Below are 84,704 nucleotides of genomic sequence, written 5' to 3' on the forward strand. Positions count from 1 at the left end.
AGAGGTGGAAGCGTGGCGACATGTGGAGCTGACTGATACTAATAGATCGAGGACTTAACCAACGCTTTTTAAAAAATGAAATACCTTCTTATTATTATCTAGTTTTGAAGGAATGAAAATTTCTTCTTGCATTTTGATTTCATACATGGTATGATAATAAACGTGCTAAAAGATTAAATGTTTGGTGGCGATAGCGAAGAGGTCACACCCGTTCCCATTCCGAACACGGCAGTTAAGCTCTTCAGCGCCAATGGTAGTTGGGGGTTTCCCCCTGTGAGAGTAGGACGCCGCCAAGCTATAATCATTGTATTATTTTTAAATAAATGGGAATACTATATTTATAAAAGTAACATTCATACCGTCGCGGGGTGGAGCAGTCCGGTAGCTCGTCGGGCTCATAACCCGAAGGTCGCAGGTTCAAATCCTGTCCCCGCAATCATGAAAAAAACGAAACTTAGGTTTCGTTTTTTTGTTTTATCTGAAATTCGAATAATTATGTCCTTAACTTATTTGTTTCTTCTTTTGAAACAAGGTAAACTACATATAGAATGGTTTTTGTTCCATAATATTGCGTTTATGGTTATAGACATGAACTATAGGACGTTTCCTAATAATGATAAAGGTGATTGATATATGCAACATGTTGAATGGATTTCTCAGAGTGAGGAAGAAACTGCGCAATTTGCGCATAGATTGGCACAAAAGCTTTCCAGTGGAGATGTTCTGGCATTAGAAGGTGACTTGGGTGCAGGGAAGACGGCATTCACAAAAGGGCTGGCTAAAGGACTAGGTGTTACCAGAATGGTGAATAGCCCTACCTTTACGATAATAAAGGAATACATGGGTCGCTTGCCTTTGTATCATATGGATGTATATCGGGTAAGTGAATCGGAAGAAGATCTAGGCTTTGATGAATATTTTGATGGTGATGGTGTGACTGTCGTTGAATGGGCCCATTTAATAAAGGATCACCTTCCAGAGGAAATCTTGACCATTTATATCTATCGTCTGGGCGATACCAGCCGGCGTATTGTTTTGGAAGCCAAAGGCGAACGATATGTAAAGTTATGTAAGGAGATTATTTGATGAAGGTTTTAGCTATAGATACATCGAATTTTACATTAGGGATTGCACTGGTAAACGAGAATCAAGTAATTGGTGAGTATACGACGAACCTAAAGAAAAATCATTCGGTGCGGGTAATGCCGGCAATTGAGACACTGCTGAGGGATTGTGATACTAAACCGAAGGAATTGACTAAGATTGTGGTCGCTCAAGGTCCAGGCTCATATACAGGGGTCAGGATTGGAGTGACGATAGCGAAAAGCTTGGCCTGGACGCTTCAGATTCCCTTATCAGGTGTTTCCAGCTTAGAGGTTTTAGCAGCTAATGGACGATATTTTAACGGGGTGATCTCTCCCTTGTTCGATGCAAGAAGAGGGCAGATTTATACTGGATTATATGAAATGGAAAAGGACTCTTTAAAGACAGTCATAGAAGATTGTAATATTCTATCCTCTGAGTGGGCGAGTCAATTGAAGGAATTAAATCGTCCTGTTTTATTTGTTGGTCAAGATGTGGACATCCATCGGGATGCAATTACGGATGCATTAGGGGAATTGGCGGTATTTGCTCCGGTACAGTCATATAATTCAAGGCCAAGCGAACTGGCCTTCATTGGTCTTGATAAGACTGAAGTGGATGTTCACCAGTTTGTACCGAATTATATCCGCATGGCTGAAGCAGAAGCAAAGTGGCTTGAACAGCAGGGGAAATAAACAAGGAAAGCGACCGATTATTATGAGTAAAACATTGACGTTCCGAAAGATGAATACGGAAGATATCGACCAAGTGCTAAACGTGGAAAAGCAGTCCTTTACTTTGCCTTGGAGCCGGGAAGCTTTTTTTAATGAATTGAATCATAATCAATATGCTGTATACATGGTGATAGAGGATGAAGGTAAAATCGCCGGTTATTGCGGTGCCTGGATTGTCATTGATGAATCGCACATTACCAATATAGCGATATTGCCAGAATACCGAGGGCAAAAGCTAGGAGAAGCTTTGCTCAGGAAGATGATTGAAATCTCCATTTCGATGGGTGTGGTGAGGATGACGCTAGAGGTCCGTGTCAGTAATGCAGTAGCCATTTCGCTCTATGAAAAACTAGGTTTCCAAAAGGGCGGAATCCGAAAAAATTATTATACAGACAATCAAGAAGATGCTTATGTTATGTGGGTGAATTTTTCATGAAACAAGATCAATTTATATTAGGTATTGAAACGAGCTGCGATGAAACTGCGGCAGCTGTCATAAAAAATGGTACGGAGATACTGAGTAATGTCGTGGCTTCACAAATTGAAAGCCATAAACGTTTTGGCGGTGTCGTCCCTGAAATAGCTTCCCGTCATCATGTAGAACAAATTACGATTGTTCTTGAAGAAGCACTGCTGCAAGCCGGTGTGACATATGAAGACTTGGATGCCATTGCCGTTACAGAAGGCCCCGGCCTTGTTGGGGCACTATTAATAGGCGTGAATGCGGCGAAGGCTGTAGCTTTCGCACATGGAATACCAATTGTCGGTACGCATCATATCGCTGGTCATATCTATGCAAATCGGCTTATTCAGGAGATCGAATATCCTGCGCTTTCTTTAGTCGTTTCGGGAGGTCATACAGAATTGGTGCTTTTAGAAGAGCCAGGTTCTTTCAAGGTGATAGGGGAGACTCGGGATGATGCAGCAGGAGAGGCGTATGATAAAGTGGCTCGAACATTGGGGCTCCCTTATCCTGGCGGTCCACATATCGATAGGCTTGCGCAAGAAGGCTCACCAACTTTAAAACTGCCTAGGGCATGGTTGGATGGCAGCTATGATTTTTCCTTCAGCGGGTTGAAATCGGCGGTGATCAACACTTTGCATAATGCAGAACAGCGCGGGGAAAAAATCGAACCTAAAGATTTAGCGGCAAGTTTCCAAGCAAGTGTGATAGAAGTGCTTGTAATGAAAGCTGTAAAAGCTGCAAAGGAATATAATGTGAAGCAGGTATTGCTTGCTGGAGGAGTTGCGGCAAATAAAGGCCTTAGGGAAGCATTAACGGAAGCTTTTAAGGATTTACCTATGGATATATCCATTCCGCCCCTCTATCTTTGTACAGACAATGCCGCCATGATCGGTGCTGCTGGCAGTGTCATGTTTGAAAAAGGAAAACGATCTGGTTTGGATTTGAACGGAAATCCTGGATTGGATATAGAAGCATTTTAATTGACGAGAAGACAGGATTCCACACTTCGGCATCCTGTCTTTTTATCGTGTTAATAAAATAATAGAATATTCTGTGGATAAAGTTTTTTTGATCAACCTACTGCATGTGTATAAAGTGGTGTTTTTGTGGATAAGTGGATATGTTTCTGTGGATAATGTGTATAACCCAAATTATTGGCTAATAAACGGTAAGTGAATTGTTAACAAGTTTGTGGATAACTTTTTAATTTGAAGTGAAAAAGACCGAGTCGATTGACCCGGTCTTTTGTCATTCTTCCAGTTCGGCCCATTCTTCGAGCAGCTGGTCCAATTTTTCCTGTGCATTATCAAGCTTTGTTTGGACTTCCATCACTTTTTCGTGGTCCTGAAAAACATTTGGATCGCAAAGGAGGTCATTATATTCGCTTATTTCGGTTTCAAGACGCTCCATGGCTGCCTCGATTTCCTCAATGCGCCGTTTTCGCTGGCGTTCTGCTTTTTTTGCTTCTTTATCAATTTTGTAATTTGTTTTTTCTACAGCTGCATCTAAAGTTTTAGCCTGATCCTGCTGTTCAAGTGCTTTGATTTCCGCTTGCTCCTGTTTCTTCTCTAAATAGTAATCATAATCACCGAGGAATTCTTCGTTGCCGTCTTTGGAGAGCTCTATCACTTTCGTTGCTATCCGATTTATGAAATAACGGTCATGTGAGACGAAAAGAATAGTTCCTGGATAATCGATCAAAGCGTTTTCAAGCACCAATTTACTATCGAGGTCCAAATGGTTCGTTGGTTCATCAAGAATTAAAAAATTACCTTTTTGCATCATCATTTTCGCAAGAGCAAGCCGAGCCTTTTCGCCCCCGCTTAGTGTGGAAACGGTTTTCAAAACATCGTCCCCGCTAAATAGGAAATTACCGAGTACGGTTCGGATGTCCTTTTCCGGTTTAAGGGGATAGTCGTCCCATAATTCATTGAGTACGCGTTTATTGGAAACAAGGTTAGCCTGTTCTTGATCGTAGTAGCTGACTTCTACGTTCGTTCCAAAACGGAATTCCCCAGAAAGTGCAGGCAGCTTAGAAATCATCGTTTTCAATAAAGTTGATTTTCCAACTCCATTTGGGCCAACAAGAGCTATGCTCTCTCCCTTTGTCATCCGGGAATTAATATTCCTTGATACCGTTTCCCCTTCGTATCCGATAGCCAAGTCCTGGAGGTGGAGTACTTCATTTCCGCTTTGCCTTTCAATCTGGAAAGAAAAATTCGCGGATTTTTCATCCCCTTGCGGCTTGTCCAAAACATCCATCTTTTCGAGCTGCTTGCGTCTGCTTTGTGCTCTTTTCGTGGTCGAAGCCCTTGTGATATTACGTTGGACAAAGTCGCGAAGCTTTTCGATTTCCCCTTGCTGCTTCTCGAACAGTTTCATGTCCCGCTCATAATCTTCCGCTTTTCCCTCTAGGTAAGAACTATAATTACCATAGTATTTTTTCATGTTATTCCGGGAAATCTCATATACCAGGTTCACTACTTTATCTAAAAAATAGCGGTCATGGGAAACAATGAGCACAGCTCCCTGGTACCCTTGTAAATATTGTTCAAGCCAAGATAGGGTTTCAATATCCAAATGGTTCGTCGGCTCATCCAGAATCAATATATCCGGTTTCCTTAAAAGCAGCTTTCCTAATGCAAGCCTTGTTTTTTGCCCGCCGCTTAATGTGGAAATTGGGGTAGAATAGTCAAAGTCAGCAAACTGAAGCCCATGCAATACGGAACGGATATCCGCTTCATATTGATAACCGCCCTTCTCTTTGAATGCGACCATCAAAGTGTCGTATTCATTCAGCACTTTTTGGTAAATCGTTTCGTTTTCAAAGATTTCGGGTCTGGCCATATCCGCCTCAAGGCGACGCAGTTCCTTTTCCTGCTCTATAAGGTCCGTGAATACCGTCAGCATCTCATCCCAAATGGTCAGTTCGGATTCCAATCCCGTATCCTGGGCCATATAGCCGATTGTGACGCCTTTTGGTTTGATAATTTCACCGCCATCATGGGAAATCTTCCCGGCTATGATTTTTAGCAGAGTCGATTTTCCGGCGCCATTACGGCCGACAAGTGCAATTCGATCTTTATTTTGAACTTCGAGCTTCATATTTGATAAAATAAGTTCAGCTCCATAATATTTCGATAGTTGATTGATTTGTAATAAAATCATAGATTTCACCTCAATTGATTATAGATAGTGTAACGTATTTTAGTTATTATCGGCAACAGCTTGGTTCCATGGTAAAACAAAAGCTGTTACATAAAGTGGAATAATAGTGTATGATTTAGGAGGGGTTACTTAAATGGGAGACTTAACGCATTTTAATGAACAGGGCAGGGCCAAAATGGTCGATGTGAGTGCTAAGCCTGAAACAACCCGGACGGCAGTAGCTCAATCGAGCATTTTATTGAATGATGAAATATATGAATTGGTCACGAACCAGAAAATGAAAAAAGGTGATGTACTGGCTGTTGCACAGGTTGCAGGAATAATGGCCAGCAAAAATACATCCAATATCATTCCGATGTGCCATCCCATTGCACTGCAAGGGGTCAATATAGCCTTTGAGTGGGAAAAAGAGGAACAAGGATACAGACTTAGGATTGAAACGGAAGCTAAGACAAAAGGGAGTACAGGTGTGGAAATGGAAGCGTTAACAGCTGCATCCGTGACTGCCTTGACCGTTTATGACATGTGTAAGGCCATTGACAAGGGAATGGTGATCGGGCCTACATTCTTAGTGGAGAAAACAGGCGGAGTTTCCAGTAACGATTATAAAAGACAAGTAAAACAAACAGATAGAGAATTAAGTTGAAAAGCATGTGTGAAGGCGGGGAAGAACAATGAACCATGACCCAAAGATACCGCAGGCAACAGCCAAAAGGTTACCATTGTATTATCGATTTTTAAAGAACTTACATTCCTCAGGCAAACAAAGAGTTTCCTCGGCAGAGCTAAGCGAAGCTGTAAAAGTGGATTCTGCCACCATACGCCGTGATTTTTCCTACTTTGGCGCGCTTGGGAAAAAAGGCTACGGCTACAATGTCAATTATTTATTATCCTTCTTTAGAAAAACACTAGATCAAGATGAATTGACCAAAGTCGCTTTAATAGGGGTAGGAAATTTAGGAACCGCTTTTTTAAATTACAATTTCATGAAAAATAATAATACAAAAATTGAAATGGCTTTCGAAGTTTCTGAAGAAAAAGTCGGCAAGCGGATAGCTGATGTGCCCATCTATCATATGGATCAAATCGATACGTTATTGCAGGAAAATAATATCACTGCAGCTATATTGACCGTGCCTGCACAGGTAGCCCAGACGATAACCGATCGTCTAGTCAAAGCTGATATAAAAGGAATATTGAATTTTACACCTGCAAGGCTGACCGTGCCTCCATCCATAAGGGTTCACCATATTGACCTGGCCGTGGAGCTTCAGTCGCTCATCTACTTCCTGAAACATTATCCGGTAGTGGAAGAAGCCGCCTTGGAGGAATGAAAAAACGCTGCATCTTTGCAGCGTTTTTTTATTTTTTCTTATTTTTTTGTGCGGCTTTAATCTTAAAGTGCAGCATGATCATGCGTAAGCCCGATCCAAAGTCAAGAGTCGCAATGAGGACAAGTATGTAGGCGAAGAGTCCCCATCCAGAAGAATTGACGGTTTGAATCGCGATAGCGGTAAAAAGAGCTCCTAAGCCTGCATAGATGATGCCCATGAATAAGGGTGATTGACGTTTCATAATAAACCTCCGATGAAGGCCTGTGCAGTATCCATCATCTTCTCTATATCCTCCCGATATACCACTTGAAGGATGATAACAAGCGTATTCATCGCAATATGAGCGCTCATTGATACGAGAATGCGGCCTGTTTTTGCATAAAGGAAAGCAAAAGTGAAGCCCATTGCCGTATATAAAAGAAGATGTTCAAATTCACCATGCGCCAAGCCGAAAATAACTGAGCTGATTAAAGCTGAAATAAAGAAGTTAAAGCGTTTATGAAGTGATCCGAAAATGATTTTCCGGAAAATTAATTCTTCCAATATAGGTCCAATTACTGAAGTGACGAAAATGACCATGGGGACTTTGTAAATGAGTGAAATGAGTTGCTGCGTATTTTCAGATTCAGACTCCACCCCAAGCATTTGTTCAATGCTGCCGGCAATGCTTTGCGCAAAAAGAGCCATGAACACTCCTGCAATTGCCCATAATATGGACATGGAAACGGAAGTTTGATTTCTCGTGTCCAACTTTTCCCTCATATCTTTTCTCATTAAAAAAAGAATCAAGAATAAAGCAGCGAGAAAACTGAAAACTATCCAGTATGCTGCAGATTTCACTTGGAGTTCATCAGCCGGCATTCCGGTATAAGACCCGATCAGCATGAAAATGGGTACCCCAACAATACTGGATAATTGCATGGCAATATAAGTGATGATGACGAACCAATATTCCTTTTTCAAAAATGAAAACTCCTTTTATAGTCACCTATTCCGCTCGGAACGTTCCTGATATGGGGACAAGCTATAAACGCATACTCCAAAATGGTATCAAAAATTGAGGCAGAACACCACTTAAAGGTACCCCTAACGAAACATTTAAATAACTTTGTTAAGGAAATCATTATGCTAAAGTAGTTTACCCGTAATTTATCAGAAATTAATAAAAAATTTTCAATAAGATACTTGCAAAAAAGGCTCGGTTTATTTAATATTATAAATGTGTTAGCACTCGATGATGAAGAGTGCTAATAATCATGTAACAAATTATCAAGAGAATATGAGGAGGTTGTTTCACTTGTTAAAACCATTAGGTGATCGCGTTATTATTGAACTAGTTCAAACTGAAGAAAAAACTGCAAGCGGTATTGTTCTTCCTGATACTGCTAAAGAAAAGCCACAAGAAGGTAAGGTAGTAGCAGTTGGTACTGGCCGTGTCCTTGAAAATGGCGAACGTGTTGCTTTAGAGGTTGCCCAAGGCGATCTAATTATCTTCTCAAAATATGCAGGTACTGAAGTTAAATACGAAAACACTGAATACTTAATTTTACGTGAAAGCGACATTCTAGCTGTTATCGGCTAATTATACATCATACTTAACTGAACGAAAATTTTCTTAAAATTTTAGGGAGGTACTTATAAATGGCTAAAGAAATTAAATTTAGTGAAGAAGCTCGCCGCTCCATGCTTCGTGGTGTGGACGCACTTGCAGATGCAGTTAAAGTAACGCTTGGACCAAAAGGTCGTAACGTGGTTCTTGAGAAAAAATTCGGTTCACCGCTTATCACTAATGACGGTGTGACGATCGCTAAAGAAATCGAATTGGAAGATGCATTCGAAAACATGGGTGCGAAATTGGTTGCTGAAGTAGCAAGCAAAACAAACGACGTAGCTGGTGACGGTACAACGACTGCAACGGTTCTTGCACAAGCGATGATCCGCGAAGGTCTTAAAAACGTAACAGCTGGTGCTAACCCAATGGGTATCCGTAAAGGAATCGAGAAAGCGGTCAATACTGCAATCGCAGAATTGAAAGCCATTTCCCAACCTGTTGAAAACAAAGAATCTATCGCACAAGTTGCTGCCATCTCTTCAGCTGATGAAGAAGTCGGCCAACTGATTGCGGAAGCAATGGAGCGCGTTGGTAACGACGGCGTCATCACAATCGAAGAGTCTAAAGGTTTCACAACTGAATTGGACGTAGTAGAAGGTATGCAGTTCGATCGCGGATATGCATCTCCATACATGGTTACTGATTCAGATAAAATGGAAGCTGTACTAGAAAATCCATATATCTTGATCACAGATAAAAAAATCACGAATATCCAAGAAATCCTTCCTGTACTTGAGCAAGTTGTACAACAAGGTAAACCGCTATTATTGATTGCTGAAGATGTAGAAGGCGAAGCGCTTGCAACTCTTGTTGTGAACAAACTTCGTGGAACATTCAACGCTGTTGCGGTTAAAGCTCCTGGATTCGGTGACCGTCGTAAAGCAATGCTTGAAGACATCGCAGCTCTTACAGGCGGCGAAGTAATCACTGAAGAAATCGGTCTTGACCTTAAATCTGCAACAATCGATTCATTAGGCCGTGCGTCTAAAGTGGTTGTTACAAAAGAAAATACAACGATCGTTGAAGGAGCTGGAGATACAGCTCAAATTCAAGCTCGTGTAAACCAAATCCGTGTTCAATTAGAAGAAACAACTTCTGAATTCGACCGTGAAAAATTACAAGAACGCCTTGCTAAATTAGCTGGTGGCGTAGCGGTAATTAAAGTCGGTGCAGCTACTGAAACAGAATTAAAAGAACGTAAACTTCGTATTGAAGATGCATTGAACTCCACTCGTGCCGCTGTTGAAGAAGGTATCGTAGCCGGTGGTGGTACAGCACTTCTTAACGTATACAATAAAATCGCTGAAATTCAAGCTGAAGGCGACGTAGCAACAGGCGTGAAAATCGTTCTTCGTGCCATCGAAGAGCCTGTTCGTCAAATCGCTCACAATGCTGGACTTGAAGGCTCTGTAATCGTAGAGCGCCTTAAAGGCGAAGCAGTAGGCACTGGCTTCAACGCAGCTACTGGACAATGGGTGAACATGATCGAATCCGGTATCGTCGATCCTACTAAAGTAACTCGTTCAGCTCTACAAAACGCTGGTTCTGTAGCAGCTATGTTCTTAACAACAGAAGCTGTTGTTGCTGACAAACCAGAACCTGCTGGCGCTGGCGGCATGGGCATGCCTGACATGGGCGGAATGGGCGGAATGGGCGGCATGATGTAATCATCGCCTAGAACCCTTGGTATATAGGGGTTTGTAAGGTGGAGATTAGTGAAATGCTAACTTTTTGCTAACTTTCAGTTTTTAAACAACTTTACTTCAACCAATTAGAGGAGACCTTTCGTAAGTTCACTGAACTTATGGGAGGTCTTTTCTTCGATATTTTTTGTCATATGAGCGTAAATGTTCATCGTCGTATTTATATCTGAATGCCCTAATCTTTCTTGAATCTCTTTTACGCCTGCCCCAGCTTCAATGAGAAGGGATGTATGAGTATGTCTAAAGCTGTGGGGGGTAATATGCTTGTCTACATCAAATGCTTCATTAAACGCTGTAAACGCAATACCATTTGTTTCATAACCCTTGGATGACCGGTGTTTTCTGCAAAAATGAAATCTTGATCCTCATATACTAACCGTTTTTTCATTTTTAATTCCATCTGCTCACGCTTGTGTGCTTTGAATAATGCGACAAGTCCATCGTCAATCATGATTGTGCGGATTGACTTTTTTGTTTTTGGGGTTAGGAGTTGATAACCTGTACTTTTGTTATTTGGATTATAGTATGTTTTGGTGATTCTTATAGTTTTCTTAGTAAGGTCCAGGTCTGTCCATTTTAATGCTAACATTTCGCCTAAGCGCATACCGGTATATGCCAAAGTAGCAAAACATAGATAGTCTAGATATAATCCTTGTTCTTTTGTGATACGTAGAAGGGTTTTCAGTTCATTTAACTCAAGAAACTTTCCCTTAACCTCGTCTTCCTCGATATCCTAAAACAGTCACATGCTTTTTGGGCATGACAAAACCATAGGTTGGATTTGTCTTTATCAAGTCTTGCCTGATAGCATGCTTGAAGATCATGTTTCCCGTCGTATGGATACTGTCAATATAGTTATGGCTAAATTCCTTATTTAGTTCGTTGATTCGAGATTGATACATATGTTTTGTAATCTTACGAAGCGGAAGGTGCCACCATGTTGATACAAGATGCTTCATAGCTATCCTACGGGCTCTAACGCTACTCACTTTTACTTGAGTTCCATAGTATTCTAGCCACTCATTTGCAAAAGTTTCGAAAGTGTTGGTTGACTCCCGAATTACTCCACCGTTTAAAATTGATTCTTCAAGTTTGTTCGCTGCTAGTTGTGCTTCCTTTTTTGTCCTAAATTTGAATTGATTGAAAAAGGGGAGTCCCCCGTGTCTTCCTCAATTGCACAGGTTGCAGATTCTGTCGCTCTTGAAAAATGAGGAAATGACAACGGGAGAGTACGATGAATTTGAATGGACAGTACTTCAGCAGTCCAAAGATCAAGGCTTCAACAGCTTCGAAATTTCGATAGGGTTGCGTGAGGACTGTTTTAAAAGCGGCAAGGGTGTTTATGGTATTTGAGGTGCTTGAAAAGTCAGGTGAAGTAATCAAGACGCAACCACCCGTAGAACTTTTGGAAGAAGAGCAGTTCGATCAGCAATTTACAGTCACCATGGTAACAACAGAATCGAGTGAAGAGATAAAGAAAAAAACATGAAGGTTTCCGAAGTGGATCAGGTTGTTGTAAATGCCCTTGATTTTGAAGGCTTGAGGCATGCTTATTTTTTATCAGTCACTAAGTTTTTCCATTCCTTATATAAGGATGGGCGAAGCTTTTTCACATGTTCCAAAAACTCTTCCAAAAATCCAATCTTTTTTAAATCAGTCAACAATTTAGTAGGGACAGATCTGACCGTATTAAATGCCCTCTTAAGGTCAATTATTTTTATTTCCCCTAGTTCATTGAAAAAAATGTGGCGAACTTCAATATCTAGTCTCGTAAAACCCACAGTTTTCATTTCATCCAGCATCGATAATATTTTCCCCACAATTGCCTCTGAGAGTTTTTTCTCTTTTTTTAAATAATGCTTAAGATTATAACCTTTCACAAACTCCATCACTATATAGTTAGAACCATATTCATATAATTTAGGAATAATTGGAGACGATTGTCCTTTTTGCAGTGCATTTAATTCCTTTTTTTGTGTGTCTTCATTAACAAAAATTTTGACGCACTTCTGAGGGGGCAATTGAAAGACGGATCCATCTGCCCCCTTTCCAAGCATTGTGTAACCACTCAGGTCTTGAACGGTTACAACGCCTTTTTTCATGGCTGCTATTTTTTCAAAATCATTCATTTCTGATCTCCTTTTTTTCGATATTTCTTCAAATGCGCCTAAAATTTTAAAAACCTTTATAATACTTTAAAGTTTCATTTAATCCAGCTTTCAAATCATAAGCCGGATTCCAGTCCAAAAGATAAGAAGCTTTGGTATTATCTAATCGGCTATAGCGAATATCTCCCTTACGTTCGGGCATGGAGAGGGAGTGAATATTTATAGAGGTAAGTGATGTAATCATCTGATAAAGTTCATTAATACTTATCTTCGAATCACAACCAATATTGAAGATTTCATTTGTTCCTTTTTCAATGGCCAGCACGTTGGCCAAAGCAACATCTTTCACATACACAAAATCCCTTGTCTGCTCTCCATCTCCAAAAAAAATGGGAGATTCCCCATTAAGGATTTTCTTAAAAAATAGAAATCACTCCCCCTTCTCCTTTTGAAGTTTGGCGGGGACCATAAACATTGGCATATCTTAGAATGGTAAAAGGTACGTTATGAAGTATGTTAAATATTTGAATATACATTTCTAATACCATAATAGGATTGAAGTTGAATGGAAAATGTTCCCATTATACTGCAATCGTCTTTTTCTCCGTATACTGCACAAGATGAGGAAAGTATGAATTTTTTCACATCGTACTTTTTGCAGCATTCAAGCAAACGAATCGTTCCAAGAATATTTTGATTAGCATCCTCAACTGGATTTTGTATCGAGTAGGCAACATCCACTTGTGCCGCTAAATGGATCACTACATCCGGTTTTTCTCGAGCAAAAGCATCTTCTATTTGTGGTGAAGAAATGTCCAGGTCAATGAAACAAACGTGAGAAGGCACATTTTCTCGTTTACCTGAACGTAAATTATCCACTACTAGCGGTTCATAGCCTGATTGAATTAATAATTCGACAACATGTGAACCAATAAATCCAGTCTCGCCTGTAACGAGTACCCTTCATCCGGACTCACAACTATCATTTCTATATATATGAGAAGACCGTATAATATTTTGCATGCATAAAACTCCTTTATAGTATTATGAATTCGTGCGATGCACTAATATAACCCAAGTTCTTTTCCCCAAACCTCAATTTTTTCAAGGTATCTCTTGAGAAGAGTGCTTTTTCCTCCATCCAACACCTTTTGCAAATGGCTAGAAAGCTTTTTTTCTAGGGTTCTTTGTAAATACGCCTTTTTAAGAAGATTCAGTGGATCCTCACTGAAGGTTATCCCATATTTTAGCATTTCTTGGCAATAAACTTGCACACATTGACTTCGAATCTCCTCTTCGCTTTGTTGCCAATCCCAGCGAAAATCTATTAATAATTCGACTAGAACGACCAAATCATACCAGCAAGGATAATGCTTCGCTGACTCCCAATCAATCAAAGAGACTTTCCAGTTCTCCTCATCATCATTCGCATTTTCACAGCAAATATTGTGGACATGGAGGTCGCCATGGATCAGACACTGGCCAGATTTAGTAATTTCGGGGAAAAAAACCGGACCTTTTTTTAATATTCTTTTGATAATTTTATACCTTGGTTCCACCAATTCTTTTAAGTTAGGATCTTTCATTGCCAAATCTAGGTTTTCCATTGCTTTTTTGACCCCTTTAGTCCTTTCCTTTACCTTCTCCTCAGAATCAAAATGGGGAAGAGAGGCGTCGAAAAGATCTGCATGCCTCACAAATTGATTATCAAAGGTTTTGGCATGAAACTTTGCCACCGTGGGGATAATTCGTTCCAAATGATTTGGAGCTAATTTTATTTGTCCTCGTAACGGCTTCAAACATTCGGTAAACATCCATGTTTCATTCCCATTTACATTCGGTTCAAGCCAATACAAACGCGGCATAATCTCGTGATAAATGTAATAAGCTTTTTGATACATATTAATTTCCAACCTATGATTTTCTTTCAGTGGAAGTTTGTATATTTTAAGCACGATGGGAATGAACTCCGTGCCATCAGTTAGAACCAACTTCCAAATACTTGTCCTTTCACGTGAATTTTTGAGGCATTCTATTCTTTCTTCCACTAATTTCACTTTTTTACCAAGGACATTTTTAAGCTTTTTTTCCCAATCAAATTGTTTCCAACGGCTAAGAATTTCTTCTATACTATTCAAATAGAAAGTTCCCTCCCTCTTTTATCATTTTTACTGTCTCCCCCATAAATTTCGCAAATGGGAAACAAAACTCCGAACAAATGGAAGAGGGTCATTCCAAGCAAAGAGAGCCTCAACCTTTTTTCCATATAAGCTCTTTATCCACTCAACGAACCTCATTTCCCCATTTTTTTGTTTTTGGCGAAAGGAAAGAAAATCACGGACGAAGTAAACCCATTTGACCCCTTCTTTCTGCTCTGTCACTGGTGATGGATTTTGCCCGGTAAGGGATAAATAATACAAGTAAGCCAAATTAACCCCACAAGCAATCGATAATGCTTGAGTTAAACCTATTCTTGAATTGATTTCGATAAATTTCAGTTTCCCATCTCTTGGATCCCGTTTAAATTCGGCAATAGCCAAGCCTTTGAATTGAATATCTTTTAGAAAGGTAGTAGCAAGTTGAATGACTTCTTCATCCCTAACACTTAGGGCAAGAGCAGTGGATCCAAAATGTGGGGGAAATTGATGTAATTTTTGGTTCATCCACAAGCCAATTAAATTCATTTGTTCGTCAAAAAAAGTCTTGACGGAATAAATACAATCCTCCGCACCAGGAATGACTTCCTGGATCATTAGTTCACCGTATGGGCGATAAAAAAGGTATTCTTCTCTCAATTGGGAAGGACGTTCTACTACAATGGCTTTCTTATAAAGACGATGATCGATATTTGAGCGGAAATGAGAAGAATAAACTGGTTTTAATATACAAGGGAAGGTAATTTGATTGATAATTTGCTCAAATTGTTCTTCATTATTTATAGCGTAAGTTTTGGGGCATGGCACATTTGATTTCATGGCCAATTCATACGTTAATCTTTTATCTAATACAGCTTCGACCAGTGTGAGATTAGGTAATAGAAACCGATAGTAGTGTGAAAGGACAAATCTGTTTTTTGAAATAAACTGAACAAAGTCATCAGAACCCGCATACAGGACTGGCTTTTGTCCAAACTTTTGCGACAGTCTAGTAAGAAATAGTATTAATGCTGGTCCCTCACTAACTGGATTCGGACAAATTCCGCAAGTGGCAAACCAAGTTTTACCGATTTCATATTTTCCGCTCGTATCAAACGCATATACCTTTATTCCTTCTTTCGCTAAACTCCTCACAATCCCTATACCGGTTGCACTTAGATCAAGAACAACGGCTGGAACATCATGTAGCATGCTCTTTCCTCCTTCAAAATAATGATTGATAGATTTTTTCAATCTTTTTGACCATGTTACTAGTGGTTAAATGTTTTAGTGCAAATGCCTGTGCATTGCGTGCTAATTCTTTTCTAATTGATTTTTTTCGTAATAAGAGCGATAACTTTTTTGCAAGCTTCTTTGGGTTAGCTGGTTCAACAATAAATCCTGAATAATTATTTTTAATAATTTCCGGGATTCCGCCACAATTGGTAGTAAGAATTGCTTGTTTGGTAAACATTGCCTCAATAATTGAGATTGGCAGCGTATCGCTTGTGGTTGGCAGAATAAATATGTCTGATTCACTTAGCAATTTAGGTATGTCTTCTCTGCTGCCTAAAAAGGAAACGTTTTTCAACTCCAACTCATTAACCTGCTTCTCGAGCTGCTTTCTCATCTCACCATCGCCTACTATCCGGACTTCTACATCTCTCAGCTTGTCTTTAATAAGCGCAAGGGCTTCAAATAGGTACATATGACCTTTACGTGGTCGAAGGCGTGCGACACAAGTTATCACCATTTTAGATTGGCTTTTTTTCCTTTTCTTCTGAATATTCCATCCACCAAAATCAATTCCAGTATAAACAGTGGTCATTTTAGATTCCTCCGCACCTAAATTTATTAGAATTGGGCGAAAGACATCACAAACGATGATTAATTGATTAGCATTTTTAATGGCTTGTCTGTCAATGGCCGAAAAATAGGTTTCCTCAACCGACCCTTTTTCCATCAAGTTAAACTTTAATCTGTTGTGGGTCATAAATCCATGAGGTGTAAAAAGAAGAGGTTTTTGAAGGGATCGGTTTAGTATCCCTATTACATTAGCTGTATATCGATCTTGTGCGTGGATAATATCATATTGCTCCAGGTCAATATCCTTTAACATCGTATAGTAACTATATAGTTTGCTAATGTTGTGTAGAATTTTTCCATTACAGCTGCCATACCGATTGATAAAAAAATGTGTAAATTCCTCAGAATATCTAGTTCGTAATACCTCCATTTCTTTAGATGGAAAATGATTTGGTGCTATTACATGGACACTATGACCTAATTTTTCCAAGCCGTTTTTAAGTGTTGTGATATAGTTTTGCAGTCCACCGATACTTGGATACTCCCAAAACGTTGTGATTAATATTTTCATTTTTTTGTTTTGAATTTCTGCTGAATGGATTCGCTGCCTTTCTACCACTTGTTCTTCTTCAAATATTTCATTAATCTCATAATATTGATCCATAGCTGAGATTAGGTAAGGAAAAAGAGTCGGCACAAAATGCTGGTCCTTTTGATGTTTTCCTGTCACTTCCACACCCTCCTTATGATTTCAAAAGCTTCTGCGAATTCGACCCCAACCGTCATTCCCCTGACCCGCGCTAAATATTTCACTCCGTCATATGAACGTGGATGAGGGAATGGTCTCATTTCTATATCATAATGGTGAAGAGATTGTAGCTTGTCATCGATGGTATCTGTAATATCCACAAAATAATTGGGTTTGAATTCCTTATCATTCGTATGCTGGCTCCATTCACTGGAAGAAACCGTTTCAAAACAAAGGATCTCAATCGGTTGTTTTCCAGGCAACGGCCGGGCTGCTGTGATGACTGCTTGAAACAAAATTTGATGGTCTTTGTTTGTATCTCCATAATGATGAGTGAAAATTATAGAAGGTTTATACTTATCCAATAGAGCTTCAATCGCTTTGGCGATTTTGTGAAGAGGAATTGTTTCCAACAATAGATTGGGGAATTCCAAAAATAGGACCTCGTCTACCCCTAAGTGTTTGTTAGCTTGCTGCATTAATGGCTGAATGTGCTGCTCCTCTTCCTTACGTCCCTTGGCGGCAATCACTGTGATTACCTTATAGCCATGATTAATTAATTTCTTTATCGTTCCGCCGCTTCCAAGAATTTCATCATCGGGATGAGCGGCAATCACTAGAACATTCATACTCATTCAGATCCCTCAACTCCATTTAATATTAGTACTCTAATAATTATATGAAATTGATCCGAAGTGGATATGGACAATGGTAAAAAAACTTCGACACACCCATGTCGAAGCAGAAAGGTTACTTGATCGTTTGTTTCAACGCCCTCAGCGATGACTTGAAGTTTTAATAACTGTGCCATTAGAATAATAGTCTTGATGATGGTTTGATCATTTAAGTCATGAGTACCTTCAGACATAAAGGATTGATCAATTTTCAGGCTTATCAACTGGGAATCGTTTAAGCTAATTAAGCGAACTATATCCCGTTCGAAAATCATCGATACTAATCATAACACCAATTTTTTTAAGCTCAATCAGTGTTGAAATAGCGGATTCAACATCCAAACTCATACTTTCAGTAATCTCAATCTCTAAATATTTGGGTTCAAGTCCCGTTTCATTTAATACTTTTCGAACCACTTCAGGCAGCCTCGATTGAAAAAATTGTTTTGCTGATATGTTGACCGCTACCGTTATTGGCGGAAAGCCATCGTCCTGCCACTTCTTATTTTGCATACAGGCCGTACGTAATGCCCACTCACCTATAGGGATAATCAAACTGGTTTCATCTGCTTTGGGGATAAAATCAGCTGGGGCAATCATTCCTCTCTCAGGATGATTCCATCGAATTAATGCTTCAGCCCCAATTATTTCATTTGTTTCAAGGTTCATTTGCGGCTGATAAAATGGTATGAATTCGTTTCTTTCTAAGGCTTTACGCAGGTTGATTTACATTTCAAATTCATGTTGAGATTTTTCTTGTAAATCATCCGTATAAATTTGATAATTATTACTCCCGAGACTCTTGGCTAAGTACATGGCTAAATCAGCGTTTTTTATGAGCGCATCAAAACTGTCACCGTGCTCAGGGAAAATACTAATTCCGATACTCGGTATCACTAATATCTCATTATGACATTTATAAAACGGATCAGATAAATTTGTTTATATTCGTTGAGCCACCTCGTGAGCTCTGTTTACGTTTGAGTTGGATAGCAGAATAGTAAATTCGTCACCGCCATACCTTGATTTGTAGATTGATAATATTGTTAACGCTTACATTTTTGCAGATTGAAGTTGCAAAAAGATGTACTAAACTATTTGAATATGTCCATTTATAATCAAATTATGAAAGGGGTTACTATCATGAAAGAACGGTCTCAACGAGTACTTACCAGATTTTTGAAAGTAAATACCTTTTTGACTTGTGAGGATTTAAGTAAAGAGTTCAATATTAGTGAGCGTACTTTTCGAAACGAATTGGTCCTGATTAATAAATATCTGTCTGAAAATAACTATCCATCCATTACGACGATAAGGGGAAAGGGGTTGAAGTTAGATCTGTCTGATGTGGACCGCGGAAAGCTCCAATTGAAAATTGGTGATGATAGGGAAACGGATTATTATAGGCCCAATGAACGTTTTCTTGCCTTACTTTTAGATATTGCCGATACCACAAAAAGGACAATGCTTTTTGAAATGGAAGAAAAACTGCAGGTATCGAAAAGTACATTGGATGAGGATATGAGAAGGCTTCGTCAGTTTTTAAAGGAATATGGCATTTCTGTAGTGAGTTTAACGAAGCAAGGGATTGTATTAAAAGGAGATGAACGATCAATACGCACTATGTTGTACGACGTAATTAATAGTGTTACGGATATTTCCAAACTATTAGGGTACCGAGATAGAGATACAGTGAATACCTTTGCAGATCAATTTGTCCTTGATTATTTGGATACAAGTGCATTGAGGGTCATTGGAGAACATTATGACGAAGTCTTTGAAAAGTCTAGAGTGGAGATTAATCATGTATATCGAAATCAAAGCATTCTATTTTTAGGTATATGGGTAAGGCGGTTGCAAGAGGGAAATAACCTTAGGGAATTAGCCAAAGTTAGAGCCGAGATAAAAGAAGATCCTGTCAGAAATTTTGTGGATTTCATCTGTATGGAGTTTGGTTTATATCCATCATTAAATGAAATAAAATATACTACCTTTACAATCGAATCTTTTAATCCAAAAGATATGAATAATTCATTCGATTGGGTTACCGCACAATTATTAGCTATTCAATTAATTGAGCATGTAGAAAAAGTAACCAGAATCCCCTTTTCTCAGAGAGAAGAAGATTTGTATGAAGGTTTGTATAAGCATATCACAGGGTTATTAAGCAGGGCGAAGAACGATTTACAGGTATTTAATCCGTTGAAAGAAACTATTAAGGAGTCCTTTGCCGAGATTTATCAGGCAGTCACATGCTTTGGTAAGCAAATAGAGGACTATATAAAAAAACCATTATCAGAAGATGAAATCGGGTTTTTGACCGTTTATTTCTCAACTTCTGCCAGCCAAATAAAACAGAAAGAACAATATGTTTATCAGGCTGTTGTGCTTTGTAATCATGGGATTTCAACTGGAAAGCTATTGGCTGCGAATTTGAAAGAGCAATTCAATATCGAGATAGTAGCAGTATTGAGTTCGTTTGAATTAGCCTTTATAGACAAGCTTGATGTTGATTTAGTTTTTACGACCATTTCAATTGATTATCCAAGAAAACCCGTATTATTGCTTAATCCAATATTAAGAGAAAGTGATAAGAAGGAAATTAAAGATTTTTTACTCAAAAATAAGAATAAGAGAAGGATCGTTTCCAATAAGTTAGATGCCACATTGCTAATGCAGGATATTCTTATGTTAATTGTAGAAAGCGGCGGTACGGTAACACAGGAAAGCTATCAGAAAGTAGAAGAGACTTTTAAAGAGCATCATTTAAAAATTAATACAAGGGAGATACAGCCGATGTTGCAGGATATTTTGAGGGATTCCAACATTCTACTAAAGCAAGAATGTAAAGACTGGAAAGAAGCGATTACGAAATCTGCCCAGATATTGTTAACAGAAGAGGTCATTGAAGAGCGATATATAAACGCCATGATTAAATCTGTTGAAGAGTATGGGCCTTATATAGTAGTAGGGAAGCATTTAGCGTTAGCACACGCAAGGCCAGAAGATGGAGTAAATAAATTAGGTATTAGTGTCATGACGTTAAAGGAACCGGTGAATTTCGGTAATCCGGATAATGATCCGGTGAAAATTGTTTTTTGTCTAGCCGCAGTGGATTCTTATTCGCATCTAAATGTGATGAAAAATCTGATTGAGTTAATTAATGATGAAGAGAAATTAGACCAGTTAATTACAGCACAAGATGTAACCATGTTTAATCAGGTGTTATATGGAAGTGAAGTAATGGAATGAGGAAAGCTGTGGTCATTACAATTGGTGTAGATGCAAGTAGGAGAAGATGAATTAAATAAAACAAAAAATGAAAGAGGAGAGTGTGACATGAAAAAAGTAAATATCTTATTTGTATGTGGAGCAGGTTTAGGAAGCAGTTTTGCTTGTCAAATGGCGGCAGAGGATGTATTAAGCAAGTTGGGTATTAATGCCAAGCTAGATCATAGTGATATCTCGTCTGCTGTTTCAGTAAAACCCGATATTATTATTACGGCACAGAATTTCAAATCCCAATTTGAGAAATTTTCAGTTGATCCAAAACAAACGACAATTGTTTATTTGAGAAATATTGTATCTAAACTAGAGATTGAAGAAAAAATCACCCCGGTATTAAGGGAAAAAGGCGTTTTAGCTTAAAAATAAATAGAGATAGCTAGAGATGGGGGGAGAAAATGGGTGTAGTCAACTTTATTATAGAGAATATTTTGACACAGGCATCAGTCACAATCGCGTTGATTGCTATGTTGGGGTTAATTTTGCAAAAGAAATCAACGGGGCAAGTTATTTCTGGTTCGTTAAAGACGATGTTAGGATTTATGGTATTGTCAGCCGGATCTAGCATTATAGTTGGTAGTTTAATATATTTCGGTAAAATTTTTGCAGAAGGTTTCCATATGCAAGGGATTATTCCTTCGATTGAAGCCATTAATGGCCAAGCAATGAATGAGTTAGGCTTGGGTCGTGATATCGCACTAACTTTCTTAGCTATCTTTGTTTTTAATATTTTAATTGCCCGGTTTACTAAATGGAAATACATCTTTTTAACTGGTCAGGCAATTCTTTGGATGGCTACTATGACAACAGTATTTGGTTACTTTGCAGGTCTACGTGGTGTTGCATTGATTTTAATAGGCGGTTTCATTGGGGGCGTCTTTGCGGTAGCGATGCCTGCGATTGCACAACCATTTGTTCGTAAGATTACTGGTATGGATGATATTGCATTAGGACACTTTTGTACGGTTGGGTATGTGTTTGAAGCAGGTGTAGCGAAACTAGTTGGGGGAAAAGGCGAAAAGAAAAAATCTGTTGAAGATTTGAAATTACCAGCTCAATTTGAATTCTTACAAGATACCTATCTATCTTTGATGGTGGTAATGACTCCTCTCTATATTATTACAGCAGCGTTCGCAGGTAATGAGTTCGCTTCTGAATTATCAGAAAATACAAACTACTTAATGTTTGCTTTCTTACAATCTATCCAATTCGTAGTTGGAGTGTATGTATTACTAGCAGGGGTTCGCTTATTACTAGGTGAAATTGTTCCGGCATTTAGAGGGATTGCCATGCGGTTGGTTCCAAATGCAAAGCCTGCATTAGATTGTCCAGTCCTATTTCCATTTAGCCCTAATGCAGTCATTGTAGGGTTTATAACAACTACTATAGGTTCAATTATTGCGATGTTTGTATTACCAGTCTTTGGGTTGGCAATGATCTTACCAGGTATTTTGACAGCCTTCTTCGCGGGTGGGACTGCCGGTATCTTCGGTAACTTAACAGGTGGTATTCGCGGTGCAATTATTGGTGGTATTGTACATGGTTTCTTCATTACATTATTACCAGCACTGTTAGTAACGACTTTCAATTCTATGGGATTTGTCAATGCAACAGCTACAGATGTTGATACAGTAACAGCTGCTTTACTATATGCATGGCTCATTGGTCCACTTTTAAAAGCTTTCTAGGATGTTGAAAGAGAAAAGGAGGTTCAAGTAATGTTTGGATTTGGTAAGAAAAAAACTAAAGAACCGAAAAAAGAAACAACCGAAAAGGTAGTGTTAACAGTAGAACGAAAAGAAGAGTTAGTACGTATTATCTCCACTAAAAAAGAAGAAGTAAATCAAACAGTTGGAGAAGAACAAGCAAAAATTCATGAGGAGATTGGCCTAGCATTTAATGAACTTGGTGAAGAAAATAATGCTATAGATTCGTTAGAAAAAAGTATTCAGACTAAAAAGTCATTAGGCGAAGGTTACAAAACTTTATTAAAACTTTATAACAAGAAGCGTGCAGAAGCAGCAAAAGTGAATGATGAAGAATTATTACAGATATATCTAAAGAAAATGGATCAAATGATGCAAGTTTCTAAAGAGGTTACGCGTGGTGTTCGATAAGGAAGAAAATAAAAGAAGTATAAAGGGAGAGTAATTGATTATGTATATAACACTAAAAGAAGTAACACTTAGGGCTGAAGAATTGAATTATACAGTTGGTTCATTTAATGCACATAATTTAGAGATGTTACCTGATATGATACGTGCAGCAAAAGAGCAAGGAGCACCAATTATTATTCAAACAAGTATAGATACTGCGAAATACATCGGTTATGAAAATTTTGTTGCTGTATGTAAAACTATGGCCACAAATGAAATGGTAGATGTGGTATTGCATTTAGACCATGCAAGGGATTTTGATGAAATTAAAGAGGCAATCAATAAAGGTTATACATCAGTGATGTTTGATGGTTCTCATTTACCATTCAAAGAGAACATTATGAAAACAAGAGCAGTAGTAGAATATGCACACAAATATGGTGTTTCAGTAGAGGGCGAACTAGGGACAATTGGTGGTACTGAAGAAGGGATTCATGTAGATGAAGATGATAAGGTTTATACTGACCCAAAAGATGCAGAAGAGTTTGTTAAAGCAACAGGGGTTGATGCTTTGGCCATTGCAATCGGTACTAATCATGGCCAATATAAATCTAAAACAGAAGTAAATCTACCGCTTTTAAAAGAAATCAATGCTGTAGTAGATATACCTTTAGTTATTCATGGAGGTACAGGTGTTAATGAAATGGATATTCATGAATTAATAAATAATGGGATTCGTAAATTTAATGTTGGTACTGAGTTGTTAGTAGCATGGACGAAAACAGCGAAAGAAACATTCGGAGAAACAAAAGTAACTAAATCATTACGACATAATATCATTCCATGTAATAAGGCAGTAAAAGAAATTGTCAAACATAAAATTGGAATCTTCATGAATAAAGAAGATCGTAAGCTTCAGGTAAAATAGTAAAAAAAGTTCATTGGGCATTTCGTAGGAGTTGGAGAAGATGGATAATAAAGAGAGTACGGGGTATTCCTAGTACTCTTTCTTTATTCGTTAGATTATGAGGTGGTTAGATGGATAAAGCCTTAATCTTATTAGCAGGTTTACCAGGAACAGGGAAAACCTACTTGAGTAATATCATCAATAGTAAATTAGGGTCATTTTATAATCTTTCTCAGGATGACTTGAAAGAATATTATTGTGATATATATGGTTATCGTAATTTAGAAGAAAAGCAGAAAATAGAAAAGATAGCATGGGCGAAGTACTATGAAATAATGGAACAGCAAATGCAAGTAGGCGACAATATTATGTCTGATTATCCTTTTAGTCAGAAACAAAAGCCTCATATTCAGCAATTAGTAGATAGATATGGTTATGAGGTCGTTACTATTCGGTTAATTGCAGATTTAGATATTTTGTTTGAACGGCAAAAAAAACGAGATTTGGATCCGACAAGGCATTTGAGTCATATCGTGACTTCCTATAAAAAAGGGGATCATATAGCTAATAGAAGTAATGCAGATAATTTATTGATCTATGAGGAATTTATAAATAGATGTACAACAAGAGGATATGACACGTTTGAATTAGGGAAATTATATGAAGTGGATGTATCAGATTATACAAAAGTGAATTATTCTAGGTTGTTGGAAGATATAGAACGGGGATACATTAAAAGGTACATTTCTGAAACTAGCAAAGAATTGTGAAATCCAAAACTTAGAGGCTTTTTTAATTACATTATATTATTCATCTCTAAGGGCTTGAAGGAATACGATTTTACTGTAGAGAATGTCGTGACAAAGTAAGAGAATTATTGAAGTTCTTCACTTATAAAATAAAAGAGTTTTTTTAAGACGGAGGAATAAAATGGTTGGGAAAATATATACAATTATTAGTGATTCTGGAATTCATGAAAACCTACGAACTTTTTAGTTAATATGGTTACGCCATTTTCTTCAGATGTGATACTTGAATATAAAGGAAGACAGGTAGATTTAAAATCAATTTTGGGTTTAATGTCAATCGTTTTACGCATGGAACGAATACCGAAGATATATTGAGTGAATGTCAGTTTAACTAAAATAACTGGATCAATACTGCGGCATCCTACCTCTGAATACATATCTTTCACTAAGTCGTAAATGAAAGTGAAGTCAATGGAAGCCTCAATTTCGAACCAATTGGTTCGCCGGCACCAGTTGATCTAAAGTAATTATTTCAAGTTGATCTTGCTGAATAGAATTAAGTTTCGAAAGTATCCTCATCACCTCGGGTTTTAATAGATCTATTTTAAAACAAAAAAGACTATAGGCAAAAGGAGTTCTATCTAAATTTTTACATAGTTGATTGGAACGGGTGTGCGAGACTCCTGCGGGAATAGCGAGTCCAAGGGAGGCCCCACAGGTGCAAGTGCGCCGAGGAAGCTCCCGGACCGCCCGCGGAAAGCGAGTGCCTGAAGTGGAAATCAACGTCCAAATTTGTACAAGCAACAAAACTGTAGATAAACTCGATGAAAATCGAGTTTGTCTACAGTCTGAGGCCTCCCACAATTTACTGTGGGAGGCCTTTTCTTTATATTTGAATTCTATATGACCTAATCGTTGTTGGATTTTATTAATTCCTACTACAGCTTCAATCAATAGTGAAGTGTAGGTATGCCTAAATAAGTGTGGAGTGATGTTCTTTTCCATTTTTCGGAAGCCGTTTAAGCTGGGTATCAACTATTCGGTGTTTCTATAACAGTTAACAGCATTTCATCAATCTTAATCGTACGTACAGAACCCTTTGTTTTTGGTATTAAAATTTAATGTTTCCCAATATGGTTATATAGTGTTTTTGTCACACGAATAGTGCCTGTTCTCGGTAAAACTGACCATTTTAAGGAAAATGATTCACCGATTCTTGAACCGGTATAAGGAATACATGATTTCTACCAGGGAAGCATCGCTGAAAAATAAGGGAATTATTAAATGTAAATTATATCGTTTCATTTTTGGAACGAGAGGATTTACTAAATATATTAGAATAAAGTAAGAAGTGAGGAAACACTTACCCTAATCCCATTGTTAAAAGGAGTTTGACCACAATGAAAATTATTAGAGTTAGAGATATTGGTGTTAAGAGAATTATAGTTCCAGCTGTTACAAGTATTTTTCTACTTTCAGCTTTTGCTCCATTTTCAAAAGCTTCTGCTTCTGAAATAAATGAATCAACAATTCGAACAAATACTGAAGTTGGTTCTATAATAGTAACCGAGCAAACCCCAATCAGCCTAGAAGAAATAGAAAGTGTCATTGCTTACCAATCAACTCCAACAAGTGTGTTAATGCAACAGGCCAACCCCGTCAATCCTTATGATGGTACTCAAATGTCATCTGAAATTATTCAACAATTAGAAATTGAGTCCAGAAAAAGGGGATTTAAAAAGACAGTTGTAGTGTATGCACTAAAGTATGGTGGTACAGCAATGAGCAAAATTGTTGGTAGCTTATCACCTGCCAATGGTAAGCTTTTGAAAAAACATGCTTTTGAAATTGGTGATGCATTAGACAGAATGTCTAATAAAATTGAAGCAAGATTAGTTGATTTCATGATACATGAATTAGGCTTTGCACCAAGTGCTGCTAGATCTATTGCTTGGGCAATTGCACTTTGGGTATTATAATAGTAGGAGTTGAATTTAATGGATGAGTTAATAGATGAATTTAAAAAGATGAAATATCATCAAAAGTTATTACTTACAATTGCTTTGGATAAAAATCCTGAACAATATACTTTTTTTCATTTCATTTTGAATAATGATTTGAGTGAAAAGGATTCAAAGGTAATTTTTGATATACTTCATGCTTTAGAAGATAAAAAGGAAGGTACTTACCAAAAGGGTAAATATGAAGCAGTCATTGCATCATTATTAGGAGATAATCCTTCAGTGTCCATGGATACCTTTGAAAAGGCATTGTTACATGTAAATATTGATGTGAACCCTATTTATCTAATTAAATCCTTGAGAAATCAATATTTTCAAGTTGATTTATGTAATTACCTCTTGGAACAATAAAGTATGATAATCTCAACAAGCATCAGTATGTAATATTAATTCGGCAAACTAACTAAATATCCAAAAGCTAAAGAAAGAAAACCCCTTTTTCTATAGTTACACTGACCTGAAAAATGAGAAAAGTAAAAACACCTTTCGTTGAAAAGTAGATATTAAATATCAACCAATCAATGTGGCGGTGTTTTTTCTATGGAAAAAACAATGTAGTGTAGGTAAATAATTCCAGAATGATTTGACGTTATAATAATTAATTTTTTGTCTATAGGGTAGCTTTTCTCCATAGAGGGTGGCTCATCCACGGACCCACTTTTTTATAATTTTCACAATTACTATGAATTGCGTATAATGAGATTATGCAAGGGTGTACATAAATTTAAAATAAATACGAAATGAAAGAATGGTTATCATTCTATTCTATAGGCAATTAGTCTATTAAAGGTGAAATGATTATGATATCTAGTCTTATGAAGTCTTGGACAATATGGATGAAAATCGGAGTGATTTTATTCGGGGTATTCTTACTATCGTGGTTGGGTCCTGACGAAATTGGTCTTACTGATTTGCTTATTTCATTAAGAGAAGGTGAAGAAACAGGAAATAAGTTAATGCTTGCCGTTTTTTTGTTAATTTCTTTAAATACAGTTTTAGCTTTGTTTCATTATATCGGTGCATTGCTGTTGGGAGACGAAATCGGTGATCGTTTAAACCGTCCATGGTTAAAAATTATCATTCCTCTTATTGTTATTCCTCTCGACTATATCGTGATAAATGCTTATTATTCTTTAACATACTCATTTAGCGCATATGCATTGTTATTGTTGTTAGCCATCTTATTATTGCAAGCCTTTGAAAAGGATAGGCTAAAGCCAATTATTAAAACGATTATTTGTTCCCAATTAATCTTTGGGATTGAATGGCTGAATGAGATTCCTTCTTTATCTAAATATGGATTTGGCCAAGGGTCGATTTCAAAGGAATTAAAAGATATAGCGGTTCAAATCGGATTTGAGCAATCATTAACATTGTACAGTTTAACTTTGTGTTTAATTTTTGTTATTAATGCTGTTATTTTAGCTGTGTATTTTTCATTAGCTGAACAAAAGTGGCGGATAAAGCAAGAGCTTCATTATGCGCAGTTGGAAGCAATGCAGTCAAGATCAGGACGAGAAGCACTATATCTGGTCCATGATTTAAAAACACCTCTCACAGCAATTGAGGGGCTAAATTCTTTAATTAGTTTGAAAGTGGACGATTCTAAAATTAAAGAATATTGTCAAAAGGTTTCATCATCGATTCATTCCGTTAGCGACATGATTTCCGAGATTTTATATGATGATAAAAAACATTGGTGCCGTATAAAAGATTTAGTTGAATACGTCGAAGCAAGCAGACTGAGCGGGACAAATCTTAATCTGAAGGTAGAGTTTCAAACAGATCCTGAAATTAAAATTTTAATTAATAAAATCCGAATGACGAGGGCATTAGTGAATTTAATTGACAATGCTTACGATGCAGTGAATGGAATAGAGGATGGCAAGATTTTGCTTAAGGTGAAAACCTATAGAAATGAACTTTGGTTGGGCGTATCAGATAATGGGAAAGGGATTTCACCTAAAGAGCAGCTGAAAATATGGAAAGCTGGGTTTAGTACGAAATCGCATCCAGGGATGGGGTTAGCTTTCGTACGACAAGTTGCTGAAGGACATGGTGCATCTTTAGAAATTGACAGCAAGCTTGGGCACGGGACAATAATTTGGATTAAACTAGCTGAGAGGAGTGTGTCAAGATGAACATTTTAGTCATTGATGATGATGCATCAATTCAATATATGCTAAGAGAAATTTGTGAATTTGCCGGCTGGAATGTAGATACGGCTAACAACGGAAAAGAAGGGTTAAATGTGTTTGCAGAAAAAGGAGCAGATGTTGTTTTAGTTGATTATCATATGCCGGAAATGGACGGAATAAAAACAGTGGGTGAGCTTCGTAAACTTAATGCTGATGTTCCGATTCTTGTATTAACAGTCGATGAACGACAGGAAATTGCTGATCGCTTTCTTGAAGCAGGCGCAACGGATTTTGCGTTAAAGCCTGTAAAAGCGCCTGATTTGATTTCAAGAATTCAACTGCATGCTCGCCTTGCAAAATTAACTCAATCAGCTCCGCAGCAAAAGCCCAGTGAAGAAAAGGATGTATTTGTAACAAAGGGAATTAGTAAGAAAACACTTTGTCACGTTAGTGGTTTTCTGAATTCTAATCGTGAACCTTTTTCTGTTGATACAATTTCTAAAGAAGTTGGTTTGGCTTATCCGACCGTCTATCGCTATATTATGCATTTACTTGATGAAGGAAAAGTGGAAACTATTGTGAGTTATCAAAAAATAGGAAGACCGAAAAATTTATATCAATGGATTGTTGAGTAAAAAACTGCCTTAATACAAGGCAGTTTGAGTTTGTAAACAAAAGGGGTTCATCTGAATTTTTAAACAAAGTTGATTGGAACGGAAGGTACGAGACTCCTGCGGGAAAAGCGGGACCCCACAGGCGCCAAGAGCGCCGAGGAGGCTCTCGGACCGCCCGCGGAAAGCGAGTGCCTGGAGAGAAATCAACGTTCATATTTTAAACTTCCTCAAAAATAATGTAGGCAATCTTAATTAAAATCGAGTTTGTCAACAGTCTGAAACTGCCTTAAAACAAGGCAGTTTTTTTTATTATAATGGGGGTCTCCGTTGCTGCACAGGCCGCTAATGCAGTAGGACTTTTTTTCTTTTTTTTCTGTATTTTTATATTTTCTGATAATATAAAATTATTTTACAACACTAAATATTCTTTGAAATTTAAATGTCTTCATTGAATGTCTTCGAGTAAAATGAATGAATTTTATTAGTTAATGTTCATGTAGATTTTGCTATCTGATTTCTTTTGCACCAGAGTCAAGTTTAGAAATGTAAACGCTTACTGATGGTGGGGTGGATGGCATGCGTCGGCATCATCGTATTAGGCGTAGGTGGAACGTGGAACGAAATCAATAATTTATATATTAAAATAAAAACCATGCAATTATTTTGTGAAAGTAACGATTGGTGGATGGTTTAATATTTAACCATATTTAGGGGGACTTTATTATGCAAGCACTTTTAAAAGATGATGTTCAGCAGCCAAACCAGTCCAGGAAAAAGCATCCTCCAGGACTGTATATGCTGTTCGCGACTGAGGCATGGGAGCGCTTCAGCTATTACGGAATGAGAGCAATTCTTGTTCTTTACTTAACAGCAACTGTTGTAAATGGCGGGCTTGGGGTCGACAAATCTACGGCTATGGGCATATACGGATTCTTTACTGGTGCCGTTTATATTACGCCAATGATTGGCGGATACTTGACTGACCGTTTCATAGGCAGAAGATTGGCAATCACGATTGGCGGTATTTTAATGGCGCTTGGTAACTTTTCACTATTCTCAAGTCAGAGTTTGACAGCGCTTTACATTGGTCTTGGTTTATTGATTATCGGTAATGGTTTCTTCAAGCCAAACATCTCGACAATTGTTGGTGATCTTTATGAAGACAACGATCCGCGTCGTGATGGAGCTTTCACCATCTTCTATATGGGTATTAATGTTGGGGCTTTCTTCGCACCATTAGTAGTTGGCCTGATGAGCTATAAATATGGGTTCTTGACAGCAGCAATTGGCATGATTGTAGGGCAGTTAGTTTTCAACTTATTAGGAAATCGCTATTTAGGCGATATCGGTAAAGAACCTACTGGCAAACCGGAAGTTACAGCTGGTCAAAAGTCAGCTGCACCGTTAACGAAAAGAGAACAAAAACGTACAGCGGCTATCGTTATTTTGGCAGTATTCGTTATTGCGTTCTGGGCCGCTTTCGAGCAGGCAGGAAGTTCATTGACATTGTATGCTAATGACCAAATTGATCGGAATGTATTTGGTTTTGAGGTTCCAACTGCCTGGTTCCAATCATTGAACCCATTATTCATCGTGATTTTAGCGCCAATTATGTCTGCATTATGGTACAAGCTTGGCAGCTCAAAACGAGGTGACTTAAAAACCCCAACGAAGATGGCTCTTGGTTTAGTCACTGTTGGTTTAGGTTTCTTAGTACTGCTTCCTGCTGTTATGTATACAGGAAATGATACAGCGCTGAAAGTAAACATCCTGTTCATGATTGTAACGTATTTCCTTCATACATTAGCCGAATTAATGATTTCACCAGTTGGTTTATCAATGGTAAGTAAAATTGCTCCAATCAAGCTTGCCTCTCTTCTAATGGGAGTATGGCTGGCAAGCTCCGCGGTAGCTAATATGGTAGCCGGACAATTAGCTGCATATACGCAGTCTTTAGGTTACCTGGAAATCTTCAGTGTAATTGGTTTTGTAACAATTGGCTTAGGTATTGTTTTATTGCTTCTTTCGAAGCCAGTAGCAAAGCTGATGAAATAATGAAAAAATGAGCTGACCCAAAAGGCATATAATGTGCCATTTGGGTCGAGCTTTTTTTAGTGTGAAAAAATAATAGAATCGGTCCAAACTGGTGTAAAGGAACGATTCTCTGAAGTTTTATTTCTTTTTGCTTAATCTTATTGTGTTTCAGCATTTTCACGAGTCTTTCATCAATTTGAATGGTATGGAATGCTAATGTAAGTAAACAAATCAGAAGAAAGGAAAAGGAAATCTTATCGCTATCCCTAACGACTTCTGGATAGGCTATACTTATCTAGACAGAAAATTTAAGGTCAGGTAGACTACAGATACAACTAGTTATAGAAAAGAGGTCCGATATGCGACGCGATATACAACTGAATGAACGAGCTTTCTCTTCCAAGGAAGTGGCAGAAGAAGTGGGGATTGCAACTCCCACTGTTCGAAAATATGGTCAAATCTTAGAGCGGAATGGATATGAGTTTTTGAAAGATGGAGATCGACGTATCTTTGTTAAATCTGACATCGGAGCGCTTATAGCGCTACGCGATACGGACAAGCCCCTAGACGATACAGCTAAAGACCTTGTATATCAACAAAAAGAAAGATTAGAAGGATCCAATGAAACACAGATAGCGATACCCGATACATATGAAAATTCACCCCACGACCCCAATCAATTAAACGAGGTCTTAATGTTTTTAGTCAATGAACTGGCAGCCACACGTGAAATGAATGTCCAACTGACAAACGATATGTCACAGCTTAAAACAAAGGTTTCCCGGCTCCAGCAAGATCATCATGTTATAAGTTCTAGTATTGGAAATTCAGCGCAAAGAACTAATTCTAAAATTGAACAATTAACAGAACAACAAAATACCCATTACGAAACATTGCTGGAACAAGAAAAACAAAAAAGTGAACTCTTACAAAAAGAAATACAAAATATGCGGGACGAACAGAAAAAGGAATGGAGTTCACAAAATGAATTTAATAAACGTTTAGAAGAGACTATACAAAAACGTTCCGAAAAATGGCGGGCACTTTTCTCCATATTCAGAAAATAAGGTGACTGTTAAGGTTTTTTGCCTAGCTGTGTATTGATTTGTTATTGATGATGAAACATTTAATAAATATTTTTTAAATAAATAATGATGGATAAAAGCATAGAGATGCGAATCCTAAAAATTCATAGTGTCATATATGATTCGCGTAGCTGAAAAATAGAATTAAGAAAGAATCTTTCAACTTTACAGGATTTGGCACCTGTTATGTAAATGCTCGGCGATACCAATGTAGCGGACGTTCTACCATAGGCTCAATTGAAATTCATTGGGGATTTGTTTAAGCGATATGCATCTAAAACAAAATACACCTTGCATTCAAAAACAGGAGTCATCCTTACTAGAGGTGCTCCAGACAGGGATAGATCGGCTTTTTTTGTGTGTTTCGTATCGCTGGGCGATATAACTTGCAAATAAATTCGAACCTTTAGGTTTAATAGAAAAGCGGCGTTTGATATGCAAACATGATATACATCCGAATGAACGAGTATTCTTTTCTAAGGAAGCGGAAGAAGAAGAGGGGATGCACACCCACTGTTCAAAAGTATGGTCAAAACTTAGAACGAAACGGATATGAGGTTTTAAGATGGTGGTTGCCTATCTTTATTCAATCTGACATTGAAGCGCACATAGCGTTACGCGATACGGACAAGTCCTAGAGGGTACAGCTAAAGGCCTGTGTATCTACAAAAAGATAGATTAGAAGGAACCAATGAAACAGAGATAGCGATACCCGATATATATGACAACTTAACCCATAATTCCAAACAAATAAATGAGATTTACCAATGAACTCGCAGCTACGCTTGAAATGAACGTCCACTGACAAACGATATGTCACAGCTTAAACCAACGGTTTCCCAGCTCCAGCAAGATCTATGTCCTCAATAGTGTTCCTCAAGAAAGGGGCCTATCTGTTCTTTTGTGTGTTTCGTATCGCTGGGCGATATAACATGAAAATAAATCCAAGGAACCTTCATCTTTAATAGAAAGGAAGGTCCGATATGCGACAGTATATACATCCGAATGAATGAGGATCCTCTTTCAAGGAAGTGGCAAAGAAGTGGAGATGCAAAATCAATGTTCGTAAGTATGTTTAAAACTTAGAGCGAAATGGATATTAATTGTTAAAATATGTAAATTCGCATTCCTTCGTTCAATCCGACATCGAAACGCTTAAGTGTTACGCGATACGGGCAGCCCCCTAAACGATATAGCTAAAGACCCTTGTATCAAGAAAAAGTAAGATGAGAAGGAACCAATAAAACAGAGATAGCGATACCCGATACATATGACAATTTAACCCATGCTCTCATTCAATTAAAAGAGAGCTTAATCTTTTAACCAATGAACTCACAGCTACACGTGAAATGAACATCTAACTGACAAACGACATGTCACAGCTTAAAACTGAACAACAAAAAAACCATTACGAAGCATTACTTCAATAAGAAAAGGATTCATTACCTTTATTTTAGTCTCCTTTACGATATTCAGGTGTTAATTTCCGTTAATAACTATTTAAACCTAAGGCAAACAAATCAAAAGTAGAAATTCCTTTGTTCCAACTATTCGCAATCACTATTTTCAAATTTCAACAATTTCCCGAGAAATATCTACAAATTCTGAGTAGATATCGACAAAATAATACTCCTTATCGGCCTTTTGCAAAAAGCTTGTTTAAGCAATAATTACTGCATTTAGCTTCTATATTATTTAGCCTTATCAAGAGACAGGCCTCTAGAGTATAAGAAGTTTTCTTTCCTGCTCCTTTGAATTACAAACAACAAAGCAGTGATCCCAAATTTTCGGGATGCATTGCTTTGTTGTTTGTAGATATTCTACGCATTCATAATTAGCTCGATAACTTCTTACCATGCCGTAAATCAACATCAGCAAAATCCTGCCCCCTTTCGATTTTACCAACCAAGAAAATGTAGGACAGTGCTCCTGCGAAGGTTATACAAGCAATAGGGGTAAGTGCAGGAGCAAAATTACCGCCCTGGGCCAGGAAGCCAATCACAATCGGAATAATAATTGATGCAGTACCACCTACATTTCAGTACTAAAGAAATATACAGGGGTGAATGAGGGACAACCTACGATAGTACTGAAGGCAGCTAAATCGCCGCGAGTAGCGACCTGTGCTCGCTCGAACATCACAACAAGACCTAGAAGCAAGTCAAAGAGAACAAGGCAAGGCCGAAGACAAACGCAAGCAGGTTTATCAGTGATAGCTTTTTTTATAGGTGAATGAGGGCTATCTGGAAGGCAGCTAGATCCCCCGCAAGTAGCAACCTATACTAGCCGGACAAGTAACGTGCAATCTCTAATAGGGTACTAACCTCATCAACGGGCAAAGTCTGCCCAAAATGACGTTGGATTCATTCATAAGTTGTTCAGAGTAGCTGCTTAATCCCTCGATTAACAGATATTACCACCCTGTGGTTCGTCATTATTTTTGCCCCAGAACCTTCTAAACTCCCAATAAACTTGACTATATTAACGAGAATCCAATTGAATTTAAAAAACTTGCATTACTAATTATTTTAAGATTATAATACTTGTATACAAGTGTACTTGAACTCTAATAGAGGTGAATATATGGCTGAATCAAAGGAATTTCTTTATCCTGTAAAATGGCTTTCAAAAGCTTCAGCTGGTGATCGTGTTACATCCGAGCTTAGAATGCGTATTATTTCGGGGATGATTGAAAGCGGTGCCATCCTATCTGAAAATAAATTAGCTGCTGATTTTGGTGTAAGCCGCTCACCAGTTCGTGAAGCGTTAAAAATACTGGCCTCTGAAAATATCATCCGATTAGAAAGAATGGGTGCGGTCGTCATTGGTTTAACAGAAAAAAAGTATTCAGAAATTTATGATGTACGTATACTCATCGAAACGTTTGTATTTGAACGTTTAGTAAGGATGAACACGAATGAATTGGTAATGGAACTTAGTAAAATATTGGAAATGATGAAAGTGTCCATAAAATACCTTGATGCGGATGAGTTTTCCTATCAGGATGTTCTGTTCCACGAAACGATCATTCGATCTATCGATCATTCCTACATCCTGATGATCTGGGATAATTTAAAACCTGTGATGGAAAGTTTGATTCTTCTATCCATGCGCAGTCGTTTTAAAGAAAAGTATGAAGACTTTACACGGATCATAAATAATCATCAACTTTATATTGATGCGATCAAAACAAAAGATCGAGACATCATGATTAAGTCGTTACATGAAAACTTTGATGATGTTCAAGAGAAAGTTGAAGACTTATGGATGGCCCAACAGATGCTTTCAAAAGGAGTCGAACAAGAAAATGACTAGCTATATGTTAGGTGTAGACATCGGTACAACAAGTACAAAAGCTGTACTATTCACGAAAAAAGGCGATGTCATCCAGCAAGAGAATATTGGCTATCCTCTTTACACACCGGATATGACAACGGCGGAACAAGACCCTGAGGAGATTTTCCAGGCTGTTCTGAAAGCCTTTTCAAATATAACGAAGCAGCATCCAGATAAAAAACCAACATTCATTTCATTTAGCAGTGCGATGCATAGTGTTATAGCTATGGATGAAAATGACCAGCCGCTAACCGCATGCATCACTTGGGCAGATAATCGCAGTGAAGCTTGGGCCCATAAAATAAAGGATGAATTAGATGGGCATGAAGTTTACAAACGAACCGGAACACCGATTCACCCGATGTCACCATTATCCAAGATCACCTGGATCGTGAATGATCGCCCGGAGATCGCAACCAATGTTAAAAAATATATCGGGATTAAAGAATATATCTTTAAAAAGTTCTTTGATCAATATGTGGTCGATTATTCCCTTGCTTCATCGATGGGCATGTTGAATCTCAAAAATTTGGATTGGGATGAGGAAGCCCTAAGAATTGCTGGAATAACGCGTGATCAATTATCTGAACTCGTACCAACAACAAAAATCTTTAATAACTGTGACCCGGATTTAGCCAAACAGATCGGGATTGATCCAGAAACCTCTTTTGTCATTGGGGCAAGTGATGGTGTCCTTTCAAATCTAGGTGTAAACGCTATCCGTAAAGGTGAAATCGCTGTCACGATTGGGACGAGCGGTGCGATTCGGACGATTATTGACGAGCCGAAAACAGACGAAAAAGGAAGAATCTTTTGCTATGCCTTAACGGAAAAGCATTGGGTGATTGGCGGGCCGGTAAACAATGGCGGGATGGTCCTTCGCTGGATTCGCGATGAATTTGCTTCTTCTGAGGTGGAAACGGCGAAAAGACTCGGAATCGACGCTTATGAAGTTTTGACCAAGATTGCCGAACGCGTAAGACCAGGCGCTGATGGATTGTTATTCCATCCATATCTTGCAGGTGAACGTGCACCATTATGGAATCCGGACGTACGGGGTTCATTTTTCGGATTAACACTGTCGCATAAGAAAGAACATATGATTCGAGCGGCTCTAGAGGGAGTCATTTACAATTTATACACAGTATTTTTAGCCTTAACCGAATGCATGGACGGTCCCGTGACCCGAATTCAAGCTACGGGAGGCTTCGCAAGGTCGGCTGTTTGGCGGCAAATGATGTCCGATATCTTCGAATCGGAAGTCGTGGTTCCAGAAAGCTACGAAAGTTCATGCCTTGGTGCTTGTATATTAGGGTTATATGCCGCTGGGGAAATTGATTCCTTCGAAGTAGTTTCTGAAATGATAGGCAATACCCACAAGCACACACCGATAGCTGGTTCTGTAAAAGAATATAGGCAGCTGCTGCCGATTTTCATTAACCTATCAAGGGTATTGGAAAACGAGTATACACAGATTGCGAATTATCAAAGAAACTTAATAAATGCTGCAAAGTAAAGACATGGGGGGATTACAATGCCATTAGTTATTGTCGCTTTAGGAATTGTCGCCTTATTAATTTTAATAATGGGCTTAAAATTAAACACCTTTATTTCCTTGATCATTGTATCGTTTGGAGTGGCTTTAGCACTTGGGATGCCACTTGACGGAATTGTCAAAACCATTGAAGCTGGATTAGGCGGAACACTTGGCCACTTAGCGTTAATCTTTGGACTTGGAGCGATGTTGGGTAAGTTGATCGCAGATTCAGGCGGAGCGCAACGCATTGCCATGACCCTTGTTAAAAAATTCGGGGAAAAGAATATTCAATGGGCTGTCGTGGCAGCGTCATTTATTATCGGTGTCGCCTTATTTTTTGAAGTGGGCTTAGTATTATTGATTCCAATCGTTTTTGCGATTTCAAGGGAATTAAAAGTTTCGATATTGTATCTTGGTATTCCAATGGTAGCGGCATTATCCGTAACACACGGTTTCTTACCGCCACACCCAGGACCAACCGTTATTGCTGGTGAATATGGTGCAGACATTGGCCAGGTTTTACTTTATGGCTTCATCATTGCGGTTCCAACCGTTATTTTGGCTGGACCAGTATTTACGAAAATAGCGAAAAGATTAGTACCTGAATCATTTACGAAAACAGGCAGCATTGCCTCTTTAGGAGAACAAAAATCATTTAAACTTGAAGATACACCTGGATTTGGAATCAGTGTATTTACCGCTTTACTTCCGGTTATATTAATGTCAATTGCTACGATTATCACTTTGATGCAAAAAACAATCGGATTTGAAGATAATGGTTTACTGGCAGCTATCCGTTTCATTGGTGAAGCAGGTACTTCCATGTTACTTTCCTTATTATTTGCGGTCTATTCAATGGGGTTAGCAAGAAAGATTCCTATGAAAGATATTATGGAATCCTGTACATCAGCGATTCTGCATATCGGAATGATGCTCTTGATCATTGGGGGCGGCGGAGCCTTCAAACAAGTATTGATCGACGGCGGTGTAGGTGACTATGTAGCTGAATTATTCAAAGGAACATCATTATCACCAATCTTGCTTGCCTGGATCATCGCGGCAATCCTGCGTATTTCATTGGGATCTGCTACCGTTGCAGCCTTAACGACAGCTGGTTTAGTTATTCCGATGTTAGGTCAGACGGACGTTAACCTTGCTCTAGTTGTACTTGCGACAGGAGCGGGAAGTTTAATCGCTTCACACGTTAACGATGCTGGTTTCTGGATGTTTAAAGAGTATTTTGGTTTAAGCATGAAAGAAACATTTGCAACGTGGACTTTGCTTGAGACAATTATTTCAGTAGCTGGATTAGGATTTATTCTATTACTAAGCTTATTTGTATAAGCCTTTCCCGGCAGTAAATCCCCCACTTATGGCAGGGATTTACTGCCTATTATTCTTACATAGAAGGAGCAGAAATAAAATGTACAATACAATTGGTGTCATTGGTTTAGGGGTAATGGGCAGTAATATCGCTTTAAATATGGCTAGTAAAGGGGAACAAGTGGCTGTCTATAACTACACAAGAGATTTAACGGATCAGCTTGTTGCTGAATTGGACGGTCAGTCGATTCATCCATATTACGAGATCCAAGACTTTGTTCAGTCACTGGAAACACCGAGAAAGATTTTTCTTATGGTGACTGCGGGTAAACCGATCGACTCGGTGATCACTTCATTACTTCCTCATCTTGAATCAGGCGATATTATCATGGACGGCGGTAACTCCCATTACGAAGATACTGAACGCAGATATGATGAATTGAAATCTAAAGGATTCAGTTATGTAGGAATTGGTATTTCCGGTGGGGAAGTCGGTGCGTTAAAAGGACCTTCAATCATGCCAGGCGGAGATAAGGACGCCTATGAAAAAGTAGCTCCAATCCTGACAAAAATCGCAGCCAAAGTAAATGATGCTCCTTGCTGTACCTATATCGGTCCAAAAGGGGCAGGTCATTTTGTGAAAATGGTACATAACGGGATTGAGTATGCAGATATGCAATTAATCGCCGAAGCTTATACGTTTTTAAGAGAAAAATTGCATTTAGAGGTTAATGAAATTGCTGACATCTTTGAAACATGGAATGAAGGCGAACTGAAAAGTTATTTAATCGAAATCACAGCGGAAATTTTAAGGAAGAAAGATGAAGTAACGGGCTTACCCTTGATCGATGTGATTCTTGATAAGGCAGGACAAAAAGGAACAGGGAAATGGACCAGTATGCAAGCAATTGATAACGGAATACCAGCATCGATTATTACCGAGTCTTTGTTTGCTCGCTACATTTCCGCTTTAAAAGAAGAGCGGGTTCATGCAGAAAACATTCTAACAGGGCCTGAGAACGTTCAGCAACAATTAGATAAAAATGAGTGGATTGACTATATTAGGCAAGCATTATATATGGGCAAGGTTTGTGCATACGCGCAGGGTTTCACTCAATATAAAATGAGTTCTGAACTTAACGGCTGGGACTTGCCTTTAAAGGATATTGCGCTTATTTTCCGCGGCGGCTGCATCATTCGGGCAGAATTTTTAAATGTCATTAGCGAAGCCTATCAAGAGCAGCCGAATCTGGCCAATTTATTGATTTCACCATATTTCGCTGAAAAGGTTGCAAATTACCAGGCAGGATTGCGAAAGGTTGTCTGCGAGGGAATAAATTCTGGCATCTCGTTTCCATGTTTAGGCTCTTCACTTACTTATTACGATAGTTATCGTACAGGCATTTCAAATGCTAACCTACTGCAAGCACAACGTGATTATTTTGGGGCACATACCTATGAGCGACGTGATTTAGCAGGGGTCTTTCACACAAACTGGCAGTGATGGAAAGAGACAAAAGAGACAAGCATTTTTCAATGACCGTTCATGAATTGGAGAAGGTACCTTGCTTCAAAAAGAGAGCTGCTTTGGCAGCTCTTTTTTTTATGTAACAAAAGGGGACCATTTAAATGTTAAAACAAAGTTGATTGGAACTGGTGTGAGACTCCTGCGAGGAAAGTGAGTTTCTTGAGAGGTAAAACAATGTTCAAATTGTACAAGCCTTTAAATAACTTAGACTCAAAATTTTAGATGGGAAATTTAAATGGTGTATTTAATTGATAATAATCCCTATATGATCGATAAGATACCATTTTTTTATTCTTATAATACCCATCCAACTGCAAAATTTTGGATTTGTTGGTTTCTAAATAATAATGATACCCTTCTGTTTCTAAACTATAGAAGGCATAGGAAATTCCAAGCATTTGTTTCTTGGTGACTTTTGTATCAGGGTGATGTTGTATAAAATCAGCCAATTGCTGTACAGATGTTGCTCGAATGTCTGAGATATCAAATAATGTTTCCTTAATATTAGTCTTTATTTTATTCAAAGTAGTTTTTGCTTTATGTTTGATTTTTTTGGAATGCCTTTTCAAAAATATCACTCCTACTCTGTTTATAGTTAAAAGATTTATTATGTTATTTCCAATCAGGAAACGGAGTAAACGCAAATTTTAATCCTGGGTGAAATTCCACCAAAAGAGAAAGAATCTTGGTGAAAAGATCGACGGCAACGAATAATGTTTTTGGGGTGGTTTAATATTCAGGTAAAGTGGTATATAAATGATAGCGGTTTATTTCTATGCTGTGCCTATTAATGGTCTGGGTTACTTACGAAGAAAGAGTAGCGTTTCATGAATGATGTCGACAGGTAGCACATATTCTTCTTTTGATTATTACCAATTATTTCTGCATGAAAAAGGAGTGATATATCATGAGGCAAATGTGTATTTACTGTTTTAAATGGGCTGACATAGATACGATGACACCACTTTTTGAACAAGGTAGAGAGTTCGTCAATTATTATTGCGAGGATTGTGTTACTGCTGTTATGGATAATTTGTTTAAGCTCCCATACAAACATGTATGCGAACAATCAAGAATCCACTAGCATCAAGCAATGCGATTTAAAAGTTAAATGATTGCGCTGAAACAGCATAACTAGAGGCCATCTCAAACGAGAAGGGCTTTTTTTGTTCGCGTTTGTATAGGATGGGGAGCATGTGTAATCATCGGTGCTCATCTAACATGTGAATGTCTTTAAAGTTGAAGTCCTCCCACAGTTATTGATGGGAGGCCTTTTCTTATCCAGTAAGCAGGTTTAACCCTAGTTATTTCAACCCACTTAAACAATATGATCATAACGAATATTATTAAGTAGAACTATGGAGACAGTATATCGGATTGAGGAAAAATCACATGATTTAATACTGTTGATTATTGAATTCGGATTAGATATTAACAATAAAAACAGATAAAGAAACTAAAGCATTTAAGGGGAAGATTAACCTGTTAAAGGAATTCAATGTTTGTTATACTCTTGACGCTGATGTTAAGTGGGAGAAAATAAAAAAAGGATTGAGCAGTAAAAAAGAGGATGTTTTACAAGAAGTCTTGAAAAGGATGGAGCACTGTGAGTATTTTATTGTGAAAAGTGATAGTAAGCATCATATTATCAATACTTCATTAATACGGTATATACGCATTTTTGAAAATAAGTAATCTCACTACTGCTTTCTTGGAATATAAGTTATGGTTGTATTCTCCTAACAGTCTATCTGGGAGGGGTTTTTTCTATGGCAAAAAAACCTTTTCATACATATACAGAGCGAATAGGTTTGGTTAACACTTTGAAAGGAGTGAAGAGATGAATAAAGAGTTAGATGATGGTTTTATTGAGTCATTAATGGTTTCCCTTCAAGACGAAAGGGTCATTGAAAAGATAAAAGCAATAGCTGAAGCGGCCTCGTTGAGTCAAATGGGGGAATATAAGGAGCTGCTGAGAGGAAAAGAAAAAGAAATAGCAAGACTCCAACAAGAGATTGAGTCGAAGAAAGCGGAAATTAGTGAGTACCAAATAAAGATTACCCATCTAAATGTGAAAATGGAAGCCTATTATACTGAATTGCAAAAGAGAAGAGCTGACTATCGGGAAGCGGAAGAACTTTACGAAGCTGTTCAACAATTATCCGAAACCACTAAAAGTTCGTTAAAAGGAATTTTCAAGGGCGGGTCGGTGCAGGAATTCATTGTTTGTGGTGTGCAATATGAAAACATTTCATCTTTGTGGGATTTTATCAAAAACGAGATTATGGAAGGAAGAGAGCAGGAAAGAGAGATTTTGCTCGCCCTTTTTATGTATTTCTTTCAAGAATACGGTAAAACATACGATACCCCTTTATATAAAATACAGCAAGTGAAAATGAATGAGGTCTTCAGGGAAGACTTGTACATAAGGGCCCTCAATAGCAAAATATCAGGGAACATTACGGACATCCTGCTGCCGGGTTATATAAGCATTAATGGTAAAACCATAAAAAAATCGGTTGTGAGAATCTAGCAGGCGAAAAAGAGAATGATATTAAAGGAGAAATACAATGACATCGATTATTATCCCAGAGATTGAAGAAGGCATTGAAAAAATCCTTCTTATGCAATGGTATAAACAGCCAGGCGATTATATTACGGTTGGCGAAAGCTTAGCCAAATTCAGCTGTGAGGGCATCGAATTTGACCTCTTTTCAGAAAAGGAAGGAACCCTTAAAGAATTGAATGTAGCGGAGGACACTATAGTCAAGATTGGTGATCTGATATGTTATTTGGATTCTGGTGATGCAATTTCAGAAGAATTATTAAAAGAAGTTGAAAAACAAGAAACGATAGAAGATAAAGAGCCGCATGAGAACGTAACAAGCTTAGCTGAAAAAAACAACATAGACAGTTCCATATACTTAATGAATAAGAACGAAGAGCAGGTTCTATTCTCACCTGATTCCCAAACCGTTCCGGTCTCTGCCATTTCAATGACTTATAAAGAATTGAAATCTTTAATCAGCCATTTATATCAGAGTGCAGAAGAAACCCTCTTCAAGGATGAAGCGAGCTTCTTTCAAGACATTAAAAAGATGCTCCGTTCCAGATGGGTTTACATGAATAACGGGAATATTATATATGATCACAACATCGCAGCTTTATTTCCTTATAGAAAATACTATGAATTAGTGGAAGAGGATTTTGACTACAAAAAGCATCTGGACGTTTCCGGTTTTAATGGTGATGTCATGACACGGGAAGAGGCTGTGAAAAGTTTCAATACAACCGATCACCCTGTATATAAGAGAATACTAGCTTTAGACGATTATTCCGCGAGTAAAAACCCTTCCATTTCAAGGATATTTGCCAATCAAACGGCTAACTCTTCTAAATCGATAGCGTTTAAATCCAACGGGTACGACATTCAAAGCTACGATGTAGTAAATCAAAAAAACAATTTGCTGGGAAAGGGATTTTTCGTTCCCGTTTTCCGTTTAAATGGGGAAAATGCCTTTGAAATCAATGACCGAAAGGCTCTCCATCTCTGGCTGGAAAACCGATTAGTTCCAAGCGGATTAAGCGCAGAACGCCAGAAGGAGTATGATTATTTGCTGGCATTATATCAATTAAAGGGTTTAGATCAGGAAAGTTTTCTTGAAGAATTGCCATCGATCGCTATCGATTCCAACACTTTTTATGAGAAGCTTTTAAACTCTGAAAAAGTAAGAGCTGATATTGATACATATGATGAAAAGATGTTAACAGATCCAAACCGGGGACATTGGGATTTATGGCCTGTCCACTCTGCTGAAAAACCTTTAACGATAAAACTGAACGAAGAAATAATGGCCAGAAACCCTAAAATGGATATCAGGGAGGACGGCATAGTTGGTATTGACTTTGGAACGAAAAGTACAGTGGTCGTCCATCAAGAAGAAAGTGATTTTACTCTTCCCATGCGTATAGGGATTGGCTACCTTAACACGGAAGTACAAGACTGGCATTATGAAAATCCAACCGTGATCGAATTTATCGATTTAGAACATTTCCTGGAGCTTTATCAAGAAAAAGAAGGAAGACCGGATACAAGGTGGCAGGATGTGACGGTTTCCCACAATGCCCTTAACAACTTGATGAATGGAAAGAGTGACCATTATTATTCTATATTGAATAATTTAAAGCAGTGGGCTGGAGAAAAGAATAACGAACTCCGATTAAAGGACAAGAGGGGGTATGCCGTTGTACTGCGTTCCTTTTTGGACTTAACCGATCAGGAAATCAATCCAATTGAATTATATGCCTACTACCTCGGTTTGTATATCAATAACCAGAACAATGGAATTTACCTGGACTACACCTTATCTTTCCCGGTGACGTATGAAAAAGAGGTAAGGGAAAAAATTCTGAAGTGCTTTGAGCGTGGGTTAAAAAAGACGCTTCCTATGCCGATTCAGCAGGATGAAGAATTAATGAAAAAGTTTCGTGTCACCGCTGGGGCGAGTGAACCTGCTGCCTATGCCGTTTGTGCGTTACAGGAATACGGGTTTGAACCTGAAGAGGATGAAAAAACATACTATGGCGTGTTTGATTTTGGTGGAGGAACGACAGATTTTGATTTTGGGATTTGGCGTGAAGCGGGCTTGAAAGAAAGCAGGTATGATTATGTCATCGAGCATTTTGCAGCGGGAGGGGACCGTTATTTAGGTGGGGAGAACATGCTAGAGCTTTTGGCGTTCCAAGTGTTTAAAAACAACCAAAGAACAATGCGTGAGCTAAACATTCCTTTTACTCTCCCAGCAGAATGTGTGAAATTTCCCGGAAGTGAAACGCTGATAAATGAGTCACAAGAATCCTATTTAAATACGAAACAATTGGTAGAAAAATTAAGGCCGCTTTGGGAAAGGCATGAACGGTATGAAGAACAGTTTGGAAAAGGCATGATCCGGGCTGACTTGTTTGACAAAGCGGGTCACGCAAAACTCAATGTGGAACTTTTGATCGATCAAGATGAAATGGAACAACTGATTGAGGAAAGAATTGAAAAAGGCATTAAAAATTTCTTTGAGTCATTAAGGCGCGCTTTTGCCCGGTCAGAACACAGTAGAATTAATAAAGTGAATATCCTGCTTGCGGGTAATTCAAGTAAATCCCCGGTCGTCATGAATCTATTTAATAAATGGATTGAAAGGGAAGTGCAGAGCACTCAAAACTGGGGAGAAGTATCTAATGATCTTTTTGAGATTCTCCCGCCACTGGGGACAGAAGGCGCTTATTTAAAGCAAGAAGAGAGAAACAGAGTGATTAACCGAGATATATTAACCGCTCCTACAGGAAAAACGGGCGTTGCCTTTGGACTTGTACAAAGCAGAAAAGGCGGAAGTATAAAAGTTATTGACCGCGATATGGTGAATGGTGAATCAAAGTTCAAGTATTTTCTTGGCATCGGGAGAAAAGGTAAATTAAAAACAATGATTGATCAAGAAGAAGAGTATAACAAATGGCATCTTTTCATTGATGCGTCAGAAGAAGATTTTGAAATTTATTACACAAGCCTGCCGGAAGCTAGTACCAACCAGCTTGATATTAAGCAGGCACAGAGGAAAAAGCTTCGAATTGAGCATGTGGATGATTCGGCCTTTGTTTATATTCGAACCATAAGCCCGACTGTTATTGAATATGTTGTTGCAGACGAAGGCTCGATTTTAAGTGGGGATTATTTATCTGAAATTACTAAAGTGGAATTAAGCTGATCTTTCGTTGGGAAAATCAAAAGGCTTCCCGCAGTTTACTGTGGGAGGCCTTTTCATGCTCATCGTATATGTATAAATAGTTTCATTTCCAACATTTAATGCTAGAAGCTCAGAGGATTCACTTCTTTGATCCTCCTGTTGTTCCATAATCATTAATAGTTAATTTTACATCGTAGTTGATCGGAGCTTCACTAAATGTTTGGTCCCAATCCTTTTTGACCTTATTCCATACTTTGGGGTGCTCAATTCTCAATCGATTTCCGAAGCCGGCAACGTCCGTTTTGTATTCTTTTTGCATTTTTTCTAAAACATTCCCCACCAAGCGTTTCACTTCTTTTTCTGATGATTTTTCTGCTTTTTTTAGAAATTCATTTTTAAAAGTATCTCCTGAAACCACCCAGTTTTCAGATAGTCTCCCCACTGATTCAATGTTTACATCAAAAGAGATGCTGTCTCCTTTAACACGTGGTATGATACTGCTTTTCATGGTCTCTATTTCATATACAATCGGCTCACCGGTTTCTTTATCAAAGCTTTTCACTACACCGCCTTTTCCCTTACCTGTTATCCATGTTACGCCCTCCAGTTCCTCTTCATTTAAAGTACCAGTCATTTTGTGCGTCTTTCCATTGATTACGGCAGCTCCGGCAAATTTGACTTGCCCATCTGCTGATAGAACTTTTTGCATCAGAAAACTAGACCCTGATTTGATCTTGCTTTCTACTTTAATATGTGACATGGGGGGCAAAATCCTCGTTGTTCGATATGCATTTTCTACAATGCCAGCCAGACGGAACGCTGGAATTTCTCCTGCCTTCTTTGTTTCCAGTGTTTTGCTTGCTCTTCCTTTACTTATGAGCAAAAGACAGCTTGGTCTAATCTCACTTTCTCGAAAGTTTTGATCAAGTAATTGTTCCAACCTATACGATTTTGCAAGATCTTCGCCGATAACAACCACTTTCATATGGTGAGCGGTTACGGGTTGTTCACTTCTCAATGATAATTCACGAACCATTTGATGGAGGGAATCTCCAGTTTCAGAAACGTTAATATAAGATTTTTGTTGTGGTCCGGATTGTTTCGTTGTCGAACTCGCTACCTGTGGAGTGATAAATTGATAGGTTGCAGTAATCAGGTTCCTTTTTGAATAACCCCCCCCTTGTTCGTTTAACTTTTTCTCGATAGTGGACTGCTTGGCCTTATCGAATGCCAAACCTATACCTAAACTTTGCTCTTCAATTTCATGACTGCTCCAACATCCTGTAAGGGATAAGAACAAAAGAACAGAGAGGGAAATGTAGAGGGGGCGCGTATTGTTATGTGATTGTTTCATATTTTCCTCCCTTTATTTTTGAGATAATAAGCAGGAGAAGCGGGAGTAAACCAAATAAAAATAATGCCATATGGCCGACGAAATCCCCTTGTTTAAATAGGTCATTCATATTTTTCGGAATCATGGCAATGATGTATAGAATCGGAAGCAAGCCATACATAAATGGGTGAATGCTCTTTTTCGTAAGTTGAGCCAGCCCTAAAGCAGCTGCAAAGTATGAGATGGTAAATGTAGCAAATATTTGCATGATCCAAACCCCGAGCAATAAAGATTCAAACCGTTCAAAGATTAAACCGGAGATTTCAAAACTCCGTATAAGATCCAGTGTCGGCCATGTTCTCAGGACCACTCCATCAACAGATAATGCCCCGATAACCATTACGACCGTTATCACATAAAAAATCAATGGAATGGAAACTCCAACAAGCAGGGCTTTTACTGCTTTTTTTGGCTGATTCATAAACGGAACAAGCAGTAACATGATTTCAGGCCCTGAAAAAGCGAGAGCCGTTGTTTTTACTCCTTTTAGTACAGGGATGACTCCGTCTCCTAATACAGGACGCAGATTATCGATCTCAAATATTTTGAAGCTCATAAAGGTAACAACCAAAAAAAGGATAACTGCCAAAGGTAATATAATCTCAAAAAGACGGGCGAGGGGGTTAACTCCGCCGATGATGAGATAAAGACTTACCCACATGAAAATCATGGTAATTGCCCATGTAGGCGTACCTTCAAGAAGTAAATACCTTACTACCTCAGCCATTGCACGGAGCTGATATCCGGAAGTCATAAGAAAATAAAGTATTATAACTAAACTAAGTAAACTCCCCAACCATTTTCCTACAATTTCATTGATGTATTGATAAACGGTTTTTTCGGGAAACTGTTGGCTTAATTTGACCATGATCACCCCCGCGATTATCGCGATAATCCCGCCTAAAATAACGCTTATCCATACATCTGGTGTATGCACCTTCTCGGTAGCTGATCTGGGTAGGGTGAGTAATCCTGTGCCGAGTACAAAGTTGATGACAATGACAGCTGTTTGAGGAGTTGTAATTTGGTCTTTCGGACTGAGAATCATTCTTTAACCACCCTTTCACCGATAGGTTATCCTTTGCGTATGGGATTTTTTGTATGCATCATCTTTGGACGGCGTTTCATCATCATAAGTGGCATGCGAACCATCAGGTCTTTCCACTCACTTAAGCGATAAGGAACGGCTGGACTCAAATAGGGCACACCAAAGCTTTTTAATTTAACTAAATGGCTGGCCATTAAAAGAAAAAAGAGAATGACCCCGTATAATCCAAATGTGGCAGCACATAGCATTGCGGGAAAACGAAGCATCCGTAATGTAATCCCGATACTATAGTGCGGAATGGAAAATGATGAAATAGCAGTTAAAGCTACTACAATCACCAAAACAGGGCTAACGATCCCTGCTTGTACAGCAGCTTCCCCAATGATTAAACCTCCGACAATTCCCATTGCGGGACCGATTGGCTTAGGTAATCGCAGTCCTGCTTCCCTCAAAATTTCGATGGCTATTTCCATGAATAATGCTTCGATAAGTGCTGGAAACGGAACCCCGGACCTGGTTCCTATAATGGAGATGGCCAGTTTGGTCGGAATCATCCCTGAATGAAATGAGATGAAAGCTATATACAAAGACGGTGTGAAAAGAGCCAGAATAGCTGCGAGGTAACGAAGCATACGGATGAATGTACCAGGAATCCACCTTTCATAATAGTCTTCCGGTGATTGTAACATCATGCTTAATGTTACTGGAACGATCAAAGCGAAGGGCGTCCCATCTAATAAGATGGCCACTCGACCTTCCATTAAAGCAGCGATCACGCGATCCGGACGCTCTGTATTCTGTACCTGCGGAAAAGGACTAAGGTAATTATCTTCGATAAGTTGCTCTACATAACCTGATTCAGGAACATTATCAATATCGATTTTCTTAATTCGGCTTTCCACCTCTTGAACTAATTCGGGATCAACAATATCTTTTATGTAAGCGACAACTAAGTCTTTTTTTGAACGCTTTCCTACTTGGAATTTTACTAACGATAAATTCTCAATTTCACCACTACCCCTTAACAAAGATGTATTATCACTCAATGATTCATTGAAACCGACCCGTGGGCCTCTGACTAATGCCTCTGATACCGGTTCTTCGATCGTCCTTGTTTTAAGTTTTGTAGTTCCAAGGATCAGCGCATCCAATGATCCATCAATTAAAAGAGCAGTAGAACCTGTTAGTACTTTAGATGCTAATTCTTTAATGGAACGGACTGCTTCTATTTCACTAATGGATAACACTTCGTTTTTTATGAATTCTTTTGAAATGCTTCCTTTGAGGTAGGGAAGGTTCTGTTTATATTCTGCTGAAAAATCAACCATCAATGATGGCATAATATGCTTATCAATGAGATCTTTGTCCGATATTCCATCCACAAAAATGATGATTGACCGTATACCGGTACGCCCTAAATTAAATTCCCGAAAATGGACATCCCAATTATGGCCAATTTCTTGCTTAACACATTCAAGATTAAAATTAAGATTATCTGTAAACTGATGTGTTGAATCTTGGGAGGTATATGCTTCTTGTTTGTCTTTTTCGTTACCCTTTCCTTTTTTACCAATCTTTGATATCCACTCTTTCATCATCATCACTCATCCTTTGAGGTGCGAAGCAAATTAAACAATTTGCTGATTAGATACGGAATAACAAACACAATGAAAGCCTGTATAAAAACCTGCCATTCTGGAAGGTAGGAAACAATCGTTTTCCACATTTTCATCACCCTAAACTTGTCTCAGATAGCAGCTGGAATTCCTTTATTTCTCAAATAGTATTAATATCTTCTATGTTTCTTATGCAATGAAGTTAAAAAGCCATTAGCCGTATTTTCCATTAATTTATACTTCGCAAAGTAGAGGCGAAATGGATATCAGCGATTTATCCAAATGACTCATTGATAATAGTGAGCTTTAATAAACATTGGTTTTTCTTCTTTGAACTGTGGATGACTTATGCTCACGATTTGAAATATAATTTTAAAAATATCAATATCAAATTGAAATGATGCTCGAAATAACATATACTGAAAATTGAGAATTATTTGTAAATATTAACTGATTTTGGGAAATGTCGCATTTATCAACTTGAGAATAAGATACCCCATCGCAACCCGGAACATACACGATTAACACTTTATCGGATTGTGAATCCTGGTGAAAAAAGAACGGAATGGATGAGATTATTATCTTTCGCTAAAGTTGCTCTTTATTTTCTAAAGTGATTTCAAAGGGGTGGAAAATGATGAATATATGGACAAGCTGCACAATTAGTTCAATTCTGGCACTTTCCTTACTAGCACCATCCGTGTCTTTTGCTGATGAAAATCCAAATCATGAAGCCGCTGTGAGTAAGGAGACTGCAAGCCAGTATCCAATATTAGAGAAAGCAAAAAAACCGGAAGAAGCGGGCTTTTCGTCTGAAAAGCTGGAAAAAGTGGATCAGCTTATTGAAATGGAAGTGGCAGCCGGTTTCCCCGGTGCTGCCCTGATTGTCATAAAGGACGGAAAAATCGTTAAAAATGAAAGCTACGGGTACAAACAGAAGTTTAATGAACATACGCCTCTTAAGAAGTTTCAGAAGATGGAAAATGACACGTTGTTTGACCTTGCTTCAAACACGAAGATGTATGCAACCAATTTTGCCATTCAAAAATTAGTCAGCGAAGGCAAGCTAAATATCCAGGCAAGAGTCCAGCAGTACATTCCTGAATTCAAAGACACGGAGAAGGATGTAATCAAAGGAAAGGACAATCTGAGGATTATTGATGTTCTTCATCATACAGCAGGGTTCAGACCCGATCCGCAATACCATAATCCAAAGGTTTCTAAAGAACTTTATTCCCAGGAGCGGGATAAAACCATCGAGTTCATCTCAAAAACACCGCTCACATATGTACCTGGAACACAGAATGTCTACAGTGATGTCGATTATATGCTGCTTGGTGCCATTGTTGAAGAAATAACGGGTAAGCAGCTTGATGCGTATGTTGAACATGAATTGTACAAGCCGCTTGGGTTGAAAAATACTAAGTTCAATCCTCTTCAAAAGGGCTTTAAGCCAAAGGATTTTGCCGCAACTGAATTGCTTGGCAACACCCGTGATGGCGTGATAGACTTCCCTAACATTCGCACATACACACTTCAAGGGGAAGTACATGATGAAAAAGCATTTTATTCAATGGGAGGCGTTTCAGGGCATGCCGGTCTTTTCTCCAATACGGAAGATATGGCAGTCCTTCTGCAGGTGATGCTGAATGGCGGGGGATACGGTAAACATATGTTGTTTGATCAAGAAACCATCGATGAATTCGTCGCACCTTCCGAGATGAATCCTACATATGGGCTTGGGTGGAGACGAAATGGCGATGCTAGCATGGAATGGATGTTCAGCCCTTATGCGAGCGACAGTGCCTACGGTCATACTGGATGGACTGGGACGGTCACGATCATTGATCCGGAAATGGATTTAGGGATTGTGTTACTAACAAATAAAAAGCACTCTCCGCTCGTTAACCCTGTAGCCAATTCCAATCAGTTTTTTGGCGACCTCTTCACAACAGGAAGCTATGGAAGTGTTGTAACTGCAATTTATGAAGCATTGAAAACGAATGAATGAATGTATATTTCCCATAAAGTTTAAGGCCTCCCAATAATGTTGGGAGGCCTTTTTTCTCGTTTATGGATTTCTTTTAGCCAAGCTCTATTCTATACAGTTTGGGCAAGGATCAGATTTTTATATGCTCCGTCTTGATGGAGCAAATTATCATGGGCACCTTGTTCGATGATTTCCCCATTTTGTACAACGATGATGCGATCGGCATGTTTAATTGTCGCTGGCCCCGATGGAATTGCCAGTGGGGATTATCGTTTCAATTTTAGGAGCGCCGTATTTTATCTATTTACTCGTGAAAAACATTTAATAAATATGAAGAAGTACAGAAAAGTTGCAGAAAAAAAGCCCGTTTTCAGGACGTTTATGAGGATGGGTTTTTTTGCAGTTTTCAAAGAATTTTGATGAGAACTGTACGAACAGAAAGCGGCTCTCGGGAGTGATGAATCATCCCCTAAAAGAACTATTTTAAAAAATATATTGACCGAACGGCTTGTATCCGCTTACAATAATATTTAGTTATTAGTGTATTTAGAAAATTGTAAAAGAGGTACCTGCATGACAAAGGAATTCGACAGAAGAATCGGGCGCCATGCAATCATGTACGCGTTTGCGAACGAAGAAGAAGAAGTCATATTGACGAATGACCTTAAGCGGATGGATTGGCTTTATGGAAAAGGTAAAGTCGGTTCAATGGAGCTGCAGAAAATAGTTGCGGCCATTGAGACATCTGCGAAAAGACTTGGATTAGTCAATCCCGATATGTATCGTGAAATGCATGCGCTGTATCATGCGATCATCGAAGCACTCCAAGGAGTGACACGCGGCCAAGTTGAGCTTGGCGGTCTTTTGAGGACTGCGGGCCTTCGGTTTGCCATCGTTCGGGGCAGGCCGTTTAAAAACGGGGACGAAGGTGAATGGATTGCTGTCGCCGTGTATGGAACGATTGGAGCACCGGTTCGGGGATTTGAACATGAAGCCGTTGGCTTGGGAATTAACCACATTTAATAATTAAAAGCCTATAGTTATTTAGTGAAATAGGGGGCTGTATTGAAAGACTGGATAAGTCTGTCAATACGGCCTCCTTTTGTTTGTTTAAAAAAAGAATAGGGGTGCAGGAAATGATTATGTTAACGGGCCAAACTTTAACGATTGAAGAAGCGAAAAAAGTGTTATATGGGGAGGCATTTGTCACGGCTTCTGCCGAGAGTGTCAAGAAAGTTGAAAAGAGCCGGGAAGCGGTTGAAAATATCGTGAAGCAAAAGAAAGTCATCTATGGCATCACAACAGGTTTTGGAAAATTCAGCGATGTATTGATTGATGCAGAGGACGCAGAGCAGCTACAGTGGAATTTGATTCATTCCCATGCTTGCGGAGTCGGGGAGCCGTTTCCTGAGGTCGTTTCGAGAGCTATGGTCCTTCTCCGTGCCAATGCGCTATTAAAAGGGTTTTCCGGTGTGCGTCCTGTCGTCATTGAACGTTTGATCGATCTTTTGAATGCAAATATCCATCCGGTCATCCCTCAGCAAGGATCTCTTGGAGCAAGCGGGGACTTGGCGCCGCTTTCCCATTTGGCGCTAGTATTGATGGGAGAAGGGGAAGTGTTTTATAAAGGAGAGCGAATGGAGGCCATCATAGCTTTATCGAAGGAAGGCATTCTTCCTCTGACTCTTAAAGCAAAAGAAGGTCTTGCATTAATAAATGGAACACAGGCCATGACTGGGATGGGCCTCGTCAATTACATTGAAGCCGAACAGCTGGCACATCAAACTGAAGCGATCGCTTCACTGACGTTAGAAGGTTTACGCGGCATAGAAGATGCCTTTGATGCCGATGTTCATCTAGCACGAGGCTACCGCCAGCAAACAGAGGTCGCGGAACGGATTCGTCGCATGATCAGCGGCAGCCAGCTCATCACGAAGCAAGGGGAACTGCGGGTACAGGATGCTTATTCGCTCCGCTGCATTCCGCAAGTGCATGGGGCATCATGGCAAACACTTGATTATGTAAAAGAAAAACTGGAAATTGAAATGAACGCAGCGACGGATAATCCGCTTATTTTTGACGATGGGGAAAAGGTTATTTCAGGGGGTAACTTCCATGGCCAGCCGATTGCATTTGCGATGGACTTCATGAAAATCGCTGTTGCAGAGCTTGCGAACATTTCAGAGCGCCGCATTGAGCGACTCGTCAATCCTCAGCTGAATGATTTACCGCCATTCTTAAGTCCGTCACCTGGCTTGCAGTCGGGAGCGATGATCATGCAATATTGTGCCGCTTCACTAGTTTCTGAGAATAAAACACTCGCCCATCCTGCAAGTGTTGATTCCATTCCATCTTCAGCGAACCAGGAAGATCATGTAAGCATGGGAACGATTGGGTCCCGACACGCACATCAAATCATTCAGAACGTACGCCGCGTTTTGGCGATTGAGCTCATTTGTGCCTTACAGGCGGTGGAATACCGCGGAACAGAAAAGATGGCTCCGTTTACAAAAGAGTTTTATACGGAAGCAAGAAAGCTCATTCCAAGCATTACACAAGATCGTATCTTTTCTAAAGATATTGAAGCAACGGCAAGCTGGTTACATCAAATCGATTGGAATTCATTTATTCATAGAAGTTTACCTACAACATAATATGAAGTGCGGAATATCCGAATGAACGTTAGGCTTATAGCCCTTTGGGTTTTAAGCCTAACATCGTTATGTAAATGCTACATAGATCCCAGAAATCCAAAAAGGTCTCAGCATTAGAGAAAATGACCTTGAAATAGTAATAAATGCAGGAAATGACCATTGATGGAATGATTGGCTTTACCTATTCGTGCTAGATTAAAAATGCATTTTGGAGGGGAATCTAATTTGGAAAATCGGCAATTGCAACCACCTGTCATAAATGAAAAAAACCAGCCGTCAAATACTTTACAAAGGAAGCTGAAAGCTCGCCACCTTACGATGATATCGTTAGGCGGTGCAATTGGTACAGGGCTGTTTCTCGGAAGCGGTCCGGCCATTCACTCTGCAGGGCCTGGCGGTGCTTTGGTCGCTTACGCCGTAATTGGTATAATGGTTTATTTTATTATGACAAGCCTAGGAGAACTGGCATCATTCATGCCGGTCAGCGGAGCTTTCAGCACCTATGCTTCGCGTTTCATCGACCCGGCATTAGGGTTTGCGCTTGGTTGGAACTATTGGTTCACTTGGGCGATGACACTTGCCGCGGAACTATCTGCCGCAACGATGGTAATGAAATTTTGGTTTCCTGACAGCTCGTCTTTTTTATGGAGTTCTTTGTTTTTAGTTTTAATATTTTTATTGAATTACGTATCCGTTAAAGGGTATGGCGAAGGGGAATATTGGTTTTCCCTCATTAAAGTGGCAACCATCATCATTTTTATAGTAGTAGGAATATTGATGATATTCGGAATCATGAATGGAGAGGCGATTGGTTTTAAAAACTTCACAGTTGGTGACGCTCCATTTGCCGGTGGTTTTTTGGCTACATTGGGTATTTTCATTGCTGCTGGATTTTCTTTTCAGGGTACAGAAATAGTCGGTGTTGCAGCCGGTGAAAGTGAAGACCCGGCAAAAAATGTACCTCGTGCAGTTCGCAGCATTTTCTGGAGAATCTTCCTCTTTTACATCCTGGCCATACTTGTTATTGGACTGATCGTTCCTTATACGAATGGCAGTCTGCAAGGACACACGATCATGGTTAGCCCATTTACGATGGTGTTTGAAAAAGTGGGACTGGCATTCGCTGCTTCCGTGATGAATGCCATCATTTTGACAGCTGTATTATCCGCTGGAAATTCGAGTCTTTACGTGACGAGCCGAATGTTGTACTCAATGGCAAAAGAAGGGCTGGCACCGCGTATTTTTGGGAAGCTTAACAAGCGCGGCGTTCCCATTTGGGGACTGGCAGTCACTTCACTTGTAGGGATGCTGGCCTTTTTTGCTTCTGTTTTCGGTGATGGAGTTATTTATATTTGGCTTATGAATGCTGTTGGGGTCACTGGATTTATATTTTGGCTGGGAATAGCGGCGAGCCATTATCGGTTTAGAAAAGCCTATATTGCTCAAGGGTATTCACTGGACGATCTTCCCTATAAGTCAAAATGGTTTCCTTTTGGACCGATATTTTCCTTTGCTCTTTGCTTTTTCGTTTTATCGGCGCAAAACTATCAGGCCTTTATCGGCGATGAAATTAACTGGGCCAGTGTGTTCGCTGCCTATCTTGGCATTCCATTCTTTCTGGTAATGTGGCTTGGATATAAGTTCATTAAGAAAACAAAAGTAGTTCCGCTAAAGGATTGCAAAATTGATTTTGATGAACATAGGAATGCAAAATAGACATGAGACTTCTTTTAATAATTTATTTGGATTAATTATTAAAAAATACAACTTTCTTTGTTAGGATCGTTAGCAGCCTTTAAATGACAAGGTTTCTTACCGCCAAGAAACAAAACGAACAATAATTTGAAGTGATGAAAAAATGATCATCGGTTCCAGTTGATTAATCCGAAGTAACAGTTGGAGATGATTGAATCAATACGCACTATATCAATTTCATTTTAGGGATATTCCTTTTTTAAGAAGTATTATCCCATTATCCCCCTACAAGTAGAGTGACAAGATGTCCTTAATAATCTACCTGGAGGGGATTTTTTTATGGAGGAAAAGGGACAAACATTTAAAACATATTCAGAAGAATTAAAACGTGAAGTCGTTCGATAAAGTTGGAGAGGTTCATTGAATTTATGCTTTGTTTAATAGGAAAGGAACTTACCTTGATATAGATTAATTAACAGTTTTGTAAAACAGAGATAAGCCCTTCCAAAAGAGTTTGGAGGGTTACTTGGCATGGCCATGAATATTGTAACAATAGGATATATAATAATTCAGGTTAATTGGGGAGGAAAGACATTGATAATATATTTTGTCTTATAAGATATATGAAGGTATTGTTAAGTCTATCGACTATATGAAATGGTCTATGAACATGTTGGAAAATAATTGTTCATCTACTTAATTAAATTTCCTTTCTTCCATATACTCACCAATTTTGCGAAACTTATCAAAACGCTGTTGACGTAGAATGCCTTTATCTAATTGACCAAGTTCTTGTAATGCCTTTCGTAATGTTTCTTTGATAAATTGCGATTGAAGTGGGGTGTCAATATGTGCTCCTCCAACAGGTTCTTTGATGACCTCATCAATCACCCCTAGTTCCATCAAGTCCTTAGCCGTAATTTTCAATACTTCAGCTGCTCGTTTTGCTTGTGTGGCATCCTTCCATAACACTGCTGCTGCTCCTTCAGGTGAAATAACCGAATAAAATGTGTTTTCTAGCATGTAGATTCGATTACCAATCCCTAGAGCCAACGCACCACCACTCCCACCTTCACCAACTACAAAGCAGATGATTGGTACTCCAAAACTAGCCATTTCACGAAGATTGTGGGCGATAGCTTGAGATTGTCCACGTTCTTCAGCCTCACGTCCTGGGAAGGCCCCTGGCGTGTTAATAAATGTTACGATGGGGCGATTGAACTTATTGGCTTGTTGCATAATTCTTATGGCTTTTCTGTAGCCTTCAGGTTGCGACATGCCAAAACGGCGATAGATATTGTCTTTTGTATTTTGACCTTTTTGATTTCCTAAAACAGTTATAGGCATTCCTTCGAAGGTAGCTATTCCTGAAACTAATGCAGGGTCTTCCCCATAAAGTCTGTCACCATGAAGTTCAATAAAGTCTTCAAAAATATGGTGGATATAATCTAAAGTAGTTGGGCGTTGTTGAATTCTAGATAGTTGGATTTTATCCCAAACTCCCATATTTTCATTAAGATGAATTTTGATTTCATTGACTTTTTGCTCAAGATTTTTTAATACTTCGTTAAGGTCAAGATTATGCTTTTTAGACACCTCTTTCAGTTCAGCAATTTGATTTTCCAGTTGTTTTAATTCTTGCAAATTCATCGTTTAAAACACTCCTTGAAATTGAGATGATGGATTTTTAAAATGGTTGTTAATGATTGTTTTAATTCATTCCTATTTACAACCATATCCAGTTGCCCATGTTCCAATAAAAATTCAGAGGTCTGAAAATTCTCTGGAAGTTCTTCTCTTATAGTCTGTTCAATTATGCGTCTTCCTGCAAAGCCAATTAAAGCTTGTGGTTCGGCAATATTGATATCACCTAATGAAGCGAAACTAGCAGAAACTCCACCCGTTGTAGGATTGGTTAAAACGGATACGAAAAGAATTTTTTCGTAGTTTAGTTGTTCTAAAGCAACACTTGTTTTTGCCATCTGCATGAGACTAAGAATTCCTTCTTGCATGCGAGCTCCGCCGCTTGCTGAAAACAATATAAATGGTTTTCGTGTTTTTAATGACTTCTCAATGGCTCTTGTGATTTTTTCACCGACTGCTGATCCCATGCTTCCCATACGGAAACGAGAATCCATGACACCAATCACAACCGGATAGCCACCTATGGAAGCTTCCCCAGTAATGACCGCATCATTTAATGCAGTCTTATTCTTATCAGAAATTAATTTATCTGTATATTCAGGGAAGTTCAACGGGTCAACGGAAATTAAACTTTTATTGAATTCCGAAAAAGAACTACTATCTGTAAGCATTGAAATGCGGTCATAAGCTGTAACGGGGTAGTGATATTGGCATTTCGGACATACATTCAATTCTTTTTTCATAAGAGATTCATCATAGGTTTCCCCACATGATTTACAAGTGAAAGGGATGGGAGTAAAGCTTTTGTCTATTTCAAAAAAAGAGTTCGATTCTATTTTTTCTCTTTTTAATGGATACATCTTCATCAATCCTCCTGTGGTAAGACCGCCGTATTACAAGTTACGCTCACAATTCTTTAAAATATGGAGCGTGATTTTTAGCTTTTCTTAAAAAGTTTTATACAATCAGAAATCATTCTAGAGAATAAAAATTTTATTTGGTGGGTGCTTCATTAAGAAATTATCTATTCCTGTATGAATGCATTTTTACTTGAAAAATCAGAAACTTACGATTTTATTGACGGGAATTACGTAGGCTTGTATACAAACCGAGTATACAAACATTAAGACTTCTTATTATCTTTCTATAAAGAGGATAAAGGTTACTTAGCTTAACAGAACGGTTGTTTGAAGTGTATGAGTGTAATCATTATTTATCGCTCACCATTATTCCAATTATTGGAAATGACGATTTACCAAATAGCAAAGCGTCATCTAATGAAGCTAATACTCCCATTGTTGATGTAAGCTCATAATATGCATATACGAATATAATTGAATGGGCTCATTCTTCAGTGGATAATATTTTATTGGTTTATCAGATTGTAAAAAGATAAAGATTAATAGTTTTTTTAATCTAAAGGGGCAGATTAGGATTTTGTTTAACAAGAACTCTAGGGATGTTAGGATATCATTTGGGGGAATACGGTTGTTATCTGCCGTACAACCTCATAAAAAATATTTTAAAATCACAAAAAATGATTGAAAATAAAATCTTGATAATGAACAGTTAGGCAATAGAGGTGTAGCGATTGATCACACCGGTTTAGTAAAAATACATGTTAGTGATGGGCTGTATTTTTTTTAATATCTTTTGCAACATTGAAAACTTGTACAGCCAAAGAAGCTCTATGAATGGATTAATTGAAAGAAAGCAATCTATAACTAAGTAGCCATATATCGTTTTTTTGTACTTCTGGTTTTGCCCTCGAAGAGTATTCGATTGTAAGATTATTTCCCATTTTAAAAAAATGATAAATCGTGGGTCTGAAAAAATGTTTCGATGCCCCGGTTATTGCTTAAACCGTTGCTAAGTCAATGTTTATAGAGGGATGATGCCACTTTCATATGGTGTACCATCTTAACGTATATACACAACAATTCCGCCCCACATCATTTGAATTTATATTCATTCTTTGTTAAGGTAATGAAGTACTTTAGGGATAGCGGTTCATTCCGTGTGCTGGGACTGAACAAAACCCTAAAATAAAAAACCATTATATTTCAGTTGGTATATGCTGTGCCTGTTAGTTTCCTCAGTTGTATTGCACTTCTTTTCCCTGCAAAGCTCAAATTAGACACATTGGGAATCCCATAATCATATTTCTATGCGTTTTGGTGTTATACTGCACTGCAAGTACCATTCCACCTGGTTAAGGAAATGAAATACATTAGAGGGTAGTCGTAAGTCCATCTGGACAAAACTCTAAGTGGAATCGTTTATATTACAGTTGGTATATGTTGTGCCTGCTTGTTTCCTCAGTTGTGATTGCACCTCTTTTTTTCCTACTTGAAATGCTCAATTTATCACACATAATATAATCCAAGTAAAGAAGTACTTCTTGGGAATAATAAATATAGATTATTTTTCTATGCACGTTATGCCCTGTGCACTGAATAAGTGTCACTTCCGTTTTTTTGAAGAAAAAGTAATGGGGTAGATTTTCGGTTATTTCAAGGTACTTGTGCATTAATAATCATCACTCGCATAAAACGGGGGAATTCAGCAAAACTGAATATCATATGGGCAACTATTAGAATGAGGTGACTTGATGAAGCCGTATGTAGAAGTCAGAAATGTCTCGAAAATTTTTGGCAAATCTCCAAAAGCAGCAACAGACTTATTGAAGCAAGGCAAAACGAAAAAAGAAATCTTGAAAGAAACGGGACAAACGGTCGGAGTGAATAATGTTAATTTCGAGATTTATCCCGGCGAGATTTTTGTCATCATGGGCCTATCAGGTAGCGGGAAATCCACTTTGATCCGCATGTTCAATCGTTTGATCGATCCCACTTTGGGTGAAATCTTAATTGATGATGAAGATATCGTGAAGATGAATGCTGCCCGGTTAAGGGAAGTCAGACAAAAGAAAATAAGCATGGTCTTTCAAAACTTTGCTTTATTTCCGCATAAAACGATATTGGAAAACGCTGAATTCGGGCTCGAAATTCAAAAAGTGGATCCGGCAAAACGTCATGAAAATGCGATGAAGGCTCTTGAGGCCGTTGGATTGAAAGGCTACGAAAATCAGATGCCATCACAGCTTAGCGGCGGTATGCAGCAAAGGGTTGGGTTAGCCCGGGCACTCGCCAGTGATACGGATATCCTGCTGATGGATGAAGCCTTCAGTGCCCTTGATCCATTGATTCGTAAGGATATGCAGGATGAACTGATACAAATACAAGATCAGTACAAAAAAACGATCATTTTCATTACCCATGATCTTGATGAAGCATTAAGGATCGGGGATAGAATTGCCCTTATGAAAGATGGAAGTGTAATTCAATTGGGTACCCCTGAACAAATCATGATGAATCCAGCCAATGAATTCGTCGAGAAGTTTGTGGAAGATGTTGATCTATCAAAAGTATTGACAGCCTCTCATGTGATGATACGCCCAGAGAAGATTGCGGTGGACAGAGGCCCGAGGGTTGCCTTGGAAATCATGCGCAAACAAGGGTATTCCAGCATTTTCGTTGTGGATAGGAAGCAGAAGTTATTGGGGGCCGTGACTGCTGAACAGGCACGTCAGGCAATGAGTAATAACCAATCGATTTCTGAAGTGATGACAACTGATATCCCAACTGTAAAAGAGGATGAATTACTTGGAAACCTCATGGATGTGATGGCGACTTCAAGCTTGCCAATCTCAGTGATCGATGATCAGAACAGAATTAAAGGAATTCTTCTTCGCGGTGCCGTTATCGGTGCTTTGGCCGGAAATAAAGATTCCTTGAATGAAATGGAGAGTGAATAATTCAATGAATATGCCGAAAATCCCACTAGGAGCATGGGTCGATTCTTTAGTGGATTGGATTACCATTGTATTTGCTGGATTATTTACATTTATAACAAATGTGATTGAGGGTTTATTGAATATCTTGGTCGATGTAATGAGTGCAGGACCTTCTATCATTTTAATCATCGTCCTTACCTTTCTGGTTACCTATACAAGCAAATGGACATTAGGATTATTTACATTAATCAGCTTACTATTGATTGATAATCTTGGTTATTGGGAATCAAGCATCCAAACACTGGCAATCGTTATTTTGTCAGGATTCCTCACCATATTGATCGGAATACCGATCGGAATATGGTGTGCCCAAAATAAAACCGTGCGCAATATCGTAACCCCAATCTTGGATTTCATGCAAACGATGCCTGCCTTCGTTTATTTGATTCCTTCGATTTTATTCTTTGGAATAGGGGTAGTGCCTGGAATCATCGCGTCATTCATTTTCGCAATCGCACCAACAATCCGAATGACCAATCTTGGGATTCAGGAAGTGCCTAATGATTTGATAGAGGCATCTGATGCATTTGGTTCAACCAGCAGCCAAAAGTTATTCAAAGTACAAATACCATTGGCTACTCCAACGATTATGGCAGGAGTTAACCAAAGCATCATGCTGGCACTATCCATGGTTGTTACAGCCTCTTTGGTTGGAGCACCAGGACTTGGGGCGGATGTCTACCGGGCTGTCAGTCAAATTAATGTGGGGCAAGGATTTGAAGCAGGATTATCCATCGTAATCATTGCAATCATACTCGATCGTATCACGCAAAACCTTCGTAAACCAGCTTACGAGCATATCGTAAGCAGGAAAATCATTTTTACGATTTTGGCTTTACTTGTTGTGGGTACTGCACTATTCAGTACTTTTACAAAAGAAAAAGCAGTGGACGGGGATCAAAACAGTCTTGCTGCCAAAGCCAATTATGAAATCATCGGAATTGAACCTGGAGCAGGAATAATGAAGTTGACTAAAACGGCTATTGATGATTATAAGCTGGATGACTGGAACGTGGTTGAAGGGTCATCGGCAGCAATGGTTGCAGAATTGAAAAAAGCGATTGATAAAGAAGAACCAATCGTCGTTACTGGCTGGTCACCACATTGGATGTTCTCGACATATGACTTGAAATATCTCGAAGATCCGAATGGATCCTTCGGCAAGGCTGAAAACATCAATTCCATTGCCAGAAAAGGACTTGAACAGGATGCACCAGGTGCCTATAAAATTCTTGATCAATTCTACTGGGAAACAAAAGATATGGAAGATGTAATGGTCAAGGTTGCTGATGGGATGTCTCCTTCAGAAGCAGCAGAAGATTGGATAAAGAAAAATCAGGACAAAGTGTCCAAATGGACCCAAGGAGCACAATCAGGAAATGGTGAAAAGATCAAACTGGTTTATGTTGCCTGGGACACTGAAATTGCCAGTACCAATGTGATTAGCAAAGTGCTGGAGCAGAATGGCTATGATGTAACATTAAGTCAGGTTGAAGTGGGGCCGATGTTTGCAGGCGTAGCAAACGGAAGTGCGGACGCCATGGTGGCTGCATGGCTCCCGGGAACACATCTTGAATACTATAATAAGTACAAAGATGAAATTGTTGACCTTGGACCAAACTTAAAAGGAACAAAGCTTGGTCTGGTCGTACCTGATTACGTCGATATTGATTCGATTGAAGACTTAAAATAAGAAAGAAGAGGGAATTTCAGAAATGGAATTCCCTCTTTTTTAAGTTTAGCCGTTTGGGATCAATGGATGGAAACGAATTTATTCATCAATTCCTCTTCAGTTACTTCAATCTTTCCTTTCATATCTTCAGCCAATAATACATAACTTTTCACGCCAATGAATTCTGAATGTGATATTAAAAAGAATTTTGTTCCTTTTTTATACACAGAAGGATCATCTTCAATCAATTTAAACATTTTCATCCTTTTTCCACCTTGGATATCATATTCGTAACGCATGTATTCATAACTACCTTTGGAGTAGAAGTAATTGCATCGAACAAGTTGAAAAGGAGTTAGGTCACTACTAAGGTACAACTTCTCTTTTCACTTTTTATATCATTGATATTTATGGGTGGTCAACTATTTTTACTGGTAGATACAAGAACCAGCTGGCATTGTCATTTGTTTGCAAATTATGATTATTCCTAACTTTCTGTGGAAGTGTCTATCGTTGAATGTTAAAATTCAGTTGGAAAACAGTGATTCTTTATACATATTAAAGTGATTAAAAAGTGTTTTGGAAGGTGTGGAAATATTGAAACCAATCATATTTGATGTAGATACTGGGATTGATGATGCCCTGGCGATGGCATATGCTTTAAATTCCCCTGAATTGGAAGTGCTCGGATTTACCACTTGCTTTGGTAACGTGCCCGTTGTTGAATCGACCCGCAATACGCTTGCCGTTTTGGAGAAATTAAATAGGCGCATTCCGGTTTTTGAAGGTGCTGACCAAACTTTGGTACGCGGAAGGAAGAAGAGGTATCCCAAGCATGTACATGGGGAAGACGGGTTAGGAAATACCCTTCGGTTTGAACCAACCATCAAAGCATCACAAGGAAATGCAGTGGATTTCATTACCGATCAGGTGCAAAGCCGACCGCATGAAATCACGATTATTGCAGTTGGACCACTGACTAACATCGCATTGGCGATTAAAAAGGCCCCAATGACCATGTCCTTAGTAAAAGAGGTCGTTATTATGGGCGGTGCCGTAAACGTACCAGGAAATGTAACCCCTTATGCTGAAGCGAACATAATATCAGATCCTGAAGCAGCACATCAGGTATTTGCTTCAGGACTGCCAATCACCCTAGTGGGGCTTGATGTGACGCTGCAAACATATCTTTTGAAATCGAAGCTTGATGATTGGCGTGCCACTGGTAAGGAAAGCGCCGAATTTTTAGCGGAAATGACCGATTATTATATGAAAGCATATGAAAACTCCCATCCAGGTTTGGGCGGTTGCGCCCTTCATGATCCGCTTGCAGTCGGGGTTGCGATTGATTCAAGTTTTGTGAGTGCAGAATGGATGAACGTCAAGGTGGTGACCGAGGGTGAAGAAACAGGCAGGACAATCGGTCAAAAGGATGGCGAATCAAGAATCCGCGTCTGTACGAATGTGGAAAGTGCTCGGTTTGTGAAACATTTCTTGGAACGGGTTATATGACATTGAATCATGTATTAATTATAAAGGTTGTTTCTTTTCCCAGAACCATTGGGAATAGATATGCCCTGTTTCTGTTGAATAAATAGATCGGAGTCAGGCCGAATTATTATAGTGGCCTTAAAACTTTAATCAAACGTTTGATTAAAAAGAAAGTCTAAAGTCACTATTATTATGATGAAAACCATATTATTGGGTTATGGCTCGGAAATATTGGGTATAAGGAACTTTTTTTACCATAAAAAAGTAAAATGTTTAAAATTATTTAAAAAATGGGTTTGGAAATATGGAAAAACAGGTACATAGACTTTCGTAATGCCATATTTAGGTTTTTTTGTATAATCATAATTTACCATTTTTCGACTTTGTGGTTATTTATATGGCAGAAAATGTATGGTTCTATTAAAATGTACTATATAAGATAAAAGGAGGAGTTTTTTTCTATGTCACAAATTCGCGTAACACCTTCAGAACTGAAAGATGTAGCCAGACAATATGATAATGAGAGCCAACAAGTAACGGATATGATTGGTCGTTTAGATAGAATGAGAGATCATTTAACTGGTATTTGGGAAGGTTCTTCCAGTGAGGCTTTCGTAGGCCAGTACGAAGAATTAAAGCCTTCATTCATGGATATGGCTCGCTTGTTGAATGAAGTTTCTCAACAATTGAATAAATCAGCTCAAATCCTTGAAGACACAGATAATCAGATTGCTAGTCAAATTCGCGGATAATCATTAGGTCAATGAAATAAAGAAATTTCTAGGAAAAAGCGCCGCGACTCTTTATGAAGATCGTGGTGCTTTTTTGCATTAAAGAGGTGGTTTCAATATATATTCAACTAACGATCGATTTAAACAGGTATACAGGGGAAGTATTTGATTTGCAAGTGTCGAATTACCGCTCCATCAAAAAGGTTGTGGAAATCATATGGCAGGTAAAGGATATTGCCAGTGCACCTAAAGAAGGCTATTGGGTGCGGGTCCAGAATAAGGAGTTCGTATGTTCAGGTTATGAAACCCTGCTTGATAGCGGAATTACGACGGGGGACCGCCTAGAGATCCTCTAATGGATCAGTGTGGACTCTTTATAGGAAAAAAGTCTAAAGCCCTTTAGCAGGGGTAAAGGAGTTACATAAAATGGATGAGAAAAAATCCTCATATCTGGAGAAAAAAACAGAAGCTGCAATGATGAAGGATGATAATGGGCATTTGTTCGTTTTCCAACGGGCAAAATTATCGATGCAAGACCCACTGGAATTACAGCTTATTCATGAAGCGGATGATGCTCTCCAGAAACATATAGAAGTGACAGAGGACGAGGTGCAGATCAGAGTAAATCCACCAGCCTCTTTTTTTGTTTTTTCAAAAGCTAAAGATAAAAATCCATTGAGTAGATGGTTATCGTCTTATCAAATCTTGAAGAAAATCAGGAATCATGAATTGAGTCGCCTGCAACTTGTCGTTTGTCCGGAAAATATCGTTTTTGATTCAAGCTTGGCCCCATATTTCCTGCATTATGGCGTAAAAGACAGTTTGCCTCCTTATGAGCATAATCAGGATGAGCTATTTAAAGAAACGAAGGCAACGATTTCAGCGCTTGTGGATGGGCAGTATACATTCGAAGAGTATCTGCTTTACCATAAAACCCTGAAACTATCGAGCGAATCACAAAGCATATTGGCGACGGGGACTTGGGATGAACTTTCCACGGTCATTCAAAATCGGATAGAAGATTTAGAGAAGGAAGAAAAAGCATTTGTGCATATCCCCGAAAAGAAATGGAAAACGGGCCGTTATACACTTTGGGGTACGGTGATCGTTCTAGTGCCGCTGCTGTTGTTTACGATTTACACATTATTCTTCTCCCAACCTAAGCAGGAGGCATATGTGGAAAGCGGTGAAAGCTTTTTAAAACAAAAATACAGTGAAGTCATTGACCGGTTGGAGAACTACGATCCGAAAAAAATGCCTTATATCGTTCAATATGAACTGGCGAAGTCTTACGTCGCTTATGAACCGTTGGATGATGTCAGAAAGAAGAATGTAGAAAATGCAATCACTTTGCAGACTGATAGCCAGTATCTTTTATATTGGATTTATATAGGCAGGGGCATGAGTGAGGACGCGATCGATTTGGCGAGGATCATGGAGGATCGTGAATTGATTATGTATGGACTCGTAAATCTGAAAGAACAGATTAAGTTGGACGATAACCTTTCCGGGGAAGAAAAGGAAACGCAAATTAAAGAAGTCGATACGGAGTTATCCCAATATGAAAAGGAACTAAAGGAATTGAAAGAGCAATTGGAGGAACAGCAAGATGAGAACCAGCCTTCAACAGAGTCGACTTTAGAGGACAAAGGCGAAACGGAAACAAAGCCTGCTGTAAAAGAAGAAGCGGAAAAAGAACCTGCTTCTGGTGAGAAAGAGGGAAGTAAGGATTCCTCCAATAAATCATCTGAAGAAAAAGAGAAAAGCAAAGAGTGAGCAATGGGCCTTTTGCGGAGGTGAGATTTAATGAGTTTATTATGGATTTATTCTAAGGGAAACTACCAATCCTATACGATCAAGGGAAATCATAACGGTCCAATTACGATTGGGCCATCAAAGCAGGATACGATCACCATATATTCCATTCCCTTTGAACATGGTCCTATCAAGCTGAATAAACCTGAAGGACTTGATGGATATGAGGTGTTTAGAGAGGACATGAAGCTTGGTGATGTAAAGCCATTCCAAAGCTTCACCTTTCACGAAGGAGAAGAAAAGGTCGAGATTTTTTATACGGCAGGAGAATTGGAAGAGAGCCTCTATTATATAGGCAACTTGAAAGAAATCACTTTATCGGCCCAGGCAGGAGCGACTATCCGTAAAGAAGGACCTGTTTCCGGCAATGGGGCTTCCTTTGTGCTTCATAAAGGGCAGTGGCTACTCATGCCAAAGGAAAATAGCGGGATATTCCTGAATGGTGAAAGAGTAACGAAAGCTGTTCCCATTCAAAATGGTGATCTCATTTGCTGGCCGAATATGGTGCTAAGGTTGATTGAAGGCGACTTATTGATGATTCATAGTGCCGAGAGCTATGAAACATCATTAGCTAAAATGAAGAAGCCAATCTCTGAAATGAAAAAAAACTATCCACAATATCGCCGGACACCAAGGATGATCTACGAATTGCCGGACGAGAAAGTGACGATATCTTTTCCGAGCCAAGAATCGGAAGATAATAATAGAGGGTTATGGCTGATCCTTATGCCGCCTTTAATGATGCTAATCGTCATGGGGGTCATCACGGTCATTCAGCCTCGGGGCATTTTCATCATCATATCGATTGTTATGTTCACAACGACTTTAGTTACCTCGACGGTACAATACTTTAAAGACAAAAAGAAGCAAAAACTCAGAGAAGAAAAACGTCAACGTGTATATACAAGGTATTTAGAGCAGAAGAGGGAAGAACTGCAAGAGCTGTCTGAAAAACAAAAAAATGTGCTGTTCTATCATTACCCTTCATTTGAAAGGATGAAGCTGCTGACTGACAGTATTAGCGACCGTATATGGGAGCGAACTTTGGAAAGTGAAGATGCTCTGCACTTTAAGATCGGAACGGCGACCATACCATCAAGTTATCAGGTGTCGGTAAATAGCAGTGATATGTCCAATCGGGATATAGATGATTTACTTGAGCAGTCGCAGGAACTTGTGGATGTATACAAAAACCTGGATGATCTTCCGTTATCGATCGATTTATCAAGCGGATCGATGGGCCTGGTCGGAAAGGAATCGATTGTTAAACGGGAGCTGCAGCAACTGATTGGGCAACTGGCCTTTTTTCATAGTTATCATGATGTTCGTTTTGTGGCCATTTTTCCGGAGAAGGATTACCAGGAATGGGAATGGATGAAATGGCTGCCTCATTTTCAATTGCCGCATGCCTATGCAAAAGGCTTTATATATAATGAGCAGTCACGTGACCAGCTTCTGACCTCGATTTATCAGCTTTTGAGGGAAAGAGATTTGGATGAAAATAAAGGGAAAGTGAGATTCACTCCCCACTTTGTCTTTATTGTCACGGATCGTAATTTAATTGCGGAGCATGTCATATTGGAATATTTAGAAGGTAAAACAGACGATTTAGGTATCTCGACGATTTTTGCAGCGGATGCAAAAGAGAGTTTGACGGAAAATGTCCATACGCTAGTGAAGTATATCAATGATTTTGAGGGTGAGATTCTCATCCAGCAAACGAAGGCCGTTCATACTCCATTTATACTTGATGCACATTCAAAAGAAGGGAATGAGCGTTTTGCACGTACGCTGCGTTCACTTGATCATCAAAAAGGCATGAATAATTCCATACCAGAAACGGTATCATTTTTGGAATTATTGAAAGCTCGAGAAGTGGAAGATCTGCCTATCAGCCAAAACTGGCGGACCAATCAGTCTTCTAAATCCTTGGCTGTTCCGATTGGATTGAAAGGGAAAACGGATAGGGTTGAATTGAATTTGCATGAAAAGGCGCATGGCCCCCATGGTTTGGTTGCTGGAACGACAGGATCGGGGAAAAGTGAATTACTGCAAACCTACATCCTTTCATTAGCCGTTCATTATCATCCGCATGAAGTTGCCTTTTTGCTCATTGATTATAAAGGCGGGGGAATGGCACAGCCATTCAGGCAGATTCCGCATCTGCTTGGAGTCATTACGAATATTGAGGGGAGCAAGAACTTCAGTGCCAGGGCACTAGCCTCCATCAATAGCGAATTGAAGAAACGCCAGCGCATGTTTGATCGATACGAAGTCAATCATATCAACGATTACACGGATTTATACAAAGAAGGCAAAGCGGATGAACCGTTACCGCATTTATTTTTGATATCAGATGAGTTTGCGGAACTTAAAAACGAAGAACCCGATTTCATCCGCGAATTAGTGAGTACGGCGCGAATTGGACGGAGCTTGGGAGTTCATTTAATTCTTGCTACACAAAAGCCGGGCGGTGTTATTGATAACCAGATTTGGAGCAATGCCCGCTTTAAAATTTCCTTGAAAGTGCAAGATGCCAATGATAGTAAGGAAATTCTTAAAAATAGCGATGCGGCAAATATCACTGTCACCGGACGGGGATATTTGCAGGTAGGTAATAACGAGGTTTATGAATTGTTCCAGTCTGCGTGGAGCGGTGCACCATACTTAGAGGATACGGTTGGATCTGAGGATGAAGTGGCACTTGTCACAGACCTTGGTCTTGTTCAAATCTCAAACGTAACGGAACAAACAACTAATAAGAGGAAAGAAAAGATCAGTGAAATTGAAGCCGTGGCGGATCAAATTGTGGCGACACAGGAAGAAATGGAGATTAAGAAGTTGGCAAGCCCATGGCTGCCTCCTCTTTCAGATCGGTTATCGAGAAATGCTGAAAGAAGCCTGACGAGGAATCAAATCCACCTGGGAATGAAGGATGAGCCCGAATTGCAGAGCCAGACAAATTATGTCTATAACTGGATTGAAGATGGGAATGTTGGGATTTTTGGTTCTTCTGGGTACGGCAAGTCAACCACCGTATTGACACTTCTCTTTAGTTTTGCAGATCAATTCAGTCCTGAGGAATTGCATTATTATATTTTCGATTTCGGGAATAGCGCTTTACTGCCAATTCGCCAGCTGCCTCATACTGGGGAATACTTTAGGTTCGATGAACTAAGGAAAATCGAAAAATTCATGTTATTCATGAAGGCGGAGATGGAAAGGCGTAAGCAGCTTTTTTCAGAAAAGGAGCTTAGTAACATAAAGCTTTATAATGCATTAGTGGAAGATAAATTGCCGATTATTTATATTGTGGTCGACAATTTTGACTTAGTGAAGGATGAGATGCAGGACCAGGAAGCGCAATTCGTTCAGTTTGCGCGTGATGGACAATCACTTGGAATATTCATGATTTTAACGGCAACGAGAATCAATGCGATTCGCCAGCCGTTAATGAATAGTCTTAAGACGAAGGTCGTCCATTACTTAATGGACAGTTCGGAACAATATTCGGTTTTGGGAAGAACCCCTTATGAAAATGAACCTGTACCGGGAAGGGCGTTAGTGAAGAAGGACCAAACCTATCTCATGCAGGTTTATCTTCCAGCAGATGGAGCGGATGATATAGCCGTTTTGGAAGAAATGAAACAGGCCGTGGCAGAGCATAAGGTTAAATATAAGGAAATGGCCAAACCGCCGGCGATTCGGATGTTACCGGCACGTCTTGATTCCAGCAGCTTCAAGAGTTACTGCTCACAAGCCATTAAGAAGGATTCCATTCCAATCGGACTTTCAGAGGAAAGCGTTACACCTGTTTTCTTGGAGTTGAATTCCAATCCATTCCTGCTTGTTGTAGGGCAGTCACGTAAAGGGAAAACGAATGTTCTTAAAGTGCTCTTGGAATCATTGCTTCCACAGACAATTGGGGAAATTGGTTTGTTTGACGGAGTTGATCGTGGCCTATCTTCTTATGCCATAGAGGAGAAGGTGCGCTATGTAGAAACAAAAGATCAGATAACCGAATGGCTCGATCATATCACTGGAATATTTGAAGAACGTGAACGAAGTTATCTAGCGGCATTGGAAATGAAACCGATGAAGCAACTGGAATTCCCAAGGATCATGTTTATCATAGATAGCATTTCAAGGATCCAACAAACGATCGACGGCAGGATTCAGGATAGGATCAGCGGTTTGATGAAACAATACAGCCATCTTGGGTTTAGTATGATTGTCGCTGGAAATGCCAACGACTTCACCAAAGGATATGATTCGTTAACAACCGAACTGAAACAAGTCAGACAGGCTGTTTTGCTTCTTAAAAAATCGGACCAAAGCTTGTATACCCTCTCTTATTCAAGAAAAGAAGAAGAAATACAGCCGGGTTACGGATACTTTGTGCTCAATGGTCAGGAGAGTAAAATCCAAATTCCACTAAGTGAAGAAAGAAGGAGAGTGCAAGAGAGTGTCTGAAAAAATAAAACCGATGCTGTTAATCGGTAAAATACTGGTGATCTTAGCGCTGCCAATCTTGTTTTTTTCTTATATTGGCCAAAATCCAATGAAAAAGACAGAAACGGCTTCTCGTGAAATCGCCATTGTAAACGAAGATAATGGCACTGAATTTAACAATAATCCCATTTATATGGGCTCAGAGCTTGTTACTACACTGGACAAGGATTCTGAATATGAGTGGTTTGTGGTAAATAGGAGTACGGCGGAAAGTGGACTTGCAAATGAAAAGTATGATGCAGTCATATATTTTCCATCCGATTTTTCAGAGAATATTTATACATTCGATGATGAACAGCCTATCAAGGCAGGGATAAAGTACAAGGTACAACCTAGTTTGAATGCAGAGAACATGGAAAAGGTACAAAAGGAATTAGAGAAGACAAAGAGCAAAATGAATAAGCATATTTCAACACAGTATTGGAGTTATGTTTCCCAATCAGTCGAGGACATCCGTAAGAAGTTCGATAATGTCCTTGCTAAAGAAATCGCTTTTCAAAACACGATGTATGAGTTTTATACTCCAAGCTCGGAAAGCCTTGCCGGGGAAATCAAGCAGCATAAGGACATGCTTGAAGGAGTCTTTGCCGAGACGAAGGATGCTGGCAAAACAAGTAATGAAACAATGGATGAAATAGGGAGCACGAAGACTCAAATGGCTTCCTTTGTGAAAGATGTTGTTTCTTTTGAGGAATATCAAAAAGCTCAAAGTATCCTTTTTGAGAAAACCTCTGCCCAAAATCAGCAGCTTGTCAAGGAGAGTGTACAATCATATGACAAGGTGCTGAATGAGGGTGACCAAACAATACCTGAGATTCAGCAAGGGATGAATACGAAATACAGTCTTAATGATCAAGGCATTAGTGAGAATGTTGGGATCATGCAGCAGAAACTCGATTCCAGCAGTAATGAATTGGAACAATTTTCAACAAGCATGAAGGATAAACAAGTAGAACAGATTACGAAAATCACTCAAGATCAACAAAGCTCGATTGAACAATTGAAACAATCGGAAGAGGCGGGTCTTGATAACCTTCAGTCTACGTTGCTTGCGCAAAGGGGGAATCTTGCAAGCAGCTCTGGTGATGGGGAGGTTATTGGTGAAGGTACGAAGCCTATAGAAGATATTGAAACGGAAACGGAAAATGGTGAATCGGTTGCCGCACCTGAAAAGAAGGATCCGATTGATGAACTGTCACTGCAGGTACTGCTGGATCAAATCACTGGGATTAACACGGCACTTGAAAGTTTGGTGCCGGCAGAAGGAAGTGAAGGAACTGCTGAACAAATCAACATCCTTGCAGCGGAACTCCAAGCTGAAATCAATAATCTCAGCGGAACGGTAAACGGCAGAACGGGAAATTATAATCAAGTGATCACGGAGTTTAATACACTGGTAGATTCATATAATGAACTGCTGGCGCAGTTTACGCAATTACAAGCTGATTATAATGAACTCGGCACGAATTACAAGGATTTAGGTGACCAATGGAAAAAGTCACAGGAAGATATTCAAAAATTACAGGACATCCAAAGCATGACAATCGACGAGGCCATCGCAGAAATCAAGGCTCTCGAACAGTCACTTCTTCAAAAGGTGGGGGGAGAAAGGCGAGCGGTGCTGGTGAAGGCCTTTGAAAACCCTATCACGAATCGGGATTCAACTACCCTCCTTGCCTATTACGGTTCACTCTCATCTTACGGTGAATTGGCTGAAAGAGTCACGGAAGCAAATGTAGAAAAGGTGTTTGCAGCCAATATAAAAGAATTGGAAAACTTGAAAAATGGGGTTTCCGGAAACGTAGATGAAGAAGCGAAGCTCGTTAAAGCCAGTTTAGCAGGAGTCAATGAGAACTTCGGGATGTTCTCAGATTCCATTATGGGTTATATGAAAGAATATGATGCTAACGTTGAAACGGGGCAGAAAGCTACTTTAGCTGAATTAGCGGCAATTACCGGCAAGGCTCAAGAAGTGTCTGCCAATTTGTCAGGTCAAATGGAAGTTCCTGAAATGGAGGCCGAACCGCCAGTTAACCTTGACGGAGAAATGTTTGTATCACTTCAAGACAATACGGCAACAACTGTCGGCTTCATTTCCGAGCTTGTCAATTCTGTAGCGGAACGGCAGGACACGGTCACGAAGGATACAGCAGACCTGCAAGAGAAAGTTGGATCCGTACAGGAAAGGGCCGATCAGCTTAATGATAATTGGTCCCAAAATGTAGACTCGACCGTAAAAATAAAGACGGACGTCTATAGTGTCTTGAATAACACTCTAGTCGATGATCAGGAGAACGGGTATGTGTACGAATATTTAGCAAATCCTGTACAAATCAGCGGGGAAGTCCTGCATCAGGAAAAGGTTAATATCCCACCGATCGTCATGTTGGTGATCATACTTATTTCTGGGTTATTGATCGGTTTCTTCCTGCATCACTATGAAACCATTCCAATGATGGTGCATGCAGCCTTGTTTGCCTTATTGAATCTGATCGTAGGTTTAATCATCAGCATGTATGGTTTGAAGATCTATCCACTGGGAGATATGCAGGAGATTAAATGGACCGTTTTCACCGTCCTGCTTTTATTCTTCTGTTCAGCGTTTACCAGGCTTGCCTTCTCGATTGGGCCGTTCGTAGGTGCTATCCTGGTGATTGGCTTGATCAGTTTCTTTACCATTCCATTATTGGATTTAATCATGCCTAATTTCAATGTAGACCATCCGGTTGCAGATGTATATATGTCCATACAATTCGGAAATCAGTCGGCATTCATTCCGGCTAGTATCATCTTGATTGTGCTGACGCTTATTGCAACTATCATTCCATATATAGTGAAGCGTCTTACAGAAAGAAGAGCAATGGCCCATGAAGTGGAATAAATACGTAATGCCTGTCTTGCTCATCCTGTTTTTTAGCCATGCACCTAATGGCGGGGCGGAAGATGAACCCATGGTGGAGCCCAATGAATATCAAGAAAACGATATTGATATTCAAACGGAGTATTTCCATGAAGAAGGATTGTTGGAGCAGAAGCGGAAACTGCCTGAAGAACAAAAGGACCTCACTTTTGAAAGAGGGAAATATGATGTCATTGACTCGGTGGAGGACTCATTGTTTCTGTCTCCGGTAACGGGGAATCAAAATAATACCATCGCTTCAAAAGCAGATCAGCTTGGATTATTCTCGGAGGTAGGCGTTCGAACGAGAAGCGAAGAAAAAACAGAGCCTTCCCTTAATTTTGACTTGACGGTATTGCTTGGCATCGTTTTGGCACTATTGGTCGTTTGTTTGTTTTTTGTCCTTATCCCAAAAATGGGGAAACTGAATGGAGAGGTTAAACGAAAATGAAAAAAGCCCGATTCCTGGATAAGTCAGGAATCGGGCTTTTTTGCTACATATCCATAACGGTCTTAATAAGCCCTAAAAGAAGGGCGGCTGCGAAGATCAAAATGAAGAATTTTTTATACATGATCAGTACCTCTTATATCTTATGAGTGGATTGCATTCATTTTAGCATAAACAGAAAAAGAATATACAAATCAGAGAGGCGTGGCTTCATTGCCCTAGGGGTTCGAAATTTTTTAATTCCGGTTCCCTTTTGTCTACAAACTGCGATGCGCCGATTTATTGGCGCATCCTATCGGTATTTGACCAAGTCAGGATAAACAGTCTTTGCTGCAAGTTCAAAAGCTTCCCCGATCCTTGGTCCAGTTCGTGACGTGAAATTTTCATTAAACGAATGGACGTCATCGTTGGTTCATGTTCACTTATCAACAGTTTAACATTCCTTTTTCATTAAGCAGCATTAATATTTTTAGTACAAATTCGTTTATGGTTTACCGATTATCTAGTAAACTTACAATGTAAGGTTTAATTGGAGCTTAATGTAAAATTCGTGATATAGAGAAGGTATGATGCAATAGTGATATTGTGAATCCCGGGAGGTAGAGAATGATTTATAAGCAGGTCAATCAAAAACTGGAAATGGTTATGGGTAATATTGAAAAGGTGATTATCGGAAAACGGGATATAGCCGAACTAAGCATCGTGGCACTCCTTTCCGGCGGACATGTCTTATTGGAGGATGTTCCGGGCGTCGGAAAGACAGTCATGGTAAGGGCACTGGCAAAATCAATAGGTGCAAGCTTTAAACGAATTCAATTCACGCCTGATTTACTTCCTTCTGATGTTACTGGTGTTTCTATCTTCAATCCTAAGGAACAAGAATTCATTTTTAGGCCAGGTCCGATAATGGGACATATTATTTTAGCCGATGAAATTAACCGGACCTCGCCGAAAACTCAGTCTGCATTGCTTGAAGCCATGGAAGAGGCAAGTGTGACGATTGATGGTGTCACAAGAGGATTGGAGAAGCCGTTCTTCGTAATGGCGACACAAAATCCAATCGATTATGAGGGAACATATCCGCTTCCGGAGGCTCAATTGGATAGATTCCTATTAAAAATGAAAATGGGCTATCCCGGTGTGGAAGAAGAGATAGAGGTTCTTCATAGAGCTCAATACACGGCACCGCTTGAGGAGCTGGAATCCGTCATCACCTTGGATGAATTGATAGAATTACAGGATGAGGTAAAAGCGGTGATAGTGGATGACACAATAAAACGATACATTGTTGAATTGGCGAATCAAACACGTTCGCATGGAGGGGTCTATTTAGGGGTGAGCCCGCGTGGATCGATAGCGTTGATGAAGGCAGCCCAGGCCTACGCGCTGATCCAGGGAAGGGACTATGTCCTGCCGGACGATGTTCAATATTTAGTTCCATTCGTATTTTCCCACCGGCTTATTTTGAAACCTGAAGCGAATTATGATGGCTACGATGCTGGAATGGTGATACATGAAATTGTCGCGACAACTCAAGTGCCAGTGAAGCGGGCTGTGACCTAATGCGTAAATTCATCAACATTTTAAGAGGAAATATAAGTGTGATAGGACTTGTATTACTCATGAGCGTTTCCTTTTGCTATGCCATGTTTCAAGGTGGTTTTGTCAGTTGGTTCATTTTTTATTCATTTTTGCCGTTTTCTGTGTACGCTTTGATTCTGCTGTTTTATCCGCTGCATGATCTTACCGTTGAGAGAAAGGTCAATAAAAGGGAATGCCAGGCCGGCGAATCTGTTGAAATAGCATTGACCTTTACCCGTAAAAATCGGCTGCCCCTATTATTCATGGTGGTAGAGGAGGAATTGCCTCAGAAGATGGAAGATAGGGGATTCCAAAGGAAAATAATTATCTTTCCGGGATTCAAGCGTACCTTCAGCATGTCATATACCTTGGAAAACTTGCAGCGCGGAGAGCATTCGTTTCAATCGATCCGCTTTTGGATTGGGGATTTTTTCGGGCTAGTCGAAAAGGAAGCGATATATAGTTCACCTATGAAAATAACTGTTTTTCCTCGTTATCATGAGCTTGCTTACAGTGATCTTGATCGAGTGTTCAATCAGGGGGCAGTGGTTTCAGCAAAGAAGACACAACGGGAACATTCAGTTGTCTCCGGGGTAAGGGAATATCAGCCAGGCGATCAGTTGTCATGGATTAACTGGAAGGCGACGGCCAGAACGAGTGAAATCATGACGAAGGAATTCGAAGTGCAGAAAAACCGGGATGTATTCATCATGCTTGATGAAAAGCCGTCGGATTTATTCGAAGAATCCATTGAAATGGCTGCTTCCATTGCACACGCCCTGTTAAAGAAAGGCATGGAAATTGGGTATGTGAGCAGGAGATCGAGGTTAATCATACCGGCAGCAGCGGGCAATAGCCAGAAACGAAAGATTTTTCACCGACTTGTTAAAGAAGAGCCGAGAGTGGAAAACGATTTGAACGAAAAAATCAGGAAGGGAATTCTTCCGGCAAATGCTGTTGTGATATTCATCGTATCAGACTTAACCTTAGAAAAGGTGGACCTATTGAGTGCTTTACGGCCTAATCAGGGATTAATGTTATGTATGAAGAAACAAGCGGATCTTACTGATGAGGAAAGGCTGTCAAGCTCTGCAGCTGTTTCGAGGGGGATAAAGGTTAGCTTTTTTGAACATGGCCAACTAAAGTCTGGCAGATCAGAGGTGATGGCGAAATGAATGTCACCACCGCAAAGTTGGAAAGCTTCATGCACGTCCTCATGTATGTATTTGGTCTGTTGTTGATTACTGAATGGTTGAGGCCTGTCGATAAACTCACAGATACAGGTAATATCATCATTTTTATCGTATTTTTGCTCTATTCCCTGCTACTGCATTATTTCCGCATACATTGGTCAATCCGGTTTATTCTCATTAGTGCTTATATAATGATTTCATTGCAGTTCCTCCATTCAAAAGGCGCTTTATTGCAATTATCATGGCTGAAGGAAGGATTCCTAGCGGATTTTACGGCCAATCTTGGTTTTATATATGATGGTAATTGGGAGCTGATCACAAATCCATTTCGAACGTTTCTATTTTTTGTCCTTCTGTGGCTTGTAACGTATTTGATCCATTACTGGGTGATGGTAAGGCAAAGCATTTTTTTCTTTTTTATGTTAACGGTGATTTTTATATCTGTACTTGATACATTCACTCCCTATGTGGGCGATAAGGCAATGATCAGAATCATCATCATCGGGTTCTTGATGCTAGGCCTGCTGTCCCTGCTGCGACTTACGATACAGGAGCGGATCAAGTTTACGATGGCTTTCATCAATAAGTGGATCTTAATGCTGACCGGCATGATTTTGGTGAGTGTCCTTGTAGGTTTCGCTGCCCCAAAGCTCTCTCCGCAGTGGCCGGACCCGGTGCCTTATATTACCTCTTATTCTGATAAAGCAGGGAAAGAAGAAGGTGGTTCGAAGCGTAAAAGTGTCGGATATGATGAAGATGATTCGGATCTTGGCGGTTCGATAGAGTCGGATGGTTCCATCGTTTTTTATAATAATGCTCCTGAAGGACATTACTGGAAAGTCGAGAACAAGGATATTTATACCGGTAAAGGGTGGGTTTCCATCCTGGAAACGGACTTTCACACTTTTTCCAACGGGCAGGATATGGCATCTTTAGATATTTACGACGTTCCTGAAGTGGTGAGGACAGAAGAAATGACGGCAAAAGTGTCCATGACGGAATCATATTCCCATATCCTTCATCCGCAGTCCGGGTATTTAAAAAAGATTGAGGGCAAAAACGGAACGGGTTTCAAATATTATGAGGGTATGGACAAAGTTATTTCTGAAAAGGATAATGGCGAACGACTGTCCATGAAAGAGTATGAGTTGGTCTATGATATGCCGAGTTTTGATATAGCTGAGTTAAGGAAAGTGACGGAACCTGACGAATCAATGGATTTATTAATGGAAAAGAACACGCAGCTTCCAGAGGGAATGCCAAACCGGATATATGAATTGGCATCCGGGCTTACGAGGAATGAAGCGAATTGGTACGATAAAGCAAAAGCCATTGAGGATTATTTTGACGGACCTGAATTCATTTATTCTAAGGATGATATTCCGTATCCGGAGAGCAATCAAGATTATGTCGATCAATTTTTATTCGAGACACAGATAGGGTATTGCGATAATTTTTCAAGTGCAATGGTTGTTTTGCTAAGAGCCGCCAATATACCTGCAAGGTGGGTAAAGGGCTATACGGAAGGGGAAAAATCAATCCTTGATGGCGAATCCGTTTATAAGGTGACCAATAATAATGCACATTCCTGGGTCGAGGTTTATTTTTCAGGGATAGGCTGGGTTCCCTTCGAACCGACAAAGGGTTTCAATGGGGAAGTTGAATTTTACGATTCGGAATTGAAACAGGAAGCGATCAAGAAGCCTGAAGAAACTCCAAATAATTCAGAGCAAAATAAGATAGAGACCAGGGAACGCCAGGATACACCCGATAGGGTAACTCAATCATCCGTGAAAACGGGTATCGGGAACATGGGTGGGTTCTTAAAATGGACTGCCATCTCACTATCAGGTGCATTGATTTTCGCTTCTATTGGTTATTTCTTTAGAAGGAAGTGGATTCCTCATCTGCAGATTCTTCGTTATAGAAAGAAAACCGGTGCTCATTTCTCGACAGCCTATTTAATTTTATTGAAACAATTAAAACGAGCTGGTTTAGTTCGTCCGGAGGGGCAAACATTAAGGGAGTACGCCGCCTATGTGGATGCAGTGTATGATACGGATGAGATGGGCGAATTGACGGCTGGATACGAGTTAATGATATATCGTGGAGACGTGGAAGATGGCGAATGGAAGCACTTTCAAGAGGGTTGGGAAAGCTTGATGAGAAAAACTAGCTCTTGACCAGGTTTTTATTATATTGATACAATAACAAAAACTAACTTAAACTAATATATCCTTCATATATCCTCGATAATATGGATCGAAAGTTTCTACCGAATCACCGTAAATGATTTGACTATGAAGGCGGATTTTAACAGGAAAGCTGAAAATCTGCCTTCGTCTATACTTTTTCTGTATTTTTGAGGGTGGATTTTTAGTTTTTCTTTTTTTATGATAATATTTTTTATAAGAAATTATCACTCGATTTCATGAGTGAATTACATTGATAGAGGTGACGTTTGTGCCGGGGAAAACAGAATTGCAAAAAAACCAGGAAATGATCGTAGTACTTGATTTCGGAAGCCAATATAATCAATTGATCACTCGTCGTATCCGCGAATTTGGTGTGTACAGTGAGCTTCATCCTCATACAATTACTGTAGAAGAAATCGAGAAAATGAATCCAACGGGAATCATTTTCTCAGGGGGTCCGAATAGTGTTTATGATGCAAATGCATTTGGTTGTGATGAACGCATATTCGAAATGGGCCTTCCGATTTTCGGTATTTGTTATGGCATGCAGCTTATGACTAAACATTTTGGCGGTAAGGTGGAACCAGCGAAAAACCGTGAATACGGAAAAGCGACACTTGCCATCCAAAATGAATCTAAGTTATTCAGTGACCTGCCGAAAGAACAGATCGTCTGGATGAGCCATGGTGATCTAGTGGTGGAAACGCCTGAAGGTTTCCAAATTGATGGGACGAACCCGTCTTGCCCAATTTCGGCTATGAGTGACGAATCACGTAAATTATATGCCGTGCAATTCCATCCTGAAGTCCGTCATTCCGTATACGGTAATGACATTTTGAAAAATTTCGTATTCGGCGTTTGTGGCTGTAAAGGTGACTGGTCAATGGAGAACTTCATTGAAATAGAAATGGAGAAAATCCGCCAAACGGTCGGAGATAAAAAAGTGTTATGCGCATTGAGCGGCGGTGTGGATTCATCCGTTGTTGCTGTATTGATCCATAAAGCGATTGGCGATCAGCTGACATGTATTTTCGTCGATCATGGATTACTTCGTAAAGGGGAAGCCGAAGGTGTAATGGAAACATTCAGGGAAGGTTTCAATATGAATGTAATCAAGGTCGATGCAAAAGAACGTTTCCTATCGAAACTTGCTGGCGTTTCAGATCCGGAACAAAAACGGAAAATCATCGGTAACGAGTTCATCTACGTATTCGATGATGAAGCAACGAAGCTTGAAGGAATTGATTTCCTTGCACAGGGTACACTTTACACAGACATTATTGAAAGTGGTACAGCCACTGCACAAACAATTAAATCGCATCACAACGTTGGCGGTCTTCCGGAAGATATGCAATTTAAATTGATTGAGCCTTTGAACACTCTATTCAAGGATGAAGTGCGTGCACTTGGCAGTGAAATGGGCATTCCGGATGAAATCGTTTGGCGTCAACCTTTCCCGGGTCCAGGTTTAGGTATTCGTGTATTAGGTGAAATTTCAGATGAAAAACTTGAAATCGTTCGTGAATCTGACCATATCTTACGTGAAGAAATTAGAAAGAATGGTTTGGAACGCGAAATTTGGCAGTACTTTACGGTCCTTCCTAACATTCGAAGCGTTGGGGTAATGGGCGACGCGCGTACGTATGATTATACAATCGGGATCCGTGCGGTTACATCCATTGACGGAATGACTTCCGATTGGGCAAGAATCCCTTGGGATGTACTTGAAATCATCTCAACGAGAATCGTTAATGAAGTAAACCATGTAAACCGCGTAGTTTATGACATTACGTCTAAGCCACCTGCAACGATTGAGTGGGAATAGAAGATTAAAATCATCCAATCAGTGAAGGAAATATCCTTCACTGATTTTTTCGGTTAAAATAGTATTTGAATATGTAGATTACTTACATTTTACGTATGTTGGCGAAGATATAGCCATAATAAGTAAGGAATATATAGCGAAAAGCGAACATTGCCTAAAATTACATAAAAAATATTCGTTAGATATATTGACGATTATTTTAGTGACTGATACACTATACCTATAATAATAAAAAAACATAATTGTCGTATAATATTGGGGATATGGCCCAAAAGTTTCTACCAAGCTGCCGTGAACGGCTTGACTACGATGTGGAAGGATTGGCGCGGATAAACCGCCACTTCTTTACATGACCGCAGTCAAGCCCCGTTCGTAAGCGAATGGGGCATTTTCTGTTGGCGCGATTTTATGATAGGGGAGACTCATAATGAAAAATTATTTTCGGTTTAATGAGCTGGGAACTAATTATCGCCGTGAAATACTTGGTGGACTGACTACGTTCCTTTCAATGGCATATATCCTGGTTGTTAACCCTGTGATGCTGACTTTACAAAGCATCGAGGACTATCCGGATGAATTGAGAATGGACTACGGAGCGGTTTTTGCAGCGACCGCCTTGGCAGCCGCAATCGGTTCGATATTGATGGGACTCATAGCCAGGTATCCAATCTCGCTTGCACCAGGGATGGGATTGAATGCTTTCTTTGCTTTTACCGTTGTGCTTGGTTTTGGAATTCCTTGGCAGACGGCTTTGTCGGGAGTATTGATTTCAGGTATTATCTTCGTTTTGCTTTCCCTATCGGGAATACGTGAGAAAATCATTAATGCAATTCCAGTCGAGTTGAAATACGCAGTTGGTGCCGGTATCGGTTTATTCATTACGTTTGTAGGGTTTCAGAATGCTGGAATCATCACGAATGATGACAGCGTTCTTGTAGGACTGGGCGACTTGACATCAGGAAATACTTTATTGGCTGTGTTTGGAATTGTCGTAACCGTCATTTTGATGACGAGAGGCGTCAAAAGCGGCGTGTTCATAGGGATGGTCATTACAGCCATAGCAGGAATGATTTTTGGACAAGTTCCGGTGCCGGAGAAAATAATCGGTGCCGTTCCTAGCATAGCGCCTACATTCGGGGTTGCGTTCGATGCCTTCGGAAATCCCGGTGATCTCTTCACTGGTCAAATGTTAATCGTGATACTGACCTTCTTGTTTGTAGCGTTCTTTGATACAGCAGGTACGTTGGTGGCTGTAGCGCAACAAGCTGGTTTAATGAAGGATAATGTTCTTCCTAGAGTGGGAAAAGGATTACTTGCTGATTCATTATCCATCGTTTCAGGTGCAATTCTTGGTACATCCACCACGACATCTTATGTAGAGTCTACATCGGGTGTTGCCGCTGGTGCTCGAAGCGGTTTTGCGGCTGTAGTGACAGGATTGCTGTTTGTCCTATCCCTATTCTTCTTCCCGCTTCTATCAGTGGTTACATCTGCGGTGACTGCGCCGGCATTGGTTATAGTCGGAGTGTTAATGGCATCATCACTTAAAAATATTGACTGGCAGAAGTTTGAAATTGCGGTTCCGGCCTTCTTTACGGTTATCATGATGCCTATGACATATTCGATTGCGACAGGTATAGCTTGCGGATTCATCTTCTATCCGATCACCATGTCGATGAAAGGGAGAGCTAAAGAGGTTCACCCAATCATGTGGGGGCTTGGAGTCGTTTTCCTACTATATTTCATTTTCTTGAAGTAATAAGGCAATAAGTAAGGAGAGTCCTGATTTCAGGGCTCTTCTTTCATGTTGTAAGAGAAAGCTCATATCGTGTATAGTAAAAGGACTAAGTACTAAGTACTTTATCCTGTATGGGGCATAGGGATGACTTTGAGAAAAAAAGAGGGAGAAAAATGAATGGTTTTATCGTTGAAAAGGTTTTGAACAATAATGTGGTGATTGCCACGCATCCGTCGTATGGAGAAGTCGTTTCTATTGGAAAGGGCTTGGGCTTCAACCGAAAGAAAGGCGAAGAGTTAAGTCCGGAACTTGCGGAGAAGACGTTTGTCCTGAAAAATGTCAAGGAACAGGAAAGTTACAAAAAACTTTTGCCGCAGATCGATCAAAATCTTCAAGCTGCCATTATAGAATCCATTCATCTCATTAACGACCGAGTAACTGGAAAACTCAATGAACATATACATGTCGGTTTAACTGATCATTTATTGTTCGCCCTTCAGCGTGTTTCACAAGGAATGACTATCAAAAACCCATTCTTGAAAGAAACGATAACCCTTTATCCTTTTGAACATGATATTGCTGTTGATGTAGTAGAATTAATTCAAGATAAGACAGGCATAGGCCTGCCCCAAGGGGAAATCGGTTTTATTACGCTTCATATTCATAGCGCAATATCAAATAAAGACTTATCGGAAGTCAATCAGCATTCGCAGTTAATCTATCAACTTATCCAAGTTGTTGAAGAACAG

At 39.3% G+C, this 84,704-nt stretch carries 69 protein-coding genes, 1 tRNA gene, 1 rRNA gene, 4 pseudogenes and 2 riboswitches; of the genes and pseudogenes, 51 read left to right on the forward strand and 24 right to left on the reverse strand.

Translation table 11 applies throughout. The features are described 5' to 3' along the window. Positions 1-180 precede the first annotated feature (180 nt). From rrf to tsaD, 6 genes are all read left to right on the forward strand, one after another. Positions 181-296: ribosomal RNA gene (gene rrf, locus ACQKMF_RS24135) — 5S ribosomal RNA — on the forward strand. 66 nt (positions 297-362) lie between these two features. Next, positions 363-436: transfer RNA gene (locus tag ACQKMF_RS24140), tRNA-Met, on the forward strand. 197 nt (positions 437-633) lie between these two features. After that, positions 634-1,086, forward strand: coding sequence for a tRNA (adenosine(37)-N6)-threonylcarbamoyltransferase complex ATPase subunit type 1 TsaE (tsaE, locus tag ACQKMF_RS24145; protein ID WP_101225597.1), 453 nt, complete (start codon positions 634-636; stop codon positions 1,084-1,086). Next, on the forward strand, positions 1,086-1,778 hold the full coding sequence (gene tsaB, locus ACQKMF_RS24150; protein WP_230178626.1) for a tRNA (adenosine(37)-N6)-threonylcarbamoyltransferase complex dimerization subunit type 1 TsaB: 693 nt from the start codon (positions 1,086-1,088) through the stop codon (positions 1,776-1,778). The genes tsaE and tsaB overlap by 1 nt, the downstream gene beginning before the upstream one ends. A gap of 22 nt (positions 1,779-1,800) precedes the next feature. Beyond that, entirely contained in the window at positions 1,801-2,253 is a 453-nt protein-coding gene (gene rimI, locus ACQKMF_RS24155; RefSeq protein ID WP_101225599.1) for a ribosomal protein S18-alanine N-acetyltransferase, read from the forward strand. Next, the gene (gene tsaD / locus ACQKMF_RS24160; protein WP_260359228.1) at positions 2,250-3,263 is read left to right on the forward strand and encodes a tRNA (adenosine(37)-N6)-threonylcarbamoyltransferase complex transferase subunit TsaD; all 1,014 of its coding nucleotides are present in this window, start codon (positions 2,250-2,252) and stop codon (positions 3,261-3,263) included. Before rimI ends, tsaD begins: the two co-directional genes overlap by 4 nt. A 268-nt stretch (positions 3,264-3,531) precedes the next feature. Here tsaD and ACQKMF_RS24165 read toward each other — a convergent pair whose 3' ends face one another. Continuing rightward, on the reverse strand, positions 3,532-5,451 hold the full coding sequence (locus ACQKMF_RS24165; protein WP_427575321.1) for an ATP-binding cassette domain-containing protein: 1,920 nt from the start codon (positions 5,449-5,451) through the stop codon (positions 3,532-3,534). A 133-nt stretch (positions 5,452-5,584) separates the two neighbouring features. Between ACQKMF_RS24165 and moaC the strand changes: the two genes are divergently transcribed. Beyond that, positions 5,585-6,097 carry a cyclic pyranopterin monophosphate synthase MoaC gene (gene moaC, locus ACQKMF_RS24170; protein WP_101225602.1) on the forward strand — a complete coding sequence of 171 codons (513 nt, stop codon included), beginning with the start codon at positions 5,585-5,587 and terminating at the stop codon, positions 6,095-6,097. A gap of 28 nt (positions 6,098-6,125) precedes the next feature. Then, positions 6,126-6,785: a redox-sensing transcriptional repressor Rex gene (locus ACQKMF_RS24175; RefSeq protein WP_034306345.1), complete on the forward strand. Its 660-nt coding sequence runs from the start codon at positions 6,126-6,128 to the stop codon at positions 6,783-6,785. Between the two features lie 28 nt (positions 6,786-6,813). Here the strand turns inward: ACQKMF_RS24175 and ACQKMF_RS24180 are convergent, their stop codons facing one another. Next, complete coding sequence (locus tag ACQKMF_RS24180; protein ID WP_034306342.1) at positions 6,814-7,026, reverse strand: YdiK family protein; 213 nt, start codon at positions 7,024-7,026, stop codon at positions 6,814-6,816. Further along, the gene (locus tag ACQKMF_RS24185) at positions 7,023-7,748 is read right to left on the reverse strand and encodes a CPBP family intramembrane glutamic endopeptidase (protein ID WP_427575323.1); all 726 of its coding nucleotides are present in this window, start codon (positions 7,746-7,748) and stop codon (positions 7,023-7,025) included. The genes ACQKMF_RS24180 and ACQKMF_RS24185 overlap by 4 nt, the downstream gene beginning before the upstream one ends. A 334-nt stretch (positions 7,749-8,082) precedes the next feature. Between ACQKMF_RS24185 and groES the strand changes: the two genes are divergently transcribed. After that, a complete protein-coding gene (gene groES, locus ACQKMF_RS24190; RefSeq protein ID WP_101225604.1) occupies positions 8,083-8,367 on the forward strand; it encodes a co-chaperone GroES in 285 nt (94 codons plus the stop codon). A gap of 59 nt (positions 8,368-8,426) precedes the next feature. Then, positions 8,427-10,064 carry a chaperonin GroEL gene (gene groL / locus ACQKMF_RS24195; protein WP_101225605.1) on the forward strand — a complete coding sequence of 546 codons (1,638 nt, stop codon included), beginning with the start codon at positions 8,427-8,429 and terminating at the stop codon, positions 10,062-10,064. Between the two features lie 104 nt (positions 10,065-10,168). On the opposite strand, the pseudogene ACQKMF_RS24200 reads toward groL, so the two are convergent. Both ACQKMF_RS24200 and ACQKMF_RS24205 read right to left on the reverse strand, forming a co-directional pair. Next, positions 10,169-10,830 (reverse strand): annotated as a pseudogene (locus ACQKMF_RS24200) (site-specific integrase). Beyond that, positions 10,811-11,179 carry a phage integrase SAM-like domain-containing protein gene (locus ACQKMF_RS24205; protein WP_427575366.1) on the reverse strand — a complete coding sequence of 123 codons (369 nt, stop codon included), beginning with the start codon at positions 11,177-11,179 and terminating at the stop codon, positions 10,811-10,813. The pseudogene ACQKMF_RS24200 and the gene ACQKMF_RS24205 overlap by 20 nt, the downstream one beginning before the upstream one ends. A gap of 263 nt (positions 11,180-11,442) precedes the next feature. On the opposite strand from ACQKMF_RS24205, the gene ACQKMF_RS24210 reads away from it, so the two are divergent. Then, positions 11,443-11,589, forward strand: coding sequence for a hypothetical protein (locus ACQKMF_RS24210; RefSeq protein ID WP_402945129.1), 147 nt, complete (start codon positions 11,443-11,445; stop codon positions 11,587-11,589). A 61-nt stretch (positions 11,590-11,650) separates the two neighbouring features. Here ACQKMF_RS24210 and ACQKMF_RS24215 read toward each other — a convergent pair whose 3' ends face one another. The 10 genes and pseudogenes from ACQKMF_RS24215 to ACQKMF_RS24260 all read right to left on the reverse strand — a co-directional run. Next, positions 11,651-12,229, reverse strand: a complete 579-nt coding sequence (locus tag ACQKMF_RS24215) for an RIO1 family regulatory kinase/ATPase (protein WP_260359231.1) — start codon at positions 12,227-12,229, stop codon at positions 11,651-11,653. 46 nt (positions 12,230-12,275) lie between these two features. Further along, entirely contained in the window at positions 12,276-12,620 is a 345-nt protein-coding gene (locus tag ACQKMF_RS24220; RefSeq protein ID WP_427575368.1) for an NAD-dependent epimerase/dehydratase family protein, read from the reverse strand. A 104-nt stretch (positions 12,621-12,724) separates the two neighbouring features. Then, the gene (locus ACQKMF_RS24225) at positions 12,725-13,141 is read right to left on the reverse strand and encodes an NAD-dependent epimerase/dehydratase family protein (RefSeq protein WP_427575370.1); all 417 of its coding nucleotides are present in this window, start codon (positions 13,139-13,141) and stop codon (positions 12,725-12,727) included. Positions 13,142-13,272: 131 nt separating this feature from the next. Beyond that, positions 13,273-14,346, reverse strand: a complete 1,074-nt coding sequence (locus ACQKMF_RS24230; RefSeq protein WP_427575326.1) for a phosphotransferase — start codon at positions 14,344-14,346, stop codon at positions 13,273-13,275. A 30-nt stretch (positions 14,347-14,376) separates the two neighbouring features. Beyond that, positions 14,377-15,555, reverse strand: a complete 1,179-nt coding sequence (locus ACQKMF_RS24235; protein ID WP_101225610.1) for an ATP-grasp domain-containing protein — start codon at positions 15,553-15,555, stop codon at positions 14,377-14,379. Between the two features lie 13 nt (positions 15,556-15,568). Then, entirely contained in the window at positions 15,569-16,879 is a 1,311-nt protein-coding gene (locus ACQKMF_RS24240) for a glycosyltransferase family 4 protein (protein WP_427575329.1), read from the reverse strand. Continuing rightward, complete coding sequence (locus ACQKMF_RS24245) at positions 16,876-17,532, reverse strand: PIG-L deacetylase family protein (protein ID WP_402945146.1); 657 nt, start codon at positions 17,530-17,532, stop codon at positions 16,876-16,878. Before ACQKMF_RS24245 ends, ACQKMF_RS24240 begins: the two co-directional genes overlap by 4 nt. Then, positions 17,529-17,846 (reverse strand): EAL domain-containing protein, encoded by a 318-nt coding sequence (locus ACQKMF_RS24250; protein ID WP_260359238.1) that lies wholly within the window; start codon positions 17,844-17,846, stop codon positions 17,529-17,531. The genes ACQKMF_RS24245 and ACQKMF_RS24250 overlap by 4 nt, the downstream gene beginning before the upstream one ends. Then, a complete protein-coding gene (locus ACQKMF_RS24255) occupies positions 17,812-18,297 on the reverse strand; it encodes an EAL domain-containing protein (protein ID WP_402945248.1) in 486 nt (161 codons plus the stop codon). Before ACQKMF_RS24255 ends, ACQKMF_RS24250 begins: the two co-directional genes overlap by 35 nt. Next, positions 18,298-18,495 (reverse strand): annotated as a pseudogene (locus ACQKMF_RS24260) (diguanylate cyclase domain-containing protein); the annotation flags it as partial. Between the two features lie 219 nt (positions 18,496-18,714). Here ACQKMF_RS24260 and ACQKMF_RS24265 point away from each other — a divergent pair. The 7 genes from ACQKMF_RS24265 to ACQKMF_RS24295 all read left to right on the forward strand — a co-directional run bounded on the left by ACQKMF_RS24265 (position 18,715) and on the right by ACQKMF_RS24295 (position 24,983). Further along, the gene (locus ACQKMF_RS24265) at positions 18,715-20,823 is read left to right on the forward strand and encodes a BglG family transcription antiterminator (protein ID WP_402945152.1); all 2,109 of its coding nucleotides are present in this window, start codon (positions 18,715-18,717) and stop codon (positions 20,821-20,823) included. A gap of 87 nt (positions 20,824-20,910) precedes the next feature. Beyond that, complete coding sequence (locus ACQKMF_RS24270; protein ID WP_098373543.1) at positions 20,911-21,219, forward strand: PTS sugar transporter subunit IIB; 309 nt, start codon at positions 20,911-20,913, stop codon at positions 21,217-21,219. A gap of 35 nt (positions 21,220-21,254) precedes the next feature. Continuing rightward, the gene (locus ACQKMF_RS24275; RefSeq protein ID WP_101225617.1) at positions 21,255-22,544 is read left to right on the forward strand and encodes a PTS sugar transporter subunit IIC; all 1,290 of its coding nucleotides are present in this window, start codon (positions 21,255-21,257) and stop codon (positions 22,542-22,544) included. Between the two features lie 30 nt (positions 22,545-22,574). Beyond that, positions 22,575-22,973 (forward strand): tetratricopeptide repeat protein, encoded by a 399-nt coding sequence (locus ACQKMF_RS24280; protein WP_260359240.1) that lies wholly within the window; start codon positions 22,575-22,577, stop codon positions 22,971-22,973. 40 nt (positions 22,974-23,013) lie between these two features. Then, positions 23,014-23,880, forward strand: coding sequence for a class II fructose-bisphosphate aldolase (locus tag ACQKMF_RS24285; RefSeq protein ID WP_402945157.1), 867 nt, complete (start codon positions 23,014-23,016; stop codon positions 23,878-23,880). A gap of 110 nt (positions 23,881-23,990) precedes the next feature. Then, positions 23,991-24,629 carry an AAA family ATPase gene (locus tag ACQKMF_RS24290; RefSeq protein ID WP_402945160.1) on the forward strand — a complete coding sequence of 213 codons (639 nt, stop codon included), beginning with the start codon at positions 23,991-23,993 and terminating at the stop codon, positions 24,627-24,629. A gap of 231 nt (positions 24,630-24,860) precedes the next feature. After that, complete coding sequence (locus ACQKMF_RS24295) at positions 24,861-24,983, forward strand: hypothetical protein (RefSeq protein ID WP_402945251.1); 123 nt, start codon at positions 24,861-24,863, stop codon at positions 24,981-24,983. Here the strand turns inward: ACQKMF_RS24295 and ACQKMF_RS24300 are convergent. After that, positions 24,944-25,187, reverse strand: a pseudogene (locus ACQKMF_RS24300) (IS5/IS1182 family transposase); the annotation flags it as partial. The gene ACQKMF_RS24295 and the pseudogene ACQKMF_RS24300 overlap by 40 nt on opposite strands. A gap of 821 nt (positions 25,188-26,008) precedes the next feature. Here ACQKMF_RS24300 and ACQKMF_RS24305 point away from each other — a divergent pair. The 7 genes from ACQKMF_RS24305 to ACQKMF_RS24335 all read left to right on the forward strand — a co-directional run bounded on the left by ACQKMF_RS24305 (position 26,009) and on the right by ACQKMF_RS24335 (position 32,482). Then, a complete protein-coding gene (locus tag ACQKMF_RS24305; protein ID WP_402945163.1) occupies positions 26,009-26,587 on the forward strand; it encodes a hypothetical protein in 579 nt (192 codons plus the stop codon). A gap of 18 nt (positions 26,588-26,605) precedes the next feature. Beyond that, entirely contained in the window at positions 26,606-26,980 is a 375-nt protein-coding gene (locus tag ACQKMF_RS24310; RefSeq protein ID WP_289333668.1) for a DUF1878 family protein, read from the forward strand. A gap of 449 nt (positions 26,981-27,429) precedes the next feature. Next, the gene (locus ACQKMF_RS24315; RefSeq protein WP_427575334.1) at positions 27,430-28,770 is read left to right on the forward strand and encodes a sensor histidine kinase; all 1,341 of its coding nucleotides are present in this window, start codon (positions 27,430-27,432) and stop codon (positions 28,768-28,770) included. Further along, on the forward strand, positions 28,767-29,402 hold the full coding sequence (locus ACQKMF_RS24320; RefSeq protein WP_402945171.1) for a response regulator: 636 nt from the start codon (positions 28,767-28,769) through the stop codon (positions 29,400-29,402). The genes ACQKMF_RS24315 and ACQKMF_RS24320 overlap by 4 nt, the downstream gene beginning before the upstream one ends. Before the next feature lie 550 nt (positions 29,403-29,952). Beyond that, complete coding sequence (locus ACQKMF_RS24325) at positions 29,953-30,075, forward strand: hypothetical protein (RefSeq protein WP_402945174.1); 123 nt, start codon at positions 29,953-29,955, stop codon at positions 30,073-30,075. A gap of 29 nt (positions 30,076-30,104) precedes the next feature. Further along, the gene (locus tag ACQKMF_RS24330) at positions 30,105-31,436 is read left to right on the forward strand and encodes a peptide MFS transporter (protein WP_101225624.1); all 1,332 of its coding nucleotides are present in this window, start codon (positions 30,105-30,107) and stop codon (positions 31,434-31,436) included. A 338-nt stretch (positions 31,437-31,774) separates the two neighbouring features. Beyond that, positions 31,775-32,482: a hypothetical protein gene (locus ACQKMF_RS24335; protein ID WP_101225625.1), complete on the forward strand. Its 708-nt coding sequence runs from the start codon at positions 31,775-31,777 to the stop codon at positions 32,480-32,482. A gap of 1,852 nt (positions 32,483-34,334) precedes the next feature. Here the strand turns inward: ACQKMF_RS24335 and ACQKMF_RS24340 are convergent. Then, positions 34,335-34,535: pseudogene (locus ACQKMF_RS24340) on the reverse strand (hypothetical protein); the annotation flags it as partial. A 548-nt stretch (positions 34,536-35,083) separates the two neighbouring features. Between ACQKMF_RS24340 and ACQKMF_RS24345 the strand changes: the two are divergent. The 4 genes from ACQKMF_RS24345 to gnd all read left to right on the forward strand — a co-directional run bounded on the left by ACQKMF_RS24345 (position 35,084) and on the right by gnd (position 40,200). Then, positions 35,084-35,815: a GntR family transcriptional regulator gene (locus ACQKMF_RS24345; RefSeq protein WP_101225627.1), complete on the forward strand. Its 732-nt coding sequence runs from the start codon at positions 35,084-35,086 to the stop codon at positions 35,813-35,815. Then, positions 35,808-37,352 carry a gluconokinase gene (gene gntK, locus ACQKMF_RS24350; protein WP_427575340.1) on the forward strand — a complete coding sequence of 515 codons (1,545 nt, stop codon included), beginning with the start codon at positions 35,808-35,810 and terminating at the stop codon, positions 37,350-37,352. The genes ACQKMF_RS24345 and gntK overlap by 8 nt, the downstream gene beginning before the upstream one ends. An 18-nt stretch (positions 37,353-37,370) precedes the next feature. After that, positions 37,371-38,717 carry a GntP family permease gene (locus ACQKMF_RS24355; RefSeq protein ID WP_101225629.1) on the forward strand — a complete coding sequence of 449 codons (1,347 nt, stop codon included), beginning with the start codon at positions 37,371-37,373 and terminating at the stop codon, positions 38,715-38,717. 79 nt (positions 38,718-38,796) lie between these two features. Beyond that, positions 38,797-40,200, forward strand: a complete 1,404-nt coding sequence (gnd, locus tag ACQKMF_RS24360; RefSeq protein ID WP_427575342.1) for a decarboxylating NADP(+)-dependent phosphogluconate dehydrogenase — start codon at positions 38,797-38,799, stop codon at positions 40,198-40,200. Positions 40,201-40,442: 242 nt separating this feature from the next. Here gnd and ACQKMF_RS24365 read toward each other — a convergent pair whose 3' ends face one another. Further along, on the reverse strand, positions 40,443-40,793 hold the full coding sequence (locus ACQKMF_RS24365; protein ID WP_402945184.1) for a hypothetical protein: 351 nt from the start codon (positions 40,791-40,793) through the stop codon (positions 40,443-40,445). A gap of 1,271 nt (positions 40,794-42,064) precedes the next feature. On the opposite strand from ACQKMF_RS24365, the gene ACQKMF_RS24370 reads away from it, so the two are divergent. Further along, positions 42,065-42,757, forward strand: coding sequence for a hypothetical protein (locus tag ACQKMF_RS24370; RefSeq protein ID WP_402945187.1), 693 nt, complete (start codon positions 42,065-42,067; stop codon positions 42,755-42,757). A gap of 37 nt (positions 42,758-42,794) precedes the next feature. Next, a complete protein-coding gene (locus tag ACQKMF_RS24375) occupies positions 42,795-45,980 on the forward strand; it encodes a biotin/lipoyl-containing protein (RefSeq protein ID WP_427575345.1) in 3,186 nt (1,061 codons plus the stop codon). Between the two features lie 118 nt (positions 45,981-46,098). On the opposite strand, the gene ACQKMF_RS24380 is transcribed toward ACQKMF_RS24375, so the two are convergent. Genes ACQKMF_RS24380 through ACQKMF_RS24390 form a run of 3 tightly spaced genes read right to left on the reverse strand, consistent with a single transcriptional unit; the run spans position 46,099 to position 50,001 of the window. After that, positions 46,099-47,313: a Ger(x)C family spore germination protein gene (locus ACQKMF_RS24380; protein WP_427575347.1), complete on the reverse strand. Its 1,215-nt coding sequence runs from the start codon at positions 47,311-47,313 to the stop codon at positions 46,099-46,101. Next, on the reverse strand, positions 47,297-48,400 hold the full coding sequence (locus ACQKMF_RS24385) for a spore germination protein (RefSeq protein WP_402945196.1): 1,104 nt from the start codon (positions 48,398-48,400) through the stop codon (positions 47,297-47,299). The genes ACQKMF_RS24380 and ACQKMF_RS24385 overlap by 17 nt, the downstream gene beginning before the upstream one ends. Positions 48,401-48,426: 26 nt before the next feature. Then, entirely contained in the window at positions 48,427-50,001 is a 1,575-nt protein-coding gene (locus ACQKMF_RS24390) for a spore germination protein (protein WP_427575349.1), read from the reverse strand. Between the two features lie 652 nt (positions 50,002-50,653). Between ACQKMF_RS24390 and pbp4b the strand changes: the two genes are divergently transcribed. The 5 genes from pbp4b to ACQKMF_RS24415 all read left to right on the forward strand — a co-directional run bounded on the left by pbp4b (position 50,654) and on the right by ACQKMF_RS24415 (position 56,376). Beyond that, positions 50,654-52,027, forward strand: coding sequence for a penicillin binding protein PBP4B (gene pbp4b / locus ACQKMF_RS24395; RefSeq protein ID WP_427575372.1), 1,374 nt, complete (start codon positions 50,654-50,656; stop codon positions 52,025-52,027). Between the two features lie 226 nt (positions 52,028-52,253). Then, positions 52,254-52,331, forward strand: a complete 78-nt coding sequence (locus ACQKMF_RS24400; protein WP_397316008.1) for an iron chelate uptake ABC transporter family permease subunit — start codon at positions 52,254-52,256, stop codon at positions 52,329-52,331. A gap of 248 nt (positions 52,332-52,579) precedes the next feature. Further along, positions 52,580-53,029 carry a hut operon transcriptional regulator HutP gene (gene hutP / locus ACQKMF_RS24405; RefSeq protein ID WP_095392619.1) on the forward strand — a complete coding sequence of 150 codons (450 nt, stop codon included), beginning with the start codon at positions 52,580-52,582 and terminating at the stop codon, positions 53,027-53,029. Positions 53,030-53,142: 113 nt separating this feature from the next. Continuing rightward, on the forward strand, positions 53,143-54,660 hold the full coding sequence (gene hutH, locus ACQKMF_RS24410; protein ID WP_402945204.1) for a histidine ammonia-lyase: 1,518 nt from the start codon (positions 53,143-53,145) through the stop codon (positions 54,658-54,660). A gap of 318 nt (positions 54,661-54,978) precedes the next feature. After that, positions 54,979-56,376: an amino acid permease gene (locus ACQKMF_RS24415; RefSeq protein ID WP_230178663.1), complete on the forward strand. Its 1,398-nt coding sequence runs from the start codon at positions 54,979-54,981 to the stop codon at positions 56,374-56,376. A gap of 675 nt (positions 56,377-57,051) precedes the next feature. On the opposite strand, the gene ACQKMF_RS24420 is transcribed toward ACQKMF_RS24415, so the two are convergent. Both ACQKMF_RS24420 and accD read right to left on the reverse strand, forming a co-directional pair. After that, on the reverse strand, positions 57,052-58,005 hold the full coding sequence (locus ACQKMF_RS24420; protein ID WP_402945207.1) for an acetyl-CoA carboxylase carboxyltransferase subunit alpha: 954 nt from the start codon (positions 58,003-58,005) through the stop codon (positions 57,052-57,054). Further along, the gene (gene accD, locus ACQKMF_RS24425; RefSeq protein ID WP_260359252.1) at positions 58,002-58,859 is read right to left on the reverse strand and encodes an acetyl-CoA carboxylase, carboxyltransferase subunit beta; all 858 of its coding nucleotides are present in this window, start codon (positions 58,857-58,859) and stop codon (positions 58,002-58,004) included. The genes ACQKMF_RS24420 and accD overlap by 4 nt, the downstream gene beginning before the upstream one ends. 1,751 nt (positions 58,860-60,610) lie before the next feature. On the opposite strand from accD, the gene ACQKMF_RS24430 reads away from it, so the two are divergent. Continuing rightward, a complete protein-coding gene (locus tag ACQKMF_RS24430; protein WP_101225643.1) occupies positions 60,611-61,816 on the forward strand; it encodes a quaternary amine ABC transporter ATP-binding protein in 1,206 nt (401 codons plus the stop codon). 4 nt (positions 61,817-61,820) lie between these two features. Then, complete coding sequence (locus ACQKMF_RS24435) at positions 61,821-63,548, forward strand: glycine betaine ABC transporter substrate-binding protein (protein WP_427575353.1); 1,728 nt, start codon at positions 61,821-61,823, stop codon at positions 63,546-63,548. A gap of 59 nt (positions 63,549-63,607) precedes the next feature. Here the strand turns inward: ACQKMF_RS24435 and ACQKMF_RS24440 are convergent, their stop codons facing one another. Beyond that, positions 63,608-63,790, reverse strand: coding sequence for a hypothetical protein (locus ACQKMF_RS24440; RefSeq protein WP_427575355.1), 183 nt, complete (start codon positions 63,788-63,790; stop codon positions 63,608-63,610). A 334-nt stretch (positions 63,791-64,124) separates the two neighbouring features. Here ACQKMF_RS24440 and ACQKMF_RS24445 point away from each other — a divergent pair, with 334 nt between their 5' ends. The 13 genes from ACQKMF_RS24445 to ACQKMF_RS24505 all read left to right on the forward strand — a co-directional run. Further along, positions 64,125-65,039: a nucleoside hydrolase gene (locus ACQKMF_RS24445; RefSeq protein WP_427575357.1), complete on the forward strand. Its 915-nt coding sequence runs from the start codon at positions 64,125-64,127 to the stop codon at positions 65,037-65,039. A gap of 440 nt (positions 65,040-65,479) precedes the next feature. Further along, positions 65,480-65,770 (forward strand): WXG100 family type VII secretion target, encoded by a 291-nt coding sequence (locus ACQKMF_RS24450; RefSeq protein ID WP_034306171.1) that lies wholly within the window; start codon positions 65,480-65,482, stop codon positions 65,768-65,770. A gap of 95 nt (positions 65,771-65,865) precedes the next feature. After that, a complete protein-coding gene (locus tag ACQKMF_RS24455; RefSeq protein ID WP_053537134.1) occupies positions 65,866-66,105 on the forward strand; it encodes an EsaB/YukD family protein in 240 nt (79 codons plus the stop codon). Between the two features lie 70 nt (positions 66,106-66,175). Continuing rightward, positions 66,176-67,525, forward strand: a complete 1,350-nt coding sequence (gene essB / locus ACQKMF_RS24460; RefSeq protein WP_427575359.1) for a type VII secretion protein EssB — start codon at positions 66,176-66,178, stop codon at positions 67,523-67,525. Positions 67,526-67,555: 30 nt separating this feature from the next. Continuing rightward, positions 67,556-72,037 (forward strand): type VII secretion protein EssC, encoded by a 4,482-nt coding sequence (gene essC, locus ACQKMF_RS24465; protein ID WP_402945220.1) that lies wholly within the window; start codon positions 67,556-67,558, stop codon positions 72,035-72,037. After that, positions 72,030-74,957, forward strand: a complete 2,928-nt coding sequence (gene esaA / locus ACQKMF_RS24470) for a type VII secretion protein EsaA (protein ID WP_402945223.1) — start codon at positions 72,030-72,032, stop codon at positions 74,955-74,957. The genes essC and esaA overlap by 8 nt, the downstream gene beginning before the upstream one ends. Further along, on the forward strand, positions 74,944-75,426 hold the full coding sequence (gene essA / locus ACQKMF_RS24475) for a type VII secretion protein EssA (protein ID WP_260359263.1): 483 nt from the start codon (positions 74,944-74,946) through the stop codon (positions 75,424-75,426). Before esaA ends, essA begins: the two co-directional genes overlap by 14 nt. Positions 75,427-76,029: 603 nt before the next feature. After that, entirely contained in the window at positions 76,030-76,986 is a 957-nt protein-coding gene (locus tag ACQKMF_RS24480) for an AAA family ATPase (protein WP_260359265.1), read from the forward strand. Continuing rightward, positions 76,986-78,179 (forward strand): DUF58 domain-containing protein, encoded by a 1,194-nt coding sequence (locus tag ACQKMF_RS24485; protein ID WP_260359267.1) that lies wholly within the window; start codon positions 76,986-76,988, stop codon positions 78,177-78,179. Before ACQKMF_RS24480 ends, ACQKMF_RS24485 begins: the two co-directional genes overlap by 1 nt. Beyond that, positions 78,176-80,380 carry a transglutaminaseTgpA domain-containing protein gene (locus ACQKMF_RS24490; protein WP_427575362.1) on the forward strand — a complete coding sequence of 735 codons (2,205 nt, stop codon included), beginning with the start codon at positions 78,176-78,178 and terminating at the stop codon, positions 80,378-80,380. Before ACQKMF_RS24485 ends, ACQKMF_RS24490 begins: the two co-directional genes overlap by 4 nt. Positions 80,381-80,416: 36 nt before the next feature. Then, positions 80,417-80,518: riboswitch (purine riboswitch) on the forward strand. Between the two features lie 142 nt (positions 80,519-80,660). Further along, entirely contained in the window at positions 80,661-82,217 is a 1,557-nt protein-coding gene (gene guaA / locus ACQKMF_RS24495; protein WP_034306157.1) for a glutamine-hydrolyzing GMP synthase, read from the forward strand. A 225-nt stretch (positions 82,218-82,442) separates the two neighbouring features. Beyond that, positions 82,443-82,544: riboswitch (purine riboswitch) on the forward strand. A gap of 100 nt (positions 82,545-82,644) precedes the next feature. Beyond that, a complete protein-coding gene (locus ACQKMF_RS24500) occupies positions 82,645-83,976 on the forward strand; it encodes an NCS2 family permease (protein ID WP_063235528.1) in 1,332 nt (443 codons plus the stop codon). Between the two features lie 152 nt (positions 83,977-84,128). After that, positions 84,129-84,704: PRD domain-containing protein (locus ACQKMF_RS24505; protein WP_427575364.1), on the forward strand; the 576-nt coding region annotated here is incomplete at its 3' end.

The organism is Peribacillus sp. NPDC101480 (genome assembly GCF_050277335.1).
Lineage (GTDB): Bacteria > Bacillota > Bacilli > Bacillales > DSM-1321 > Peribacillus.

What these genes read in the sequence shown, in the direction of transcription:
- tsaE (WP_101225597.1), top strand. Translation starts at nt 634, where the DNA reads ATGCAACATGTTGAATGGATTTCTCAGAGTGAGGAAGAAACTGCGCAA.
- tsaB (WP_230178626.1), top strand. Translation starts at nt 1,086, where the DNA reads ATGAAGGTTTTAGCTATAGATACATCGAATTTTACATTAGGGATTGCA.
- rimI (WP_101225599.1), top strand. Translation starts at nt 1,801, where the DNA reads ATGAGTAAAACATTGACGTTCCGAAAGATGAATACGGAAGATATCGAC.
- tsaD (WP_260359228.1), top strand. Translation starts at nt 2,250, where the DNA reads ATGAAACAAGATCAATTTATATTAGGTATTGAAACGAGCTGCGATGAA.
- ACQKMF_RS24165 (WP_427575321.1), bottom strand. Translation starts at nt 5,451, where the DNA reads ATGATTTTATTACAAATCAATCAACTATCGAAATATTATGGAGCTGAA.
- moaC (WP_101225602.1), top strand. Translation starts at nt 5,585, where the DNA reads ATGGGAGACTTAACGCATTTTAATGAACAGGGCAGGGCCAAAATGGTC.
- ACQKMF_RS24175 (WP_034306345.1), top strand. Translation starts at nt 6,126, where the DNA reads ATGAACCATGACCCAAAGATACCGCAGGCAACAGCCAAAAGGTTACCA.
- ACQKMF_RS24180 (WP_034306342.1), bottom strand. Translation starts at nt 7,026, where the DNA reads ATGAAACGTCAATCACCCTTATTCATGGGCATCATCTATGCAGGCTTA.
- groL (WP_101225605.1), top strand. Translation starts at nt 8,427, where the DNA reads ATGGCTAAAGAAATTAAATTTAGTGAAGAAGCTCGCCGCTCCATGCTT.
- ACQKMF_RS24210 (WP_402945129.1), top strand. Translation starts at nt 11,443, where the DNA reads ATGGTATTTGAGGTGCTTGAAAAGTCAGGTGAAGTAATCAAGACGCAA.
- ACQKMF_RS24215 (WP_260359231.1), bottom strand. Translation starts at nt 12,229, where the DNA reads ATGAATGATTTTGAAAAAATAGCAGCCATGAAAAAAGGCGTTGTAACC.
- ACQKMF_RS24235 (WP_101225610.1), bottom strand. Translation starts at nt 15,555, where the DNA reads ATGCTACATGATGTTCCAGCCGTTGTTCTTGATCTAAGTGCAACCGGT.
- ACQKMF_RS24245 (WP_402945146.1), bottom strand. Translation starts at nt 17,532, where the DNA reads ATGAGTATGAATGTTCTAGTGATTGCCGCTCATCCCGATGATGAAATT.
- ACQKMF_RS24250 (WP_260359238.1), bottom strand. Translation starts at nt 17,846, where the DNA reads ATGATTTTCGAACGGGATATAGTTCGCTTAATTAGCTTAAACGATTCC.
- ACQKMF_RS24265 (WP_402945152.1), top strand. Translation starts at nt 18,715, where the DNA reads ATGAAAGAACGGTCTCAACGAGTACTTACCAGATTTTTGAAAGTAAAT.
- ACQKMF_RS24270 (WP_098373543.1), top strand. Translation starts at nt 20,911, where the DNA reads ATGAAAAAAGTAAATATCTTATTTGTATGTGGAGCAGGTTTAGGAAGC.
- ACQKMF_RS24275 (WP_101225617.1), top strand. Translation starts at nt 21,255, where the DNA reads ATGGGTGTAGTCAACTTTATTATAGAGAATATTTTGACACAGGCATCA.
- ACQKMF_RS24280 (WP_260359240.1), top strand. Translation starts at nt 22,575, where the DNA reads ATGTTTGGATTTGGTAAGAAAAAAACTAAAGAACCGAAAAAAGAAACA.
- ACQKMF_RS24285 (WP_402945157.1), top strand. Translation starts at nt 23,014, where the DNA reads ATGTATATAACACTAAAAGAAGTAACACTTAGGGCTGAAGAATTGAAT.
- ACQKMF_RS24290 (WP_402945160.1), top strand. Translation starts at nt 23,991, where the DNA reads ATGGATAAAGCCTTAATCTTATTAGCAGGTTTACCAGGAACAGGGAAA.
- ACQKMF_RS24295 (WP_402945251.1), top strand. Translation starts at nt 24,861, where the DNA reads ATGGTTACGCCATTTTCTTCAGATGTGATACTTGAATATAAAGGAAGA.
- ACQKMF_RS24305 (WP_402945163.1), top strand. Translation starts at nt 26,009, where the DNA reads ATGAAAATTATTAGAGTTAGAGATATTGGTGTTAAGAGAATTATAGTT.
- ACQKMF_RS24310 (WP_289333668.1), top strand. Translation starts at nt 26,606, where the DNA reads ATGGATGAGTTAATAGATGAATTTAAAAAGATGAAATATCATCAAAAG.
- ACQKMF_RS24315 (WP_427575334.1), top strand. Translation starts at nt 27,430, where the DNA reads ATGATATCTAGTCTTATGAAGTCTTGGACAATATGGATGAAAATCGGA.
- ACQKMF_RS24320 (WP_402945171.1), top strand. Translation starts at nt 28,767, where the DNA reads ATGAACATTTTAGTCATTGATGATGATGCATCAATTCAATATATGCTA.
- ACQKMF_RS24325 (WP_402945174.1), top strand. Translation starts at nt 29,953, where the DNA reads ATGGCATGCGTCGGCATCATCGTATTAGGCGTAGGTGGAACGTGGAAC.
- ACQKMF_RS24330 (WP_101225624.1), top strand. Translation starts at nt 30,105, where the DNA reads ATGCAAGCACTTTTAAAAGATGATGTTCAGCAGCCAAACCAGTCCAGG.
- ACQKMF_RS24335 (WP_101225625.1), top strand. Translation starts at nt 31,775, where the DNA reads ATGCGACGCGATATACAACTGAATGAACGAGCTTTCTCTTCCAAGGAA.
- ACQKMF_RS24345 (WP_101225627.1), top strand. Translation starts at nt 35,084, where the DNA reads ATGGCTGAATCAAAGGAATTTCTTTATCCTGTAAAATGGCTTTCAAAA.
- gntK (WP_427575340.1), top strand. Translation starts at nt 35,808, where the DNA reads ATGACTAGCTATATGTTAGGTGTAGACATCGGTACAACAAGTACAAAA.
- ACQKMF_RS24355 (WP_101225629.1), top strand. Translation starts at nt 37,371, where the DNA reads ATGCCATTAGTTATTGTCGCTTTAGGAATTGTCGCCTTATTAATTTTA.
- gnd (WP_427575342.1), top strand. Translation starts at nt 38,797, where the DNA reads ATGTACAATACAATTGGTGTCATTGGTTTAGGGGTAATGGGCAGTAAT.
- ACQKMF_RS24370 (WP_402945187.1), top strand. Translation starts at nt 42,065, where the DNA reads ATGAATAAAGAGTTAGATGATGGTTTTATTGAGTCATTAATGGTTTCC.
- ACQKMF_RS24375 (WP_427575345.1), top strand. Translation starts at nt 42,795, where the DNA reads ATGACATCGATTATTATCCCAGAGATTGAAGAAGGCATTGAAAAAATC.
- ACQKMF_RS24380 (WP_427575347.1), bottom strand. Translation starts at nt 47,313, where the DNA reads ATGAAACAATCACATAACAATACGCGCCCCCTCTACATTTCCCTCTCT.
- ACQKMF_RS24385 (WP_402945196.1), bottom strand. Translation starts at nt 48,400, where the DNA reads ATGATTCTCAGTCCGAAAGACCAAATTACAACTCCTCAAACAGCTGTC.
- ACQKMF_RS24390 (WP_427575349.1), bottom strand. Translation starts at nt 50,001, where the DNA reads ATGATGATGAAAGAGTGGATATCAAAGATTGGTAAAAAAGGAAAGGGT.
- pbp4b (WP_427575372.1), top strand. Translation starts at nt 50,654, where the DNA reads ATGAATATATGGACAAGCTGCACAATTAGTTCAATTCTGGCACTTTCC.
- ACQKMF_RS24400 (WP_397316008.1), top strand. Translation starts at nt 52,254, where the DNA reads ATGGAATTGCCAGTGGGGATTATCGTTTCAATTTTAGGAGCGCCGTAT.
- hutP (WP_095392619.1), top strand. Translation starts at nt 52,580, where the DNA reads ATGACAAAGGAATTCGACAGAAGAATCGGGCGCCATGCAATCATGTAC.
- hutH (WP_402945204.1), top strand. Translation starts at nt 53,143, where the DNA reads ATGATTATGTTAACGGGCCAAACTTTAACGATTGAAGAAGCGAAAAAA.
- ACQKMF_RS24415 (WP_230178663.1), top strand. Translation starts at nt 54,979, where the DNA reads ATGATATCGTTAGGCGGTGCAATTGGTACAGGGCTGTTTCTCGGAAGC.
- ACQKMF_RS24420 (WP_402945207.1), bottom strand. Translation starts at nt 58,005, where the DNA reads ATGAATTTGCAAGAATTAAAACAACTGGAAAATCAAATTGCTGAACTG.
- accD (WP_260359252.1), bottom strand. Translation starts at nt 58,859, where the DNA reads ATGTATCCATTAAAAAGAGAAAAAATAGAATCGAACTCTTTTTTTGAA.
- ACQKMF_RS24430 (WP_101225643.1), top strand. Translation starts at nt 60,611, where the DNA reads ATGAAGCCGTATGTAGAAGTCAGAAATGTCTCGAAAATTTTTGGCAAA.
- ACQKMF_RS24435 (WP_427575353.1), top strand. Translation starts at nt 61,821, where the DNA reads ATGAATATGCCGAAAATCCCACTAGGAGCATGGGTCGATTCTTTAGTG.
- ACQKMF_RS24440 (WP_427575355.1), bottom strand. Translation starts at nt 63,790, where the DNA reads ATGAAAATGTTTAAATTGATTGAAGATGATCCTTCTGTGTATAAAAAA.
- ACQKMF_RS24450 (WP_034306171.1), top strand. Translation starts at nt 65,480, where the DNA reads ATGTCACAAATTCGCGTAACACCTTCAGAACTGAAAGATGTAGCCAGA.
- essB (WP_427575359.1), top strand. Translation starts at nt 66,176, where the DNA reads ATGGATGAGAAAAAATCCTCATATCTGGAGAAAAAAACAGAAGCTGCA.
- essC (WP_402945220.1), top strand. Translation starts at nt 67,556, where the DNA reads ATGAGTTTATTATGGATTTATTCTAAGGGAAACTACCAATCCTATACG.
- essA (WP_260359263.1), top strand. Translation starts at nt 74,944, where the DNA reads ATGAAGTGGAATAAATACGTAATGCCTGTCTTGCTCATCCTGTTTTTT.
- ACQKMF_RS24480 (WP_260359265.1), top strand. Translation starts at nt 76,030, where the DNA reads ATGATTTATAAGCAGGTCAATCAAAAACTGGAAATGGTTATGGGTAAT.
- ACQKMF_RS24485 (WP_260359267.1), top strand. Translation starts at nt 76,986, where the DNA reads ATGCGTAAATTCATCAACATTTTAAGAGGAAATATAAGTGTGATAGGA.
- ACQKMF_RS24490 (WP_427575362.1), top strand. Translation starts at nt 78,176, where the DNA reads ATGAATGTCACCACCGCAAAGTTGGAAAGCTTCATGCACGTCCTCATG.
- ACQKMF_RS24500 (WP_063235528.1), top strand. Translation starts at nt 82,645, where the DNA reads ATGAAAAATTATTTTCGGTTTAATGAGCTGGGAACTAATTATCGCCGT.